This is a genomic window from Chitinophagales bacterium, assembly GCA_019694975.1.
GTDB lineage: Bacteria > Bacteroidota > Bacteroidia > Chitinophagales > UBA10324 > JACCZZ01.
Map to the genome: position 1 here is coordinate 1 of JAIBAY010000008.1, position 115,343 is coordinate 115,343.

Sequence of the window (115,343 nt, forward strand, 5' to 3'; positions counted from 1 at the left end):
AGTATGTCCAGCAACAAAGGAAACCCCATTCATTATTGCCACACAATAATATTGAACTGCAAAAAAGCATCCGTATCATAATTTGCTCATGTGTAGTATAGATCTAAAAACATTTTCGGGAATACCCAGATCAGTTGCAAAATGTGCCTTTCTGCTATTTGTCGCACTGCTGAAAAAAGGTGTACACCGTTTCATTGAACAACTCAGGATGTTGTTGGCAAACGCCATGCTCGGAATCCGGAAAAATACACAGTTGAGCATGCGGTAATGACTGGTATATTTTTAAGGTATGCTCAGGACGGATTAGATCATGGTCACCTGCCATGACCAAAGCAGGACACGTTATTTTTCCAAGTTCGCGGTAAGCAATATTGGGCTGATTGATCATCATGTTATTCAGTGTTCGTTCCACCCTGGTGATGTCTTTCCTGTTTACTGTGGCAATCATATCATTAATTATGGATGCATCAAACGCTGTTGTATCAGGAACAACATTGGCTCCACTGACGGCAATCGCTTTCACCATTGCCGGGCATTTCAGTGCCATGAGCAGGGCATTGATGCCGCCATCACTCCAGCCCAGCACATAAGCTGAGTCTATATGCAGGAAATCGAGTAATGCGCAAAAATCATCAGCCATCATATCGTAGGAAAGTGTATCGTCTGCACCGCCCGACTTGCCCTGTAACCGGCTGTCAACTGCGATAACACGATAATATTTTTCAAAGAATGGAATCTGCGCGCTGAATGCATCTATTGCACCGCCATTGCCATGCAGCATCAGGAGTGGCATGCCACTGCCGTAGGTCTCATAGTACAGTTGAATGCCATGGATGTTCGCATAGTGCCCTGCGGATTTATTATTGCCATAAGCAACAGCAGTTTCATTGCGGCTATTTGCCTGCGCAATGCAGATAACCGGTGTGAAAAAGGCAAGCAGCGGTAACATTGAAATTAAGGCACAGTTACGGACTTTCGTTCTGTAACGGCAAAAGACACGGAGCAGCATACTGTTCTTCATTGCGGACTTCTCATTATCACTGCGAAGAAATTCTTCAGGTGCAACGTCAGTGTTTCCTGAATTGGTCGCATTAACTCAGCTATCAAAGAAAATCAATTTTACGGGAAGCTGTCACAAAATGGGCAATCAATGCAGTCATACCGGATTTATTTAGGCATCTGTCAATGAACAGAAGATATCCTGGCCCCTATTAATCAGGACAGGGAGACTCCGGGTATTTTGAGATAGCTTCTTAGTAAAGTAAGAACATTGCTATCCACACCGGCAATAACGTATTGCACTGATTTGACGGAGGTGAAGTGCTATGCCTTGCATATATGCGCATCTTGATGGATTAAATGCAGCGCAGGTTCCGTTCTTGTTGCAATCGTAAATCAATGGTTATCGCTTTTCCATTGTACAAATACCTCGTCATCACTGAAGCCGTTGTGCTGCACAAATTTGCTGAACTGCTGCCTGTTAACGGAAAATGTATAAGGCGCGATCGTATCTTGCTCGGATGATGTCATTTCCTGCAGCTCATCAAGTGCCGCCTTTGAAGCAATACTGCTGATGATCAGTTTCCCTCCCGACAGCTTAATTTTCCTTACCTCCCAGCTGTCACCATTGTAACGGCTGTTGATGAAATAATAACCTTTCCATTTACGGACAACATTGTCGGCGTCCAGCAAAATTAATGTGTCGGTATAGCGAAGGTGATTTATAATACTGTCGCCATCAAATAATATGATGTTTTTCTCTTTGGTCTTCACGTTGATAAGCGTGTCGCCAATAAGTATTTCATTACTGTCGAGCTTATTGCGATGCGTCTTATAATACACATCGTACTGGCGCTGCATCAATTTATCGCTTATCATTAACGTGGAGCTGTCGGCAAGACTCAGGTAGTTTCCCTGTAAACGCACTGGAAATGCAGGCAAATCATCAACACCAGCAGGCTGAGGCTCATTAAAAGTTACGACAGGTTCACAACCGTAAAAAAGCGCGGATAAGGTGATGATAACGAGATAAGTTAATTCTTGTCTCTTTGCTTTTGTCAAAAACGTTTTCAGTTTAAACATGGGTTAGCGACTTTAGAGGAATAATCATTGATTTACCAGGCGTGCAGCTGGAAAAAATCATGAACAAGTTCGGACAAATTATCCGCCGGTTATCCGAAATGGCTATTTATCTCTGCGTGAAATTTTTTGCATCGTTGCATCATGATAGGCTGCAGCAAGGGCATCAGCACACATTTCTTTCTTAATCGTTTTTAAGTTGATATGAGTCCAGCCATGTCCGCCCCATTTATTAGGTACAGGATACATTACCGTTTTGTCGTAGAGGCAAAACAAATCCTGATCTTTTACTGAAAGTTTAACGGTCGCTCTTTGTTTTTGAATATGGAGGGTTGCAAATATTTTCTTATTCACCCGAAAAGAGGTTAAATCAAAATGCGGCGCTTCGGTTGTCCCCTCAAAAGACAAAGCCATTTTACGAAAGGTAGCGATGCTCAGCATGTTATCCGGAAAATAACTGGGAATTAAGAGCGCAGGCATTCATCATTTCACACGGAAGGTATAAGTGATAGTGCCAAACTGTTCCTCGGCTGCATCCGGATCGGCATTCACCTTTGTCTTCATCGCCGCTTCTTCTGCAAGTTGAAAAAGGTACGAGTCGGTGGTGGTAGATCCTTTTTGCGTGGCTTTTGCAAAAGTTACGGTACCGGTTTTGTCTACTTTAATATTCACGACCACCTTTCCCGTTCGCTGTGAGTTGTCAATGATGGAAGGAAAGTAAATTATTTTTCTTCCGCTCATGCCCAATTGAGCCTTGCCGCCATCGCCGCCAAGCCCCGGGCCTCCAATGCCTGGATTACCTTCATAGCTGTCGCCGAAAGGACTGCCGTTTGGCTTGCCCTGATCGCCTGTCTTGTTGCCTGTTCCTTCGCTTGTACTGTTATTGGCGGTGCTTCCCGGATACAATGCCTTGGGCTGTGGCTTCGGAGGTGCAACGGAAGTTGGAGCGGTAATGTTTTTAGGCGTCGTGGAAGGTGAAGCAGTGTTGGTGGTGTTTCTGGATGTTTCTTTTTTAGGAATAGCAGGGGCATCTTCGTTTTCCTGCGTAATGATATCATTATTCCGTTGTTGCTGTGTGGCATTGCTTGCTTGGGCTGGAGCAGGGGCAACCAGCTCTTCAGCAATACCCATTGGCTGCACTTCCCCGGAGCCTTCCTCCACCAGTCCGATATTCAGGAAAACTCCCTGATCAGATAATGGCGGGTCAGGAGGTGTGAGGGTGAAGAAAAAGAACAGGATAAGAATGAGTATGCCGTGAACGGCCAGCGTGATACCGATGCCGCTGAGTTTGCTCTTCCTGTCGTTCCGCACATTTTCTTCATCAAACCCGGGGTTGATATCTACCGCATGTTTAAGAAAGTTGGAAGAATCAATAACGTGCATGGCAAGTGGGTATGATAATCCGTGATTTCTTTTTTCGTTGTGCATCGTCAGCGAATGACGGGAGGTCAGTTATTTTTTCTTATTCGTGGCCAGCACCATCTTCGCTTTCAGCTTTGTTCCGATGTCAATTACATCCACCACATCCTGTACCGTAAGCAAATTATCTACACGAAGCACAATCGTTGGTTCATTCATGGTTGCCAGTTTAGCAGCAAGTGCCGATTCCAGGTCGGGATATGCGACAGGCCGGTCATCAACGGCATAATTCATATTGTGATCAATACTCAGTGTTACCATCTTCTTGGCTACCGTTTGTTCACTGTTGGTTGATTTCGGCAGCGTGAGTTTGATCACGGAAGGATTCATCATGGTGGAAATGATAAGAAAAAACAACAGCAGCATGAACATGATATCATTCAATGATGAGGTGGAGACCTCCGCCTTCATCCTGGTATTTCTCCTGAATCTCATGCGGTAGGTTCCTGAATGAGGTCAATAAAGTCAACTGCATTGGCTTCGAGCATGTAGGACACCCGGTCAATCATGTTGTTCAACAGGTTAAAACATACATAAGCAAATATGCCGACAAGCAGTCCCGCCGCGGATGTAATCATTTTCTCATACAGGCCGCCTGCAATGCCATCAATACTGATCACTTTTTCCACCGATATGGTATAGAAAATTTTTATTACGCCTGAAATGGTGCCGATAAATCCCATCATGGGTGCGATGGCAGCAATGATGGCGAGGTAATTCATATTCCTGTCGAGCTTATATATTTCCAGCCTGCCTTCACTTTCTACCGCCGATTCCACTTCCTTGATTGGCTTGCCTATACGTTTGATGCCTTTGCCCAGCAACCTTGCAATAGGTGTGTTGGTATTTCTGCATAACATGATGGCTGGCTCCATCTTACCGGTAAGGAGGTAGTCGCGTATGTTCGACATGAAATTCTGATCAATCTTTGATGCCCTTCTGATCACAAGGAACCTTTCTGCCGCAAAATACACGGCGAGCAGCGATAATATCACCAATGGATACATAATCGGGCCGCCTTTCAGGATAAGGCTCAGGAGGCTCAGCGGTTCGGCAGTAGCGGTTACAGGCGGATTTACAATACCGGCATTCGACGCTGTGTCAATGGCTGTTTGTGTAATCTGAAGGAATAATGTCATAGGGAAAAATCGGCTTAAGAACGCAATCGTGCTGTGTTTATTTTTAAGAATGACAAATATACCGGATAGTGAGGCCTGCCGTCGAATGAATACTCAACAGGCAGCTTGCCAAGTGTAGGCAATTGTGGACAAAGGTTATGCAGTTGCCTGCATGTTAGTTTTTGCAGGTAAATCAAAGATGCAGATAGTATGGATGCAAAAGCTGCCTGAATTCCGTGGAATAGTGGCCATCGGTATCGCGTATCGTGAGTGTTGTTTCTGTCAGCGGCAAATCAAGATTGGTTGAAAACAAAATAATCTGCCGTTTGACAGGATGGTGATCACGTTCCTTTATGAGCATGCGTTTACATGCCTGCAATGCAACGCCTCCTGCCAGCTGCATGAATCTTTCTGCGGAGTTTGATGGCAGCAGAACGGAGAAAATTCCATCCGGTTCTAAATTTCGTTTCACCACTTCCAGTAATTCCTGATAGGATAATTGCAAGGCATGTTTTGCCTTGTTTTTTTTAAGCGAAGGAGATTGAAAATGGTTTTCATAAAAAGGAGGATTACAGATGATCAACGCGTATTTTGGACTGGCATGATACATCCTGATATCTGTGTGAATCACCCGGATACGGTCTTTCCAGTTACTGTTCGCCACGTTATCTGCCGCCTGCTGAAAACTGGGCTCATCTAATTCTGCCGCATCAATCAAACTGTTGCTTCGTTGTGCCAGCATCAGGGATAGCAGGCCGCTGCCGGTACCGATATCAAGCATTCGCCCTTTCGCCGTTGCAGGGGTAAAAGCGCCCAGTATACAGGCATCGGTGGATACCTTCATGGCACATTGGTCCTGTTCGATACGAAATTGCTTGAACTGGAAATAAGTATTACTCACAATCGAAGAAATGTAGCCTGTATTTGAAGTAAAGTATCAAGATGCAAATAAATTTAGTAGGGCATAGCATCAAACCACATCATCGACTGTCTTCATTTCAAAAATGCAGCAAATGGTTGCCAATCGAACTTGCAGGAAGGAAAGATAGAGACCTCTTTCCAGCAACATGTTTTGGTAAATAGTATCCGGAATGATGATGGAATTCTTACAATAGCAGACACCTCATTAATTCCGCTGTAGCGCACTGGGGAAAATGCCGGTGATTCTTTTGAATGCCTGGCTAAAATTGCCGGTGCTCGAAAATCCTACAGCTTGTGCCACCTCTGCAACGGAATGGCCGTTGGTGACAAGTAGCATCTTCGCCTTTTGCATCCTTTGTTCCTGCACAAAATCGTACACCGTGGTACCGAATAATTCTTTGAATCCTTTTTTCAGGTAACATTGATTGATGCCGGTTCGCAAAGAAAGTTCCGGTATAGTGGGAGGATCGCTCAGGTTCTCTAAAATGATGGCTCTTGCCTTGAAGAGTTTTTCCTTTTCCATTGGCCGGCTGAGGAATTTGCAGGTGCTGCAGGCTGTGTCGAAAACAGCATGGCTCTTGCTGAAACACAAGAGCAAGGCAAGTGCTTTGCTTTCCAGGAACATATTCCTGAAAATGCCCTGCAGTTCACAGGATAGAATTTCATGCAACAACAACTGACTGTTGCAACACATGGCCTGCTGTTGATGCTCGGGAAAGATACCGTCAACAAAGCCATCACCGGCAGCTGAAAATGATTGCAGGTATGGAAGGTCAAACTTAAAGATGATTTGATAGGACCGCGCTGCCGGATGATAATCTGCGCACGTGTCAGCAGGGGTGAACCGGCACGTGAGTGATACATGGCGGTCGCTGCGCTGCAGAGCAGCATTGCATTCCGCTTCCTGCGCCATCGGACTCACCTGAAAATAAAGTCCATCTCTGATTTGCTGCTGAATCATCACGGCGCAAAATAAATGTTATTTAGAACAATTCTAAATAAAAAATAAACGGCTTATTACTGAAAATCAGTCAGCCGGCCATCCTGATTCAAATGAGTTTGAATGAAACAGCCGGATGAAAATAAACGGCTGCCGTGAATCAGCAGGCTGAAAACCGGCAGCACCACATTGCCTGTCAATATGAACTTTTCAAATTGAATCCACCATTGACCAAGCTGTGGAATGGCAAAAAATTTCTTTTCCTTCCGATCATTACCTTTGCGCACCATGATCCGGATTGGAATATTTTTTGGCGGTGCTTCACGCGAAAGGGAGATATCATTTGCCGGAGGCAGAACGGTGTATGATAACCTTGATAAGAACCTGTTTGAAGCAATACCCGTTTTTGTTGATTCGAAGGGAAACTTCATACTGCTCGACTGGCAATTCATCTATAAAGGAACCATTCGTGATTTTTTTCCGCCGATCTCCTCCTTGCCCTATACGCCGCACAATTTCCAGATATATGTAGAGTCACTGGGTGAACTCACCGATGAGGAGGTAGATGTACTGATCGCCAAAGTAGGCAAGCGGCTTGTAGTGGAGGATCTTAAGAAGCTGATGGACTTTGGTTTCCTGGCATTGCATGGCGCCTGGGGTGAAGACGGCTCTATTCAGGGAATCCTCGAGTGGTTGAACATCCCATATTCGGGATCAGGCATACTTCCGTCCGCCATTGGCATGAATAAAGTCTTTCAGAAGAACCTGATGAAAGAAGCCGGCGCTGAAGTGGCGAAGAGTATCGTCATCAGGCGCGATGACTGGCTGACTGGTACACAGCAGAAGGATATGCTGAAGCATGCAAAGAAGAAGTTAGGTCTGCCCTTCGTGGTGAGGCCGGCCAATCAGGGTTCATCTATCGGTGTAACGATTATTCACACAGCAGGAGAAACTGCATTCCATAAGGCTGTTGATGCAGCTTTTTTTATACGCCGGATTACCGCTTCAGAGTGGAAAAAACTCAGTGCTGATGAGCAGGCCGACCTGGTACGCAACATTGCTGAAATAAAGGACGGCACCGGTATTCCGTTTAATACAGGTTCCGGCATTGTTTATCACCCTGAAGCCATTCTGTCATTCATTCAAAATCATTTCAGCCAGGTTGAGGATGACTTGCTTTTACAAAGTATCTATGAAGAGCAGGAGGTGCAGCTGGAGGCGTTTATCGAAGGCACTGAGTTTTCCTGTATTGTGATCCGGAATGAAAACGGAGGCATTGTGGCGCTCCCGCCCACTGAAATTAAAAAAGGAAGGGAAGTATATGACTACCGTTCCAAATATCTGCCGGGGCTTACAAGAAAAATTACACCAATAGATCTGCCTGACGAAGACATTGAGAAAATACGTAAACGCTGTGAGGATCTTTTTCTCTTCTTTGGATTCCACGTATATGCCCGTATTGACGGATTTATTACGAAAACCAAAAAAATTTTTCTTAATGATCCCAATACGACTTCAGGCATGTTACCGTCGTCCTTCTTTTTTCACCAGGCCGCTGAGATCGGCCTCAACCCTTCACAGTTTCTTACCTATATTATCAGGACATCAGTTTTTGAGCGCATTCAGTCACAATCGCGTACTGCCGCGTACCGCGATTTGTTGAAGATACTTGACGAGAAAATTGCCGCACTGAAGGGCCTGGCTGCGGAAAAAAAGAAAATTGCCGTCATCCTGGGTGGCTATTCTTCTGAGCGACACATATCGGTGGAGAGCGGCAGAAATATTTTTGAAAAGCTGGCCTCATCCACCAAGTACGAACCGATCCCGGTTTTCCTTACCGGAAATGAAAAGGAATTCACGCTTCATCAGATTCCGGTAAACCTGTTGTTAAAAGACAATGCTGATGACATCCGCGATAAGATCCTCCATTTTAAAAAACATCCTGTTGTAGAAAAGATAAAAAAACAGTGTGGGCAGCTGACAGCGAAGTATGCATCAGCGTCCGTGGTGTTTGCGCCGCGGCAAATTGACTTGACCGAGCTGAAGGAAATGGTGGATGGGGTGTTTATATCACTGCATGGCAGGCCGGGCGAAGACGGGCAACTGCAGGCTCAACTCGATCAGCTGAATATTCCCTATAATGGTTCCGGAGTTTTATCATCGCAGATCACCATCAATAAATACCAGACGAATGAATTACTGCGCAGCCATGGTTTTCTTATAGCCTCCCATTTACTGTTAAGTAAAGAAAGCTGGCTTAATGATGAGGAGAAATTTTATGATGTCATCACAACAGCCATGCATTATCCATTCATCTGTAAACCTGTTGATGACGGCTGTAGCTCTGCTGTAAAAAAAATCAGTTCTCGTGATGAACTGGCTGCCTTTTGTCATCTTTTATTCAGGGACAAGGAATTGCCGCCAAAAAAATATGCGGCTGTCCTGGGACTCAGGCAGGGCGAAGAATTTCCGCGTAAGCAGCATCTGCTGGTGGAAGAACTGATCAGCAGAAACGGAGCTGCCCACTTCCTGGAGATTACCGGTGGCATGCTTACCAGGATGAATGATGCCGGTGAGATGGAGTTTGAAGTATTTGAACCATCTGAAGCACTGGCCGGCGATGAAGTGCTGTCGCTGGAAGAAAAATTTTTGGCAGGCCAGGGCCAGAATATCACGCCGGCAAGGTTTGCAGCAAACAGTGCGGCATATAACAGGATTGCTGCCATTGTGAAAGCAGACCTTGAACGTGCCGCGAGAATTCTGCAGGTCAGCGGTTACTGCAGGATTGATGCTTTCGTTCGCATCTTCGACGATGGCAGGGTGGAAACAATAATCATAGAAGTGAACTCGTTACCGGGAATGACACCAGCGACAGTAATCTTCCACCAGGCAGCCATCAATCATTATAAGCCCTACGATTTTATTGATAAAATTTTAGAATTTAGCTTCGAAAAACAGCGCCGTTCCGTTGCCAGATAGCATCATGACCTTTATTAAAAGCCGCAAATTCCTGTACAATGTATTGGGAGCGGTTGGATTTTATGTAGCGGTGTTTGTGTTGTTCGCGTTCTTTGTACGTAGTTTCACAAAACACGGAGCCTCGGTTACTGTTCCGGATCTCAAGGGTAAATCGCTGGAAGAGGCGAAGGCGCTGCTTCATAAGAGTGACCTCGCATTTGCAGTGGCTGATTCCACTTACGATGCGAATCTCCCTGCACTTGCAGTAATTGACCAGAACCCGGATGCAGCAGCCAAAGTGAAAGACGGCCGCACTGTTTATCTTACCGTGAATGCTACCATGGCGCCTGAGGTGAAGATGCCTGACCTCACCGATGCATCGCTAAAGCAGGCAACGATGATCCTGGAAAGCTACAGCATGAAAGTTGGAAAGCTGATCTATCAGCCTGACCTTGCAAAAAATGTAGTTCTCTCGCAGCAGTATGAAGGAAAAACCATCGCTGCAGGAGAGTTTATAAGGAAAGGATCAGTCATTGACCTGGTGTTGGGTGATGGTTCGGGCAATACCGCTGTTGAGGTTCCAGACCTGGTAGGCATGTCGCTGCGCGAAGCAAAATTCGTACTCGAAGGTTCTTCGCTTGTACTCAGGAACGTGGAGTACGACCGATTTGTGAAGGAAGATTCAATGGATGCCATCATCATTCAACAGGTGCCTGAAGCGGGAATGGATGAAGCGATAATGATAAATGCAGGCGACAGCATAGATGTGTTGGTTACGTCACCGGCGCATTATGATCATACACAGGAATAGTCTTCAATAATTATTTACACTGTAAACATTACATTACTTTAATAAAAAAGCAGATGATCAGTAATAAGGAGCGATGCATGCTGTTGATAGTTGGCATTAACCTGTGGTATAACTCAGTGCTTGCACAGGAGATGCTGCTGCCGCTCCGTTATCAGCCGGCCTTATTGAATCATGTGCAGCCGGAAAATAACACACGGTCTGCGGTCGCGTTACCCTTTATTGATGATTTCTCGTATCCGGGCCCTGATCCTGATCCTGCTTTATGGATAAACAGCGGAGGAAATCTGAACTTTTCATTCCCACGCGACCCGGTTACCTACGGGGTGCTCACGCTGGACGGGTTAAATGGTAATGGCATTCCCTATGATACAGTCAGTTATAACTTCAGTTCCATTGACTCAGCCGATATCGTAACCTCGACACCGGTATTGCTCGGAAGCCTTTCATCAGCCGACTCTGTTTACCTGAGCTTTTACTATCAGCCCGGCGGTATCGGCGATGTGCCTAACACGCAAATGTTTAACTTATTTAATTACGGCGTTTCTTTTGGTGATTCCATCATGCTGGAATTTAAAGATAACACCGGTGCTTGGAAACATATATGGGCTCATGACGGAAGCTCCGTTCAGCCATTTAAGCAAGTGATGGTGCGTATCACGAAGCCTGCATATTTTCATGATGATTTTCAATTCCGCTTCCGCAATTATGCGAGCATTATAGGTAATTACGATCAATGGCACATAGATTATGTAAGGCTGAATAGCGGCAGGAATCATGCAGATACGCTGATTAATGATGTGGCTGTTCAATTATATCCTACATCAATTCTGAAGTCGTACCAGGCCATGCCCTGGCATCAGTTTCAGAACTACCAGGAAAAAGAAAGAGCAGATGAACATCTGCTGGTGGTGAAGAATAATTTCAATGCGGTGAAAAACACGAGTTATCACTTTGATGCGGCGGAGAAATTAACAGGCGCTTCCGTTTTTGAATCTGTGGTGCAAAGTAATAACATCAATGCCAGCGATACCGCACAGGTAAGACTGGCTACCTACGATATCCAGGATTTTTTCAATGATACCGTAATCATTGCCACACGCTATATTGTCGGCGCTACGGGTGATATCAATACCAGGAACGATACAATCATACGGGAACAGGTCTTTTCCAATGTGATGGCCTATGATGATGGCAGTGCTGAAGCCACTTACCGGCTGCTGGGTTCACCGGCTTCACTGGCCCAGCAATACATAGTAAATGAGCCTGACACGCTGCAGGGCATTGAGATACATTTTGTGAATACAGATGAAGATATGGGGCAGAATCTTTTTTCACTGATAGTTTGGTCAGCACTGAATGATGAGGATACCTTATACCGGGATGATTTTCTGAAGCCAAGGTTTACCTCCCAGCTTAACGGATTTAAATTTTACCGTTTCAGCCGTCCGGTGATCGTTACCGATACATTTTACATCGGCTTTCAGCAAACTTCATTTGCCGCTGATATTAAAACAGATATCGGGTTCGACTTAAACGTTGATGGCAGCAGTCACCTTAAATACAACATTGACAGCAATTGGATTGATTCTCAATTTCCGGGAACGGTAATGATGCGGCCTGTGATGGGCAAGGCGATCCCATTTCAGGTGAGCGCAGATGAGCCATCAGGCAACGATTATCCCGTTACTGTTTTTCCGAATCCGGTGCATGATGTCCTGATATTGCGTTATGAAGGAAATGCCAGGTACCAATGCGATATACTCGATAATGCAGGCAGGGTTCTGCTGCGTTGCCCGGAATGCCGAACGGTTAAAGTTGATCAATTGCTCCCGGGATTCTATTTACTGAAGGCCACTGATGTTATTACAGGGCGCTATATCATCCAGAAATTCATCAAACAATAACTATATGCAGCATATTACAGTGGAAGAGCTAAAGTCACGGCTCGATCAGGGTGATTCATTTCATCTCATAGATGTGCGGGAGCCATGGGAATATGAAGAATTCAATATAGGAGCCATCAACCTGCCGCTCTCTACATTCATCATGGCGATAGCCGAACTTGAAGACTGGAAGGAAGATGAAATTATCGTGCACTGTAAGATGGGCGGCAGAAGCATGCAGGCGGCCGCCATACTGGAACAGGTTGGTTTCAGAAATGTGAAAAATGTGACTGGTGGCATGGATGAATGGAAATTAAAATTCGGAAGGTAACAGTCATTACCATAAATAAGTTATTCTCATTTTTTTATGCAGGCATGCTTTTAATACAGCAGGCTGTTCCGGGATGCCAAACAATTAATACATTTGGCATTCAACCTCTTCCGTGAATAAACGCAGTTTTTTTATCATCCTGTTTTCCGGAATAGCCGTGCTCTTCATCTATTGCAATGGCCCGCAAAAAGCGGAGACCGCTAAGCTGCTATACAGAAACTGGAGCGATACAGCCGATTATGTAGGCATGAACAGTTGCAAAACATGTCACCGGCAGATCTATGAAACTTTCATGGCTACGGGCATGGGTAAAAGCTGGGACATGGCATCACCCGCGAAATCATCCGGAAAGTTCGACAGTCACAACGTCGTTTATGATCCATACAAAAATTTCTATTATCAGCCTTTCTGGAAAGATAGCCTGCTGTATATTATGGAATACAGGCTGGAGGGAAAGGATACCATTTATAAACGCATACAGCAAATCACCTATATCGTGGGTTCGGGTCAGCATACGAATTCGCATTTATGGCAGGTGAATGGTTTTCTTTATCAGGCTCCGCTTACCTTTTATACACAGAAAGGTGTCTGGGATTTGCCACCCGGTTTTGAAGACGGATTGAGCACGCGATGGAACCGTATGATCAGCGTTGAATGCATGAATTGCCATAACATGTATCCCGATTTTGATACTACTTCGGAAAACAGGTTCGCGGTGATTAAAAGCGGCATTGAATGCGAACGTTGCCACGGCCCGGGTGAAGTACACGTGAATGAAAAACTGAAGGGCATTACTGTTCATACAGATACTGCAATTGATTATACTATCGTGAACCCTGCGAAGCTTTCTCGTGATATGCAGGTGGAATTATGTCAGCGATGCCATCTGCAGGGTATCTCAGTGTTGAACAGCGGAAAGACTATGTTTGACTTTAAGCCCGGGCAGCCGCTAAACAGCGTGATGAATGTTTTTATGCCACGGTACAAAGGAGGTGATGGTAAATTTATTATGGCTTCGCATGCCGACAGGATGAAGCAAAGCCAATGTTATCTTCATTCACAGATGACCTGCCTTACCTGCCATGATCCGCACCTCAGCGTTAAGGTCACACCGCCCGATCGTTTCAATACTGCCTGTGCTTCCTGCCATAGCAACAGTAATAACGGCTGTAAGTTATCATCCATGCAGCGTATGGCTGCGAAGAATAACTGTTATGAATGTCACATGCCTGTTTCGGAAACGCTTGACATTCCCCATGTAACGGTGCATGATCATCGCGTTCAGGTGCCGGTAACTGAAGACAAAAAGCAGGAGATTCAGCAGTTCATCGGGCTGGAATGCATGACCACAAAAAATCCTTCCGCCTTGCTGATGGCAGAAGGATACCTGCAGACATTTGAAGCCTTCTCACCACAGCCTTATCTGCTCGATTCAGCCGGTGTATACCTTGCAAGAGTGCAGGAAACAAAGGACAGGCAATATCTGTATGCGCAGCTCCGGTATTTTTACCTGAAGAAAGATTATACGCAACTCGTTGCAAAGTCAGCAGACCTAAAGGCTTCCGGTGTTTCGGATGCATGGACGGCCTACCGCATCGGTGAGGCGAATTACCAGGCAGGTAATTTTTTGCGCGCATTTGATTTCTACAAAAGGGCTGTTGACCTGCGGCCGGCAAATCCTGAATTTGCCAATAAACTTGGAACGGTGCAGGTGGCACTGGAAAAATATACGGAGGCAGTTGATGTGTTTAATAAGATCGTGACAGCCAATCCTGAATATGCACCGGCCTTTTGCAATCTGGGTTATATCTATTTCCTGCACAGTGATTTTGAAAAAGCTGATTCCCTGTATGAACATGCATTGTCGCTCGATCCCGACTATGAACAGGCACTGATGAATAAGATTGCTTTGCTGGTGGTACAGCGCAAAAATGCAGAGGCAAAAATACTGGCACTGCGGGTGCTGAAGATAAATCCGAAAAATGAAAAAGCGAGATTGGTGTTGAGGGAACTGGAAAGTTGATATAATTTCTGAAGCAGTGTATGATGGAAGACAGGAAGCCGTATCTGATGCATTGTAAATTCGGGTCAGGGAATGACAAGACCAGTTCAACACAAATTAGGTATTGCGGGATGAATAATCTTCACGCAGAAACAATACAGCAGGAATAAGGGAATGCTATGGCAAGAAGAAAAAAAGTAAAAGGCAGTATGCACAGGTATCTCATTGCATTTGCAATAGTTACCGGCATATCTGTTTTACTGATCGGTTATAATTTTTATCACAGGGTGTATGCGCCCAACATCATTTATGAGAACGATAAAAATTATCTCTACATCCCTACGGGCACAGATTATGAACAGTTGCTTGCAATCCTGACGGCTAAGAAAACCGTAAAGAACATAGAAGCATTCGAATGGGTTGCCTCGAAAATGAATTTGCAGGAAAATGTGCATCCGGGTAAATACCGACTGCAGCCGCAGATGAATAACTATGAACTGGTGAAAATGATCCGTGGCGGATTGCAGGAGCCGGTGAAACTCGTGTTAAATAAATTCAGGTTGAAAGAGGAACTGGCTGGATTTGTCGGACGAAAGCTGGAAGCAGATTCTGTTGCATTACTGCAATGGCTCAATGATGATGCAGCATTAAGTGCGATGGCGCTGACCCAGGAAACAGCAATGTCACTCATCATTCCCAATACTTACGAATGCAGATGGAATACCAGCGCCACACAATTTATGCAGCGGATGAAGAAGGAATATGACCGGTTCTGGAATGCATCGCGCCTGGAGAAAGCAGCCGGGCTTGGGCTTTCGCCAACCGGCGTAATTATCCTGGCATCTATCGTAGAAGAAGAAACCAATTACCAGGCGGAGAAAGGGACGATTTCCGTCGTATATATGAACCGTATCAGAAAGGGTATGTTGTTGCAGGCGGATCCGACCATCCGGTTTGCCATGAAAGATTTCACCATCACAAGAGTGCTGCATACGCATCTTGCATTTCTTTCACCGTATAACACCTATCTGCATGAAGGACTTCCGCCGGGGCCAATCTGCACTCCGTCCATTAAAACTATTGACGCGGTATTAAATGCCACACCGCATGATTATTTATATTTTTGCGCCAATCCGGATAAACCGGGCACACACCTGTTTGCAGCAACATACCAGCAACATCTGCTGAATGCGAAGCGCTATCAGCAATGGTTAAGCAGGCAGTGAAACAGCAGCAAGGAAAATTGATAATCATGTTAGCAGGATGAATCAGTCATCCTGCAATTCAAAACCCAGTCGGCAATGTACATCCACGAAATAGAAATACGGGTCAGGTATGGAGAAGTTGATATGATGGGCTACCTGTATTACGGGTATTATTCATTTTACTATGAGCAGGCTCGTGTTGAAACCATGCGAAGCCTCGGGATTTCCTACAAGAAGATGGAAGAGCTCGGCTTCATGTTGCCTGTTCGTGATCTCAACATACACTTTATCAAGCCTGCTTATTATGACGACGTAGTACGGATCAAAACAATGATCAGCAAAATGCCGCTCGTACGCCATCAGTTTACTTATGAGATGTATAACCAGAAAGATGAGTTAATCAACAAAGCGGAAACAACCCTGGTCTATATTGACAAGGATACCAGGAAACCCGTTTCCTGCCCTGCATTTGTTCAGGACTTACTGAAGCCGTACCTTGAACACTGACGTGAGCAGCATCATAGATATCATAAAAAAGTACAGCGGCTGGAATACGCTTGTTGAACTTTCCAAGATCAAGGGATTTCCGGGACATCGCGATATTTCTGTTTATGAAGTGCTTTCTTTTCTGTTTATGGAAATGGGACGCGACTCTATTCTTATCAGGGCATCTTCCATTTCCTTTAATTTTTTTGTAGCCATCTTCCCTTCCATACTGGTAATTTTTACGGTGATTCCTTACATACCGGTACCCAATTTTCAAACTGCCTTGCTGGCAACACTGAATGATGTAATGCCCGAGAATGTTTATGTGCTGCTGAGCGAAACGATAGAAGACATCGTGACACGCGAGCAGGGCGGCCTGCTGTCCGTCAGTATAATTCTTTCCATCTACTATGCCAGCAGGGGCGTTATCAGCCTGATGAATGCTTTTGACAAGGCTTTGCCCACCTTCAGGAAAAGGAACTTTATCAATAATCAACTGGTGGCATTTAAAATACTGTTGCTTTTATTTCTCCTGCTCGTGGTATCGGTGACGTTATTTATCGGTGGAGAAAGAATAATTAAGGGGGTAATGCACCTGATACATGCAGAGGATTCAACCACGTATTTCTGGTTCACCACCATCAGGTGGTTTTCTGTGCTGGTAATTATTTATTTTTCTATTGCGCTCATCTATTATTTCGGCCCGGCCACACATAACCGCTGGCGTTTTTTTTCAGCCGGAGCTACACTGGCAACCATTCTCTCCATTATCAGTTCGCTCATATTTTCGTGGCTGATCGATCAGTTCGGACAATATAACAGGCTTTATGGTTCTATCGGAACATTACTGGTATTGATGATCTGGCTGAATTATAATTCGCTGAGCCTGCTTATCGGCTTCGAACTAAATTCCAGTATCGAGATGAATAAAAGCATGCACAAAGAGGGATCACTGGAAAGCAAGTTGTTAAATGATCAGGTATAACGGCAGTTATTATTTGGTGAGACTCCACATTCATCGAACATCCGGTAAAAACAAAACCCCCGCAGTAGTGCAGGGGTTTTGCTTTTAAAAAGGATTGCTGAATCAAAAAACTATTCAACAACCATCTTATGTGTAACGGAATTGTTGCCGGCTGTCACCGTGTAGAAATAGATACCGGAAGCCAGGGTGCCTTTTTCTATAGACAGGTTATGCTTACCTGCTGCAAAATGGTATTGCTGCGTAGAGAAAATTTCTCCGAGCATATTCTGCACTTTAACAGTAACGGCAGAAGTTTGCGCAACCTGTATGGTAAACTGTGTTGAACCATTGAAAGGATTCGGATAGTTACCACTTACTTCTAAAGCAGCCTGGTTGCTAACCGTATTGATACCGGTTGTCGGAAAATCAGTATCACTGTAAGTTACATTGCTAAAATACCAGAAGTTGCAGGTGGATGCGAAATCACCTACCGGCTCAACAATTACAACAGGTATGGTGGTTGTACCTGTTGCATCATCCCGCATACTCACAGGTGCAAGATGCGGCATAGCTACCCTTCCATCCCAGTCAGTATTGTACGTGAAGTTTTTCACTTCATTGCTCAGCTGCCAGGAATTGATATCCAATCCTCTTGAAAACAGGTTGGGATAAACATTATCGTAATCTGCATTCGGGTCAACGAGGGTAGGATCAGTATCAATCCATGTGAAAAACACTTTGCTGCCATCTGGCGTAGTGGTGGCCTGACAACGGTTGTCTTCCGTATAAGTGGTGGTGGTTCCCACAGGTCCGCGGAAAGTGGCTACGCTGTCAGCATCCAATTGAATAGCTTCCCAGTTGTCGCCATGCTTGGTTATATCATAACAATGCAGGAGCAGGGTAGAAAGAATACCATAATCCTGTCCGTTGCCTACAACATTCACGTAGTGCGGATTGCCATATTTGTCTACCACCAGCCCGGCTTCATAACCGGTAGTTGGAATGCCGGTGCCATTGGGATCAAGATCAATCATGATATTATCAAATGCAGTAAGGTCGATGTAGATTGGTTCAGACCATGTTGCACCGCCATCATTGGTTGACATGAAAACCGGTTGATAAACATAAATGCCATCATCAATAAAATCGCCGCCGATCACGATCCATCCTTTCATGCCGGTCGGGTCGAAGGCAATCAGCGGATCCAGCCATGTAGTGGTTCCGTCAAATGCAAGGTCGGGAGGCAAGGTGATGATGGTGGAAAGAGACCATTCCACATTACGCGTGGCAGGATTCCAGACGCCTTTAATCAATGCAAAGCTGCTGTCATTCACATAACCGGCTATATCATCCTCATCATACACGGAAGCCATGGTCCAGTATTCACCGGGTTTTCCTCTTACCAGCGATGTAAAGATGCCCACATCACCATGATTTACAGAATCAATTACTTCGGTATAAGACAGCACATCACCATCCAGCTGGCCAACGCCTGATATGGTGCCTTCCCACGTATTAAGCGGGGCGGAAGCATCTCCATTGTGCCAGGTTCCTTCATACACCAGGTAAAGACTGTCCGGAACAGCGGTGCCGGAAGGATTAATAAGCGCCGCCTGCGGATAGCGTCCGTTTTTTCCGCCGGCACCTGCTCCATCCGTGTTTGGATTCAGTGCACCGATGTTGTTGATGAAGGTGATACCTCCGTCTTTCGACGCATCGAACCGGTATTGTGAACTTGTACCTCCGAATGCGCCGGCATTATTGCGATGAATAAAAGCGACGGCCTTGGTGGTATTATCGGCCACCACAACATTACAGGCATTGCTTAGTACAGTTAATCCGTTGCTGGAACTTCCCAGTGCCACGGTGCTGAGATCGCGTGTGCCTTCGGCTTTCGAAACTGCCGGAAGCCGTTTAACGGATGCTTGCATCAGGATGTTTTCGTTGAGCAGGTCAACGTTCATTGTAGGATCAGCTTTATGTGTGATTTTCGGCCCCTGCGAAAACCCCGCGACACCGATCAGCATGGAAATGAGAAAGAATGTAAATTTTTTCATGGTTGAATAGGTTTGGTTTGAAATCAGAATCATGTATGATTGCCAAAATTAAAAATTTAAGATCAATGATACGGTTTTTTAACATGGTGAAGCTGCTGAATTCCCGCCTTTCCACCTTATTGTCATTTCATAATAAGCCGTAAGGAATGGAACTTCCTGCATCCTTGAATGTCCATGATCACTATGAATTAATCATGCTGCAATGCTGAAGGGTGGATGAACACCAAAGGGTATGGAAATGACAGGTGAAATTTCATTAGCTAATGATAAAAATTGAATGAGTTATCGAAGACAATAAAAAAGCCCTTCCGCAAGGGAAGAGCTTTCTGGAAATATGCTACGGGGTAAACTAATTATTTACAAGCGTCACCGGCAGGGTTGAAGTGATACTTCCGGATTTTACGTGGATATGGTACAGTCCATTTTCCATTCCGGTAAGATCAATCTGTGCCTTATTGCTGATGATCTTAACACTGTTAAGGTTCATAACAGAGCGGCCAATGCTGTTGGTAACAGAAACCGAAATCTCTCTTTGATCTGTTTTTCCAAAATCCAATGTAGTTAAACCGGTTGAGGGGTTCGGGTACATGGTAATTGCTGCATTGCCGTTGCTGACCGAAGGCACGCCGACATTGATACCAAGATCCAGGACAGGCATTGTGACATATACGATTTCATTAACCTCTCCTGAGTTACATGGGTCATAGGTTGTGGTGGAGATGCCAGAGCAATAGTCGCGCTGATAAAGCAGGCGAAGGTTTTCATCAACATTGCGGGCAAGTGAAGCGTAAGCGCCCTCCGCAAAGGGGTCGCTCACCACATCAATCGGATCGCCCCATGTTTCGCCATTGTCTTTACTCACGGTAACATAGATATGACGAATTGCCTGGCCGACACCGTCGGAAGAATTCTCAACGGCTGCCATATATGAAAGATATAAGTTACCGTTGACATCAATGGCAGCACTGGGATAGGATGCAAGTCCTTTAAACGGGAAGGTGCCAATGGCGATGCTACCTGATCCGTCATCCGGAAATTCAAGAAAGCCGCTGCCATCGAGGTCGAGTGCGCCAAGGTTTTCAATAGTCATTGGTTCAGGTAACGACTCATTCCAGTAAATCAATGCATTGGTAAAATAGTAGCTGTAAGCAGCATCGCCTACAATATCATTCACAATAAACATATCGCCCCACCAGAGATGCACCATTCCGTTATTATCCACCAGCACAGCGAAAGAACCATCAGAGATGCGGATACTGTCGGCAACACCATCTCCATTAGTATCCGTGATAGTATCATCTGTAAATTTGAAATAAGGATGATGATAAACGATTGTTTTTGTCCAGGTGTCACCATTATCAGTTGACTTATACAGCAACACATCGTTGGCAATACTTCCGCCCACTACAATAGCGACGGTATTGCCATTGGCGTCAATCTGGTAAGCATCACCGGCGAAGCCTACGTAGTTTTCAGAAGTGATATCCGGCAGTTCTACGTTTGTTTTGTCCCATGTTGTTCCGCCATCGGTTGACCTGTAATACATGGGTGTGCCATTCAAACCATTATAAAGTGCACCGGCATTTGCAGTAGGTGTTGTGAGTGAAATAACGTGCACATTATTTCCATTGGTAGCCACCTTCGACCATAAGTTTCCGGCAACAGCATCATTCGCAAGGTTGGTAAGACTTTCATCCCATGTGCCTGTGCCAGCCGTTGCACGCGATGACTGCTGCATGACCTTTGTGGCCGTATTGTGAGCCACAACGTTTTCAGCGCCGCCGGAAGGGATGCAGATATTGGTGAACCCAGTGCGTTCAGTTTCAATTCTTGCCGTGGGCGCATCGCCCCAGGCTGTTCCGTCAAAATAGTTGTAACCTGTGCCACGGTCGACGCCCTGGTTGCCGGCAGAATATGTCCAGACAGCGGAAACCGTTCCGGTTGTGCTGTTATACACGAGCCGGTCAGAAGTGGCATTGTTAGTCTGAAGATCATAATAAGTATCACCGATAACTGTTTCCGTGATATCTCGGATGGTTTGCGTCTGTCCGATGGCTGATGAGCTGGTAGTTGATTGTGTTGGCACCGGTAACTGTTCATTGCCGGAATAGATCATGGGAACCATTGAAGGCCCTTTGTAATACTGCGGCTTCACTTGTGGTGGCCGGTGGGCAACGGTGGTTTGGGCAAATGTGGTGGTTGCCCAGAAAAGTGCCATGGTAACAATTGTAAATTTTTTCATGTTGGATGGTTTTGGGTTATTATTAGTAACGTGGATAGCCAATATAATACATTTCGGATAATTCATAATGCAAATTATGATGCTGCTTATCCACTATGGCATTTACCTGGGGAGTGAGTTATCGTTTTTAAGGGAGCAGCGGTGGTTTTTAATGGAGCTTCAACAATAAAACCAATTGATAGCGGGTATTTCGTAACTGCTCCTGATCCATTCCGGGCAATAACAAAAACAAAAAGCCCCTCCGGCTGGAAGGGCTTTTTGTTTTGAAGATTCAACTGTGCTTAGTCATTCACAAGATTAACCGGAAGCGTTGAGTTGAGATTTAATGATTTAACATTCACGTAGTAAAGCCCGTTTTCCAATTCGGAAAGATCGAGTTGTGCTTTGTTATTGGTCACTTTTACTGTGCTGATAGTCTTAACCACCTGCCCGATGCTGTTCGTAACAGAAACACTTACATCTGATTGTTTGAACTTTCTGAAATCCATGGTGAGCAAACCATTGGAAGGGTTGGGGTAAAGCGATAATGTCTGATCAGTATTTTTTACAGCATCAACACCTACGATACCTGCCACACCAAAGTCTTCAACATTGGCTTCCACATACATCATGGAGTTTTCCTTTCCCACATTGCAATCCTGGTTGTTGGCGATACCTGCGCAATAGTCAAGCATATACAGCAACTGAATCTTGTTGTTCATCACGTCTCTTGCCAGGTCGCCAAAAGCGCCATTTGAAAACTCATCGTAGGCAAGGTTAATATCCACCGGTTCCTGCCAGCTTTCACCGCCATCATCACTTGCCATTACATATACATGCTCATTGTTGAATCCGAATCCGTCATCGGTGTTTTCCACCACAGCTGTATAGGAGAGAAAGAGATTGGTTCCGTCTGTTGCAAGATTGGGATGCAGTGCAAGTCCGGAATTAAGGTATCGCCCGAGGTCGTTGATCTCCAGCACACCGCTTCCGTCAAGGTCAAGTGAACCTGTGATGATTGTTGGAGGCAAACTATTTTCAGCGAATGATTCATTCCAGTAACCGATACCATTGGTGCCCGGGAAATAAGAACCGGTGCCGGTTGGAGTGTCATCTTCATCAAGAATGCGTACGTAGCCGAAGGTCACATGACATTTGCCTGCGCCATCAATCAATACACTGAAACCTTCATCGGTAGAGTCGAGTGTATCAGCCACGCCGTCGCCATCTGCATCGGAAATCATTTCAGCTGTATAAAAATCAATGGGGAAATCCCATACGAGCGTTTTTGTCCAGGTATTGCCATTATCAGTGGATTTCAGCAGCACAACGTCTGTGTATCCGTCGCCTACTACAATTGCCACGGTACTTCCTTTGGCATCAATGGCATATCCGTCACCGCCAAAACCATTGTAGTAAGCCGAGTCAATCAGTTCAGGCACCTGGTTTACAATGTCCCAGGTAGCACCGTTATCCGAAGAGCGGGAATAACAGAGTGCCCCGTCCTGTCCTTTATATTTTACGCCGCCATTGGCCACCGGGTACGTCACGGATATTGCATGGATATAATTACCGGACGATGCCATTCTCGGCCACCAGTTGCCACTGGCAATCGGGCTGGTTAATGTGGAGGTGTTTTCTGTCCAGCTACCGGTACCCAGCGGTGAACGGCTGGATAACTGCAACTGACTTACGGCTGTATTATGTGCAATCACATATTCGCCACCAGTTCCGGTGCGCACAATGCTTGGCCAGCCGGTACGCTGCGATTCGATACGAGCGGTAGGAGGCGCTGACCAGGTTCCGCCGGAACGTACAGCATAGCCTGTTCCGCGGTCAACACCTTGGTTGCCTGCAGAAAATGTCCAGGTGGCCTGCACGGTGCCATCTACATTATTTATCAGCCTGTTGCAAACCGATGAATTGGTTTGAAGGTCGTAGTAGGTAGTACCGATAATTGTTTGCGTGATATCACGGGTAGTCACCGAATTTCCGATGTTGGAATTGACGGAGGAAACATATCCGGGATGGATTACTTCAAGTCCGTTGGCCTTTACCGGATTTAAGCTAAGCATCTTATGTTCTATGGCTGGTGTGGATTTAACCAGCTGAAGCTTCGATGCGAATTTCGGGACCTGAGCAAAAGCGGCTGCCGAAAAAGCAACTGCAACGGCGAGGAGTGTAAATTTTTTGGTGCGCATGTTAATAGGGGTTTAGTAAAGAATGGTTTCAAAATTAAGATACTCATGAATAGTAAACAAAAAAACAAAAAAGCTTACTGACAAATAGAAGCCAACCGGTTACTTCTGCCGCTTCACTTGTTGTTGTTGTGCTTTGGCCATATTTTCCAGCCGCTCCTGGAGTTTGGATTTTTTAACGGGTTTTTTCTTGTTATCCTGAATCTTCCTGTGAATGGCATCTTCATCAATGATATAGTTCTTAATCACATATTGCTGCGCGAATGCTACTACGTTTGACAGCGAATAGTAATAGGTAAGGGCGGCAGGAAGGTTATTGAAAATACCGAGCAGCATCACCGGAAAAATGTAGGCCATGTATTTCATTTGTCCGGTAACACCTGAAAGCTGATTATTGTAGATGGCAAACAAGATGGAAGTGATGGTCATGATAATTGTCCATAAACTCACATGATCGCCATAAAACGGAACATTGAAACCCAGGTTGAGGATGGAATCATAACTGGAGAGATCCTTCGTCCACCAGAGTGACTGCTGACGCAATTCGATGGAGAGCGGGAAGAAGGTGTACATCGCCGCCAGAATCGGCAATTGCAGCAATGCCGGTATGCAGCCTCCGAGCGGATTTACACCGGCTGACCTGAAGAGCTTCAGTTGTTCCTGTCCAAAACGAGTCTGATCATCTTTGTACTTCTCCTTAAGTTCGTCTATCTCCGGTTTTAATACACGCATCTTTGCAGCCGAAAGAAAGGAACGGTAGTTAAGTGGAAAGAGCAGTATCCGTAACAGCACCGTCATGATCAGGATGATGAGGCCGTAATTGAGGAAATAATTATTCAGGAAATTAAAGAGCGGGATAATAAAGTATTTATTGATGGGGGAAGAGATGAAGCCAAAAATGCCGGCGCCCAACGGAATGATCTGCTCCAGGTCATAGTCGCCAAGGCGTTTTAAGTCCTGGTAATTATTGGGTCCAAAATAAAACTGCATCGGGTAAGTGACCTGTTTCCTTGTGTTATCAAAAGGTAATACAAGCTGCGCAGTCATCTTCTTCATGTAACCGTCGCCTTCTTCGGATTGTGTACTGAAGTTGCCCGCTGCAAATGGTTGCTTTGTGATTAAGGTGGCATTGAAAAAATGCTGCTTGAAGGAAACCCATTGCAGTTTACCAGGTGCATTCATTTCTCCTGTTGTATGTTCTGAAATGCTTTCCACGTCATCATCCCAGTAGCGGAAATATATGGATGCATAGTTTTTTTCCAGCGTGATATCTTTCTCGGTATGATTGAAATTGTTTTCCCATTCAAGGTTAATGTCAGGATTGTTTTTACTGATGAGGCTATCCATTCCAACAAGACTAAACTGATAATTCAGCAGGTAGGAGTTGCCTTTTAATGTGTATCGTTGTTCAAGGTAGCGGCTGTCAGATGCATAAGCACGGAATACAATGGTCCCGGAATCGTTGTTGGCAACAGTAAAAGATTTCCCAATGGTTTTGAAGAGCAGGCCATCTGTTCCGATTTGCGTGGTTCCATTGAAGAAAGCGTAGTTAAAGAAGGTGTTCTTTTCATCAAAGAGGATGAGTGGTTGCTGATTGAATGTTTTGAATTTTTTCAACTCCACGGAAACCACTTTGCCGCCTTTGTTCGAGAGCTTGAGTTTCATCACCTCATTTTCAATGCTCACCGTTTCTTCAGCCCTGATGGCTGAATCCGCAAAAAGACTGGCAGTCGGGTTGTTCAATGAAGTATCTCCTTGCTTCACCACCCTGCTGCTGTCGGGAATGAGGGCATTTACAGAATCAAGCTCATGGCGTTGCTTTTGTACAAGTGCTATGGAATCCTGTTGCCGTTTTAACCGATCGGTCTCCTCCTGCGACGGCGTGTTGATATAAATGTAGACGACAAAGATTATTGCAAACAATATAAATCCTATTACCGCATTCCTGTCCATGCACTAAGTTTTATTGGTTTTGCGGAACCAGGGCATAATGTATAAAAGTGTCGCCCTCCGTCCGATTTGGGTGCGCAAACCTACATGAATTTGCCTGAATGTCAAAAGCGCCGTTCCATTCCATTTGTTTGTGATGAAGGATGGGAAATGCTGGGTAGCTGATTATTGCTCAGCAGTTCAACTTTTGAGTGTATGGGAATCTAATGACAGCACCTGAGCCCGACGTTCAATCATTATAGATTGAAGGCAATTGACGAGCTTACCCTTTCAGTTTTTGTGCAAATCAGTTTTGAATAAAATAAGTGTTGCAATAATGACATGCTTTCATGCAGGATAGAGCAATGTGATAACGGCCGTTAACCGGCAGTTACAGATAAACAGGCGTTGATTGAGAAAGTGTAGGAGTGCTGCTGTTATCTTTTCGCTTGTGGTCTTCCATTGCGGCTTGCACAAACTTAACGAAAAGCGGGTGGGGGCTGTCAACGGTACTTTTTAATTCAGGATGGTACTGCACGCCGACAAACCATGGATGTTTTTTAAGTTCTATCACTTCCACGAGGTTGCTTTCTGGGTTCACGCCGGTTGCCTGCAATCCAGCCTCTTCAAAGGCAGCCAGGTATTTATTGTTGAATTCATACCGGTGACGATGCCGCTCAAATATGGTGGTCTGCAGATATGCCTGATAAGCTTTCGACGATTTTTTCAGATTGCATTCATATGCACCGAGTCGCATTGTGCCGCCTTTCATCACAATTTTCTTCTGCTCTTCCATCATATCAATCACCGGCTTGCTGGTATCCATGTTCATCTCCGTTGAATTGGCATCAGTCCAACCTAAAACATTGCGCGCATATTCAACCACGGCACATTGCATGCCCAGGCAAATACCGAAAAACGGAAGATTGATTTCACGGGCATATTTAATGGCGGTCACCTTGCCTTCAATACCACGCGGGCCAAAACCGGGCGCCACCAGTATGCCACTGAGTCCGCCCAACAGTTGAGTTACGTTTTGAGGATTGATATGTTCGGAGTGGATCGAAATCAGGTCTACCTTACATTCATTCACCGCCCCTGCATGCACAAATGCTTCACGGATTGATTTATAGGCATCAGTCAGTTCTACATATTTTCCGATGAGCCCGATCTTCACTTCTGAAGTTGGATTTTTCAGCTTACCCATGAACTCTTTCCACTTATCCAGGTTCGGTTCATCACCGGTCCGTAGTTTGAGTTTTGACAATACCGTTTTATCGAGGTTCTCCTTCAGCATCAGTAATGGCACATCATAAATAGACTCGGCATCAATCGATTCAATTACGGCATTCGTTGTCACATTGCAGAACAAAGCAATCTTGCGTCGCAGGTCCATATTAAGATGGTATTCGGTTCTGCATACAAGAATATCCGGCTGCACACCATTTTCAAGCAACTCTTTAACAGAATGTTGTGTTGGCTTGGTTTTCAGCTCTTTAGCTGATTTTAAGTAGGGAACCAGTGTAAGGTGAATAACAAGACAATTGGAATTCCCGAGTTCCCATTTTAACTGACGTACTGCCTCAATATATGGCAGGGATTCAATGTCGCCCACGGTACCGCCGATCTCTGTAATCACCAATTCATAGTCACCTGAATTGCCGAGCAACTGAATTCTTCTTTTGATCTCATCGGTGATGTGCGGAATCACCTGCACGGTCTTTCCAAGGTAAGCGCCTTCGCGTTCTTTGTTGATGACTTCCTGGTAAATCTTGCCGGTGGTTACATTGTTCGCCTGCGAAGTAGGGTGGTTGAGAAAGCGTTCGTAATGGCCCAGGTCAAGGTCGGTTTCGGCGCCATCATCGGTTACATAACATTCGCCATGTTCATACGGATTGAGTGTTCCCGGATCAACATTGATGTAAGGATCGAACTTCTGTATAGTGACTTTGAAACCTCTTGCCTGCAGCAGTTTTGCAAGTGATGCGGAGATGATTCCTTTACCGAGTGAAGAGGTAACTCCGCCCGTAACGAAGATGTACTTTGTGGTTGCCATGAAAGATTCAGTTACGGGCTTCGAAGGTAGTATTTGATTTCAGGATTAGAAAGAAGGTCAGGGATAAATAATTTAATGAACGAAATTTGAGGTGGTGATCAGGTAGTTAATGTGACGAAGCGTTGGGATTTTGGTTGCATTTGGGTTTGCTGTATACTTGCACTGCCCTGTTTATTCTTAGGGAGTGGACACGGGTTAATTCGTAGCGTAACCTAATGTTGCCAATTGCACACCGGGGCAGATACTCTTTGTTGCAAAACGCTGCTTAGATTAGTAACTGTTGTTTTTCACGGATCGTAGAAAGTCGTTGGATTAGCTGGTTCAACTTCACTTTGTTACAACACATTTGCTTATTGTCGCGCATTTGCCATTTTCCAGCAAAACATAGTACAGACCGGAAGAGACGGGATTTCCTGAGAAATCATCACCATTCCATATGCAATTGTGAAGGCCTTCAATTTCATAGCCTTCCACTAATGTATTCACCCACCGTCCATCTATATCATAAACTTTCATTGAATACTTTCCGGCATAGGGTACAGTCCAGGTGATGTTTGCATTGTTTACAACCTGATTGGGAAAAATAACCATCGAAAGCACACTTCTCTCTGAAGTATCTGTAATGGTTTTAACAACCACCCCAACCTTTACTACATCGGAAAAGACCATTACTCCTGGAATAGTGAAGGGGTCTCCCGTATAAAAAAAACTACCTGATTGTATTATGAATTGATTTCTTGTGACTGTCCACAAAATCGTATCACCAATAGCAGGAGCGAATTGCTGCAATCTCCTTGGAGTAATGTCAACAGTGCAGGTGGTTGGGGCATGAATCAGTTCACCTGTTGATGTTGACAAATCCCGCAGAAAGATCGAAACACTCCAGCTATGAGTCATGTCCTCTATATTTTCATCCCAGTCGAGAAAGCCATTTACAGAACCAAACGATGCGCCGCTGTTGGCGCTGCCGTTTCCGTAATCCTCATTTGCACTGCAATTGGAAAAAGCAGGATAAGAATGGTTTCTGGAATAACGGTACAAATCAAAATTGTCATCACTCCAGGTGGAACCCTTTCCGCCATGTGACCGGCTATCGTAAAAATAGTAACCTCCCAAATGGTAGGTATTTATTGAATCATAATACATTGGCTTTTCAGTCCAACCAACCATGGTATCCCGCTTGCCGTTAATGCTGTAAAAAACAGGAAAATTTTTGTAGCTGTAAGAGCCTGCCATCCAACCACCATTTAATAAATAATAGGTAGGGATGCCAAGATTTGTTTCCAGGTTTGTGGAAACAGTGCCAAACCTGTTATTGCCCTGGATTCTATTCCCATTTCCGGTATTGAGGGTAAATACTTCATTTGAATCATTTTCAAAAGCGAGGTTAAAACAACCGACGCTGAGTTTTACTGCGGCCAGTCTTTCAGGATAGGTCATCGCATAGAAGTAAGCACCGATGGAGCCGAAGGAACTTCCTGTCAAATAGATGCGATTACTGTCGATGGGTAAATATGCGATTGCCCAATCCAGTATTAAATTCAATCGCTGATGAGTATAATTGTAATTGATGCCCGTAACAGGAGGAATGCTATTCTTGCTCGCATCATACAGATCATAATTCTCATTGGCACCCCAGAAACCGGAAGTACTTTGGCATGGAAAATAATCTTCAGGGTTGATTAGCATTTCGTTCTCAAAAGGAACAGTTCCAACCGATAAAAAATCAGCGCCTCCCGGATGAAACTTAAGTCGCAGAGGCTGATTGCCGCTTGAATGGTTCCTGTTCAATGCAAAATCCATGGCAACAAATCCGACCTTGTTCATCAGTAATTTGTCGCCCGAATATTTCATGCTGGTAAACTGTGTATAGATCTCCACTATTTGAGACGAAATAATTCTCACTTGTTGAAAAGCGGGTCGTGGTTTTGCCACACTTTCAAAGATTGGCTGAACGAGTGAATTTGCACCCGGCAAAACAGCCGTTTCTTCCACGTTGTTCTTCAAGGTGGTGACTGCGTAATAATAGCTTCCGTTAGAAAGGGTTGTGGCGACAAATAATCCTTTGTCAGCGCTAAGTTTTGTTTTGCCGGAATCGATGGATAAATAGTCAATCAACTTATCGTGATGGGAAAGATTGTGATCCCTGGACGATTCAAAATTTGTATAGCCGAGGTATTCGCAGGATTGCAATTGCAGAGATGATGTAATAGGAATGATAGAGCGGTAAACCTTATAGTAAACAAGCGTGTCAGGCACGTTTTCCCAAGTCAAAAAAACCTGGCCATTGTGGTAAAAACCTGAAAGTTGCGTTATTGTTGCGGCGCCGGATGTGCTTAGTGTAAGAAACAGCAGAAATACCGCTAAAGTACTTTTCAACAAATCATTTGATAAACTGGTTTTCATATTCAATTGAGATGCTTTGATCCCAATCCCAACATAATGCTTCATCGTCGAAAATTGTGCCATGAAAAAGAAAACTGAACACCATGGTATTTTAGCTTCTTTAACTTGCAAGCTGAAGCACAATTTGAAATGCAAATTTCAATTTTACGATAAGCGCGAATCCGGAAGAATGCATGTGATCAGCATACCTGACAACGTTATTTTGAAACCCATAATTTCTCTGTCACTAATAAAAGTTATTATTAATAACAATGAACTGCTATGAGAATTCCAATTGCGGTAACGCGCCGGACCTTTCATACGAATGAGCATCAGATTTCTGCGGTATCCGAGATTGCCCAATCAGCAACGAATAAAAAAGGAATAAAGACTGGCTTGGGTTAGAGAAGCCCTTGGTCGGGATATGCAGCATGATAATATATGATTGTTATCATGTTTGACAATCTGTCAGCATTTTAGATGAAGTTATGGTGAGCATGACGAATGCTGACATTTTATCTGCGTATGCTCTTTAAACGCTACTGAAGAAAAACCTGTTTCGTAGCATCATCTTACACCGCCCTGCCCCGACAAGCCCAACCGCAAAGTCGATGAAGGAAACAGAGATATGGCGTCAATGCAGGTCTGGAGATTTTCAGGACGGATTTGCAAATCGCAGCCAGATCAGGAGATGGTACTCCCTTCCGGAATTTTCTCTGAAGGCATCACAAATTTCAGCTTGCCGTTTTCTTCTTCTGCCATCAGGATCATGCCTCTGGATTCGATGCCTTTGATTTTTTTCGGTGCAAGATTGGCCACCACACATACTTGCTGACCAATAATATTTTCTGGCGCATAATGTTCTGCTATTCCGGATACGATCGTACGAACTTCCGTGCCGAGATTGATTTTCAATTGAAGCAGTTTGTCGGCCTTCTTAACTTTTTCCGCTGCTTCAATAGTACCCACTTTCAATTCCAGCTTTGCAAAGTCGTCGTAAGTGATAATGGATTTTTCAACTAGCGATTCCGCTGTTGACGGATCATTTGATGTAACCGTTGGTGCTACTACTTGTTTTGTCGACTGTAGTTTTTCAAGTTGCTTTGCAATTTCTTCGTCTTCAATCTTCTTAAATAAGAGCGAAGCTTCTCCCAACTGATGTCCTGCTGTCAGCAATGGCTTGCCGATTGCATCCTCCCACTTCACCTTACCGAGATGGAGCATTGTCAAAATTTTTTCGGAAGTGGCAGGAAGAAATGGCTGACTTAAAATGGCAAGTGCTGCCGTAATTTCAAGTGATAAATTTAGAACTGTTTCCACGCGTTGCCTGTCGGTATTGATCACTTTCCAGGGTTCATTATCTGCAAGGTATTTATTGCCGGCGCGGGCGAGGTTCATCAGCTCACTCAGGGCATCACGGAAACGGTATGCTTCCACATTGTCTGCAATCTTTTGCGGAATGCTGCGCAGTTGTTCCAGGCACTCGTTGTCTAGTGCATTTAATGCATGACGTGGCGGAACTTTGCTTTCGAAATAGTTCCTGGTAAGTACCAGTGTGCGGTTCACAAAATTTCCAAGTATCGCCACCAACTCGTTGTTGATGCGTGCCTGGTAATCTTTCCATGAAAAATCGCTGTCCTTAGCTTCCGGTAAAATAGAGGTGAGTACATAGCGCAATTCATCCTGCTTGCCGGGAAAATCAATAAGATAATCATGCAGCCAGACTGCCCAGTTACGGGAAGTGGAAAGTTTATCACCTTCAAGATTCAGGAATTCATTGGCCGGAACATTATCGGGAACAATGTATTCACCATGCGCATGCAGAATTGCCGGAAAAATAATGCAGTGAAAGACTATGTTGTCTTTACCAATGAAGTGAATGAGTTTGGCATCTGGACTTTTCCAGTAATCTTCCCAGGAGGCAGACATTACATTTTCACTGTTCATCAGCCCCGTTTCCCGATTGATAAAATATTCTTTCGTCGCTGAAATGTATCCAATCGGCGCATCAAACCACACATACAACACCTTGCCTTCCGCATCAGGCAATGGTACTTTCACACCCCAATCCAAATCTCTTGTCATGGCACGCGGCTGCAAACCCTGGTCGAGCCACGACTTGCACTGTCCGTACACATTTGCTTTCCAGTCATCTTTGTGACTGTCTAAAATCCATTCACACAACCAGCCTTCATAATTTTGCAATGGAAGAAACCAGTGTTTGGTTTCTTTCAGTATGGGTGATTTGCCACTCAGCGCGGAAATGGGATTAATCAGGTCTTTCGGTGAAAGAGAAGTGCCGCAACGTTCGCATTGGTCGCCATACGCTTTTTCATAACCGCAATTTGGACAAGTGCCCTGTATGTAACGATCGGCTAAAAATGTTTTTTCCTGTTCATCGTAAAACTGTAAAGATGTTTCTTCGATGAAATCATGCTTCTTATACAGATTCAGAAAAAATTCCTGTGCGGTTTCATGGTGAACCTTATTGGAAGTGCGTGCATAGATATCGAATGAAATTCCAAATTGTTCAAAGCTGCTTTTCATCAGTTGATGATACTTATCAACGAACTGCTGTGGTGTGATGCCTTCTTTGCGCGCACCTAATGTGATGGGAACGCCATGTTCATCAGATCCGCAAACGAAAATGATATCATCGCCTCTCAGCCTTCTGTAACGGACATAGATATCGGAGGGAATGTAGGCACCGGCCAGATGGCCCAGATGAATACCGCCATTTGCATAGGGCAGTGCAGCGGTTACTGTATATCGTTTGGGTGTGTTTTTCATGGCGGACGCAAAAATCAGCATAAATTTATACAAGTTCCTTACGCTGCAGCATAATTCAGTGACTGCACTTTTCACCGACCGGTAATTTCCCTTTTCCGCAGCCTGCTAACGAATCGTTGCAACGCGGCATGAAATGTTCTGATGAAGTTCATTAATTTTGATATAACAGCGCCATCTGAAGGAGATGCGTTTTCCAACAGACAGATGGTTAGCGGTAACACCTTATATTAAATCAGACCATGAAGAATCCAGCAATATTGCGTCCGGGAAATAAGATTGGCATTGTTTCCACCGCACGAAAAATTATGCAGGCGGAAATACAACCCTGTATTGACATGCTGACGGAATGGAACCTCGAGGTGGTGACCGGCGAAAGCATAGGCGCGGAATATTTTCAGTTTGCGGGCGATGATGCACTGCGTACACGCGACCTGCAACGCATGCTCGATGATGAAGCCATAAAGGCGGTATTGTTTGCAAGAGGCGGTTATGGAACTCTGCGCATCATTGATAACATTGACTGGAGGAAATTTTTAAAAGCGCCCAAATGGTTATGTGGCTTCAGCGATATTACGGTGATTCATTCCCATCTACAGGCCATTTATGATCTGCCATCCGTTCATTCGCTGATGGCATTTAATTTTGCTGCTGCCTCTTCTGCAGCCTTTACATCACTGCAGGCGGTTTTATTTGGAAAGCCCCTGCGTTACACGATTCCGGCACATGACTTAAACCGGCCCGGAAAAGCAACCGGCGTACTCTGCGGCGGTAATCTTTCACTACTGCATGCTTTGACAGGTTCAGTATCTGATTGCGACACTGCGGGTAAAATCATGTTCCTGGAGGATATTGATGAACAGCTTTATCATATCGACAGGATGATGATCAGCCTGAAACGATCGGGAAAGCTGGATGCATTGGCAGGATTGGTAGTAGGTCACTTTTCAGATATGAAAAACAAGGATGAGAAAAATCCATTCGGCCAATCGGCTTATGAGATTATTGCCGGCCATGTTGCCGAATACGATTACCCTGTTTGCTTTGGTTTTCCGGCCGGCCATGAACCTGACAACAGGGCTTTGATAACCGGCAGGACCTGGGACCTTGAAGTGGCGGAAGAATCAACGCTGAAGCTGAAAATCGCAACAGTCGCCTGAAAATGCCGGGAAAGCATTACCTGTTTTTATTAAAAGAATCAGTAGCCTTATAGGCAATTACTTCATCATAACGGCCGGTGAATGAACGGTAATAAACAAGCAATTGATAAGTGTTCTCTGTTTCATAAGCATTGCCTTCGAGGATATCATCAGTAACTGTACCGCTGCCTTTTTCAACCGTCACATATTCATATTCATAGTAACCCTGCTTCAGGTAGGCCTTGCAGGTATAAGCATGTTTTCCGGGATCATATTGCATCATGAACTGGCTCGACAGCTTCCAGTCGCACATCTGCCCGGTGATGAACACATCTAAGTTTTTCAGCGGGTAATCAACAGGCAACGTGAAATTCACCCAGGTATAATCAGGTTCAGCGTTCTGGTTGAAGCCTTCAAAAATTCCGGGTATATATTTCCCGTTAATGTCTGCATAAAACTCATACGGTTCATCCTCTCTCGGCTCATCAGGAAAGAGGATCACTTCCACCTGTTTGCCTTCAAAATTCAGTTCGCGCACATGTTCGGTTCTATATCTTATGCTGCGTGTGTCAAAGTACCGGAACTCTTTACCTGCCGGAAAGGCATTCACGAGGTCGTAGGAATAATCAAGCTGATAAGGTTTCATAAAAAGCGGCTGCAAATGGGCGATAGCGTTGTCCCATCTGAAATTCTGCATCAGCACAACCTTTACATCATTGATCGGGTTGGATATTGTGAGGCCATTGTAACGGATGCTGAAATCAATCTCCTGGTACTTCAATGTATATTTGGGATCATAAGGCTGATGCACATTAGTCACTATATCAGCCTTGCTTGAAAAAACCACGAAGCGTCTTGTAATGATGGGGTGATCAGGGTCATTGTCGGCGTACACTTTCAGCAGGTAATTGCCCGACTTCGTCAGTTGAACATTTTCATTGGGAAATAAAACCTCATAGTGTGTATAAGTCTGCAGGGCAGTGAACGAGAATTCAAAGGTGCTGATGTCCTGTTCGCGAAATCCCGACAGGTAGTCAAACTCGTTTAATTCAGAGCGTGTCCAGTCGAAGTTGCAATGAATGAAAGTATAATAGTAGTTTCTCTTATCGGCATTCAGGTCGTCAAACTCAAGGTGCAGTTGAACCTTACTGTTTAAAGGTATTACGGGATCACTCAGTAATATCGGATCCACATATAGCTGAACGGTCTTTATATTGGGAACATAAACCTGGTCCTGGAAAACGGTGATGTCATCCTGTGCATACAACAGCGGACTGTTGAAAGTTATTGACAACAGCAATATGATTATTGTTCGCCATTGCAGGAAACGGAGACGCATAAAACGGGAGCAGGGTTGGTAAACGGAGCCCTAAATTAGGGCAATTCATGGTTGCAGCGCATTTAATGGTTAATGAAGAGGAAATGAAAGATTGGTTGCATCAAAAGTATAAAGGCATTAACCGCAAAATTATCACCTACTACTTCGGCTATGCTTTGCACGAATCTTACACAGTTCGCAAATCAATCCTGCTTCATGCCGGCATTGATAAATTCATTATTTAAACGGTTCCTCTTTCAACTTTTTTATAGCTTCACTTCGTGAAGAAGCAAATCGTTGTTTCCTCTCTGTCAGCATTGCCGGCAGTGGCCGAACAGGTTTTACGTGACAGCGGAGACAGGAGGATTTTTGCCTGTTACGGCGAAATGGGCGCAGGCAAGACAACCCTCATTGCCGCTCTGTGCCGTGCATTAGGTGTGAAGGAACAGGTGAACAGTCCCACCTTTGCCATAGTACATGAATACCAGGGAGCTGAACGGATATACCATCTTGATCTGTTTCGCCTGAAAACACTGGAAGAGGCACTGGCAATTGGTATTGAAGATTATCTTTCGGGAAGTTGTTATATGTTTATCGAATGGCCGGAGTTGATCAGGCAGTTACTGCCGGAAGATATAGTAACACTGAATCTGGAAATACTAAATGAACAGGAAAGGCTGTTGACAATAGAGCTGCCATGAATGATGAAAAAAAAATCAGGATGCCCGAAGAACTGATGACAGGCATCGGGCTTGTACCCAAGGAATCGCTGCTGGAAGTTGCCCGGAAGCAGGATCAGCTGTTTATCGGAATACCGAGGGAGCGTCATTTCCAGGAAAACAGGATTGCGCTCACGCCGGGTGCCGTTTCCATCCTGGTTGGCCACCATCACCGCATTATTGTTGAATCCAAAGCGGGAGAAGGTTCACACATAACCGACAATGAATATTCGGAAGCGGGTGCTGAAATCGCTTATGATACAAAAGAGATTTTCAATGCCAGCATCATCCTTAAAGTGGCTCCGCTCTCTGAAGAGGATATTCACATGCTTCATCCGGGGCAAATTGTTATTTCCCCCATCCACCTGCCAACGGTAACGGCGGATTACCTCGGGCTGTTACTACAAAAGAAAGTGATTGCATTGGCATACGAATACATTCAGGACGAATCAGGTTCGTTTCCGATAGTTGCCAGCATGAGTGAAATTGCCGGTAGTACGGCCATTTTGATTGCGGCTGAATTGCTGAGCCACCTGAATCATGGCAAAGGAATTTTGCTGGGAGGCATTGCCGGTGTTCCACCTGCCAACGTGGTCATATTAGGTGCCGGAACAGTTGGAGAAAACGCTGCCCGTACCGCCATCGCTCTTGGGGCTGAGGTGAAAATATTTGATAACTCCATCTACAAGCTGAAGCGCCTGCAGCGAAATATCGGAGCACGGGTATTTACTTCCATTATCAGGCCTGATGTGCTGGCGAAAGCACTGGCCAGGGCAGATGTGGCAGTGGGAGCCGTGCATTCGAAATCAGGGCGTACGCCCATTATTGTTACAGAAGACATGGTATCGCGCATGCGTGCCGGGTCAGTCATTGTGGATGTGAGCATTGATCAGGGTGGTTGTTTCGAAACCTCAGAAGTAACGACACACACCAATCCAATCTTTAAGAAATATGATGTCATCCACTATTGTGTTCCCAATATTCCTTCGAGGGTACCGCGCACCGCTTCGCAAGCCATCAGCAATGTAATGACGACGATGTTGCTGGAAGCCAGCCAGCTTGGCGGGTTTGATAAGCTGATGAGTGTTCATCCGCATATCCGTAATGGCGTGTATGTTTATAAAGGTACACTGACCAATTTTCATCTTGGTGAAAAATTCAATATGAAGTCTACGGATCTCAACCTGCTCTTCGCATCCGGTATGTAAGCAGCGGTAGATGGATCAGCATGCAGCAGGATGATTGAAATGCCTGCGGGTAAGGTGCAAGTCAATTTTTCTCATCCACGTCTTTCAGATTATCGTCAGGCATGCGGTCGACGAGGTAGTAGTTGGGATCGATGCCTGCCTTGTCGGGTTGCTGATCCACCACAAAGGTGAAGGTGCTGGTGTCTGCATTCATTTTAATACGCTCGCTGTATAACTGTTTGCCGTTTTTCTTACCGTCTTCTGGTGCAGCCAAAGCACCGATTTCAATCCAGTCGTGAATTGGTACCCTGGTTTCTTTTCCAAGGGAGTCGGCTTTGAATTTCTCTGATTGCACCTGCAAGGTCACTTCAAATTTCCCATCCGGCAGTTTTTTATAGGAAGCATTCAGCGCACGGTTATTAAAGACGGTCATATCATAAAACAGATCAGTGATGATATACTGAAGGGAGTCAGGAGTTACATAGCCAAAGCGGTCAACCAGCTGATAAGAATTGGGATAGGGCGGATTCCGGTAGGCAAAAGAGTCAATCATATCTTTCAATGCTTTGTTGATGTTGTCTTCGCCAATCATTTCCTTCAGGTAATACATTGCTACGCTGCCTTTCCGATAGTGAATGTATCCCTGTTCTTCCACTTTCAGTAAGGGTGTTTCCTTAATGGTTTCCGTGCCGCGTGAGCGCAGGTAACGATCCATCTCATACTTCAGAAACTTATGCATCTGTTCTTTGCCGTACATATCTTCCATTACCATAAGCGCCGAATATTGAGCCATAGTTTCCGACAGCAATGTGGCTCCCTGCATGTTGGCGCCAATCACCTGGTGCGCCCACCACTGATGTCCCATCTCATGGGCTACCACATAGTAAACCATGTCAATATCTTCCGGATCTTCGAGGTTGGCAATAAAGCCGATACTCTCGGAGTATGGCATGGTACCAGGGAAAGCCTGTGCGAAGGAGGAATACCTGGGGAACTCGATGATACGTGCCTGGCGATGATAATACGGGCCGAAATTTTCAGTGTAATATTTGAGAGAGTTTTTCAATGAGCTCATCATCTTATCCACGTTGTATTCGTGGCCTTTGGAGTAATAAACTTCCAGGTCAATGTCCTTGTATTTGTCGCGTTTTACTTCATATCGCGCAGAGATGAATGAATAGAAATTCATCGACTGATGATCGAGACGGTAATGGAAAAAACGACGGTCGCCTTCTGTCCATTCTTTCAGCAATGAGCCCGGCGCAACAGCTACCTGGTCTTTTGCCGTACTCATCACTGTTTCCACATTTACCCAGTCGGAACTGTTGCTGAGGTAGGTATTCATGCAGGCATCGGCACAGTTTCTTACGAGTGCAGGCATTCTTTCCCGTTCGGGCAGATTGCATTTTTTCCGGCGGTTCTTATCCGCTATTTCGTTACCTGACTGGTAACCAATCTGCGGGAGAATCTCCGCATTATTGAAGAAGGAACCATTGCCTTCGATCTGCAGAAACCGCACATTGTTTTCAAATCCACGGCATTGGTAGGATGAAGTGATTGTCATACGCAGGCTGTCGCCTGGCTGCAACGGTTGTTGCAACCGGTAAATGCGGTATTGATGTTGCTGATCATCAAGCGCAACACTGGCACCTGGTATTTCAATCGTGATATCGAAACCGTCGACCATTGTAAAATGCAGCGAATCAACGGCACGGCTGCCTGCATTATGGGCCATTGCTTCCGCCTTCACCTGCAGGTTACGTTTTTCGGGGTAAAGATCAATCTGGTAACGGATATCTGTGATGCGCGGCTGATTGATGTTTTCATACTTTTTATAGCGACGTTCATATTCCGCCTGCAACTTCTCTTTAGCAATGGACGTGGTATATTGGTTGAGCACCTTGGTATTATAAAAGACAAAGGCAGCAGTGATGAGCCATCCTGCCAATAAAAGCAAAGTGATATAACGGTATCTTCCCGAAAATGCTGCCCTGGCTGATGACCACCTGTACCTGAATGCTGTTTCTTTACCTCTCACCCAGCAAAGAATGCATGTCATGATTAACAAGCCGGAAAAAAGTAACCAGTAGATATTAAACCATGTTAAGCCCTGTATATACGGACCTAATCCATTCATGTCGGAATAGGTATGACTGGGAATACCGCCGAAGATGACCATGTTGGATTCCACATCTGCGGCCGACCAGGCAAAAAGGTTACCGATAATGAATGCGATAAATATAAAATAGGCAATGTACCGGTTGTTGACAGTTGTATGAATAAAAACAGATAATGCGATGAGGTAAATGAAGAACAGGAGATCAAGCACCAGCAACTCAATAATGTACTCGCCGGGTTTGAAATCATAAAATCCGTATAAGGTTTGTGTTACCACTCCGGTGAGACAGGCGACGAGTAGTATCACCAATACAATAAGCACCATGGCAACGAATTTGGAAACGGGAGAAATCCATCTTGCAAAAGGCAATGCATCATAAATGTCATTCACTTTGGCGTCACGTTCTTTCCATACCAGCACACCCGTATAAAACGTGATGATGGCAACAAGGAACAGGTATAAGGTGCCGCGGATGGAATCGATGATGATATACGTGACCGGAAACGATTTATTCCCATAACCTGAATCAGTTACAAATGCCATTGATGAACCCATGTTGATGATGCCGGCAAGGATAATCACGATAAACGCCGTGCTCTTCAGTATACCTGAGAAGTCGAGGCGTACCTGGTTGATGAATTGTTTGAATTGATGCGCAGCGGTGTTGGAGAATGTTACAGCGGGCAGCGCCTGGAACATACCGAAGGAAGGCCTGAGTTCTTTGTCATCCTGTGTGCGGCGTTTTCTTCCGCGCGATTTTTCCGTAAACGAGAACCTTGCGAAAGTGAATGCAAGGATGAGCCCGGCAGCCGCCAGCCAGATTAACCTGTTCACCAGCATGATGCCGGTTAACCCAAGCGACATGGTGTTTTTATCTGCTACAGTCCAGTATTTGGTTGCGACAGAAAAGGTGCGTATGCCGAAAGGATCGATCAGTGTTCCCAGGTATTCGTTCTTCAGGTCCCTGACAAGTCCGTTCGCAATACCATAACCTACGAGCAGAATAATTGTGCCGATGAAGGAATAGATTGTGCTCCGTGTCAGTGCGGCTATGGCAAAAATGAAAGCGCCGGCAAAGAGAATGTTGGGAATAATAAATACAATCAGTCCCATCAGGTGCCCGCTGGCGGAAGTAGGACCAACGCGGGCTTCATCCACCCATGGCATCATGGCGCCTAATATGTTTCCGATGGAAACACCGAGAAAAGGCAATATGGAAACGAAAGCAGCACCGAAAAAACGTCCCATGAGGAAGGAGGACTTTTTCAAAGGCGTAGAAAAAATGATCTGATGGGTATTGAAATTAAAGTCACGTGCCGCCGCCACATTGAGAAACGCCGTTACCATCAGCAGGCTGATAATGGAAATGACAGCATAGAAATTTTCTACAACGAAGGGAGCATTCTTGTTGACGTTGCCGACAGCGCCTCCCACCTGCACAGAGTCGCTGCTTGTTGCCCCGAAGATCAGCAGTGCATTGACAAATAAAAAAATATAAATCATGGGCTGCTTCAGCCAGTATCTTACTTCAAAACGGAAAATGTTCCAGAACATAGTATTGAAAGTGAGTGAAGGAAAAAATAATGATTGAAAATGCGGCCGCTTTCAGGATGAATATTTATGGAAATTGTTTGCTTCAATTGAGGCCGGCGATTCTCGAAAAGAAAACATCTTCCAGGTCTGCATCTGCCGCCGCGAATCCTTCACCCGGATCATTGCCATTGTAAATGTGTATCAGAGGTTGGCCGCCTACCATACGGGTTGAAATTACTTTGTACCGTTCCATATAGGCAGGCACTTCCGCTTTGGAAATATACTTTGTCCAGATTTTTTGGTGGAGCGATTGCAGCGCATCAGCGGGTGAACCGGCGAAGAGCAAAGTGCCTTTGTCAATGATGGCCATGTTGGAACATAATTCCTTAACATCATCCACAATATGGGTGGAGAGAATCACGATCCGGTTTTCTCCGATTTCAGAAAGCAGGTTGTAAAACCGGTTGCGTTCACCCGGATCAAGCCCTGCTGTTGGTTCATCAACAATGATCAGCCTGGGATCACCAAGCAATGCCTGAGCGATACCGAATCGTTGCTTCATGCCTCCGGAAAAGCCGCTGAGTGATTTTTTGCGGTCGTTATATAAATTTACTTTTTGCAGCAATGACTGAACAAGTTCTTTTCTGCCGGCAGTCAGGCCTTTCAGCACAGCAATATGCTCCAGCATGTCCTGTGCGGAAACTTTAGGATACACACCGAATTCCTGCGGGAGATAACCCAGTATTTTTCGCACCGCCATTTTATCTTTCAGCACATCTATCTCCTCCAGCTGAATGCTGCCGCTGTCTGCATCCTGCAGTGTCGCAATGGTTCGCATAAGGGTTGATTTGCCTGCACCATTTGGTCCGAGCAGGCCATACATGCCGGTTGGAATGGTCAGTGAAACATTATTGAGTGCTATCACACCGTTTGCATATGTTTTGGATAATCCCTGGATGGTAAGCTGCATAACTATGATTTTTTACAATGATAAATAATGAGAGGCAAAAGAATGGATAAAAGTTACAGTTAGCGGCAATAAGATGATGTCATTTTTCCCTAACTATGCTTTTCAGAGGCTATGAAATCCGGACTATCAGCTGTTTGTGCAGGAAGATGCCGGCTTAAACCTTCCATACGTGCGCTGCGTAAACGGGATGCGCGGCTTCCTTCATTTCTTTCAGCAGTAATGCCGGTCGTGGATATTATTCATGTAAGCGCTGAATATTAATTGAGTTATTTTAGCTTCACTTAAAATTATTATCCATGAGATTTGAGTGGATGCTTTCTTTAAGCCTGTTGATCGCTGCTGCAGAATCGTCTGTAGCGCAACAACTGCCGTTTCATATTGCATTGGGCGGAACAGAAAAGGTGAGTGAGATCAGCAATGACTGGAGTCCGTCACTGATCAGTCTTGAGCATGAAGCCGGTGATGAGTTTAAGGATATGAAAATGCTGGAAGAGAAAAAGGAGCAATTGCAAAAGCAGATCGATAGGGCAAAGGCGCGCATCAACAAGACGTCAGCTACAAGAGATGTATTGGATACGCCGTTTGTATGGCGCAATTTCCAGGGCAACCTCTATAATTATTCCGTTCCCAACGATAATGATATTGCAGTTTCCAACAGCGGCTATGTGGTGTCGGTGATGAATTCAACCATTTTTATGTACGACCTGAATGCGGATACAACAATAAAGTATATTTCACTGGATGCTTTTGCAACAACATTGGGCAATGTCAACGACAAGTATGATCCCAAAGCCATTTATGATCCGGTGGAAAATAAATTTGCGGTGGTTTTCCTGGCAGGATTCACAGATGTTACCTCCAGTATTATCGTGGCTTTTTCGCAAAATGATTTCCCCGGCGGGGCATGGAATTTTTACGAATTGCCCGGCAACCCGTTGAATGACTCGTTGTGGAGTGACTATCCCGCCATTGCACTCACAAAGGATGAGTTATTTATAACCGTGAATCATCTGCATAATGATGAGCCATGGCAAACCGGCTGGGTCAGAAGTGTCATCTGGCAAATTAACAAGTCGGGTGGTTATGAAGGCACGGAGCTTTCAGCGATGCTGCATCATGAAATTGCCTTTAACGGTCGCAGGATCAGGAACCTTTGCCCGGTAAAAGGTGGCAGTACTTTGTATGGGCCTGATGTATATTTCCTGAGTGAGCGGAACCTCGATGTTTCCAATGATACATTTTTCCTGGTGCATCTCACGGATACCATGAATAGCCCGTTACAGGCCCTGGAAGCCAATGCACTGAAATCGGATGCGGGCTACTTTATTCCGGTTAATGCAAAGCAATCTTCCGGAGGCGACCTGGCCACCAACGATTCGAGAGTGCTTGGCGCATTTTATGAAAATAACAGGATACAGTTTGTGGGAAACACGACAGACACCCTTACGGGCACGGCTGCAATTTATCATGGTGTAATCTCAGATGTGTCCGGTGCACCTGGGCTGGCGCTGCGGGTGATGTCGGATGATACCATTCATTACGGCTATCCGAATATTGCTTACAACGGAACGGGCAGTCAGGACAACGCCGCCATCATTGTTGTGATGCGCAGTGCTGTGAATTTGTTTCCGGGATATTCAGTGATCAGTACCGACGGAGCGGGCAGTTATTCGTCTTTAAAGAATGTGAAGAACGGTCAGTCTTATGTTTCTGTCATCCCGGGAATAGAACGGTGGGGCGATTATTCCGGTGCGCAGCGCCGATACGATGATCCTGGAAAAGTGTGGGTCAATGGCTCGTTTGGTACAACAGCGCATAAAATTGCAACATGGATTGCTGAGATAGCGCTGGATCCGCCGCCGACAGGTATCAATGCACCCGTGGAAAATAAAGACGTGGTGCAGGTGTATCCTAATCCTTCAACTGAAAAGATTACGGTAGCATTCAGCGTCAGTCATTCAGCCATCGGCGTTTTTGAATTAATCGATATACAGGGCAGGAAGGTGAAGACACTGTTGCAGGAAAAAGTACATGCCGGTAAAAATGAATTCACTTTTTCCACACAACCGTTATCATCCGGAACATATTTTCTGTTCATTACCATTAACGGAACGGTGATTGCACGGCAGGAAGTTATCAAAGTGCAATAGCTCCGTGGAGGTGTTTATACGGGTGCAGGTAAAGCCATCCGTTCAGCTGCTGTTGCATGATGTTGCGTTCCGGTGGTACTCTTTACATTACGCCTAACTAACCGTTGTTAGCCAAAACCCTTATCCCGTGCGGGTTTCAGGCAAAATAAATCTTTCGATACTTGCATTTTCGTATAACTTTGTGACCGTTCTGTACGTAAGAACATCAACATGCGGAGGAAAAGGGTTTCCATACAAGGCATTGCAGCATCGTTTCATGATGTGGCTGCGCAAAAATTTTTCGGGCGCAACATTGATATCATTGAGGCGAATTCATTCCGCAGTTCCTGTGAAAAAATGGTGAGCGGGGAAGCGGACTATTGCGTAATGGCGATTGAGAATTCTACTGCCGGCACTATTCTTACCAATTACCAGTTCATCACCGACTACCGCTTACGCGTGATCGGCGAAGTGTACCTGCAGATTGAATTGCACCTGATGGGGCTGAATGGAGTGAAGATCGATCAGATTGAATATATTCATTCTCACCCGATGGCTATACGGCAATGCGATGAGTTCCTGCTGCGTTTTCCCGATAAGAAAGTAATGGCATTGAATGATACGGCAGAGTGTGCCCGGAATGTGCGTGATCAGCAACTGATGAATACGGCAGTCATCGCCGGCGATGCAGCCGCAGACCGTTATGGCATGACGATACTTCACTCCAACATCGAAACACATAAGAGAAACTATACACGGTTTCTCGTTTTGTCAGATAAAAACATAAAGATTTCTGGAGCCAACAAAGCCTCTATCAGCTTTCAGCTCGATAACTCACCGCGCAACCTGAAAAAAGTGGTGGATATTTTAGGTGATTACTGGATCAACCTCACTAAGATTCAGTCGGTGCCGATTGTGGGAAGGCCAAATGAATACACATTCCTTGTCGACCTTGAATGGAGCAAGTATGAAGATTATGATAAAGCAATCACCAAGGTGCTGAAGAAAACTTTTAATCTTTCAATTCTCGGTGAATACCGCAAAGGAAAATTTGTAACAGCAAAACTATGAGCACAAAAAAATTAGATCTTGAACTCATCCCAACCAGTGAATGGTTGCCATTTGACAAAAAACCCATCTTGATTGCCGGTCCGTGCAGTGCGGAGTCGGAGGATCAGCTGCTCAAAACGGCTAAAGGCATCAAGAAGCACTTCGATCAGTTTGTTTTTCGTGCCGGTATCTGGAAGCCACGCACGCGTCCCGGCATGTTTGAAGGCATTGGCGTCATCGGACTTGACTGGATGAAACGTGTGAAGGAAGAAACCGGCGCGCTGCTCACCACAGAAGTTGCCAACCCGATGCATATTGAAAAAGCATTGAAAGCCGGTATTGATATCCTCTGGATCGGCGCACGTACAACCGCCAATCCTTTTTCAGTAACTGAACTGGCAAGCGCGCTGAAAGGCGTTGATGTGCCTGTGCTGGTAAAAAATCCGGCCTATCCCGACCTTCAGTTGTGGATAGGTGCTCTTGAAAGGATCAACCGTGCAGGTATAAAGAAAATGGCCACCATTCACCGCGGATTTCACAGTTATGAAGTGACCATGTACCGTAACCAGCCACAGTGGGAACTGGCACTTGAATTAAAAACCATGTGCCCCGACCTTCCGATGATCTGTGATCCAAGTCATATCTGTGGTAACACACACCTTACCGCCTATGTTGCACAAAAGGCGATGGATCTGCATTATGACGGCCTGATCATTGAAACACATATTGATCCGCTGCGCGCACTGAGTGATGCCCGTCAGCAGATCACGCCCGACAGGTTGTTCGAAATTATTTCCAACCTCATCATCCGTTCAGATGTAGTGGAGGAAAACAAAACAAGGTTGCAGGAATTGCGGGAGAAAATCAATGGAGTGGATGAAGACCTCTTGCAAACACTTGCTTCGCGGATGCTGTTATCGAAAGAGATCGGCGACTGGAAACGTGAAAACAATGTCATCGTCTTCCAGGTTAGCCGTTGGGAAGAGATTCTTAAAAAGGTGCTCGATCTTGGAGAAACGATGGGCCTCAACCGTGATTTTGTGAAGGCATTGTATGTGCAGATCCATGATGAATCAATCCGGACACAGGTGGAGGTAATGAACCTTGCCAAGAAAAAGGAACAACAGGCTGTTGGCTCGCAGGCCTGATTTGCCTGGTGAAGATTTTACACCAGCATTACGGTTGACAACACTGATTTCACTTTCGGCGCGTGGTGAAGCCGTCGGGTTGTGCATGTTAACAGTTGCAATACTTTCCTCGATTCATGCATACATTACCTGATTAATATGTCAGCAAAAAAGCATCAGCTTACCCCGGGTATTTTTTATAAAAATTTTGGCAGATCATTCACGGATTTTCTTGCCGGGAAGAAATATTCTGCGCACTTCATATTGGTGGATGATCAGACCGTGAATTATTGCCTGCCATATTTGCTCAGGGAAGTGGAGCTATTAAAAGCGGCGAAGGTGATTGAAATTTTTTCAGGTGAAGCTTTTAAAAATATTGATACCGCGCAGCAGATCTGGGAACAGCTTACAGATGCACATGCCGACCGGCATGCCGTGCTCATCAACCTCGGCGGTGGCATGGTGTGCGATACCGGCGGTTTTGCCGCAGCTACTTTTAAGAGAGGTATTGACTTTATTCATGTACCCACAACGTTACTCAGCCAGGTAGATGCAGCTTATGGCGGAAAGCAAGGCATTGATTTTAATCACTTCAAAAACCAGGTCGGCGTTTTCAAAAATCCTGTAGCGATTTTTGTGCAGGTTGAGTTGCTGAAAACGCTTCCGCAGGAACAATGGGTGAATGGTTTTGCAGAAGTAGTGAAGCATGCATTGCTGGCTGGCGGTAAGAACTGGAAACAGATTAAAGGCACAGAAGATCTTGCTGCTGTAAACTGGAGAAAAGCAGTTCACGACTCATCAGCGATTAAGCTGGAAATTGTTGCAAGAGACCCGCTGGAAATGGATTTACGCAAGATCCTCAACTTTGGCCATACGATCGGCCACGCCATTGAAACCCATTTGCTGAACAGGGGAGAACCGGTGTTACATGGTTACTGTGTGGCTGCCGGAATGATCGGCGAACTATTTCTTTCGCAGCAGTTATGCGGCTTTCCCGCAAAGAAAATGCAGGAGGCAATTGGATTGATCCGCCGGCATTTTCCGGATGTGCAGATACATGCTGATTTTGATGCGGAACTGGTCGGGCTGATGAAGCAGGACAAAAAAAACAAGGCAGGCCGCATACAGTTTGCTTTGTTGCAGGATATTGGTGAGCCGGTGATTGGTGTGGAAACCGATGAACAATTCATCGTTCAGGCACTGGATTATATTCGCAGACTGTCCGCAAAGTAGATTTTTAAGGCTCCTTCAATTTCCGCTTTGAAACCGGAAAATAGCAGAACAGGATAACGATGGTTTATAAAATTTCGAAGCACGACAGGCAAATTAAAGGACATATCTACCTGCGTGGCTCAAAAAGCATCAGCAACCGCGTGTTGATCATGGAAGCGCTGATGGATAACACGATAGAGAAACGCAACCTGTCAGATTCGAATGACACAGCCGTCATGTCTTACTTGCTGAACGCTTCAACTGTTACACTCGATGCGCATGATGCCGGCACGGTGTTCCGTTTCATGACGGCTTATCTCGCCTTCAGGGAAGGCAGCCACATACTGACCGGCAGTGAAAGAATGAAGCAGCGTCCAGTTGGTGATCTTGTTGATCCGCTGCGCGAATTGGGTGCAAGGATTGAATACCTGGGAAAGCAACAATATCCGCCTTTGAAAATTACCGGCGGATCTTTAAGGGGAGGAAAAATAAAAGTTCATTCCGGTATCAGCAGCCAGTTTGCTTCTGCGTTGCTGATGATTGCTCCCTGTATGGAACAGGGGCTGACACTGGAACTAACCGGCGAAGTGGTATCTGAGCCCTATATTGAAATGACGCTCGCCCTGATGCAACATTTTGATGTCCGTCATGAAAGAAACGGCCAGGTCATACATGTTCCTGCTCAACGCTACAAGCCACGGAACATATTTATTGAATCCGACTGGAGTGCAGCTTCTTATTACTATGAAATGGCTGCCTTCAGCACTGAAACGGATCTCACCCTGTCAGGATTGCTGCAACAGAGCTTTCAGGGTGATGCCAAAATTGCGGCCCTGATGGAACGTTTCGGCATTCAGACTACCTATACAGAACAGGAAATAAAACTGAGCAAGTCGGAGCAGACAGGAACGTTTGATTTTTTCCTCAACGATCAGCCTGACCTTGCGCCGGCGTTGTTAACCACTTGTGGCGGTTTATCTCAAACGGCACGATTCACGGGTTTGTCGCATCTTCAGTATAAGGAAAGCGACCGTGCGGCTGCATTGCAGCAGGAGCTTGCGAAATGTGGAATTGCACTGCAGAAAAATGGAGATACAATCACCACCGGCGGTAAATTTCTTCCGGGCCATTATACCTTTTCCACCTATGCGGATCACCGGATGGCCATGTCTTTCGCACCGTTGGCGATGCTATGCGGTCATGTATATATTGATGATCCGATGGTGGTTAAAAAATCCTATCCAGGCTATTGGGATGACCTGCAACTGCTGGGTTTCAACATCAACGAACTTTAATTGCGGTTAAAACTCACCGGATAAGGTGACCATCAATGCGTTAAGTCCATTTCGACATCATGGTGTTTTCGACCGGAACATAGCGCACACAATACCTGCGGCCACAGCTGCATTCAATGATTCTGCTTTTCCGGTACGGGGAATCGTTAGTTGCTTGCTGATGAATGGTGTAAGCGACGCCGATATGCCGCGTGCTTCATTACCGATGATGATAAATGCTTCCTGCTTTAAAGAAGCCGAGAAAATATTTTCACCCGTCAACTGCGCTGCATACACCGGCAGGGAAGGAAATTTTTCAAACAATGCAGTTAATTTAGTTTCTATCACTTTCACGCGCACGAGGGAGCCCATCGATGCCTGAATCACTTTCTGATTATATACATCTACGCATTCTTCCGAACAAAAAATATAGGGAATGCCAAACCAGTCGGCAATGCGCACGATCGTTCCCATATTCCCGGGATCACGGATATCGTCCAATACAAGATTGAGGCTGGACTGAACAATAGCTTCATCAATAGTACTGGCCATCATCTCCATAACCAGCAAAACACTCGATGGCTGCATCAGCCCCGAGACTCTTTTCATTTCCGCTTCACTAATCTCAATCAATGTTGCACTGCTATTCCTCAACAACCGCTCATGTTCTCTGATCCAATCCGTCGTTGCAATGATTTTGTCAGCGCGAAAGTCGGAGACCAGCAATTCTTCCGCAAGCTTTTCACCTTCGGCAACAAAGCATCCTTCCGTTATGCGGTGCTTTTTTTGTTTTAGTGAATTCACGTATTTTTCAATCGATTTACTCAACATACATGCAACTTTTGGGGCTCAGTGTAAGATACATCCTTTTGCTGGTTTTGATAGCTCCATTACTTACCGGTTGCAGCAATACGCGTTACCTTTCCGCCGACCAGGTATTGCTGAAAAAAAATGAAGTGACTATTCAGTCAGCAATTGACTACCGTAAAATCAGGCGCAACATTGAAGAAAACATTTCGCTGGAAAGCAAACTCGCAACACTTGCGCGGCAACAGCCTAATAAAAAAACGCTGGGCCTCATCAAGCTCAACCTGACTATTTACAACCGGTACTTTACTACTGATACGGCCGGACTGTATCATTGGATAATCAATAATATCGGTGAGCCGCCGGTATTATTCGATTCCACTACATTACCGGTATCAGAGAACATGATGCGAGATTACATGGTCAGTAAGGGATACCTGCTGTCATCCCTGACCTATGATTACAGGATCAGGAAGAAGCTGGCTACGCCGCATTACTATGTTTCGCCCGGGCCGCTCTTCACCATCGACAGTGTATTTTTCCCGCAGGATACCACGCATCTTGTTGCCGTTATTGATGCCGCCAGGCAAGGCACGCTGCTGAAGGCAGGCAATGCTTTTGATGCAGATGTGATCGGCAGTGAACAAACGCGGATCTATCGTGAATTGCTGGATCACGGCTACTATCATTTTTTGCGGGAGCATATTTATTTTGAAGCGGATACATCCAATGCAAAGCATGCAGCCAATGTATATGTGCGAATAGGCGGAAACAGAACAGATGAAGATATGCAGGTGCACTATATCAATAACATTTATGTGCGGCCTGAATTTTATCCGGGGCAGGAAGCAGTTAATGCACACCATGATACCACCGTGTTTAACTCATTTTATTTCATTGATGCAGGCACAAATATCAGGATGGATGCGGTGTCAGGTGCAATTTTCATGCAAAGAGGAATGCCGTATTCCAGGAAGGATTATGACTATACACTCAGCAGGTTATCCGATCTCGGTGTCTTTAAATTTATCAGTATCCGCTTTGAAGAAAGAGATGATCATCAGCTCGATTGCATGATCTACCTCACACCCGGGAAGAAACATGCCCTTACCACGGAAGTGGAGGCCAGTAACATCGAAGATAATGTAGGTGCAGCGGTAAAGTTTGCCTATAAGGATAAGAATGTGTTTCACAGCGCCAATACTTTTGATATCAGCTTTAATGCAGGAACGCAGATCCCGGTCTTCAACAAGGACAGCCTGATTTTTAATGTTACCGGGCAGATGAATTTTTACCTGCGTCGCTTTGTGGTGCCTTTTAATACACAGAATTTTTCGAGGTACTTCAATCCGCGCACGAAAATTTCTTTGCTGGCAAATTATTATCAACAGACGAAAATTTATGTGCTCAACAATTATTCTTTCACGTTCGGATATGAGTGGAAGGAAAATGCTTTGAAGCGTCATGTGCTCAATCCATTTTCGGTCAGCTATGTTAACTCTTCGATCCTGAGTGATGCCTTTCAGCAGCGACTTGATGATGATCCTTTTCTCCGGCAGTCGTTTGAAGATCAGCTGATCGCCGGCATGAACTACACGTATATCTTTTCCAGCCAGGGGCAGAACATCAGGCAGGAGTTCACTTTCTTTCGTTTTTCGGCTGAAGTAGCAGGTACTAGTTTGTACCTGCTGAACTCGGTAACAGCCGGTAACAACACTGATACCAGCGGGCGATATGTTTTATTTGGTACCAATTATGCCAATTTCATGCGTGCGGAAGGTGACCTGCGTCACTACTTCCAGTTCACGGAAAACAGGTCGCTTGTATTGAGAGGCGCTGCAGGCATGGCGATCAATTACTGGAATTCAGACGTAATTCCCTACATCAAGCAGTTTTATCTTGGCGGAACAAGCAGCATGCGGGCATGGAGTGTTCGTTCGCTGGGGCCCGGCGCTTACAAGGATACTTCCAACTTTTATAACAGTGCGGGTGACATCAAGCTGGAAGCAAATGCCGAATACAGGTTTAATATTTTCGGGAGGATGAATGGTGCTGTTTTCCTCGATGCCGGCAACATCTGGCTGCGCAAGACTGATCCGAATAAGCCTGACGCCAATTTTGAATTTGACCGCTTCATGAGTGAAATTGCCTTGGGAACCGGCATTGGATTCCGGTTCGATTTTACCTACTTCATCCTTCGCCTTGATGTAGCAACGCCGCTGCGTGATCCCTCTTATCCTGCCGGCGAAAGATGGGTCATCAGAAGATTCTCTGATGGCAATACAAACATTGTAAAAGATAACCTCGTATTTAACCTTGCCATCGGCTATCCGTTCTGAGATTCTGCCTGTCAAACGGCACTAAACGGCCGATGTCATTAGGAGCTCTCTCAAAACAGGCAATTAATGCCGTCATGCCTGACTTATTCCGGCAGCTGTCAATGAATTGAAGAGATCATGTTCCCCATCAATCGGGGATATGATGACTCCGGGTATTTTGAGATAGCTTCTAATCTTAGTTTGAAGAATTTGTCGCTGAATGACGGCAATAATCAACCATCATTTGCGAAGATGATGCAGTGCAATCACCTGGCTGATTATGGCATACCCATGATGAAGCTGAACATATTTTTAATGTTGTGAGATCCCAATGGTACGTGCCATGTTTACGCAACAGTTTGCTTGCGGATAAGTATTAGTAAAAAATTAGGTTCAGTTCGCAAAAATGGCTATGTTGGCTTCGCAAATTTTTAGCCCGGCTACCCTGCATCCTTTCAGCTGGCAAGAATTGACTGAATTTCGCCTTGTTAAGTCGTTAAAACACCCAAAATCCAACCACCATGAGTTCATTTTACCAGACTGATTGTGTTCATTCTCTGAATACGCCGGCTCGCATTTTTGAGAATCCACCTGCTGTTTTGAATTCAGGTTTCAGGAAGAAATCATTGTTACCACTGCTTTTTTTCTTTTGTCTGTTTGTGCTTCTTGCTCCCGGAAAAGCAAAGGCGCAAGATTTCCGTACGATACAATCGGGCAATTGGGAAGATCTTTCCACCTGGGAGGAATTTGACGATGGCATTTGGGGTGACCCTTCTCATGTGCCGGATTACAATGATGGAACCGTTACTATCATGGATGGTCACACGGTAATTACAAATGCACTCTTAACAATTGATCAGACCATTGTTCAAAACGGCGCAACGCTCAATGTGAATGCCTTTACCCTTATTGTTAATGACGGAGCAGGTTCCGATTTGACGGTAGATGGTGATATCAATTTCTCTAATGCTGAACTGGAGGTAAGCAGTGGCGCTGTTGTGGATGGCTCGACAAACTTCTTTTATAACGGGCTGGCATTGGTCAACAACGGATCAATTTTTACTTCCGTTTTTGTCATGGGTGCAGGTGCTACCCAAACGATTTATGGCACTGGCAGCATTGGTACATTTCTTCCTTTCACCTTTGCGCCAGGTGGAATCATTATCGCCGATGAACAAACGATTACTCAACAGCTTTCTTTCAACTACGGGAAGATACATACCACCAATTCCGGCAAACTCATAATCGGAGAAGGAGCGTACATCATTAATGCCGATGACAGCCACTATGTAATTGGCAACCTCGAACGGGTTTTCACCGACAATACCTGGCAGTCCTTCCCGCTAGGTGATGTGGACAGTTATGCTCCCATAGATTTTTCTCCCGACCTTGTTTATAACGGGGGCCTTGTTGCACGTACCGATGCCGGCGACCATCCGGATATTGCCAATTCGGGAATTGATGAGAGCAAAACCGTCAACAGGACATGGACGCTGACAGTGGACGACATTGGAATGGTTGGCTATGCAGTCACTTTTCACTGGGATGCCGCTGATATGGATGAAGATGCTGATCCAATGAGTTTCGGTGTCGCAAAGTATGATGCACCTTATTGGGAGCCGGTAACCGTTATCAATCGCACGGCAACTTCTATTACCATTGACTGGGATGAACCAACTGCAAGCGATTTCCAGGTTGGTGAATTTACCTGTTCCGCCCCGTTAATCACTTGCGCGGCCGATTTCAGCGTTTGCCAGGATGCCGCGCAGGGAGCGTGCGGTGTATTGTTCTTTCCGGAAGAGGTACCATCACCTGTCATTCTGGATGACTTTGACAGGCTGATTACCTACACGAATGTATCGATTAATGGAGGTACCAATTCAGCTATTGTGACCCCGGGATCTACAGTAACCCTGAACTATGATTATTCGGTTTTCTTTGATGCCGGTACCGGGTATTGTCCTGGTTGCGTTGTGCAATCTTCAATTGGTCTTGGTTCCACTTTCAAAACCCTGCAGTGTGAGACAGGCATCAGCAACGGATCGTCCGGTAGCTATATTTCCGGCGACTTCATCGCTCCGGATGCTCCGGGCATCTATTATCTTACACAGGAAGGTTCCCTGGATTACTGGTGCCAGGAATTTAAATTTAACAATGACCCTGCGAAAGCAATAGGAGTGCTGATTGTGGGTCCGCCTTATCCAACTGCAACAGGTGGATGCGGCCCTGTGGAATTTACCAATGATGCACCGGCCTGTTTCCCGATAGGCACAACTGATGTAATCTGGACCGCTACTGACTCACTGGGCAATACCGCCACTTGCACACAGCATATCACGGTTGATCCGGCCACCATTTATCATCGCGAAAGAGACGGTGATGGTTATGGTAGTACTACTTACGCTGTTTATGCCTGTTCTCAGCCAAACGGATTCGTTTTAGATAACGGTGATTGCAATGATTACAATCAATTTATTTATCCGGGCAATGGCTGCTCTTCACCTGTTGGTGAAGCTTTGCATTTTGATGGGGTGGATGATGTGGTTGTAGGCCCAGCTGAATTGATTCCGATTAATGACAGCCCATATACCGTTACCGTGTGGGCTAAATGCGAAAATTCAAACAATAATGAACTTGTCAATATTGTTTCCCAGGGAAGAAAATTTTACATAGGCCGATTTTATGATGGAACAATACGTGCCGGTGACGGATGGCTTACAAGTGCGCCATTCCCGGCTGATGGACTTTGGCATAATTATGCAGTAGTGCGGACTACCGAAGACATGTACATCTATATTGATGGCGTACTGGTTGCTTCAAAAGGATCGCCACAGGAAAGCCCGGGCCCGACATTTGATAACCCGGTTGCTACATTTTATATCGGAACACAATGGTCAGGAATCTCTGAATACTGGCAAGGCCCTGTAGATGAACTGCGGATATGGAACAGGGCTTTATGTACGGATGAAATTGCGGCAAAAATGAATTGTGAATCATTGTCCCCGTCTGAACCCGGTCTGGTTGCCGTTTATCATTTTAACCAGGGGATTATCGGAGAGAACAATGCTTCGGATGACATATTGTTTGACAACAGCGGCAATGGCCATGATATGACGTTGCAAGATTTTGCTTTGACTGGTGGATCATCCGATTGGATGCAGCCCGGAGGTGTTATCTCGGGATCTGACTGTGATGAGATTAATTTACAAACATGGTATGCAGACAGTGATGGCGATACGTACGGTGATGCGTCCATTTCCATCACGATAGCTGATATATGCATTCAACCTTCCGGCTATGTCGACAATGACCAGGATTGCGATGATACCGATCCGGAATTATATCCCGGCAACGGATGCGCAGGCTTCCCCGGAGCTGCTTTGAGTTTTGATGGCAATAATGACCGGGTAGAGATTCCTGACGACGACAACCTTGATCCGCAGGATGGCATTACGCTGGAATGCTGGATAAAAATTACTTCCTTATCCAATTGGTCATCATTGATCATGAAAACAGCCAGCGGCACATGGTCAGATGGCTACGGCCTGGATCTGATCGCACAGTATGATGGAGAGGGATATTCAGACCCCAAACTTGAATTTTTTGTAGGCGGATATAGCAATGTAGTGCAGGGCAATACCATCTTATCGCTCGACACATGGTATCATGTGGCAGCAAGCTATGATGGTGCTGTTATGAAACTATATATAAACGGAGTGTTGGATGCTTCTGAGCCGCTGGATATCCTGTTGATCAAGACTGCGCATCCGCTCGTGATTGGTAATGACGATGGCGGATACCCGTTTCATGGTCTTATAGATGAAGTTCGCATATGGAGTACTGCCTTATGTGAAGGCACGTTGGCGGCAGGTATGGATTGCGAAGCGCCCGGCTCACAAAATAATCTGGTAGCACTTTATCATTTTAATCAGGGCATAGGAGGATACGATAATAGCGGCGGCGGTGCGATAGACTATCTTTCGGATGAAAGTGGAAACAGCCATGATGGTCAACTGTATAATTTTGCATTGGTAGGCAGCAGTTCCAATTGGGTGGTTGATGCCGGAGTTACAACCGGAAATCAATGCGCACCACATAATGATATTATTTATTATGCCGATAACGATGGTGATTCCTATGGCGATGAAGGCAATGCTATTGTTGCAGAAGAATACTGCACACCTCCTCCGGGATATGTCGACAATTCAGGTGACTGTGACGATACCGATCCGTTTGTACATGCTAACTGCTCCGTCTGCAATCTCTTAATGACTGACGGCAACTGGAAATCGGCACCGCAGGATCCTGAACCGGATGAAGGATGGGAACAACCCGGTTATGATGATTCAGCATGGAATGCGGCAGAAGACCGCGGACCTGATTACGACCTCTTCCGCTTCAGTGAAGTGCCAAGGCGAATATGGGATGCGTCACACGATAATTACCCCAGCACAACATACCTCAGGAAGACATTCACGCTGAGTGGAGCTGACCGCATGATTATGGACTACCACGTGGATGATGATGCCACAATTTATATCAACGGTAACCTGGTGGTGGGTGACGATAATGATTGCGGGGCCAACGCTTACTTTAATATTGATGTTACAGATTACCTGAATTTGAACGGATCCAACACCATAGCCGTAAAGGCTGTCGATTGCCAGGGCGATTGGTATTTCACTGCCGAGCTATTCAATGGATATTTTCCAGATAACGATGATGACGGATATGGAGAAGAATTCGCTCATATAGTTTGCCCTCCAATGCCTGCGGGTTATGCCACCAACAATCTGGATTGCGATGATGGAAATCCCAATATCGGCGCACCATCAAAATTATTTTTTGATGATGACGGAGATGGTTACGGCGATGTTAATAATTATACAATTACCTGCGACGCTGGCGGCGGGGGCGGTGGTGAAGGAGGAGGGGAAGGTGGCGAAGGTGGCGAAGGTGGTGGCGGTGGCAATCCTTGGGTTAACGATAGCACAGACTGTAATGACTATGATCCCAATATCAATCCGGGTGCAGTGGAACTTTGTGATGCAGTGGATCAAAACTGCAACGGAATATCCGATGAAAATAATTCATTGGCCTTCGATGGTTTTGATGATTTTGTCACCGTGCCCGACTTCGGTATAGGTACGGATGATTTCACGCTGGAAGCCTGGATCAAACCCGTGATTGGATCCCGCGGCTATATAATCTCTAACAGGACTGATGAAACCGGGGAGCAGGGATATTACTTTGATTTGAATATGCTGGCTGATGGTCATGTGGAACTGGAACTTGCGGAATGCGGCTACACTGGAACATTCCTGTCACTCATCTCAAATACGGCCGTGGCTGATGGCCAATGGACGCATATTGCTGCAACACGGAATGCCAATAATGATATTTCCATTTATATCAACGGAGAACTGGATGTTACACACACCGATGTTGTACGCAGAAACCTCATATCAACTTATAATGTCGGAACTTTTGGCGGTGAATCATTCCTTAATTCATCCTACTATGCAGGCTCACTGGATGAGGTACGCGTCTGGAATGTAGCCAGGTCGGAGCAGGAACTGAAAAAATACCGCGTTGCCTATATAGATGGTCAGGCCACCCTGAACAGGTATTTTACTTTCGATCAGGGTACAGCGGACGGCATGAATGAAAATGTCACAATCGCAAAAGACCGCAGCGGCTACGGCATAACGGGCACACTGAACAATTTTGATCTTACTAATTCTGCTTCTAACTGGTCTGGCGGATATGCCGGAACCGTATATGCCGACAATGATGGCGATGGTTATGGTGATCCGGGCAACTCCGTGGTCACTACAACTCCCTGTTTCCTGTCCCCGGCTTATGTGTCTGATAACTCCGATTGCGATGATAATGCTATTGCAATAAATCCGGATGTGCCTGAGATAGCGGGCAATGGAACAGATGAGAACTGCGATGGTACACTGGACGAAGTGGCAGGCGATTATGTTTCAGACCGGTCAGGAGACTGGAACAACACCCTTACCTGGAAAATGTATGATGGATCAGTATGGAGCACGCCTGCACAGCCGCCAGTATATGACCAGGCCAATACGATTACCATCAGGAGCGGTCATATAATAGCTGCAGCGGAAGATCATACGGTGGATCAGTTGGTGGTGCAGCAAGGCGGCCGCCTGGAGATGAACAGTGCTTCATTATACGTGGTCGACGGACCGGGAATTGATTTCGATTGCAACGGAGATTTTCCACTCATGGCTGCTGCTTTGCATGTAGCAGAAAATGGTGAAGCAAGGTTTGAAGGCACAGCAGTTTTCACCTGCGGCGCTTTTTCTTCGGTGCATGGCCCTGGTATCGTTAATCTCTACCCCGGATGCAGCTTTGCCATTAACGGAACCAATGATGGGATTACATTTGGAGACGGAGTGACCATTTATAACTACACAGCTGCCAATTGGAACTCTGGCAATATCATATTCTCCGGCAACCCGTGTCGTTTTGAAAATTATGGACAGTTTAACATTAATGCGGCTGCCACTTTTTCAAGTGATAACAGCATGCACGAATTTACTAATCATGGAAGCGAAGGCCTTGTAAGCGCTGATCTAACCGGGCAGGCTGTGCTGGATATCAGCTTCACTAATAATTCAAACCTGGAAATCTTACAGGGAACATTGCAGATTAATGACAACTCACATAATCAGCAAGGTTCAATAACCGTCGGACAAGACGGAACATTGTACCTTCCGGATAGCTACTACCAGCTTGGAGATGTTACCAATAACGGAACAATCAATGGCATACTCATGATGCTGAGTAGTTATAATCCGCAGCAAATCAGCGGAACGGGCACTATTGAAAAACTTGTCATTGGTAATCAGTATGGAGTTACATTAAATGGTGATCAGTCAATTGCCAATGAGTTGTTTTTTCAGAACGGAAATCTCATCACCGGTAACAATAAGATTATTATCAATGAGGGAGGATTCATCTCTACCGCCGGTAATGGCAGTTATGTACAGGGTAACCTGCAGCGTTATTTCGCTACCCCAGGTCCGCTTGAGTTTCTTATTGGTGATGCTGCGCATATAGCGCCGGTTACATTGGATCCGAGTTTTACAGTGCCGGGATTTGTTATGGCCTCAACTAGTGCTGGAGATCATCCTGACATTACACATTCAGGCATCAATGCCAGCAGGAGTGTGAACAGGACATGGACCATTACCAACCAAAGCCTTGTATTTTCGGAATGCGACATTTACTTCAGTTGGGACAATTCGGAAGTGGATGCCACCGCGGATCCTGCCGCGTTTGTAGTGGCAAAATACGATGCGCCCGACTGGATTTTGCCTGTTATCACCGATGTACAGCCTGCCTCTATTGGGGTGCTTGATGTAACTTCTTTCAGTGAATTCCAGATTGGCGAACCGTTGTCTTGTAACATGACTGTAAGCACCGCTTCCGGTGATACACTATTACTGTGTACGGAAAGCGGACAAACGAGCGGTAATGTCAACCTCATGATTAACAATGGTACGCCGCCTTATTCTTATTCGGGCGATGATACATCTAACCTTGTGGCAGGCAGTTACCATTTTGTGGTAACCGATGTTAATGGCTGCACCGCTGCTGCAGATCTTGAAGTGTTGCTGACGCATTGTATCATTCCTTATTACGCTCCGCCGTTAAATGATACAATCAGTAACCTGATTGGTTCAGAGTTGACACAACTCTATAGTTTCCCTGATTCTATCTATGACACTACTTCCACTAACAATATCTTCACGATTAATTATATCAAGGGAGAGGTATTGATTGAAGTGATTGCAACCGTAGATCAGTATGATGCTTTGTTCGCGTTGTTGCAAACACCTGAATACGGTATGAATTCATTTATTGACAATGGTGATACAACGCTTATTATCACAGGCTTTTTCCCCATTGCCAATTTGTATAAACTGAATTTGCTGATCGGGCAAATTAATTATGTGCGGCCTTACTATAAACCGATTGCATCGAACTTTGCCACAACCGGTATTGCAACATCGCAGGGCGATAAAGCGATGGCCGGCGACAAAGCGAAGGAAGCATGGAAGGTTTCCGGTGCAGGAGTGAAGGTGGGTGTGCTGTCGGATAGTTACAATACTAAATTCGGCAGTCCTGCGAATACCGATGTTGTCAATGGTGACCTGCCGGGTGCCGGAAATCCAAACTATACACAGCCGGTGACGGTCTTAGAGGAATATCCCTATGGGACAGGCACGGATGAAGGCCGTGCCATGCTGCAGATTATTCATGATGTGGCACCTGGTGCACAACTTTACTTTAAATCAGGATTTATCAGCGCCGGTAATTTTGCCGAAGGCATAAAGCAGCTGAGAGATTCCGGATGTAACGTAATTGTGGATGACATCACCTATATCACCGAACCGTTTTTCAGTGATGGTATTGTTGCACAGGCTGTAACGGAAGTTACCCAATCTGGCTCCCTGTACTTTACTTCCGCAGGTAATTTCGGCGTTAAGTCCTATGAAGGCGATTTCACTCCGATTCCGGCACCGGATGGGTATGCCGGCGTTGCGCATGACTTTGGAGGCGGTGACTATTACCAAAAACTCGTCTTGCCGGAAGGCACTTATACCATTGCACTGCAGTGGGATGATGATTTCTATTCAGTCGGCGATACCACCGGTGCGCTGAATGACCTGGATATTTATCTCGTAGATCAGTTTGGCAACAGGCTCTTCGGCTTCAATCGCGATAACCTGGGCGGCGATCCGCTGGAAGTGTTACCATTTGTGGTGAAAGCTACCGTGGAAGCAAATATTATTGTTACCCGCAAGTCAGGTTCAGGCAATGTACGGTTCAAGTATATCATCTTCCGGGGTGATGGAATCATTGATGAGTATAACCAGGGCACAGGCACGGTCATCGGGCAGGCAAATATCGATAGCTCGATCGCTGTAGGTGCCGTCTTGTATAAAAACACGCCGGCCTATGGTGTCAATCCGCCAACTATCGCATCGTTCTCTTCCCGCGGAGGTACTTTGGTGAACAATGAAAACAGAATGAAACCTGACATTGCAGCACCTAATGGTGTGAATACAACGGTAGATTTTGGTGTGGAATTCAATATTGATAATCCACCCGATCTGCTGCCTAATTTCTATGGCACCTCTGCTGCTGCTCCACACGCTGCTGCGGCGGCTGCACTGCTCATTGAAGCAAAGAAAAAATATTATAACAATGAATCATTCAGTCTTAAGCAGATGAAGTCGCTGCTTCAGTCTACGGCAATCGATATGGATGTAACCGGATATGATGAGAGCTCAGGTTATGGATTGATACAGGCTGACAAGGCATTACAGACATTTTCCAACTCCTTCCCGCTGGTTGATAATTACTATCTGGCGGATTCCTCAAAGGTTCCCGGCGACGAGGCTGTCACTGTGGTGTTAAACGGAGAGTTTATCAATGAAAATGCTTCTGTTATTTTTCTATACGACACTATTCCTGCCGTGGTCACAAACGGAACGCAGCTCATCGCCGAAATACCACCATTCCTTGGTAACCCTCCGCTTGAAATCTATAACCCTCCGATGTCACCGAGCGGATTGGATGGTGGTGCCAGTGATCCGGTATATCTAAAGAGTGCGCCACCACAGAATGTGGTAGTTACAGTTTTAGATGCTGTTAAGAAATACGGAGAACGGATTCCTGACTATGCCCTGAATGTGACGATTAATGATGAACCGTTATGGCAAACAGGGAAGACACTGGAGGAATTGGGACTGACGGACATCACTTATTCCTCATCAGCAACCAGTTCGAGTAATATCGGATTGTATTACCGGAGAGCGTCATCCGCCGTAACGGATTTGTCGAACCCGCAATCCTTGGCGCTGTCTGAATTTTACAACTACCGGTTTGTGGATGGTGTGTTGTCAATAGAGCGGCTGCCACTCACGGTTACTCCGCGTGATACCACTATTACCTACGGATCAGCTATCAATGGAAAAGCATTGAAATTTATTTATGAATATGATGCTTCCAACATCGATCCTTCCGAACAGGAAGGATTTCTTGACTCACTGGAATTTACCCACGAGTCGAATATCTCCAGTGCAGTAGTGTTTGTGGATGGCAAAGCAGCTGTAAACGGTCAGCCTATCTCGGAAGAGGACTTTCTGAATGTAAGCTTCATGGCGAGTGGCAAAGCAGCGGTGAATGGCAAAGCAGCGGTGAATGGCAAGGCGGCTGTGAACGGAATCGTATATGACACTACTTATTATATCCCGCTGGCGCCGGAATCCATATTCGAGTACCTGGAAGATTCAGCCAATGCTACTTTGCATAATGGCAAAGCGGCAGTCAACGGCAAAGCGGCTGTGAATGGCAAAGCCGCTGTTAATGGAAAACCAATGGTGAACGGTAAAGCAGCTGTGAATGGCAAGGCTGCCGTGAACAGCAGTTCCTTCAATGATGAGACTAACGAAAATGTAATGCTGATTGTTGATTCGCTGGATGTATATGGTAATCCGGGCGATTCATTGAATGATTATCATTCAGTGAATATGATCAGTGGCATTACGGTTGGAACGTGGCTGATTGCACCGGGCGTATTGATCTCCGAAAATTTTGATATCAATTATGGTCTGGGGCACATCACCATTTTGCCTGAGGTGCTTACTGTGAAAGCGAATGATGCTGTCGCCGGTTGTGGCGGCGTGCAACCTGCATATTCCACCACCAATTCGATCTATCAGTTCCAGGATGCCGATAGCACTGTGATAGAAAGCGGGCCGGTCTTCACTATATTGGATGAATTCGGGCAAGAGGTTGGAAACGGAAATCTCAATCCCGGTACATATCAGATCATCCCATCCGGAATTGTTCAGAAACAAGATCCCGCTAACTACATCATTCAATATGAGAGCGGAATACTTACAGTTGGCCCCGAAACTGCAACCTCCTTTGCAGATGCAGCTTGCGATGCTTATGTCCTGCCCTGGGGCGAAACGGTGAATGTTTCAGGTCAGTATAGCCACACTTATTACAATGTGGCCGGCTGTGACAGCGTAGTAACCGCAAACATCACGATTAATAATAGTCCCGGTGCAAACGTCACTCCGGCCGGACCGGTTTACGAATGCCAGGGCATACCGGTACCGCTTACTGCAAATAACGGAGATGGCTTCACCTACCAGTGGTATAAAGGGCCTACTGCTATTGTTGGTGCCACCAACAGTATTTATGTCGTAAATAATTCGAAAAACTACAGTGTTGTGGTAACCGGAGTTGGTGGCTGTAGCAGTGCTTCCAATGTAGTGACTGTGACGCGGCTTGCCACACCCAATGCCAATATCCTCATTGTGAATCCTGACAATAATCCGGATTTATGCGTGAACGATAAGGTGAAGTTGCGGGGTAATGGTGCTTCCGGAATTCCGCTTGGTTACCAATGGCATTATAATGGTGCGGAAATCGATGGAGCCACAGGCAGGGACTATGTCGCACTGGAAGAAGGCAGTTACCGACTAACCGTTACGAATCTGAATACAGGATGTTCAAAGCTTTCGGTGCCTGTTGCCGTGATTAACAGTTGTAGGGAAGAAGGTGTTCAGGATCAGCAGTCACCTTTATTCAGCATGTATCCGAATCCTACCGATGGTAACTTTGTATTGTTGCTCAACTTGTATGATGAATCAGAAGGGATGGCAACACTTCAGGTGTATAATTCCCTCGGCCAGGTGGTGATAAATGAAAATGTTCCGGTTACAGAAGGCAGGCTGATAAAGGAAATTAACCTGCAGGAAGGTGATGCACGCGGAATGTATTTTGTAAATGTGAAGTTTAACGGGCAGGCATATAATGGTCAGATAGTTTATCAGCATTGATTTTTCCCCGCCTTGCATGCTACAGGAAACTCCTCCGTAACCCGGGGGAGTTTTTTTTAGCAAGCGCTTTAAATACGATACATCGTTTTCAAGGGTGAGGCTGTGGATCAGTTGGCCGTACTATCATTCGATACATAAATGCGCCGGTAGTGCAACATTTGTTAAAAACATCTCACCTGATTGTTGAAAATAAAAATTAATTTTCTCCCGTCATTTGAAAATCACCGGCACATTGTTGAGCATTTCAGTTTTGTTTTCATACGGCAAAAAAATACCTGCCTGTGCAATGGTAAAATTTGCCGGCAGGCTGCATTTGCTTTTTCTTTTTTTGACCCTTTCCATATCAACGACGGCACAGGCTGATGTGTCAGACAGCCTCATGAATCTGATCAATAAGACTGCAGATGATTCAAACAAGGTGAAACTCCTCAATTCCCTGAGCAAGAGTCTCTTCGATGCTGATCCTGATAGTTCAGTAGCAGTAGCCGGTATATCAAAAAAACTTGCGGAGGAGATTGATTATAAACCCGGGTTATCACTTGCGCTGAAGAATATGGGCATAGGGTATTACCTGCAGGGAAAATATGTGGAAGCCATTAATTCATGGCAACAGGCACTGGAGGTTTATGAATTAACCGGCGATAAGACCGGCGTTGCCAACATGTTGAGCAATCAGGGCGCTGTCTTTTTTAACCAGGGCGATGATGCCAAAGCGCTGGAACTTCACCTGAAGTCATTGAAGATGGCGGAAGAAATAGGCGATACTTTGCGCATACTCACATCCCTCACCAACATCGGTGTGGTATATCTCAATAAACCGGCAACATATAACAAGGCGCTCGAGTATTTTTTGCGTTCCTATAAACTGAGCCTTGCGATTAAAGATCAGTACTCCATTGGTACTTCTACTGCTAATCTGGGAGAACTCTATTACAAACTCGGTGACGATTCCACCGCACTCATCTATCTTGAACAGTCCGTAACCGCTTATGAAGGCACTGAGGATTTGCCTTATTCACTTAACTATATAGGCCGCGTTTATACAAGAGAAAAGGATTTTGCAAAAGCACTCGAACATCATAAAGAGGCATTCGATATTTCCAGGAAGCTGGACACGCGTCTTGATATGACTCAATCGCTGGTTGGGATCGCACAAACATATTATGCCATGGGAGATACAAAATCTGCTATTGATGCCTATAAGCAATCACTTGACGTCGGCATTCCCTTAAATGCAGTGGCAGAGATTAAAGATGCCTATGAAGGATTGTCTTTGGCTTATGCGAAAGAGTCAGACTACGCAAATGCCTTTCATTATCAGAACCTGTTGCTGGCTATTAAGGATACTATTTACAATATCAATACCGATAAGAAACTCGGCACTTTGCAGTTCACCTTCGATCTGGAGAAAAAGGAATCACAGATAAAAATACAGGACCAGGAAATTAAAACGCAAAAAGTAGTGCGTAACGGATTCATTGGAGGTTTTACGGTGGTGTTGTTGTTTGCCGGCGTATTTTTTACACAACGCAACCGGATTTCAAAGGAGAAGAAACGTTCCGATGAATTGTTGTTGAATATCCTGCCAGAGGAAACAGCTGAAGAATTGAAAGCAACAGGAACAGCCAAGGCAAAGAGTTTTGATTCCGTTTCGGTATTATTTACCGACTTTAAAAACTTTACCCTGGCAAGTGAGAAACTGACACCGGAAGAACTGGTTGCAGAGATCAATTATTGCTATAGCGAGTTTGACCGGATCATTTCTAAGTATGGCATTGAAAAGATTAAGACTATAGGTGATTCTTATATGTGCGCAGGTGGCCTCCCCGTGCCGAATAAAACACATCCTGTTGATGTGGTATCTGCTGCCCTGGAGATGGTTCAGTTTATAGAAAATAATAAGAAAGAGCGGGTGGAAAAAGGAGAACCATACTTTGAACTGAGGCTTGGCATTCACACCGGCACCGTTGTGGCGGGTATTGTTGGTATCAAAAAATTCGCTTACGATATCTGGGGCGATACAGTCAATACCGCTTCGAGGATGGAAAGCAGTGGTGGAATCGGAAAAGTAAACATCAGCGGTAGTACATATGAACTGGTGAAAGATAAATTCACTTGTATTCACCGCGGAAAAATAGAAGCCAAGAATAAAGGGATGATTGATATGTATTTTGTGGAAGGATATGCGGCGAAATAAGACGTTGCCAGGTTGAACTGGTCACAATGGCTACAAGCCATCGGCAGATGGTTTTATCCAGCAATGAAGAAAAGCAGCACTGTCTTCTGAATCTTCAGCATTAATCCCGCAAGCTAATAAACCTTTTCACCGCCAATCCAGGTGGACAATACTATCACCTTAAATAATTGCTCATCCGGAATTTTCAGGATATCATCATCCAGCACAACAAAGTCCGCGAATTTCCCCGGTTCCAGGCTTCCTTTTTCATCCTCTTCAAAATTCGCCGCCGCAGCCCAGATGGTCATGGCATAAAGGGCTTCTGAACGTGTCAATGCATTTTTTACCTGAAATCCATCTTCCGGAAAGCCTTTCTGATCTTTTCGCACAACGGCTGCATAAAAACCGAATAATGGGTTGATATCTTCAATCGGGAAATCGCTGCCTGCTGCAATCCAGCCGTTTTCCATCATTAAATCGTGATAAGCATAAGCGCCACGTATTCTGAATACACCCAACCGGTCTGTTGCCCAGTACATGTCGCTCGTGGCATGTGTCGGTTGCACCGATGGTATGATGGTATATCGTTGAAACAATTCGAAATCATCCGGAGCAACAACCTGGCAATGTTCAATGCGCCATCGTTTGTCATTAGCGCCACCCAACACTTTGCCGTAAACATGCAGCATCATCCTGTTGGCAGAATCACCTATTGCATGAGTACACATCTGGAAACCATGTTGCAGGCAAAGCTTCGCCTGTTCTTCAAAATAAGCGACAGGATTGAGTTGAATACCGAAGGAATGGGAATCATCTGTATAGGGTTTAAGCAATAGTGCACCTCTTGATCCCAACGCACCATCTGCATAAAATTTAAACGCCCGCACATTCAGCCGGTCGGTTTTATAAGGACCGTGTTTAAAATAATAGTTTTTGTTTTCATCATTGTCGGTGAGCATGGCATATACCCGCATCATCAATTTTCCACGCTGTTGCAAGGTATCTATAATCTCTACTACATTCCTGGTCAGCCCGGCATCAGCCACTGTGGTAAGGCCAACCTTGAAACAGTTAACCTGTGCTTGTAAAAGTGCCGCTTCAATCGCTTCATTCGATGGAACAGGTATCAGCTTCGATACGGAATCCATCGCATTATCAAGCAATACACCTGTTGGCTGCCCTTCAGAAAGTATAACCTGGCCGCCTGGAATAATTGTCGAAGCATCAATATGTGCCAGGTCAAGTACTTGCTGATTCACAATGCAGGCATGCCCGTCTATGCGCTGGAGAAAGACCGGTTGATCAGGAAACAACTCATCCAGTTTTTCTTTTGATGGAAATGATTTTTGCTGCCAGTCATTCTGATCCCAGCCGCGGCCGATGATCCATCCGCTTCTGCCGGTTGCGTACTGCTGAACAGTTTCAACTACTTCCTGCCATGATTTGGTGCCGGTAAGCTGTGCCTCTGTCAAGGTGGAGCCATATCCGTAAAAGTGACAATGTGCATCTATAAAGCCCGGATAGACCGGCTTCCCTTGCAGATCAATGCTGGCTTTCACATCATATATTTTTTGAAGGTCTTCCTGTTTCCCCGTCGCCACAATTTTTCCATCTGTTACAACCATCGCATCTGCAACCAGGCTGTCTTTATTCAGTGTATAGATAATGCCATTAAAGAAAATTGTATCACCGCTTTTTTTGTGTTTGCAGGAAGATAGGAGTGATATCAGCAACAAAACAGCCAACAACTTTTGCATAGGATCAGGAGTGAGTCAAATGATTTATTCTCGAGGAACATTTTTTATTCGCAAAGAAGCAACAGGCAAAGGCATAATGACTGATATGCGACCATCTTACTGTTTACGTAATGGTTGCGAAAGCCTTCTGCAATCTGCTGAAAAGATACTTGCTATTCTTATGTTCCCGGTTGGGTTGGTTCAACCTTCCCTCAATTTGATGGATTAACGACTTTGTTGGTGATTGGTGGCAGCTGCATGAGATAAGCATAAATGGCTCTTGCTTCCTTATCAGTCAACTGAGGCAAAGGTATCATCGGCAAACTTAACTGTGTGCCGTCAGGTTTTTGTCCGTACCGAAGGCAATTTACAAATTGGTCTGCCGTCCAGCTGCCAATACCGGTTTCTTTATCAGGTGTAAGGTTCGCTGATCGCATATTCTTCCCTTCAGGATTAACGCCAACCATGTTGCCACCGCCCATAAATCCTTTGCTCAGTTCAGGGTTTTCTACATTCATTGTTTTAAAATCTGCTGAATGACATGGATAACAATCCAGCATACCGGTAACAATGTACTTACCTAAAGCAACCGGATTGGTTGTGTCAGGAGGGGCTATTGTTTGTGCCGGGAAGGACAAAGGCTTAAAAGCTATAAAGCAGAGGAACTTGGTAAGCATGGAAGGAACAGGTTGTGTATCAGGCACGGCTGTGGCAGCTACCCATGGTTCATTGGATCTTAGAAAAGCAATGATGCTGTTAAGATCATAGTCACTCATGTGAGGAAATTTAGGCATATACGGAGGTGCATAGCGCCCGGTGCGTAAAATGCCGGTACGCAAAAGCCAGGTTATTTGGCCGTCAGTCCAGTTGCCGATACCATATTCTTTATCCTGTGTTATGTTTTGAGAATAAATGGTACCAAACTGTTCTGTAGCCGGATCAGTCATGTTTCTGCCTGTAAACTTATCGGTTGCCGGATTGTAATGACAGTCTCTGCATAGCATGGAAGCGAGACGCTTTCCGTTAGCAACCATTGCTGAATCACCAGTAACTGTAATACCAGGGTCTTTTGCTTCATAATGCGGAATCCCGCGGAAATTGATGAATAATGCAAATCCAATGATGGCAAGTAATGCAATGCCAAGGAGAATTCCGATAATCTTCAGGATTTTCATGCTGCTGTGATTTTAATTTTGATTGAAAGGTTGATTCCCTAAATATAAATATTTCGCCATGAGTAAGGTCAGATTTTTTTCCACCCGCAAGCTGAAGCTGAAAGTGTGGGCAAATGCAGGCGCTCAGATAAGTCGCTGTTACAGGCTATTCTGTCAGAATATAATCATAAATTGAGATATACATGCTGATTTTTCGTGACAAGGTTGCCGGAAGTTTACCTATCCGTAAATTGGATTGATTTTATCAGCAGCGCATCATCCGGAAAAATCTGCCGGATGAAGAATCAGCAAAGTTCATCGGATTAATGGAGAATCTTACAGAAAAGGAGGCAGAGAAAAAACGTATCAGTGTCAGTATCCTGATACCGCTTTACTTTGTCAGCATCTTGTGGCTGGTCTATTTCGCAGCGTATGCTACCGGCCTCGATTTTTCATGGCTCGGAATTCTGCCCCGCACGATGAATGGTTTGGCAGGTATTTTATTTACTCCCTTTCTGCACGGCAGCTTCGGACACCTGATGTCGAACACCATTCCTTTACTCTTATTAGGGGGCGGACTCATTTATTTTTACAGGAACATCGCCTACCGTGTTTTCGCCTGGATCTGGTTAATGGATGGACTGGGAGTTTGGTTGCTTGGGCGTGAATCGTATCATATCGGCGCAAGCGGACTGGTATATGGTATGGCAGCTTTCCTCATATTCAGCGGTATACTGAGAAAAAACCGGCAATTGCTGGCATTGTCAATGACGGTGGTCTTTGTTTATGGCAGTTTAATATGGGGCATGTTTCCATTTATCCCCGATGTATCATGGGAAGCCCATTTGTTTGGTTTCCTCGCAGGCATCTACTTCTCTGTTCATTTTCTGAATGCCGGCCCGTTGAATGACCCTGTGCCCGAATGGATGGCAGAGGAGGATGCGGAAGAAGATCCGGTTAATGTGGAAATGAAAACTGAACAACACGATAGCGACGCTATGCCTGCCGGTAATGAAACAGGTGACTCCGGCCATACATTGAGAATACACTATATCTACAGGGCAAAAGATGAGGAAAAAGAAAGAGGGGACTAATGTATTGATGGATAAGGCTATTGCCTTCGCAACAGTTGAGGGATCATTTACCACACTGCTTAGCCAAAGTTTGAAGTATTACTGTTCATGAATCATTAAACCTTTTTTCATATTTTTCTGCCGGTTGAATTTTTTATTTCCAACGCGGATAACCGGCAGTGTCGGCTTTTTCATTCAGCCGAATTACTTCCAATTGCTTTTCCTGAATAAAAAAGAATCTTACTTTTGGGCGCCCTGCCGCAATAGTGCAGGTTAACCGGTAATCAACCCATCTGCTGCCTCCATGAATTCCTTTGCCTGGCTGATTCCTTTTCTTCCGCTGTTGGGATTTATCATTAACGGGTTGGGTTTTGGCAGGATATCAAAAAAAGCCGCCGCTGCTATCGGATGCGGAACTGTGCTGGCTTCATTCCTGATTGTTTGTTCCATTTTCATTCCATCTCTGTCATCACCTTATAACGAGCGAATAGACTTATACAACTGGATTGCGGCGGGAAATATCGCTGTATCATTTTCTCTGTTAATTGACCCTTTATCAATCATCATGATGATGATTGTTACCGGTGTTGGATTTCTCATTCATCTTTATTCTATCGGATACATGAAGGATGATGCGGGCTTCGGAAAGTTCTTTGCTTACCTGAACCTGTTTATTTTCTTTATGCTGCTGCTCGTGATGGGAGCAAACTATGTAATGATGTTTATTGGCTGGGAAGGAGTGGGCCTGTGTTCTTACCTGCTGATTGGTTTCTGGTGGAAAAATGAAGCGTATTCGGCTGCCGCTAATAAAGCATTTATCATGAACCGGATTGGTGACCTGGGTTTTATACTCGGCATCTTTTTGCTTTTTGTCACATTTGGAAGCAGCGATTTTGATAAGGTCTTTCCCGCAGCGTCGGCTCATGCAACAAATGATAAAGTGATTGTTGCTATAACTTTATTACTGTTTATTGGTGCAATCGGTAAGAGCGCTCAGATTCCTTTATTTACCTGGTTGCCGGATGCAATGGCTGGCCCGACACCTGTCAGTGCGCTCATCCATGCTGCAACAATGGTAACTGCCGGCATCTACATGGTGGCAAGATCCAACATTCTTTTTTCAATAGCTCCCTATTCCCTCGCTGTTGTTGCTGTCACCGGAACAGTAACAGCGCTGTTAGCCGCGTTGATTGCATTAACGCAGGATGACATTAAAAAGGTGCTCGCGTATTCTACCGTCAGCCAGTTGGGTTATATGTTTGCCGCTCTGGGATCTTCCGCTTTTGATACCGGCATATTTCATGTGATGACACATGCTTTTTTTAAAGCATTGTTGTTTCTGGGTGCCGGAAGCGTCATTCATGCTATGCAAGGCGAACAGAATATACGCCGGATGGGAGGATTGAGAAAAGCTTTACCGGTAACATCAGCAACTTTTCTGGCAGGCACACTTGCTATATCGGGCATTCCTCCTTTCGCGGGATTCTTTTCGAAAGATGCCATCCTTGCTGCCACGTATGCAAATGGAGGCCCACTATTTATTTTGCTTTCTTTGACCTCCGTGCTCACGGCTGCTTACATGTTCCGGCTCTATTTTATGGTCTTCTGGGGCGATTTCCGCGGATCACATCATCAGCAGGAACACTTGCATGAGTCTCCGCCATCTATCACCATTCCGCTGATCATACTTGCTGTTTTAGCAACTTTAGGTGGCTTTTTGGGAATGCCTGAAATCTTCAGCGAACACAACTGGATCAGTCAATATCTTTCACCGGTCTTTAGTCAGAATGTACGGTTGTTAGAACATGCAGATGCCGCGACTATCGAATGGCTCCTGGTGATATTTTCTATACTGATACTGCTTGCTGTCTGCTGGATGGCCTATCAGCGTTATGCCGTCAGGAAAGTTAACAGCACCATCAATGAAGATCAACTGCCGGTCTTTTATAAATTGTCATTTAATAAGTTCTATGTTGATGAAGTTTATAATTATGTAATTGTAAAACCCCTGGCGGCATTGGGCGATTTCTTAAATAATACGATGGAAAGAAAAGTGATTGACGGTACGGTAAACAGTTTGGGCAACTTCACGGTGTACCTCAGCTCGCAGGTGAGAAAAATACAAACCGGCAATATTGGTTTTTATGTTTTCGCAATGGTGGCAGGTATCATCCTCCTGCTGATTTATGGTCTGGCTCAACTCAATGTATTCAGATGATAGCAGCCGGACTCTTACTTCTTCCGCTACTCTTTACTTTCATCATTTTGGTGACAGCCGGCAATTACAGCAGGAATATCGCCATGATTGGTGCATTGGGCAATCTTGCCCTGGTGCTCTTTGGGTGGATGCAGTTCGACAACGGAACTACTGCTCAGCTCTATCTGAACCTTATGTGGGTTCCTTCGCTCGGCATTCAGTTTCAGATTGGTATTGATGGAATTTCTATGATATTGGTATTGCTGACCGGCTTCCTGTATCCTTTTATCATCGCAGCAACACCAAAAGCGGAAGTAAAGCATCCGAAATCATTTTATGCTTTAATGCTCACGATGCAACTCGGGCTTATGGGAGTCTTCATGGCCGGAGATGCCTTCCTCTTTTATGTCTTTTATGAGCTTACCCTGATCCCGGTCTATTTCATTTGCGCAATCTGGGGCGGCGAAAGAAGTATACCTGTTACGCTGAAATTTTTCATTTATACACTGGCGGGCAGCCTGTTTATGCTGGTGGCTATTATCTATTTATACTTCAAGACACCCGGCAATCACTCTTTCAGCATTGAGTCGTTTTATCACTTGTCGCTTTCCGCTACCGAGCAAAGCTGGATTTTTTGGGCATTCTTCCTGGCATTCGCTGTGAAGATTCCCATCTTTCCTTTTCACACCTGGCAGCCCGACACCTATACCGTAGCACCGGTTGCAGGCAGTATGCTGCTGGCTGGCATCATGTTGAAAATGGGCGTTTATGGTTTGATCAGGTTGGTTTTGCCTATCGTGCCGGATGGCGTTGCTGCTTGGGGAAATACTGCATTGGTGCTGTGTATTATCGGAATAGTGTATGCATCATTGATTGCCTGGCGGCAGCACGACCTGAAACGCATTGTAGCATATTCCTCCATGGCCCATGTCGGATTAATAGCCGCAGGCGTATTTGCCCTCAACAGTTATGGCCTGCAGGGAGCAATGATTCAAATGTTTAATCATGGGGTGAATGTGGTTGCCATGTTTTTGCTTATTGACATCATCGAAAGAAGATATCAGACCCGATGGATAGGAGAGTTGGGTGGTATAGCCGGGCAAATGAAACGGTTAAGTGTAATATTTATGGTTGTGATGCTCGGCAGTATTGGCTTGCCACTCACCAATGGATTCATCGGAGAGTTTTTGTTGCTGATGGGAATATTTTCACACAATGGCTGGATGTCGGCCTTTGCCGGATCGACATTGATACTTGGTGCGGTCTACATGTTCCGCTTGTATCGAGACGTTTTTTTAGGAGAGGTGAAGGATCATAAGATAACACCTGCTGACACGATGGGATGGGAAAACTATTTGTTGATACCGTTGTGCATCGTAATAATCTTCATGGGTTTATTTCCAGCTGTTTTACTCAATGTTTCAGCATCTGCAGTGCAGCATGTGCTGGATATTTTTAATAACGTTAATCCGGTAGTAAACGGCTGATGAATACCCTGATCACACTTTCAGCAGCAGGAATCGTAGCCATGATTGGCAGCGTGATGAAGAGCCGTTCATGGGTGCTTCCTTTCTCCATAGCGGCACTGATCATTGCTGGTTGGTTTGCCGCGATCGAATGGAATCAGAACATGATTTTATTTGGCGCAATGCGGATGGATAACTTTGCAATTGCCTTTTCTGTAGTGTGCTTTATCACGGCCACTTTTGTACTGATTTTTGACCATCAGTTGAACTATGCCAAAAACGAACATTACACGGAAGTGCACGCCATAGTGCTTTTTTCTCTTACAGGCGTATTGGTCATGGTCTCATTTACCAGCCTGCTCATGCTGTTTCTTGGTGTTGAAATATTATCACTGAGCTTGTATGTGCTCGCAGGGCTGCATAAAAGGGATTTGCTTTCTAATGAATCAGCACTTAAGTATTTCCTGATGGGATCTTTCTCCACGGGTTTTTTATTGTTTGGAATTGCTATGTTATATGGTGCCACCGGATCCTTCATGGTCAGTGATATTGCCTATTATCTTGGTTTGCATAAAGCGCAGCCCGAACCATTTGTTGTAGCCGGAATCATCATGCTCATGATTGGCCTGCTCTTTAAAGTGGCCGTTGCACCGTTTCATTTCTGGACGCCGGATGTTTACCAGGGTGCTCCGACAATGGTTACCGGTTATATGGCAACTGCCGGAAAAGTCGCGGCATTTGCAGCATTGCTGCGGCTTTTTCAGTTTGGGCTTTCACCTGCAGCAGCATCTTATCAGTCGTTAATTTCGGCAGTCGCATTGCTGACTATGTTTATTGGAAATATATCCGCATTGTATCAGAAGGGTATCAAAAGAATGCTGGCTTACTCCAGCATAGCACATGCGGGTTACCTGTTGCTGGCTTTGCTTACCGCACATGACATTACCAATGGCACTGTGCTGTTTTATTCAATCGCGTACTCCCTGGCATCATTAACGGCCTTCACCGTAGTAGCTATTCTGCAGTCGCATAAGGCGGCGGATGATGTAAGCGCTTTTAATGGGTTGCTGAAGCAAAATCCATTGCTTGCGCTGACATTTGCGATAGCTATGTTTTCCCTGGCGGGCATTCCGCCTGCCGCCGGCTTCTTTGCAAAATTTTATATTTTTTCTGCCGCCATTCGCGAAGGCTGGACGTGGATCGTGGTAATTGCGGTAGTTAATTCCTTTATAAGCGTGTATTATTATTTCCGGCCAATGATTGCTGCATTCATGATGAAGGGTCATGAAACATCTTATACACTTAGCATTGGCACGCAGGTGCTGCTTGTAGTATTAGCCGTGCTAACTATATTGATCGGTATACTTCCCGGAATGCTCACTGCATTAATCTGATACCGGTATTGCAATCCTATTCAATTTTTTCCTGCGTGATAGTAAACCTGCCGGTTCGCTTCCCGTAATGAAAGCAATTGATTTATTGCAGCACGTTTGATTTGCCGATGTATAGCATTGTACATGGAATCGGGATTAGATGGAAGCAGATTTTAGTGGCTCATGAAAGCAGGTTGAATGGCAAATTTGCCTGAGCTGCGGTTTGCCGGAAAATTCTTTGGTCTTAAAATAATTCCTATTTTGCCCCTTCACGAAAAGCGTTTCCCGGTTATAATTTTTGTAGCTGCAACAAGGTATCTTATCAGGATGGCATCAACAGAATTTCTATACCGGATTTCTTCGCAGGCTAACCAATTTGTCCTAACCACTTTTTAAACTTCGTATTCAAATGGCCAGTAAATTATTTGTTACCAAGTCAATCAGTAAACTCCTCGAGCAAGCTGACGGCTCTTCCAATAAACTGCACCGTTCATTAGGCGTTAGTCATCTCGTATTACTGGGAATCGGTGCGATCATCGGTGCCGGACTTTTCGTTAGAACTGCGGCTGCTGCGTCGGAACATGCAGGCCCCGCCGTTACGTTGTCCTATGTGCTTGCAGCAGTCGGTTGTCTTTTTGCAGGTTTGTGTTACGCGGAATTTGCCTCCAGCATTCCTATCGCAGGCAGCGCATACACCTATTCGTATGCCACATTGGGCGAGTTCATCGCCTGGATCATCGGATGGGAATTAATCCTGGAATACGGACTTGGTGCGGCCACTGTTGCAATTGCCTGGTCGGAGTACCTGAACAAATTGCTGGCACATTTTAACATGCAGATTCCTTTTCAATGGTGTCATTCACCGCTTGAAACCAGCCTTGATGGTTCAATGCATGGCATCATAAATCTGCCGGCAATCCTCATCCTGGGATTGCTTTCTATGTTACTCATCAGGGGAACACAGCATTCCGCTGCTATCAACGCCATCATTGTGATCATCAAAGTGTCAATTGTTTTGCTGTTCATCCTTTTTGGATGGTCCTTTATCAATCCGCAAAATCATATTCCTTTTATCCCACCTGCAGGAACCTATACTGATAATACCGGCGCTTCGCACAGTTTCGGTGGATTCATGGGCATCCTGGCCGGTGCGGGAACCGTCTTCTTTGCTTTCATCGGATTCGATGCTGTATCCACTGCCGCACAGGAAGCCAAGAATCCAAAACGTGACATGCCGATTGGTATTCTGCTCTCACTGGCTATTTGTACGATACTTTATATTTTGTTTTCCTACGTCTTAACAGGTGTGGCTTCGTATGAAGATTTCAGGCATGCAGGCAAGGAAGCTTCCGTTACATACGCGATTCAAACCTATATGACTGGCTATGGCTGGCTTGCCACTTTTATTACAGTGGCCATTCTTGCCGGGTTTTCTTCCGTTATACTGGTTATGCTGCTTGGACAATCGCGCGTTTTTTATTCAATGTCCCGTGATGGATTGGTGCCTAAGATTTTTTCAGATATCCATTCAAAATATCATACCCCCTGGAAGTCAAACATTATTTTCTTCTTTTTCACCGGATTGTTTGCCGCATTCCTTCCAGGGTCACTCACCGGTGATCTTACAAGTATAGGAACACTTTCCGCATTTCTGCTCGTCAGTGCCGGCATTCTTGTGATCAGGAAAACACAGCCTGACTTGCCAAGGTCTTTTCGTACACCATTTGTGCCGTGGGTACCTATTTTGGGTATTATCACCTGTGGCGCAATGATGTTTGGCCTCGACAGTTACACCTGGATGGGTTTTCTAGGCTGGACAGGATTTGGGTTGATTGTATATTTCCTGTATAGCCGCTATCACAGTATAGCACAAAAGGATGCATTAAAATCCTGATGTTTAAAGTCACAGCAGCGTAAAGCAATGAGTAGAAGCCAATTAAAATCAATTTTAAGTTTGGTTCAGTAAAAGGAAAGTTTATTTTTGCAATCGTTCTTTAAAACTCTAAAAACTTTTAACCTAAAAAATCTCTTCCGATGAACAAAAAAGGTAGTTCTTCATCTCTATTCCCCGTGTTGGTGATCATCACCTGTCTGGTGATTGCAGTGGTAATTTTCCAGTTTATTCTGGGAAATCCAGCCAACTTTGTTGACGCTGAACGTGAACGTCCGAAAGCCGGAAATATCCAGGGAATTATGTTCAAAGGTGGATTTCTTGTACCGGTTATCCTCACCATGTTGCTGATGGTTATTGTTTTCACCATTGAGCGGCTGTTGACATTGAGAAAAGCAAACGGCTCGGGCAACCTTGCCAATTTTGTAAGGAAGGTGCAATTCAATCTTGCGAATGATAACATCGCAGATGCTGTCAAAGAATGCGACCGTCAGAAAGGATCTGTGGCGAATGTGATTAAGAGCGGCCTGAAGAAGTACAGTGAGATGGCCACCGATAAAGAGTTGAGTAAAGAACAAAAATTATTGGCGATTCAGAAAGAAATAGAAGAAGCCACTTCACTTGAATTGCCCATGTTGCAGAAAAATCTCCCATTTATAGCCACCATTGCTCCCCTCGGTACACTGGGAGGTTTGATCGGTACCGTATTGGGTATGATCAGGGCATTCGCAGCTATGGGCCAATCGGGAGCAGCTGATTCTGTTGCATTATCAGTTGGTATTTCCGAAGCACTTGTAAATACAGCTACCGGTATCATTACCTCCGCACTGGCAATTATAGCATACAACTACTTTTCAAACAGGATTGACTCATTGACCTATCTGATCGATGAAGCAGGCTACAGCATTACCAACACATTTGCATCACGTCACAACTAGACTCAACTAATAAGGTCCGATGTCAAAAGTAAAAATGCCAAAAACAAGTGTCTCCATCGACATGACGCCGATGGTTGACATGGCTTTTCTGCTGGTAACCTTTTTTATTCTTACAACCAAATTTCGCCCTGATGAACCGGTTGCGGTAGTCACGCCTACTTCAACATCTACAGCTACAATTCCGGAAAAGGGAGTGGTCACCATCACCGTTGCGAATGATGGCCGGATCTTTTTTGACCTGGATAATCAGAACAGCCGTAAATCGCTCATTCAGAAAATGGGAGAGACCTACGGTATTACTTTTACAGTAGATCAGCAAAATGCCTTTGCTACAGGTTCCAGCATTGGTATTCCAATGGGCTCTATGCAAAACTTTCTTGATCTTTCCCCTGAGGACAGGAAGAAAGTACAACAACCCGGCATTCCTGTTGATTCCACGATGAATATGTCGAATGAACTGGGCGTATGGCTTATCAATGCACGTATTGCAGGAGGTAACCCTGTAATTCTTATCAAGGGCGATGGTCAATCCAATTACCCGGCAGTGGAAAGTGTCATAAAGACTTTGCAGAACAGAAAGGTGTTGCGCTTCGGCCTGATAACTTCCGATGAGGCAATGCCCGTAACCGCAGCACAATTAAAATAGAAAAAAATGGCTGAATTAGGCGAAAGTGGCGACGTCCATAAAGGCAAAGGCAAAAAAAGAGGTGGCGTAAGGGCTAAGAAAATATCTACGCGCATAGACATGACGCCGATGGTAGACCTTGGTTTTTTGCTCGTTACATTTTTTATCCTGACCACTACGATGCAAAAGCCGAAAGCGATGCAGGTGGTAATGCCGGATAAAGCGGACACCACCAAGAATGAGGAGCAATCCAAAATCCGTGAGTCGGAAGCTATGACGTTGTTACTCGGAGCCAATAACAACATATTTTATTATTTTGGAAACCAGGATCCCGTTGTAGAAGCCACCAACTTCAAAGGCATCCGCAAAATTTTGATTGACAGCTATCAGAAAGTTTTGGGATTGCAACGTCAGAACGGATGGAAACAAAACGGTGTCTACGTGCTGATCAAGCCTACTAAGGATTCCAAGTATACCAACCTGGTTGATATCCTCGATGAAATGAAGATTGCAGAGATAAAATCTTTTGCAATTGTTGACGTTACTCCGGAAGAAATGGAGATGATTCCTAAATAGTTTGTGGAAAGTTGAACTGTTTTGCATCTGAATAGATGAAAACCCTAAAAACATGGATGCGCAAAAAATTCTAACGGCAGATCTTGATGATCTTGTTTTTGAAGGCAGAAACAAAGACTACGGAGCTTACGAGCTGCGGCAGAAATATGGAAGGCATATTATTCTCGCTTTGCTTATTTCCACAGGCCTCTATCTGGTTGCTTTCGTTGCTCCTTACCTTGTCACCTTGCTTACGCCGGAACCAAAGGTTGAACCTAAAAAGGAAATAAAATATACCGAATTATCAGAGCCGCCGCCAATTGACAAGAATACGCCACCACCGCCGCCGCCCGATTTACCACCACCTCCTCCTAAAACGATTAAATTTACTCCTCCGGTAATCAAGCCTGATGAAGAGGTGAAGGATGAAGACATTCCTCCTCCTGTGGAAGAGATACAAAAAGCGGAAGTGTCTACCGTAACTGAAGTTGATCCCAACGCATCTTATGATTTCAGCGCACAGGAAACGCAGGTGGTAGAGGAAAAGAAGCCGGAGATATTCATGTATGTGGAACAAATGCCTGAATTCCCGGGCGGACAGACAGAACTCATAAAATACCTTCAAAAGAACCTGCGTTACCCTGCAGCAGCCCGTGAAAATGGCATTGAAGGGAAAGTAGTGTTGCAGTTCGTGGTGGATGAGGCAGGAAAAATTTCTGACCTGCAGGTGGTGCGTGATATTGGAGGCGGCTGCGCCGAAGAAGCAGAACGCGTTGTCAGAAACATGCCACCCTGGAAACCCGGCAAGCAAAACGGGAATGCTGTTAAGGTATATTTCAAATTGCCCGTAACCTTTAAGTTGGGTACAGAGTAGCGTTAAATAAGCTGTGCTTTCTTGAAACCGGTATTAATTGCCTTCCACCTCTTCATGATCATCTTCTATATAGGGGTGGGAGGCAGTTTGCTTTTCACCGGCTATTTCCCTGAATTAGATGGTATGGCCAGAAGTATTTTAGGTGGTGTGCTGATTGCGTTTGCAGGCTACCGGTGCTTCTTTCTCTATAAAAAACTGACAGCTTCAGGATGATGGCCTGCATTGCAACGCGGAGATTTAATTTGATTTGCATGCTCATGCTCCTCACGGGAAATGGTACCCTTTTTTCTTCCTGTAAAAACAAACCAGAGAAGTCTGCTGCTGAATCAGACACGCCTGCTACTGGCCGCATCAGGATAGTGGCAGATGAGTCATTTGCCCCACTGCTCAGGCAGGAAATCATCACTTTTACCGATATCTATAAAAATGCGGCCATTGATGCTGTATACCTGCCTGAACTGAAAGTGACCAGTGAATTTTTCGGTCATGAAGAAAACCGGCTGATGATTATTGCACGCCGCCTGATGAATGGGGAAAAACCATATTTTGAAAAGCTCGGATTAGCTCCGCGCGAAACTAAAATTGCCATTGATGCAATTGCATTTGTCATTAATAAAATGAATCCAGATTCACAATTGCAATATGAGCAGGTTTCGGATATTGTAAATGGAAAAATAACGGAATGGAGGCAAATCAATCCAAAATCTGCACTGGGCAGTATTTCCCTCGTATTTGACAATCAGCAGTCGAGTACAGTGCGGTTTCTCTCAGAAAAGTTAAGCATTGAAAAACTTGCAGCGAATGCTTTTGCAGTAGACTCGAATCCCGCTGTTATTGATTATGTGGAACAGAATCCATCTGCCATTGGTGTTATAGGCTCTGGTTGGATAAGTGATAAAGATGATACAACCACCGGAAAATTTTTAGAAGGAATTCAGGTGGTTGCCGTTTCCGCAAAGGACAACCCGGGCATTTATTATCTGCCTGAAAAACGATTTATTTATTCGATGCATTATCCTTTTCTTCGTGAATTGTTTATTATCAGCCAGGAAAAACATACAGGGCTGGGCACAGGGTTTGCTACATACGTTGCGTCTGATGAAGGACAGCGGATTGTACAGCGTGTTGGATTGATGCCGGTAGATAATGCGGTGCGCGTGATTGAATTGAAAGAACAGTTTTAGTTTTAAGGATTAAATCGTACAATACCATGAAAATTATTGCAATGGTGATGCTCCTGATGGTGAGTGTGATGGCGGCGGCTGCGCAAACAACAGAAGATGGAATAAAATCTATCGACTATGAGAATTACGGAACAGCAAAAAGGATTTTCACTCAGTTAATCCGGCAGAATCCGCTTGATGCGCGTAATTATTATTACCTGGGCCAGGCTCACAATGCCCTCGGCCAGTTTGATTCTGCACGGGTGGCCTATTCAGCCGGTGTATCTGCTGATCCGAAAAGTATTTATAATTATATTGGATTGGGCCGTGCTTTTCTCGATCAGAATAATACACAGAAGGCGAAAGAGAATTTTGACAAGGCACAGGGACTCACTTCATCGAAAGATATTTTGCAATACGTATTGCTCGCTGATGCGTATTCCGGTGGTTTGCATCCGAATTACCAGGAAGCCGTTAACGTGCTGAACAAAGCTATTACCTACAGCAATAAATCGGCTGATGTTTATTGGCAACTGGGATTGGCTTTTGAAGGCATGGGCAAAGGCGGCGATGCTGTATCCGCATATGAGAGAGCTGCGGAATTGAATCCTTCCATGGCTAAGGCTTTAATACGCGCCGGAGTTATCTGGCGGTTAGCCAGAAATTACAACCAGTCACTGGCATCATTTCAGAAAGGCCTTCAGGCTGATCAGAATTTTCCGCCTGCTTATCGCGAGATCGCCGAACTTTATTTCTACACCGGGCAATATGATAAGGCAAAGGAGTCTTATCAGAAATACCTTGACCTGGCGGATAAAGATGACTATACACAATTCCGGTATGCTCAATACCTCTTTCTCACTAAGGATTATAAAGGTGCCCTGGCAATCCTTGATCCATTGAGAGCCAAGATTGATGTTCCGGTAATGTACAGGCTATCCGCCTATTCAAATTATGAATCCGGTAACTATGAAACAGGCATTCAGCAAATGAAAGCATTTTTTGTGAAGGCTGATACGGCCAGGATATTACCGTCTGACTATGAATACTACGCGAAGTTGTTGTCTAAAACTGGTAAAGATTCGTTAGCGATTCTGAATTATATGGAAGCTATTAAACTGGATAGCACAAAGTTTCCATTCTACAATGATATCGGTGCTATTTATTTTGCCCAGAAAAGATACCTCGATGCTGCAAATGCTTATCAGCAAAAGGTAAATGCTTCGGAGAAAGATGCCACTTTGCAGGATTATTTTAACGTCGGTAAGTCAGCCTATTTTGCAAAACAATTTATGATGGCAGACAGCTCATTTGCTAAAATGTCACAGCTAAACAAACAATGGCCTATCAGCTATTTCTGGCGTGCCCGTGTTATGACTAATCTCGACAATCCTGATTCCGCCAAGGGACTCGCGGCGCCCTATTATTATGAAGTTATTGAGAAGGCAATTGTTGATACGATAAAGTATAGAAAGGAACTCATGGAATCTTATAAATACCTGGGCGACATCAATGCTTTGAATGAGAACTATGGCGTTGCACTTTATTTCTATGGGAAATACCTGACACTTGATCCCTCTAATCAGGATGTTCCCAATACAATGGAATCAGTGAAGGCACTGTATAAAAATGCTTCTGCTTCCAGTGTACCGCTCACTAAAGATGAAAATGGCCTGTACGTGATTCCGGCAACGGTCAATACTTCTTCCGTGAATATAGCATTTGACCCTGCATTTTCGGGTATTGCCGTTACGCAACAGGCTGCAGGCCAGTTTTTTGGCAGCTCCGGTAATAATGTATTGATTCCTGATCAATTGAAAATTCTTGGCCGTACGGTGAAAAATCCTAAAATTATGGTCACAGAAAATCTGCTGGCACAGTCCGTGATTGGGCCTTATGCGCTCAATCAATTCAATATCATTTTTGATTATGCAACAGGATCGTTGCTGTTGCGCTGATATTATGACCAATAAAAAATCCCGTTACTTTTCAGGTGACGGGATTTTTTATTGCCTAATGAGGAAATTACCCCTTAACTCTTTCAACATATTCGCCTGTTCTGGTATCAACCTTTACTTTAGTTCCTGTATCTACGAATAGAGGAACATGAATTTCTGCACCGGTTTCAACGGTGGCTCTCTTTAAAGGATTATTGGCAGTATCACCTTTTACACCAGGTTCTGAATAGGTGATTTCCAGCACTACGAAAGGAGGTAATTCGCACGAAAGCGGTTTGTCTGTTTCCGAATGAAAGGAGATCTCGACCTCCTGGCCCTCCTTGATAAATTCATGACCGGTAACCATATCTTCATCTAATGTTACCTGTTCAAATGTATTCTGATCCATGAAATTGTAACCACTTTCGTCTTTGTAGAGAAACTGGTATTTTCTGCGCTCAACACGAACGGGGTTTATTGTTTCGCCGGAATTCCAGGTCTGATCAATTACTTTTCCGCTCGTTACACTTTTCAGCTTTGTCCTGATAAAAGCGCCGCCCTTTCCCGGCTTAACATGCTGGAAATCTACGATAGTATACAGGTCATTCTTGAATTCAATGGTCAGGCCTTTCTTAATGTCTTGTGTAGTCGCCATGATTGGTTATTATGTGAGGAGTAATAGGTGTTCAACGTAATCGTGTGTGTCATCGTTTGGCAATTGCTGAGGTCTTAATATTGCCGAAGTCTTTATTGATAAATAAGCTGTCAAGTCCTTACTTGGCATCATATGCCCACTTCAGGTAAACCGCACCCCAGGTAAATCCTCCGCCAAATGCTGCCAGTACCAGGTTGTCACCCTTATGTAGTTTCTTTTCCCATTCCCATAGACAGAGCGGTATCGTCCCATTGGTGGTGTTGCCATACTTTTGAATATTAATCATCACTTTGCTTTCAGGCAATCCCATTTTTTGAGCTGTTGCATCAATTATTCTCTTATTGGCCTGGTGAGGTACGAGCCATGCGATATCATCAGCAACCAGCCCGTTCTTGGTCATTATTTCATATCCTACATCCGCCATTCTTGAAACTGCGAACTTATAAACCGCCTGCCCTTCCTGGTACACATAGTGCAATCGCTGGTCGACCGTTTCTTTGGAAGCCGGCATGGCGGAACCTCCGGCTTTCTGGTGCAGGTGCGTTCTGCCTGATCCATCAGAATACATGATGCAATCAAGAATCCCCAAACCGGCATTATTAGGTTCAAGCATTACTGCACCACTGCCATCCCCGAAAATGACACAAGTGGTACGGTCGCTGTAGTCTATTATCGAAGACATCTTGTCGGCGCCCACCACGATTGCTCTCCTGATGGCACCTGATTCAATCATACGTGCTGCCGTTGTAACGGCGTATAAAAAGCCGGAACATGCCGCTTGTAAATCAAACCCCCAGGCATGCTTCAAACCCACTACATCGCAAATGATGTTGGCCGTGGCCGGAAACTGCATATCAGGAGTAGTGGTGGCACAAATAAGCAGCTCAATACTGTCCGGATTGGTATTGGTTTTCTTCAGCAGACCTTGTACTGCCGCTGACGCCATCACAGAAGTGCCCTTTCCTTCTCCCTTCAGGATTCTCCGCTCTTTTATACCTGTCCGGCTGATGATCCATTCATCAGTGGTATCCACCATTCTTGACAGTTCTTCATTATTCAAAACATAGTCCGGAACATAACCCTGAACTCCTGTAATGGCAGCTGTTATTTTTGCCATAGTGTGAATGGTTTAATGAAGTTTAATTACAATCTGCAACTACAGATAAGCGGGCAGCACGCGCTTTATTCAGCCTGATGATTAATAAAGGCCTCTTTGAAGAGCTCTACAATCCGGCTTTCAATCATTTCTTTGGTCAATAGGATCATATTGTGAAATGCTGTGGCATTGCTAATGCCATGTGCCACCACAACGGGAGCATTGGCACCAAGAATGGCACTTCCCCCATAATTTTCATAATTGAACCTGTCCCAGTAAGCATCCCTGATTCCCTGCTTTTTGATCATGTCATATATTGACTCGCCGAATTTTAGAACGATGTTGCCTGTAAAACCATCGGTGACAATAACATCCGCTATATCACCAAATATATCCCGGCCTTCCACATTGCCAATAAAATGAATTTTGTTGCATTCCTGGAAAAGGGGATAAGCAGCTTGCACCAGCAGATTTCCTTTGCCTTCTTCTTCACCTATACTCAGCAAAGCCACTTTGGGGTCCTTCACTTTGTAGAGGTGTTTTGCGTAAAGAGAGCCCATAATCCCAAACTGAAGCAACATCTCAGGCTTGCAATCGGCATTAGCGCCAACATCAAGCAGGAAACCAAGCCTTTCATCACTGTGCGGCAGGAGCGTGGAAATGGCAGGACGGATAACACCTTCAATGGTTTTGACTGAATACATGGCACCTACCAGCATTGCACCGGTATTCCCGGCACTGGCAAAAGCGTCCACTTTTCCTTCCTTAAGATATTGAAATCCAACTGCAATACTTGAATTTGGTTTTTGCGTCAGTCCACGTGTCGGTGATTCCGCCATACCAATCACTTCCTGTGTATGGACAATGCTGATATTATCTGCAGCACCACCTTCATTCATAATTATGGAACTCAGCAGCGGCTCGTCGCCAAACAGCACCAGTTGTGCTGATCTCCCCAATTCCGCACCTGCACGCAACGCACCTTTGACACATTCGAGTGGCGCATAATCACCTCCCATTGCATCTATACCTATTTTCATCTGCTTTTGCTGAACTTAATTATCAATAGTCAACTGATGCTGCTCACATAATTTTCCTGCAAGCAGTCAGTTCATGAATTGCACTTCCGGCAAATTATTATTCACCTTTGGATAGAATCTTTTTCCCTTTGTAGTATAGCTCACCTTCATAATAATGAGCGCGGTGACGCGGATGGTGAACGCCTGTCGTTGGGTCAACACTGATGGTTGGAAGTTCGGCCTTATCATGTGTTCTGCGTTTGTCTCTGCGCGTACTGGAATGGCGGCGTTTCGGATTTGGCATAATTAGTTGAATTTAATTTTTGATAAATTATCCCAGCGGGGATCCTTTTTTATTTTCTTTTCAGGTCTTTGCTGAGTTAATCGTTTAAGTATTTCCTGGTTACACGGTTTCTCACCTTTTAAATTGTCACAATTAATCCTGTTCAGCGGAATACTGAGGTTGATAAACTCATACATCAATTGCGAAACATCCAAATGCGAATCGGAACGGTTGATGTAGACAACATCTGCCATGGAATCATCCTTTTCAGCAACAGAATGCGGATCAAATTTCACAACAATGTGATAATCTTCATCAATCGGAAACATTAATTCTGCCGCACACCTGTCACATGGCAGTTTTACCCAACCACTAATCATGAATTTCAGCAGAAAAAAAGAGGTTTCCTTGTCAAATTCAAGCTTCACTTCCAGGTTACCTTCTTTCACCAGCGAATCCTCAAACAATGCAAAGAAATGGTCGTCAATAGGGAAAGTAAAATGATTAATGCCTGTCTTTAACCCTACAAATGCGATCTCGTATTGCCTGAGCGGATCCACCCACTACCCACCTGATTTTTTAAGATGGACGGCAAAAGTAAGTAATTAGGGTGGAATATAATAATGAAAGCAGGTGATCGGAAACGTTGATTCACATGATGGAGATCCCGGCTGATCGGGCGCGAAAACGATAGTATGTGGATACTCGATTTCCAATAGTGCTGAAAGAATCTCTATACTTGTGGCTGAAATAGCAGACGTGTTATTAAAGGGAAAAAACATATTCTCACCCTACCGGGTAGAAAGGTTGCCGGATATTTATTCGCTTTATCTGAAGCGCGTGGTGGTGGTGGATGTCTTCATCCCACCTTCATATTATACTTCGCGCAAAAGGTATCCCCTGCTCGTATTAAATGACGGACAGGACAGCGATGCTGTAAGGGTGCGGAGTACCCTTAGCCGTTTAACCCGTGCCAATGAAATGCGCGACATCGTGGTCCTTGGCATTCACGCCGGCGACCGTATGCATGAATATGGAATTGCCGCACAGGCCGATTACCGGAAACGGGGTAGCAAGGCAGGATTATATACTGATTTCCTGATCGAAGAGTTGCTGCCGCTGATAACACGATCATTCAGGGTAGATCCGCTGCATATTGACAATGCGATTGCCGGATATTCACTCGGAGGCCTGTCTGCATTTGATATTGCCTGGAATCATGCTGATCTATTTAAAAAGGTAGGTGCATTTTCAGGTTCATTCTGGTGGCGCAGTAAATCATATTCAGGAGGATACCATGATGACCGCGACCGGATTGCCCATGCGCAGATAGCTGATGGATTATACAAACCCGGGCTGAAATTCTGGTTTGAAGCAGGAACACTTGATGAACGTGCCGACCGCAACAACAATGGTATTATCGATTCAATTGATGATACGCTTGATCTGATCGTGGAACTGACAAAGAAAGGTTACCGCCCGTTTAAAGACATTGAATATGTTGAGATAAAAGGCGGTCATCACAATCAGAAAACCTGGGCGAAAGCAATGCCGCAATTTCTGAAATGGGCTTTTGGTACCGATGCTAATAGCTAGCCTGTTTGGTTTCAGGAGTTTCTATCCCTATATAGCACCGCTAATTCACTTCCTTATTTAATTCCATCTTCTTCAATGGATTGGAAGTAAGTTCAGTGTAACGGTCTCTTTTTCTGAGAATATCAAGGGCAAGGAAAACAGCTTCCCGAAAAGAATCCTCTAAGGCAATATTTTTACCTGCAATATCGAATCCTGTACCGTGATCGGGTGAGGTTCTTACAAAAGGAAGGCCTGCTGTATAGTTTACGCCACTTTCAAAACTAAGTGCTTTAAATGGTATTAATCCCTGATCATGGTACATGGCCAGTATGGCATCAAACTTTGTAAAGTTGCCGGCGCCAAAAAAACCATCGGCGGGGTAGGGACCCATAGCAAAAATATTTCTGCTTTTCGCTTCTGCAATGGCAGGTTTTATCTCCGTGGTCTCTTCTGTTCCAATCAAACCGTCATCACCTGCATGTGGATTCAATGCGAGCACTGCGATTTTGGGCTTTTCGATTCCAAAGTCTTTTACCAGCGATTGCTTTAGCAAAATCAGCTTTTTCAAAATCGTTTCCCGTTTAATTTGTGACGGTACTTCCGTTATCGGAAGATGTTCAGTTACAAGCCCCACCCTTAAATTGCCACCGCATAACAGCATCAGATGATCATCCACACCGGCTTGTGCTGCCAGATAGCCGGTATGCCCTTTAAACGGAAAAGCATCACTGTGCATGATGTGCTTATTGACCGGAGTGGTAACAAGTGCATCAATCCGCCCGGATTTCAGATCAGCTACTGCAGCCTGCAGCGATTCTATAGCATATTTGCCACCTGCCTCAGTTTTCTGACCTAACTGAACCGGCACATCTTCTTCCCAGCAATTGATAATGTTAAATGTATTCCATTGAATCTTGTCTATGCTGCGGGATTGCGCAAAATTAAACTGACCGAGGTTTAACATCTTGCGATGAAAGGAAATAATTTTTGAAGAACCATACAGTATCGGTGTACACCTTTCCATCATTCTTGGGTCCATAAATGTCTTGATGATAACCTCGGGGCCAATACCATTAATATCGCCCTGGCTGATGCCGATAAGGTATCGCTTTCCTTCACTCATGTGTTGATCGTTTTTGAAGATAATTAAACAGTAACCGCATCCCGAAACCGGAACCGTTTTTTCCTTTATAGCCCATAGAAGAACTGAAATAAGCTACGCCAGCGATATCAAGGTGAATCCATGGGTAATCAGTAAATTTTTCGAGGAATTTGCCTGCAGTGATAGCACCTGCCATTACGCCGCCAACATTTTTTATATCGGCAATATCGCTTTTCAGCATTTCACCATATTCATCCCACAATGGAAACTCAATCAAACGTTCATATACTTCGAATCCTGATTCCTCCAGTTCCTGCTTAATGCTTCCGGCAGCAGTACCCATGTATGCAATCGCATAGTCGCCGACTGCACGATGCGCCGCTCCAGTCAGTGTTGCAGCATCAATCACCAGCTCGGGTTTGTATTGCCGTGCAAAACTGAGTGCATCTGCGAGTATCATCCTGCCTTCTGCATCTGAATTCAGCATCTCTACCTTCATGCCATTGTGCATGGAGATGACATCACCCGGCGCAAAAGCATTGAACCCCGGGCGATTATCCGTAGCCGGTATCAAGCCGATAATATGCAATGGCAGTTTTGACTTTGCCACACAATACATAGTACCAAGCATGGTGGCAGCGCCTGCCATATCACACTTCATATAATCCATTGAGTTGGCCGTCGGTTTCAGGCTCAGACCTCCCGTATCATAAACCACACCTTTACCTACCAGCACGATTGGTTTCTTGTTCACTGCATTCCTGGGATTATATTCCATGATGGTGAATGTAGGCGGATCTACACTTCCCAGGTTCACCGCAAGCAAGCCGCCCATTTTTAATGCGGTGATTTTTGCCTTGTTAAAAATTTCTGTTTTAAATCCGGCTGATTTTCCAGTCCTCGCAATGGCATTGGCAAGGCCTGTTGCATTCAGGTAGTTAGCGGGCATATTCACAAGGTCCCGGACAAGATAGATGCCTTCAATAACAGTTTGCAGCAAATCAGTTTCTGCTTTAGTTATATCATTGCCCGTAAGGTTAATTTTGTGCAATGCATGTTTTTCCTTTTCCGCCTCTTTCTTGTAGTGAAGAAACTGATAGCTTCCCATGGCCATGCCTTCTGCAAACGGAAGTGATGCCTTTTGCAGTTCACTTACGTTTATTACAGTAACCTCGCTCAATTTATGTTTGTGTATAGTGGAAAGCAACTTGTAACCGGCTTTCCGCAGGCTCTCTGTGGTTCGTGACAGCGTATCTTTTTTTTCGGCAATTACTGCCATCATTATTCCGGCCGGCGTGGGAATAATGATTTGGCTGATGTCTTTCTTAAGCTGGCTTTTTATCACGTCCACTATTTCACGGGACCTGTTTATGTTGTTCCAATCCGTGTTTTTATCAGCAATAAATATGAGGTTATCATTCTTACCGGTCTTGTTGATGAGCGAAATCTGCATGTGTAGTTATTAATAATGAAATAAGGTAAAGTTCGCAAAACTAAACAAATTGACGTTGCTTTGCACGGGGTAAAAAAGCCAGTAATAGCAGGATGCTGCAGGCAAAGAAATCGCTGGGACAACATTTTCTTACGGATGAAAATATTGCACGCAAAATTGTTGATGCTTTCTATGAGATAAATGCACCTGATACTATTTTGGAAGTAGGTCCCGGACAAGGGGCATTGACAAAATATCTTTTAACCGATAAGCCATGCAATTATTTTGGAGTGGAACTCGACCAGCGGATGATTCCGTTACTGATCAGCGCCTTTCCGGCGCTGGAAGAACGGATCTTTAATGAAGATATACTAACCTTCGATTTTTCTAAAACGGGTTCCAGCCAGTTGACTATTATTGGTAACTTTCCCTATAATATTTCCTCACAGATTTTATTTAAAGTGTATGATCACAAGGAAACGGTGCAGCATGTTGTGGGAATGTTTCAAAAGGAAGTGGCAAAAAGAATTGTTGCCGGCTATGGTAACAAAGAATATGGTATCCTGAGTGTGCTGTTGCAGGCTTTTTACGATGTTACTTATTTGTTTGATGTCAGCGCCGGGTGTTTTTCGCCGCCTCCGAAAATAACCTCAGGCGTGATCAGGTTGGTGAGGAAGGAACAGCAACCATTGTTGCACGATGAGGAAAAATTCAGGCAATTGGTCAAATCCGGTTTCGGGCAAAGAAGAAAAACACTGCGCAACAGCCTACGGCATATGATCAATCATGTGACCTTCCTGCATGATCCTGTCTTTGATAAAAGAGCTGAACAGTTATCAGTCGGGAGTTGGATCGAATTATCCAACCGCGTTGCAACGCCTGCCTGATCTTTTTCATCTGCTTATTTATGATCCGGTTAAACTAAAGCCTGTCTGGCGGTAAGGGGAAGAATAAACACAATGCAAAACAGTAAAGTGCTGATAACGGAAAATGTGCATGAATTACTGTTGCGGGGACTTGCAGCAATGGGCTATCAATGCACCTACGAACCGGGAATTTCAGCAGATACCGTGCAGCAGATTATTCATTCATATAGTGGGTTGATCGTGGCAACCCGTATTGCGGTCAATAAGCCAATCATACAAGCAGCAAAGCGGCTGCGGTTTATTGCAAGAGCGGGTTCTGGCATGGAGAATATCGATACGGAATCGGCTGCTTTGCAAGGGATCAGCTGCATCAATTCACCGGAAGGGAATGCAAATGCTGTAGGGGAACATGCCGTAGGAATGCTGCTGGCCTTTTATCACAATATTGTAAAAGCTGATGCGGAAATGCGGCAGGCGAAATGGCTGGTAGAGGATAACAGGGTACATGAACTGGAAGGACGTACAGTTGGTATTATCGGTTATGGAAATACCGGTAAGTCATTCGCCAGAAAGCTTGCACCGTTTAATATGCGGGTGATTGCTTTTGACAAATACCTTTTGGAATATAGTGATCTATATGCGCAGGCTGTTGATATGCAACAGCTTTTTGAAGAAGCAGATATTATCAGCCTTCATGTTCCGCTTACGCCTGAAACACAAAGGCTGGCAGACGATTATTTTTTTCAACAATGCCGGAAGCCGATTTTTTTTATGAATACATCCCGCGGTAAAGTGGTAGATCACCGGTCATTATTGCGGTTTATTCAGCAGGAGCAGATATCGGGCGCCGCACTTGATGTTTATGAGAATGAGCAGTTTGAAACGCACAGTGAAGAGGAGCGGCAAACCTTCAATGCACTGATCGCAACCAACAAAGTGATTATGACTCCGCATGTTGCTGGCAAGAGTTATGAGTCGAAAAGAAAAATTGCGGAGGTGTTGTTGACCAAAATAAAATCGATTAGTTAATGTCATGGAATTGTAGCAAATCGCGCGGGGGATATCATGCTCAAGAAATCATTGCACTTTTGTTTCTGTTTTTGATTTAAAAACTATATTTGTCGAATTGACTCCGAGAACCAAACTTTAATTTGAATCTTACGGCATGAAAAAAATCTACGCGCTCGTCGTATCAGGCTTACTTTTTTGCACCGGTAGCTATGCTCAGACTGGTGAACTGCAAGGGAAAGTATTTGACCAGGTATCTAAAGAAGGGATTCCATTTGCCAATATCGTTCTTGAAATGAACGGCTCACAAAAGGGTTTTGGGGAAACGGATGATAATGGACGATATACCATTAAGCCGGTGAATCCGGGTACTTATGATATTAAAATCTCCTATCTTGGATATCGGCCCAAAGTGGTTACAGGCGTAATTGTAAATTCCGACAGGATCACTTTCCAGGATATCCCAATGGAGTCGAGCGTGGAAACATTGCCTGATATTGTTGTTTCAACACAAAAGCTTGTAGAGCCTGATAAAACAACCACCGGCAGCACGATCACTAAGGATGAAATTGCAAACATTGCAACCCGCGATACGCGAAACTATGCTTCACTCACTGCCGGCGTTTTTCAAAGAGATGATGAGGATGCGCTCAACATCGGCGGTGCTCGGGACTATTCCACCAAATACTATATCGATGGAATTGCCGTGCGCAGTGGTGGTTCGGTATCATTACCTGCCAGTGCCATTGAGCAGCTCACTGTGTTAACAGGTGGTATTCCTGCACGTTATGGCGATGCAACAGGCGGTATTATTAACATTACAACCAGAGGTCCTTCCGAACGGTATGCAGGCGGTGTGGAACTGGTGACATCAGAATTCCTTGATGGCTATGGGTATGACCTGGTGAATTTTAATTTATCGGGACCCTTATTTGTTGCCAACAAGGGTACCGATTCATCCAATGCCAAAATCGGTTTCTTTATAACCGGTGAATATGAACATAATAAGGATTCTGATCCTTCTGCAGTTGGAATGTATAAGGTAAAAGACGATGTGCTCGCTGACTTGCAGGCTAACCCGCTTACTCCTTCTCCTACATCGTCAGGCTATGTGCCTTCAGCCTCATTTCTCAATGCTGATGATATTGAAGAAATCAAATACAAACAAAATGTTGCGGATAACAACTACCGTTTTTCCGGCAAACTGGATTTTCAGCTGAGCAAGTTTGTTACGTTAACGGTTGGTGGTGATTTCAACGTGTCGAACTATTACAGCTTTAACCTTAACCGTTCATTGATTAATGCAACGGAAGGTAATACTTACTTCAACGATAACACTTACAGGGGATATGTCCGCTTCACGCAACGCTTTGCCTCAGGCGGATACGGCGAGAAAAAGAGTGCTTCGGTTTTTCAGAATGCTTATTATTCTATTCAGGCAGATTACAGTAAATTTTATCGCAAATACCAGGATAAGTCACTTGGATTTGATCCGTTTGCTTACGGCTATGTTGGTAAGTTTGAAACATTCCGCCAGCCAATTTATAGTTATGGCCAGGATTCTGTTTCCGGGCTTACCGGTTGGTTGCTTGCAGGCTACCAGGATACGCTCGTTACCTTTCAACCGGGAACCCAGCAACCTTTACTGAGTAATTACACTTCACAGTATTATGACCTGGTTGGCAATAATCCGGATGGCAATTACAACAGCTTGTTCGATATTCTTAATGGCGGCGGTCTGCTGAATGGTATACTTCCTACCAGCACGCTGACTGTTTATTCGATGTTCCTGAATACAGGTTACCCTGTGGGTGGTTACGGTCTCAGAGATAATGATCAGTTACGATTATCACTGAATGCTTCAGTAGATATCATCAATGTGAAGAAAGGGGACAAGGGCCGCCATGCACTTGAATTTGGATTTGAATATGAGCAACGGGTTGACAGAAACTATTCCGTATCACCGCTTGGTTTATGGAGTCTGGCCCGTCAGTTGACCAATCAGCATATCGCAACCCTCGATACGAAGAACCCCTTGCCTGTATATGATGACTTCGGTGTTTTTCTTGATACTATAAATTATAACCGCTTGTTTGTTGCTGATGAACAGGCATTTTTTGACAAGTCGCTGCGTGAAGCACTGGGATTGAATGTTTCAGGTCTTGATTATGTTGACATCGATGCACTGGATCCCAGTACGCTTAATCTTGGCATGTTCAGCCCTGATGAATTGCTGAATAATGGTAATTATCTCGTTTACACGGCAGGTTACGATTATCTTGGCAATAAACTGAAGAGTCAGCCAAGCTATGATGATTTCTTTAATCAGAAAGATGAGAATGGTAACTATGCCAGGCTATCTCCCGCATTCCGGCCAATCTATTCGTCTGCCTATATACAGGATAAGTTCAACTTCCGTGATCTTATTTTCAATATCGGGTTAAGGGTTGACCGCTTTGATGCCAATCAAAAGGTATTGAAGGATAAATATTCGCTTTATCCGATACGTTCTGCGGCAGAGGTTTCTGAATTCGGCGCTCATCCGGCTTCGATCGGCAGTGATTACGCTGTTTATGTGAATGACCTTGCCAATCCGTCTCAGATAGTTGGTTACCGTGACGGAGATACTTGGTATAATGCTGAGGGTACCGAAGTCAGCGATCCCGGATCAATCGCCAAGGCTTCAACAACAGGTGGAATCACACCTTACCTCGTTAGTACAGATGTAGATAACCTTTCATTGACTGCTGAGTCATTTGAGGATTACACCCCGCAGTTTACGGTAATGCCGCGTATCGCATTTTCTTTCCCTATTTCTGATGAAGCATTGTTTTTCGCGCATTATGATGTGTTGTCACAGCGTCCGCAAGGTGGCACCGGTTCAACCCCTTCCGGTAATGCGCTTATTGCTACGCCATTGCAATATTATTTTCTGCAGCAGCTCAATACAGACAATGTAATGGCTAATCCTGCTTTGAAGCCTGAAAAAACGATTGATTACCAGGTGGGATTCAAGCAAGCTTTGGGTGCTATTTCTGCCATTACCATTTCAGGTACTTATCGCGAATTGAAAGACATGATACAAGTGCAGAAAGTAGCTTATGCTTATCCTGTTGAATACAGAACTTTTGGCAACTCAGATTTCGGCACCGTTAAATCGCTGCAGGTTACTTATGAGCTGCGCCGTATTAAAAATGTAAAACTTGATGCAAACTACACGCTGCAATTTGCAGATGGTACCGGCTCTGATATCACATCAGGCCTTAACCTGGTAGGATCCGGTCAGCCCAATCTTCGTACACTGATTCCTTTCAGCTACGATCAGCGTCACGCCTTTACCGCTTCTATTGATTACCGTTATGGAGAAGGAAGAAGTTATAACGGGCCCGTAGTTGGTAAAAACAGCACGGCCATCCTTTCCAATACAGGGCTTAACCTTATTTTCCGTGCCGGCTCAGGAACTCCTTATACCCGCCAGGCTACGCCTACACCTGATGCATTGTTTGGTGTGCAAACAAACTCTTCCTTATTAGGAAGTGTGAACGGGTCACGTTTACCATGGTCAATTAAACTGGATGCAAAAATCGACAAGGATTTCAAACTCGGCAAAGAAGATAAAACATACTATGTAAATGTTTATCTCCTGGTACAGAACCTGTTGAATACTGCGAATATTGTTTCTGTTTATGGATATACCGGCAATCCTGATGATGATGGTTACATTGATTCTGCAACTGGTCAGCAAGCCGTTCAGACACAGATTGATCCTGCCAGTTTTACTTACCTGTACGGACTGAAGATTAATAACCCGGGCAATTACAGTCAGCCGCGCAGGATTCACTTAGGTGTACAATTCAATTTCTAATAAAGACTTTTCAAGACAATAAACCATGATACCAATGAAGAAATTATGGATTCTGGCTACAGCAGCACTGTTATTTTATAACAGTTTTGTATCGGCCCGGGAAATTGCCGGTCTTAATCCCGGCAAACTGGGATCGTCACAAAAGCTTGCTGCTGATTGCGTTCCGGCATCTTCCTCTGTTGATCTGAACATCAACAACATCAGGGCACGGCTTCAAAACGGCGGTGATATGTGGTGGGATCTGAATAATGATGCTAAATATGAAGTGCCCAAGAGCCTTGAAGGAGCACCCGAAAATGCCAGTTCTCTTTTTGCCGGCGCCATCTGGATTGGCGGCATTGATGAAACAGGACAATTGAAAGTGGCAGCGCAGACTTACCGGCAGACGGGTAATGATTTCTTTCCCGGACCGCTTGATGATCTGGCAGCTATTGATGCTGCAACCTGTAAAGCATGGGACAGGCACTATCAGGTGTATGGCGAAGAAATTGATTCCGTTATCTCAATGTTTGAAAAGTATGGCAGTAATATTCCGTTTAACCTTATTCCTCAAAATATAGTTAACTGGCCCGGAAACGGAAACCCTAACAATGCGCTCGTAGGTAACAGGAATATGGCTCCGTTTCAGGATGTTGATGCCAATGGTTATTATGATCCAACCGGTGGTGATTATCCGATTATTGATGATGCTCCGATTTGCGGAAAGGACAAGGTTACCTACGCCGATCAAATGATATGGTGGGTGTATAATGACAAAGGGAATATACACTCTGAAACCGGTGCAACAGCGATCGGTATGGAAGTGCAGGCACTTGCTTTTGCATTCAAAACAAATGATGAAGTGAACGATATGACATTCTATAAATATCGTTTGCTTAATAAGGCTACCTCACCGATTGACAGCGTTTTTATGGGGCAGTGGATTGATCCTGATCTTGGATGCGCTTTCGATGACTATATTGGCTGCGACCTCGAAACCGGTATGGGTATCGTATATAATTCAAGTGCTGTTGACGGTGGTTCAGGTTGTGTTCTGGACTATGGAAATCAACCGCCATTTCTCGGTGTTGACTACTTCCAGGGACCATTGGATGAAAATGGAGTTGAACTGGGACTTTCATCCTTCCTTTATTATAACAATGATTTCAGCCAGATAGGCAATCCTGAAAATGCCAGTGATTATTATGGCTACCTGTCAGGTACGTGGAAGGATGGAACACCATTTACGGATGGCGGCAATGCTTATGGCGGATCCGTTCCTACCAAATATGTGTTTCCTGGTGATCCCACTGATGCTGCTGCATGGTCTGAATGTTCACAGAATGATCAGGCCGCTGACCGCCGGATTATTCAAGCTTCAGGCCCATTCCGGCTTGAACCAGGCGCCAAGAATGATATTGTAGTAGGTATTGTGTGGGTGCAGCCACCGATTGGTACCTATCCTTGCCCGTCATTTAAGTTATTGAAGCAGGCCGATGAAAAGGCACAGGCGTTGTTTGATGCATGTTTTCGTCTGACGGATGGTCCGCCTGCACCGGATATCACCATAACAGAGTTGGATAAAGAGCTGATTCTTTCTCTCGGCGGTACTAAAGAGATAGAATCTTTCAAAGAGGTTGATTCGAGAATCGTGGCACTGGGTACACCTGATTCATTTTTCACCTACCAGGGTTACCAGATTTACCAATTGGTAGATGGTAATGTGAGTGCACAGGATTATGATGATCCGGCGAAATCGAGGTTGATCTTCCAGTGTGATGTAAAGGATAATATTTCTAAGATTGTCAATATCGTATATGATCCATCGCTTGATGTAGGTAATCCAAACAATGCGAATGTTCCTACTTTAAAAGTAGATGGTACCAACCAGGGCATTCAGCATACTTTCCAGATCCTGAATGATGCATTTGCCACCGGTGATAAAAGGCTGATTAACCATAAGACCTATTATTTCAGTATGGTTTCCTATGCACATAATTATTACCAGGTTTCTGATACTGTTTTTGATGAGGAAGGCAATGTGGTTAACATATCTACTATTGAGCAGTTACAACCCTACCTCGCAGGCAGAAAAAACATTAAGATATATTCTGCCATACCGCATATCACCACACCTGAAGAAGGCGGTCTAGTATTGAACTCAGCTTATGGTGACGGACCGCAGCTGCAGCGCCAGGAAGGTACAGGTAATGGCATTTTCCTCACAGATCTGACTTCAGAAAGTGTAATTGATATCCTGAACAGTCCTACTAACCAGATATTTCATCAGCTTTATGTAGGCGGAGCAGGACCGGTACAGGTGAAAGTTTATAATCCCAAGGTGGTGCCTTCTGCTGATTTTGAATTAACCATGATTGATACAGCAGGAACTACCGGTATTCTCAACGGTACTTCCACAAAATGGGTATTGAAAAACCTTACCACAGGGGAAATAGTACCGAGCGACTTTACCATTGATGCTGAGAATGAACAACTGATACCGGACTGGGGGCTTTCCGTTTTTGTAAGAACAGCCAGGAATCCCGGCGGACCTGTGGCAACACAACTGGAAAATAACAATGGATTGATATCCGCTACCATCACTTACGAGGATCCTCAGGCGACATGGCTGGGCGGATTACCAGATCAGGAAGGAGATGGTGTTGGTAATTGGATCAGGTCAGGTACATATGCACCCGATGCCAGCCCTTTCGGGGATTACCTCGGACGCGATGATGGCGAGTTTTATGAAAAAATGATCGACCGTACATGGACAGCATATGGCATGGCAACCGATGAGAAAACGATAGGTCCGGCCTGGACAGATGCTTCCCACTATTCTACATTGAATCAACTGGATAGTCTGGTGAGTGTTGACATTGTATTTACCAGTGACAAGTCAAAATGGTCGCAGTGTGTTGTTGTGGAACTGCAGCCCGATGAACAACTGAGCCAGGGTGATGCGGCTAAGTTTGATATGCGTGATGCTCCTTCCGTAGACAAAGATGGCAATACGATTAGCGGGGAGAAAGGCAGGTCCTGGTTCCCTGGTTATGCCATCAATCCGGAAACAGGGGAACGTCTTAATATCTTCTTTGGAGAAGATTCATGGTTGCTTGGGCAAAATGGCGGCGATATGTTATGGAATCCAACATCAGATATTTCTTCACCAACATTTAATGAAGCCTGGGTTGGTGGGAAGCACTATATTTATGTGACCAGAAGCAAGTATGACAGCTGCAAATCATTTCAGCAATATCTTATTTCTGGTACCAGCCTTGACAAACGTAATGTGTATAAAAAGGTTTGCTGGGTTTCCATACCATTGCTGAATCCCGGATTCAAGTTAAATAGTCTTGCAGACGGGCTTATTCCAACCACAACCACTTTGAAATTCAGGGTAACTAAACCTTACAAAGTTTATGATACTGACGATGTGCAGAATGCCGGCATGCCCCGGTATACTTTTAATACCAATAACATTGCTGCAAAAATCGGTGATCAGGCAACTGCCGTGAATGCGCTGGATACAATAGGCATTGTGCCGAATCCGTATTATGCATATTCAACTTATGAGCAGAGCCAGATTGATAACAGAGTGAAGATTACCAACCTGCCACAAAAATGTACCATCTCTATTTTCGGGCTTGACGGTACACTGATCAGAAAGGTTAACCGCGATGATGCCTCCGTCACTTCATATGACTGGGACTTGAAGAATGATGCGGGAATACCGATTGCCAGCGGACTTTACATTATTCACATCAACGCGCCAGGAATTGGTGAGCGGACACTGAAATGGTTTGGCGTATTGAGACCTACAGATTTGGATTCGTACTAAAAAATTAAACGGGAAGAAATGAATAAACCTCTAAAGCTTATTTTGATTTTATGGATGGCGGCATTCTCTGCTATGGCCGGAAATAAAGATCGTCAGGGTGAAGCCGGTGCATCAGAGTTACTGATTAATCCCTGGGCAAGAAGTTCCGGATGGGACGGATTGAATACAGCCTGCGTACATGGCATCGAAGCCCTTAACCTCAATGTTGCGGGATTGGCTTTTACCAAAAAAACGGAACTTGTTTTTTCTCATACTAACTGGCTGGGTGGAACAGGTATCTCCTTTAATACGCTGGGATTTTCACAAAGTCTTGGTAAAAGCGGAGGGGTGCTTGGATTAAGCATCATGTCAATTGATTTTGGTGAGATTCCCATCACTACTACCAGTTCACCGGAAGGAGGTCTTGGCGATTTCAGTCCACAGTTTTTTAATGGAGCACTTGCTTATTCGAAAGTCTTTTCCAATAGTATCTATGGAGGTTTCGCTTTGCGTGTTATATCCGAATCGCTGGCGGACGTAGGGGCAATCGGTGTGGCTTTTGATGCAGGAATTCAATATGTGACCGGCCCGCAATCTGACCCCACTAAAGTAAAATTCGGCATTGCTTTACGTAACGTTGGTGCACCGATGAAATTCGGAGGAGACGGACTTACCTTCAGAGGTGAATCTCCGGGAGGAAATTATTCGATGACCCTGGAACAGCGGTCGAAGGGGTATGAACTGCCATCTTTGTTGAACATCGGGGGCTCTTACGATTTTAAATTCGGTGCTACCGGTAAGCCTAATCATCGTCTGACCGTAGCTGCCAACTTCACTTCCCATTCATTTACACAAGATCAGTTTGGTGGTGGCCTGGAATATGCTTTCAAGGAAATGATCATGATCCGTGGCGGTTATAACTATCAGGGTGGTCTTTCTGATCCTGATAAGCGGGTTACCGCACTGACTGGTTTTTCAGGCGGCCTTACCTTTGAAATGCCAGTGAGCAGTAATGGCGCCGCGATTGGTATTGATTATTCCTACAGAACAAGTAATCCGTTCGATGGCACACACGCTATCGGTATAAGGATGAATTTGTAATTTTGTCTTTGTTAAAAATAACGGAAACGCTTCTTGGCAAAGGAAGCGTTTCTTTTTTCTTTTACCATTACACGAAAACTAATACAATGGCTGAAACAACCTATTTAACGGCAGAAGGATTGGAGAAGTTAAAAAAGGAACTGGTTCACATGCGAACCAAGGGGCGCGCCGAAATCGCACGGCAGATACAGGAAGCAAGAGAGAAAGGCGATCTTTCGGAAAACGCGGAATATGATGCAGCTAAAGATGCGCAAGGTATGCTGGAGATGAAGATCTCCAAACTGGAAGAGGCATTATCCAATGCCAGGATTATGGATACATCGAAACTTGATACCTCCAAAGTCATGGTGCTATCCAAGGTGAAGGTGAAAAATCTTCAGACGAAACAAACCTGCTCCTATATGCTGGTTTCAGAGAAGGAAGCAGACTTTAAAACCGGAAAAATTTCTGTTTCGTCACCGATCGGCAAAGGATTCCTCGGAAGATGCGTGGGAGACGTGGCAGAAATAGATGTGCCTTCAGGGAAACTGAAATTCGAAATTATGGAGATCTCACTTTAACCGGAACATAACCGATGCCCAGCATATTCACCCGCATCATCAATCGTGAAATACCGGCATATATCGTTGCGGAAGATGATAAATTTATTGCCTTTCTCGATGTTTTCCCATTAGCAGTAGGACATGTGCTGGTGGTACCCAAAAATGAAACAGATTACCTCTTTGATCTGGATGATGATCAACTGTCAGGCATTATGTTATTTGCCAAAATGGTGGCTGGTGCACTTCGTAAATCAGTTACATGCAAACGGGTTGGGGTGGCAGTCATCGGCCTGGAAGTACCACATGCACATATTCATCTTGTTCCGTTGCAGCAGATAGATGATATCAATTTCAGCCGGCCAAAGCTAAAATCAGAAGAAGCAAAACTTGCTGAAACAGCAGCAGCCATTCGCTCCAACATGCCGCAATAAAACCACTGCCTGCTAAATTATTTTTGCGAATGCAGTGCAATGGCATTTCCTTCTGTGTCCAGTAAGAATGCCATGTAACCAATTTCCGGCGTTATTTGCGTCTTGGGCATAATAATTTTCCCTCCCGAAGATTCAACCTTCCCCAATGCCAAAGCTAGGTCAGGATTGCCATTCAGGTATATTTTGACGCCATCAGTACTTGGTTTGTGCATACTGCTTTTCACCAATGCTCCGGAAGCTTTTCCATTACCTGGTTCAGCAGGGAAATAGGCCATCTCCATTTCCATAATAGTTTCTACAGGCATTTCTATGCCAAAGATGGTTTCATAGAATTTTTTGGCTCTCGCCATATCATCAACTGCAATTTCAAACCAGTTGAGACTATTTTCTTTTGAAGTCATTTTTTATTGATTTTAATATTAAGCGTGAATCGAATGTAATGGCAAATTAAGAAGATTTTAAACTGATTGTGCTTTCAATACATTACTCCGTTATTCAACCTTCAGGCAGATGGCGACAGGAGCAATCGATTGTTTCACGTTGATTCTGCAACCGGATCTGCAACTTGCTGTATTAAAATGTAAATGTCAATTTTTGCAGGTCAATCTGATCAACGCGGCAGAACGTTACCTAAAACCGGATGATCTTACCTGAGGAAACAGATGCCCCTGCCTGTATATGGTAAACATAAATTCCAGGTGCTATCGATGAGAGTTGAAAAAAAGCTGAACCGCCCGTGAAGAAGCGATCTGTGACTTTCTGACCTTGAACGCTAAATAACTGGAAGGTCGCTGAATTTGCATTGCCGTAAATTTTGATTGTCAGGTTATCTCCTGTGACAGATTGAAATACTTTAATGCAGGCATTCTGCTGTTCCACAGCTGTCAATGAAGTGGCAAGCAGCGATTTTTGAACAGCCGCCAGGGCATCAATAATTCCAAAGCCAAAGGTGTTATTCGGAACAGCAGTAGCTGCATCACCGGCACAGCCATCAAACGTGGTAAGTGGTTTGGCGGTTTGCCGTAAAATATTTTCTATCTGATCAACTTCACCTGCAAGCGCCGGGTTAGCGGAAATCATTAAAGCTACAGTACCGGCTACATGGGGTCCCGCCATACTTGTTCCGCTGAAGAATGCGTACTGATTATCCGGTATGCATGACAAAACATCTACGCCCGGAGCGGCAACATCAGGCTTTAAAAATGCATTGCCATTATTAAAGGCATTGCCCCTGCTGCTGAATTCGGCAGCATTCAACAAAAAATCAACAGCGCCTGTAGTGAAACTGTTTTCGAACAGGGCAGGAGGAAACATAATCGTATTGCAGCCCGGACCATCATTGCCTGCTGAAGCGACCACCACTATGCCAGATGATTTGACATTGTTTACCACTTCTTCCATCAATGAAAAATTGTTTGCATCACAACCTTCTTCAACCGAACAATACCATGAATTATTAATGACATGCGGAGCTTTTGTTACATCAGGATTAAGGCCTGCAAGATCCGTAGGCGCCATGAACCATTCAAAGCTTTCAAGGTATCCTGAAAGGTTCCCCCAGCCTCTTTCCATATTCCTTTCACCAATCCATTTTGCTTTAGGGGCCACACCTATTTTCAGGACACCGTCTTCTCCGGCCATCGTGCCCATGGTATGTGTTCCATGGCCATAATCATCGCATGGCTCTGTCAAATTGATCCCGCACGGATTATCTCCATAGTTGTGGATGTCAACGGCATGAATAGCATCATGCCAGTTGTAATTGTGATCCACAGTTACGCCATCCCAGCCGCGATACTGATTCTTAATAGCCGGATGTTCCCAGTCATAGCCGGTATCTTCTCCGCCAATAACAGCACCTTCACCCTCGTAACCCAAAGCCCAGACTTCAGGTGCATGTATACTGTCAATACCCCATGGAATCACGAGATCGCGTTCTGTTCTTGGATTGCCCGGTAACGGCTGGGCAATATGTAAGGAGGCATTAGAAAGAACAGACTTCACATCAGGTCTTGCAGCAAGTTGCCAGACTAGTGATGCCTTGCCGCGCACAAGCATTGCGTTCACGATCCAGAATGGATGATAGTATATGCCTTCGGCATCCAATTCTTTTTGTAATGATTTTTGCGAAGTGGCAGCCATATCACTTAGCGATTGGTAAACAAACATTGCTTTTGATTCTTTCCCATGAATATCACCCACGGCGCTGATATCAGCATGTTGATTCATTACGACAATAAACTCCAATGAATCGTTGAGAGGAAGTAAGGAGGCTATTGAAGGGCTGATTTTTGATGCGGCGTCACCAATATTTTGCCCGATAGTTTCCTGCAGATTGCAGCAATTGACAATCAGTGCCAGCAGTATTATTTGTTTTCTTATCATGTCCTCAAAATTAGCAAAGTCTTACAGCTATTTAGTAATCGGTTTTGCAAAATAGACATCCGGATGTGAGATGTCAGGGCAATGATGATGAGAGCTTATTTTTATGTACCGGAGCATCGTAAACCATTTGTCAACACATTTGACAAGCGGCCACAACCATAGATTCATTATTTGATACTAGACGATAGCAGCTTTTTAGAAACCGGCAAGACAATAAGTCAAAATGCACTTTAGCGGCGCAACTGATCAGCATACAGTTAAAATGCTATCTGACAAGACTTACTGAGGCATTCGGCAAAGGCTACTAAATGTACATTGTAGATTATCTTGCCTGTCTGCTTTTTGTGATAATACTATAGCAATGTTGATTATCCGCGCTGTTAGCTATTGTCAAAATGAATAAAATAGTTAGATTTACTAAATTAAGTGGCAGCTACTTATCTTTAATGCTGTTTTTAACCGTCGGTTTGCCTATGGTGAAAAGAGTTACATACCTTCTATTACTTATTTCATTTTGTTCGCTGCATCATATCAATGCCCAGCAGACAATCCCGTTATATTTCGAAGATTTCAACAGTGGTTCGGCAGCCTTCACGCTCAATAGCGCATCAGGCCTGGGCAGTAATAGCGGAACCAATGAATGGATCATAAACAATGCTTTCAGCGGCAACGGACTTTATCCAGATACGCCGGATGAAACGCAAACGGTAAGCGGAACCATTACCGGTGCACCTTACAGCAATTACCTCCATATCAACGACTTTAACAATACGGCAACTGCAGCCAATGGTAATTATGATCCTGCGGCGGCATCTGACCGGATGGCTGTGATGAGTTCGGGGTTCTGCACACTTAGTTTAACAGATGTCACTTTCACATTTTTTTATTTGTGTGAAGGAAATGCCACTGACTACGGACAACTTTACTACAGTCTTGATGGTGGCGCCACATGGATACAAACAGGCCAGCCGCAATACAATAATACTTCGCTCTGGAAATATGAATCGGTAACTGATCCTGCTTTTAATAACCAGGTCGATATCAGGTTTGCTTTCCGATGGATAAACAATTCAGGGGTCACTGCATCAGTTTCGTTTTGCGTGGATGATATCAAAGCGGTCGGCACATACGATGACGTTAATAATCCTGTTACCATAGATATAACCAGTGTGAGCCCAAATCCGGTTTGCCAGGGCGGTGTGCTGATTATCTTCTTTGAATTGTCGCAGCCAATGTGCGATGGCACTTATGAAGTGGAGATGTCGAATGGTTCCGGAAATTTCTCCAATCCATCTGTGCTTGGTGTCTTCACCATTTACGCAGGACAAACAAGTGGTGGTGTAGGCGTTTACATTCCGACTACTGCACCACCTGCAGGTTGTTATGAAGTAAGGATTAACCGGGTTTCTCCGCCACCGGAGATAACCGGCACTGCCAGTATTTGCTTTGAAATTGAAGATTGCCCGAATGTAATCACTACGCTTCAGCCACCGGTAACATACGGGCCAGATACATTGTGCACACACAGTGTGATTGATGTGCCTTTTTACTCTACCGGTGTCTTTAATGCCAGCAATCAATACATCGCTGAGTTATCGGATGCGAGTGGCAGCTTTGCAGCACCGCAATTGCTGGGATCATCGCCGGATCCCAACACCTATGATCCTGCTTTGGGTTCACCACCAGGCAGTGTATCAGGCCTCGTTCCAACTACGGCCCCCGGGTGCAACTATTATGTGAGAGTAAGATCTACGAATCCAGTTGCAGTGGGGTCGGTGTGGGGTCCGTTTTGTATTCACAATTGTGATGTTACCACGAATAACATGCAGGATATTGCTGTATGTATCACTGATAATGTCGGTGTTGATACTGTTCTGAATATTGACATAAATACCTGGCCACCCGGCGCTACCTACGGGCCAACCAATCAATTCCAGGTGCAGATATTAAACTCTTCTACTTATGCCATTCTGAATACAGGCACTTTAGGTTCTATCAATGCCACTTCCAGCACCACGCTTACACTTTCTATTCCGGGATTGCTCAGCCTTGTTCCGATACTCGGCCCGCCAGGTTATGGATTGTATTATATGCGTATCGTTGCAACGGATGTGAACCCGAGCAGTCAGAACTATGGATCCCTTGTTCACCTGCAGATTGGATATGAAGATACCATTCCACCCATATTGACGGCAGATGATACGCTAATATGCGCCGGTGATTACCTCACGTTGCTGTTTTCACCTTATCACTTTGGTTCGCAATATGAATGGCATTCGCCTAACCTGAACAATGGTGTTCCGTTCTTTTGGCCGGGTTCAGGAATTATCATCGGATTTCCCAATAATTTTCCGCCAGGCACTTATTGGTTTACCGTAAGGGAATATAATAATGGGTGTTATGGCCCGTGGGCTGATACTGTATACGTAACCCTGATTACCACGCCGGCAACTGGCATTGTGGGGCCATTTAGTGTATGCGAAGGAGATACCATCAATTATCATGTAACTTTTTACGCCGGTACCTATTATGACTGGGCTTCTTCATGGGGAACTATTATAGACACATCGAACAGTGAGATTACCGTAGTGTTTGATTCTTCCGGTACGGCAACTGTTTCTGTTTTCGCATTGAATGAATGCGGGCAAGCGAATGGAACCAAAACGATTACAGTGCATCCGCTGCCGGATATCACTGCACCTCCTGATACGGCAGTCTGTCCGGGTGCGCTTGTTTTTCTGAATGCAAGCAGTTCTGCAACGAATGTAAACTGGTCAATCAGCGGGGGAGGAGGCGCTGTTCCCAACCCGACAACAGTAATAGCCGCAGATACGAATGCTGTATACATTGTTACAGCAACCACTACCTTTAACTGTGATAAGTCTGATACCACATTAATAGATGTATTCCCTCCGGTGCTGGCTGGTGCAACAACGAATGATATTACATGCAACCAGGCTGACGACGGGTTGGCAATAGCAATCGCCGATAGCGGATTGGCTCCCTATCAGTATCACTGGAATTCAACGCCACCGCAAACAACAGATACAGCGTCAGGGTTGCCGCCGGGAACCTTTACATTGATTGTAACGGATGCCAACGGCTGCGTTGACAGCACGTTTGTGACTATCCATGAACCGCCCGCCATTGCCTTGGAGATAAACACTACACCTGAATCATTTTATCAATCACACGATGGTACTGCTACTGCGGTTGCTTATGGCGGCACTGAACCATACAGCTATACCTGGAATACCGATCCTCCTCAATCATCTGACACCGCTAAGGGATTAAGTTCCGGGTGGTATATAGTGGAAGTAACCGATGCGAACGGATGTAAAACAATTGATTCCGTATTTGTTGAATCGGCTCCTAATACATTGGGTATTCCCAATGCATTTACCCCTAATGGTGACGGGTTAAACGATGTGTTCCAGGTGCATAACCTCAACATCGCAACCTTTAGTTGTAAAATATTTAACAGGTGGGGGCAGATGATTTTTTACACCAGTGACCTTAATGAAGGCTGGAACGGCGAATTCAAAGGTGTTCCGGAAGAGACGGGAACCTATGTCTATTTTATAACTGCCACCTTCCTTGATGGCACTTCGGAAACAAGAAGGGGAAATGTCACACTGATAAGATAGCCTTCAGCCAATCCGATGCAACCTCAAGGTTTTTTTATCCGAACACGCTTTTGTTTGGCCTGTACGAAGCAATGAACCTCAATGCTCAATTATCAGCATTGCATTCTTTTGCACTACGATAGCCTGCATTTTACGGAAGATGACGACAACAGCATAACGCGGTATTAAAAGTGGAAGTGCTATATTGCCTTCCAGATTTCGATCCATGGATCTTACGCATCGCAAGCGGTTGCTGTTTATCAGCGTTATATTCTTTCTCCTCTATCTGACTGGTGCCATGTATTTTTATAAGGAGCGCATCTTCCTGGATGGCGCTTATTATTTTTATCATGTTGTTCAATCGCAGCATTTTCATGTAGAGCATCAGCGGTTCATACTTATACCTTCCCAATTGCTTGCCTGGGCGGGTGTGCAGGTGCATGCGCCGCTGCAATGGGTAATGATGCTGAATTCTATAAATCCTGTAGCATACTTTATACTGATTTTTATTATTTGTTTTTACGTATTGCAAGATGAATCAGCAGGATGGACACTGTTGTTTTTAGGTGTTTGCGGCGTGTATTTCCTGTATTTTGTTCCGATGTATGAGGTTTGGTATGGCGCCTTATTGCTTGTGCTTTTTTCATCAATGATGCAGCGCCAATACTATCAGCGCCCTTATCAACTTGCCTTACTGGTGTTCGTGGTCTTGACGCTGTTATTTTCCTATCCGCTGATGGTTATTGGATTTGCATTTTTCAGCATCTATCATTTTTTGGATATAAAAAGGGTGCCTGTCAGGGTAATGGCATTGTTTATCGTGGTAGTTGCCGGATGGCTGACCTGGAAGACTTTGTTTATTTCAGATTATGAAAACGGAAAAATCAGCTACCCTTTTTCCAGAATTGGTATTACGCTACAGGAGAATTTCACGCCTTTAAGCAATATCATATCACTGCTTATTTTTCTTTTCTCTGTTTATACGGAGGCAATTATAATGATGTTGCTCGTTGTAGTGTTTCTTCTGATAAGGAAAGCTTACACTAAAGCATTGCTGATCGTTGTCTTCGTCTTCGGATATATTCTGATGATCAATATCACACACAATTTCCCGTGGCGACATTCCAACTATTTTGAGCGGATGTACCTGCTGCTGATTCCGCTATCTGTTCTGCCATTCTTTCGTGAAATTTATCTTACATCACGGTATAAAAGGCCGTTGGAAATTTTGTTTGTACTGATCATATTTTACAGGGGCGTACTGATTGTTTTGCATGCAAAGGAATACAGCAACCGCATAAAAGACGTGGAGGAATTTGTTGCAAGTGCACAAGCACAAGGAAGTTCCAAATTTTATGTGGAAGGAGCAACGTATCCGGATAACCCGGCATTAAATGAATGGAGCTTTCCCATGGAGACTATTCTCTTTTCTTCACTGGCACCGGGAGCTCATACGGTAACTATTTCATTAAAAAGTGATCTTGACGCCCCCGAAATAGACACGCTGCTGAATGAAAGAAGCTTTCACCTTCGCCTGAATGAAGTGTTTAATGATGATTGGCTGAATCAGCGGTATTTTCATCTCGCCGATGGAAATTATATGCCTTTGCCAAAAAACAGATAGGTACTCTAAAGGCTGGCTTATATAACACTATGACAAGCGCCGGGCTTTCATCTCTTTTCTACAACCTTGCGGATGATCCTGAGCAGTACAAAAATTAAAACACCTTGCAATAGATTGCCGCCTTTACCTGCTATCAGTTTAACGGCTTGTGACTGACTGCCTGCTGCAAAGTTTCCAATCTTGCCGCTTATCCACTTAGCGCCATTGTAAATCATACCATTTGTTTTATCATCAAAGGGCAGTATTGTTTTAAAAATTACTTCGGGATAATTTTTTTTCAGTTGTGCAAGCCCTTGCTCCACCCTCACCTTTTTTACCTCACATACAGCTTTTAGCCGTTGTTGTTCCGATAGCAGGGTAGCAAGATCCACGACATTTATTTTTTTATGCAAACTCATGTGTTACCGGATTCGCCGTTTTTATTGGAGAGGTCTGCTGCTTCGATTGAACTTTCAGGTTGATTTGCTTCCCTTTCTTCTTCAAACAATGCTTTAATTATCTTATCTGTCATGGGTTTTTCTAAAATGCTCTCCCGCTTTAATATCAATAGAATGAGCAATAGAATAAACAATCCGCCAACGATGGAAAAACCAATGGCATTGGAATCAAAGAGATCTGCCAGCAGGAAACCTGACATGAGTCCGACAAACACCACGGTGAAGCAGGCTAACAGCGCGATAATCAGGAAGGACAGGATGATAGCTGTTACTTTCGCTATCTTTCCAAAAGTCTGTAACCTTGCAAGTTGCCAGCGTGCTTCAAGGTATTCTTTGCCTGCATCATGTAGCTGCCGGATGAATGATTTTTCTTCCTCTTCCTGCATGATTAAGCTTTATGCAACAGGTCATTAAACTGGGTTTTCAGTTCTTCCACCAGTTGTTTTCCTTTTTCCAGTTCTGTTTCCAGTTCATCTTTTACTTTACCTGCAGCGTCCTTCAAATCCTTTACCAGTTCTTCTTTGTTGTCCGTTGCAAGATAGTATCCCACTGCAGCTCCTGCAGCTGCTCCTACCAGCAGTGCCAGGAAAAACTTTGAATTGCTTTTCATGTTTCAATGAATTTTTATAAACTCAAAGTTAGTATAACTCGCTCATACCTGACGTGATAAATGTCAGTTTCATGGCGATAAGCTATGAGCATGGCAAGACGGTAAGAGAAAGAAGCTGTCGACATTCACACAGTAGCAATTGAAAATGACGACGTTAATATGGTGCATTCCTGCCGTTGATCTTCCAGTCAAGGATTTCATCTACGCTTCCGGTTGCAATAGAATGATAATTCTGCCTGGATTTACGGTAAATGGTAAGGGCCATTGGCTTTGTTTCTTCTGATTGCATCATAGCTTCGTACAAAGGCATCAGGAATTTTCTCCGGCCTACCGACATCAGGAAGGATTCCATGGCAGCATAGGCCGGTGTATATTGACTGCTTATTGCACGCTCGAACCATTCAACTGCTATTTCACTATTACCGGTTGAGGTGAATTTAAAAGTTGCATCAAGTTCGGTCATCTGATCAGCAGATAACTTTTTGGGCAGACCCTGCAGGAAGTATATCCATTGCTGTGCAACCCAATTTTTTGTGTCAAGTAAATGAACCGGTGTTCCGCTGTTGTATTGCCTTATCACATCATTTACAATTTGAAAACGGGATGATTCAACAGCCGAACAACTATCCGGAATGCCGGGGCCGTATATCCATTTACTATAATCAAATCCTTCAAACAGTGCAGTATCTTTATTAATTAACTCCTTCTCAAGATAACGGGTGAACTTTTCAGTAGTCATGCTTTGAAAGGCATAGGTTGAAAAATAAGATTTCAGGAATGCATCAAACTTCTCACGGCCCGCTTTCGTCTCAAGGCATCTTAGTAACAAAGCCCCTTTCTCATAGGCGATCGCATTCATTGCATCACCGGGATCGCGATTGCGAAGGTCTAGTTTCAGCCAGGTATCCCTGCTATTGTCGCCAAAATCAGCCAGTGCATCCTGCAGGTCTTTTATGCCCAACAGCCACTGCATATCTGAAAAATCTTTGCCATAAAGTTCTTCATCAATACGGCGTTCAAAATAATCTGTAAATCCTTCATTCAGCCAGAAGTCATCCCAGGTTGCATTTGTTACGAGATTCCCGCTCCAGCTATGGGCGAGTTCATGGCAGATCAAACTAACCAGTGACCTGTCGCCTGCGATAACCGTTGGAGTCGCGAAAGTAAGCCTGGGATTTTCCATGCCGCCAAATGGAAAGCTGGGAGGCAACACGATTACATCATAGCGATTCCATTGGTAGGGGCCATATAATCTTTCGGCAGCAGCCACCATTTCAGGAATATCTGCAAATTCCCAGGCGGCCTTATCCAGCATGGATGGTTCTGCATACACGCCAGTGTTTTCACTGAGTGAATGGAAACGAATGTCGCCGACAGCCAGCGCCATCAGGTAGGATGGTATAGGCTGCGTCATACTGAAATGGTACCGCCCTTTATCATTTATTACCTGAGGATTTGATGCACTCATGACAGCCAATAAATACGAAGGTACTTTTACATCTGCCTCATAGGTGAAACGTATGCCGGGACCATCCTGACACGGAATCCAGCTGCGCGCGAGAATTGCTTCAGATTGTGTAAATAAAAAAGGAAATTGTTTATCGGCAGTCTGCTGAGGAGAAAGCCATTGTAATGCAGCAGCGTTCGGAGAAGTGGAATAATAAATATTGACCGTTGTAGTGGCTGGTTTAATCTTTACATGAAGTGCTTTTCCAAGGTATTCCGTGTTCGGTCCCCAGGTAAACGTTGTCGGCTTATCTTCATCACCAAGTGTTACTTTACGGATGGATAGATCCCTGGTATCAAAAATTATCTCATTTGCGACTGAAGTGGCCTGTATGGTCCATGTTGCTTTACCTGAAATTATTTTTTTCTGAAAATTGACAGTAACCTGCAGCGCCAGGTGTTTAACCACTGCAACGGAAGGCTGTGCAGCTGAATGTGCATCATTTACCTGCGCCAGCGCACTGGCATTCAATAAAGCTATTCCGCTATAGAACAGCAGGCATATTTTTCTAAGATCAGGTTTTATCGTCACGAATCAATTGTTTCGAATTTAGAAAAAGTGCATCATTGACGATGTCAGCTTCTTTCTTCCCAGATCATACTGAGATGAATAATGGTTTCCACAGCTTTCTCCATATCCTGAACAGATACCCATTCCTGCTTAGAGTGGAAGGCATGTTCACCCGCGAATAAGTTAGGGCAGGGCATTCCCATAAAAGACAACCGGCTGCCATCTGTGCCGCCCCGGACGCTTCTTCTTTCCGGTTGCAACCCTGCACGCTGAATGGCTTCCATTGCATAAGATCCTACCTGCGGATGCAGATCAATTATCGTTTTCATATTCCGGTATTGTTCCGTCACTATAAAATCAAATGATGAGTGAGGGTAACTCTTTAATGTCTGTTCTGCAATTTGCCGTAAGAATTGCTCCTTCCTATGCAAACCTTCATTTTTGAAGTCGCGAATGATAAACTTGATGGTAGCTTGTTCCAGGGTACCATTGATAGCGGTTGGATGAATAAACCCTTCCATGTCATCCGTCGTCTCCGGTGACAATGCATCTTTTGGCAGGGCTTCAACAATCGCGGATGCAATTTTAATGGCATTTTCAATCTTGTTTTTTCCGAAACCGGGATGCGCACTTACACCATGTACGATCATTGTCACCAGGTCGGCAGAGAAGGTTTCATCTTCCAGTGTTCCTGCAGCTTCGCCATCAATGGTATAGCCAAACTGTGCGCCCAGCTTTTGCATATCCACGTGGTCAACTCCGTGGCCAACTTCTTCATCCGGTGTAAAGAGAATGCGGATGGTTCCATGCTTGATTTCCGGGTGCTGCATTAAAAAGTTTGCGGCATCCATGATCGCAGCAACACCGGATTTATTGTCGGCACCAAGCAAAGTGGTGCCATCGGCGGTGATAATGTCATTGCCGAGCTGATGCTGCAGATCAGGATGTTCGGTTGGGCGAAGTACAACAGAAGCATCAGCGGGAAGTTTAATTTCCTGCCCGTTGTATTTGCGGTGAATGACAGGCTTCACATTTTCACCGCTGCAGTCCGGTGAGGTATCAACATGTGAACAAAAGCAAATTGTGGGAACTGTTTTGATGCTAGTAGCAGGAATCGTTGCATAAACAATTCCGAATTCATCCATGGCAGCATCATGAATTCCCATGGCACGTAATTCTTCTACAAGAAGTCTGGAAAGATTTTTTTGTTTTTCAGTAGTAGGTACCGCAGAAGATTCAGGATCAGACTGTGTATCGATTGTCACATACCTGAGAAATCTTTCCGTCACAGTATGTTGAATGGTAAGATCAGCCATATAAAAAGTTTGTAAGCGTTAAAAGTACCTATTGATTTGTAAAGTAGAAAGTGGTTGGAATGCCGATATACATTTTTACGCTTGCCGTGGAATTCGGTATCTTCATTGAATTAAATTAACTGTTATGAAGCGGGCTGTTTTTTTTGTTGTATGCTGCATGGTGATTGCTTGCCGGCCAGAGCGCAAGCGAACGCCTGAAATTACTCATCTGAATACGGAGCAGCATGTTGATTCGGTACAACAATCAGACGGTATGAAGATATACAGAGGGTTATTTGTAACAGGAAGAAATGGCAAGACTTTCCGGAGTTGCGGAAGTGAAAAGGATAATTATTATGTAATTGATTCTACCCACCAGCTGGACGAACTTTATGAAACCATCTTTCAGCGTTCACCGGCATTCCCGAATGAATATGTGTATGTAGAGATGAAAGGCGCTTTGCAGGTCGGAGATCGTGCGGCATCCTTGCATGGCTTCGACAGTTCAATTGTTGCCTATGATATACTCACGTTTGAACAGAAAAATTACCGGAATACCTGTATTCCATATGATTTTTGGGCAATAGGCAATCAGCCGGATTGGTCACTGCAGGTTTCGAGCAGCGAAGGAATCATAGCCCTGAAAGATTACAGCCACAATGAGGTTTATCTTTTTGAATATTTCGCACCTAAGATTATCAATGATGAAGTGTTTACCTACTATTCAAATAATTACGCAACGCAGACAGCTATTAATGCGGTTTTTAAACGGATGAGTTGCAATGATGGATTACCGGGCAATGACTATGAATATACTGCAACCGTGATTATAAACGGTAAGCGTTTCAGCGGATGCGGAATAAGGGGAAGCGACGTGCAATAGCATGCCAGATTTATTATTTACCACAAACAATACAACGGTAGTAACAAGCTGATCAGGCAGGAATGCCAGTTGATACTTCTTCCGGTTTCCTGATAGCAGAATCACTGGGTTTATTATCCTGCCTGGCCAGGAAATACTTAATGCCCGGGCCAGCCATCACGATGGTTACAAATGTCATAATGACCAGGCCGACGAATATTTTTTCATCTATTATTTTGGCCTGTAATGCAACAAGTCCGAGTACAATTTCCTGCGAGCCGCGTGCATTCATCCCGAAGCCTACTGCAATGGCTTTGTTCGATTTGAATCCGCTGAGACGTGCACCGATATAACCACCCAGTATTTTTCCCGCAATAGAAATCGCCAGAACAAAGGCAACAATTGAAAGGTCGAAGTTGGCCACAAAATTGACTTTCAAACCGATGGAAACAAAAAATAGCGGGGAGAATACATAAGTAACAATATCATGAAAGGTTTCTTTCGCTTTTTCACTGAAATAGGGGGAGTTTCCTACGGCTACACCCATAATAAATGCTCCAAATATCGCCTTAATGCCGAGCCACTCGGTAAAGATGCCGCTCAGCAGGCAAAGAATCATGGCAAGTGATAACTCTGCCCCGGGCTTTGATAGTTTGTTGTTGGCGAAACGAAGGATTGGGTTTACTACCATGGTTCTGCCAATCGATATCAGAAATGCTGTATAACCGGCAATAATGAGTAATACCGTAACGGCACTGAATTTACTTTCGGCCTTAAGGTCAGCAATCGTAATTACCACAGAGAACAGCATCCAGCCGATGATATCATCAATCATCGCAGCCGTCATCATCAGGTTACCGAACCTTGATTTAATCATATCAATATCTATCAGGATTTTGGCCATTACACCCAATGCGGTGATGGATAGGGCCGTTCCCATAAAAAGCGCAGGGGCAAGTTTGTTTTCCGTTGGTTCGCTGAAGAACACACTGTAAAACAGCCAGGT

79 protein-coding genes (1 of these 79 running past the window's edge) are annotated in these 115,343 nt (G+C 44.7%); 43 read left to right on the forward strand and 36 right to left on the reverse strand.

What is annotated here, in order from left to right:
• Nucleotides 1–154: 154 nt before the first annotated feature.
• From K1X61_13570 to K1X61_13605, 8 genes are all read right to left on the reverse strand, one after another.
• Complete coding sequence (locus tag K1X61_13570) at nt 155–949, reverse strand: alpha/beta hydrolase (GenBank protein MBX7109675.1); 795 nt, start codon at nt 947–949, stop codon at nt 155–157.
• Nucleotides 950–1,395: 446 nt separating this feature from the next.
• Complete coding sequence (locus tag K1X61_13575) at nt 1,396–2,082, reverse strand: hypothetical protein (protein MBX7109676.1); 687 nt, start codon at nt 2,080–2,082, stop codon at nt 1,396–1,398.
• Nucleotides 2,083–2,184: 102 nt separating this feature from the next.
• On the reverse strand, nt 2,185–2,520 hold the full coding sequence (locus tag K1X61_13580) for an MmcQ/YjbR family DNA-binding protein (GenBank protein ID MBX7109677.1): 336 nt from the start codon (nt 2,518–2,520) through the stop codon (nt 2,185–2,187).
• A gap of 42 nt (nt 2,521–2,562) precedes the next feature.
• Nucleotides 2,563–3,462 (reverse strand): hypothetical protein, encoded by a 900-nt coding sequence (locus K1X61_13585; GenBank protein ID MBX7109678.1) that lies wholly within the window; start codon nt 3,460–3,462, stop codon nt 2,563–2,565.
• A 69-nt stretch (nt 3,463–3,531) separates the two neighbouring features.
• The gene (locus K1X61_13590; GenBank protein MBX7109679.1) at nt 3,532–3,933 is read right to left on the reverse strand and encodes a biopolymer transporter ExbD; all 402 of its coding nucleotides are present in this window, start codon (nt 3,931–3,933) and stop codon (nt 3,532–3,534) included.
• On the reverse strand, nt 3,930–4,637 hold the full coding sequence (locus K1X61_13595; GenBank protein MBX7109680.1) for a MotA/TolQ/ExbB proton channel family protein: 708 nt from the start codon (nt 4,635–4,637) through the stop codon (nt 3,930–3,932). Before K1X61_13595 ends, K1X61_13590 begins: the two co-directional genes overlap by 4 nt.
• 172 nt (nt 4,638–4,809) lie before the next feature.
• Nucleotides 4,810–5,460 carry a methyltransferase gene (locus tag K1X61_13600; protein MBX7109681.1) on the reverse strand — a complete coding sequence of 217 codons (651 nt, stop codon included), beginning with the start codon at nt 5,458–5,460 and terminating at the stop codon, nt 4,810–4,812.
• Nucleotides 5,461–5,742: 282 nt separating this feature from the next.
• The gene (locus tag K1X61_13605) at nt 5,743–6,498 is read right to left on the reverse strand and encodes an AraC family transcriptional regulator (protein ID MBX7109682.1); all 756 of its coding nucleotides are present in this window, start codon (nt 6,496–6,498) and stop codon (nt 5,743–5,745) included.
• A gap of 267 nt (nt 6,499–6,765) precedes the next feature.
• On the opposite strand from K1X61_13605, the gene K1X61_13610 reads away from it, so the two are divergent.
• From K1X61_13610 to K1X61_13645, 8 genes are all read left to right on the forward strand, one after another.
• Nucleotides 6,766–9,456: a hypothetical protein gene (locus K1X61_13610; protein ID MBX7109683.1), complete on the forward strand. Its 2,691-nt coding sequence runs from the start codon at nt 6,766–6,768 to the stop codon at nt 9,454–9,456.
• 4 nt (nt 9,457–9,460) lie between these two features.
• Entirely contained in the window at nt 9,461–10,246 is a 786-nt protein-coding gene (locus K1X61_13615; protein ID MBX7109684.1) for a PASTA domain-containing protein, read from the forward strand.
• A gap of 53 nt (nt 10,247–10,299) precedes the next feature.
• A complete protein-coding gene (locus K1X61_13620) occupies nt 10,300–12,150 on the forward strand; it encodes a T9SS type A sorting domain-containing protein (protein MBX7109685.1) in 1,851 nt (616 codons plus the stop codon).
• A gap of 4 nt (nt 12,151–12,154) precedes the next feature.
• Nucleotides 12,155–12,460 (forward strand): rhodanese-like domain-containing protein, encoded by a 306-nt coding sequence (locus K1X61_13625; protein MBX7109686.1) that lies wholly within the window; start codon nt 12,155–12,157, stop codon nt 12,458–12,460.
• A gap of 112 nt (nt 12,461–12,572) precedes the next feature.
• Nucleotides 12,573–14,483, forward strand: coding sequence for a tetratricopeptide repeat protein (locus tag K1X61_13630; GenBank protein ID MBX7109687.1), 1,911 nt, complete (start codon nt 12,573–12,575; stop codon nt 14,481–14,483).
• Nucleotides 14,484–14,641: 158 nt separating this feature from the next.
• Nucleotides 14,642–15,688, forward strand: a complete 1,047-nt coding sequence (mltG, locus tag K1X61_13635) for an endolytic transglycosylase MltG (protein MBX7109688.1) — start codon at nt 14,642–14,644, stop codon at nt 15,686–15,688.
• A gap of 75 nt (nt 15,689–15,763) precedes the next feature.
• Entirely contained in the window at nt 15,764–16,174 is a 411-nt protein-coding gene (locus K1X61_13640; GenBank protein ID MBX7109689.1) for an acyl-CoA thioesterase, read from the forward strand.
• 1 nt (nt 16,175) lies between these two features.
• Nucleotides 16,176–17,138: a YihY/virulence factor BrkB family protein gene (locus K1X61_13645; protein ID MBX7109690.1), complete on the forward strand. Its 963-nt coding sequence runs from the start codon at nt 16,176–16,178 to the stop codon at nt 17,136–17,138.
• A gap of 110 nt (nt 17,139–17,248) precedes the next feature.
• Here K1X61_13645 and K1X61_13650 read toward each other — a convergent pair whose 3' ends face one another.
• The 7 genes from K1X61_13650 to metG all read right to left on the reverse strand — a co-directional run bounded on the left by K1X61_13650 (nt 17,249) and on the right by metG (nt 32,753).
• Nucleotides 17,249–19,174, reverse strand: coding sequence for a T9SS type A sorting domain-containing protein (locus tag K1X61_13650; protein ID MBX7109691.1), 1,926 nt, complete (start codon nt 19,172–19,174; stop codon nt 17,249–17,251).
• Nucleotides 19,175–19,523: 349 nt separating this feature from the next.
• Nucleotides 19,524–21,416, reverse strand: a complete 1,893-nt coding sequence (locus tag K1X61_13655; protein MBX7109692.1) for a T9SS type A sorting domain-containing protein — start codon at nt 21,414–21,416, stop codon at nt 19,524–19,526.
• 281 nt (nt 21,417–21,697) lie between these two features.
• Entirely contained in the window at nt 21,698–23,596 is a 1,899-nt protein-coding gene (locus K1X61_13660) for a T9SS type A sorting domain-containing protein (protein MBX7109693.1), read from the reverse strand.
• A gap of 99 nt (nt 23,597–23,695) precedes the next feature.
• Nucleotides 23,696–25,546, reverse strand: coding sequence for a membrane protein insertase YidC (yidC, locus tag K1X61_13665; protein ID MBX7109694.1), 1,851 nt, complete (start codon nt 25,544–25,546; stop codon nt 23,696–23,698).
• 367 nt (nt 25,547–25,913) lie between these two features.
• Entirely contained in the window at nt 25,914–27,578 is a 1,665-nt protein-coding gene (locus K1X61_13670; GenBank protein MBX7109695.1) for a CTP synthase, read from the reverse strand.
• 327 nt (nt 27,579–27,905) lie between these two features.
• Nucleotides 27,906–29,984, reverse strand: coding sequence for a hypothetical protein (locus tag K1X61_13675; GenBank protein ID MBX7109696.1), 2,079 nt, complete (start codon nt 29,982–29,984; stop codon nt 27,906–27,908).
• A 663-nt stretch (nt 29,985–30,647) separates the two neighbouring features.
• Nucleotides 30,648–32,753, reverse strand: coding sequence for a methionine--tRNA ligase (gene metG, locus K1X61_13680; protein ID MBX7109697.1), 2,106 nt, complete (start codon nt 32,751–32,753; stop codon nt 30,648–30,650).
• A 239-nt stretch (nt 32,754–32,992) separates the two neighbouring features.
• On the opposite strand from metG, the gene K1X61_13685 reads away from it, so the two are divergent.
• Complete coding sequence (locus K1X61_13685) at nt 32,993–33,910, forward strand: LD-carboxypeptidase (protein MBX7109698.1); 918 nt, start codon at nt 32,993–32,995, stop codon at nt 33,908–33,910.
• A 16-nt stretch (nt 33,911–33,926) separates the two neighbouring features.
• On the opposite strand, the gene K1X61_13690 is transcribed toward K1X61_13685, so the two are convergent.
• Nucleotides 33,927–35,228, reverse strand: a complete 1,302-nt coding sequence (locus tag K1X61_13690) for a DUF5103 domain-containing protein (protein MBX7109699.1) — start codon at nt 35,226–35,228, stop codon at nt 33,927–33,929.
• Between the two features lie 47 nt (nt 35,229–35,275).
• Here K1X61_13690 and K1X61_13695 point away from each other — a divergent pair, with 47 nt between their 5' ends.
• Genes K1X61_13695 through K1X61_13705 form a run of 3 tightly spaced genes read left to right on the forward strand, consistent with a single transcriptional unit; the run spans nt 35,276 to nt 37,134 of the window.
• Entirely contained in the window at nt 35,276–35,452 is a 177-nt protein-coding gene (locus tag K1X61_13695) for a hypothetical protein (GenBank protein MBX7109700.1), read from the forward strand.
• 36 nt (nt 35,453–35,488) lie between these two features.
• Nucleotides 35,489–35,908, forward strand: coding sequence for a tRNA (adenosine(37)-N6)-threonylcarbamoyltransferase complex ATPase subunit type 1 TsaE (gene tsaE / locus K1X61_13700; GenBank protein ID MBX7109701.1), 420 nt, complete (start codon nt 35,489–35,491; stop codon nt 35,906–35,908).
• Between the two features lie 20 nt (nt 35,909–35,928).
• Complete coding sequence (locus K1X61_13705; protein MBX7109702.1) at nt 35,929–37,134, forward strand: alanine dehydrogenase; 1,206 nt, start codon at nt 35,929–35,931, stop codon at nt 37,132–37,134.
• A 61-nt stretch (nt 37,135–37,195) separates the two neighbouring features.
• Here K1X61_13705 and K1X61_13710 read toward each other — a convergent pair whose 3' ends face one another.
• Together K1X61_13710 and K1X61_13715 are read right to left on the reverse strand one after the other, a co-directional pair.
• Nucleotides 37,196–40,786: a hypothetical protein gene (locus tag K1X61_13710; protein ID MBX7109703.1), complete on the reverse strand. Its 3,591-nt coding sequence runs from the start codon at nt 40,784–40,786 to the stop codon at nt 37,196–37,198.
• Nucleotides 40,787–40,868: 82 nt separating this feature from the next.
• On the reverse strand, nt 40,869–41,735 hold the full coding sequence (locus K1X61_13715; protein MBX7109704.1) for an ABC transporter ATP-binding protein: 867 nt from the start codon (nt 41,733–41,735) through the stop codon (nt 40,869–40,871).
• Nucleotides 41,736–42,031: 296 nt separating this feature from the next.
• Here K1X61_13715 and K1X61_13720 point away from each other — a divergent pair, with 296 nt between their 5' ends.
• From K1X61_13720 to K1X61_13740, 5 genes are all read left to right on the forward strand, one after another.
• The gene (locus tag K1X61_13720) at nt 42,032–43,885 is read left to right on the forward strand and encodes a T9SS type A sorting domain-containing protein (GenBank protein ID MBX7109705.1); all 1,854 of its coding nucleotides are present in this window, start codon (nt 42,032–42,034) and stop codon (nt 43,883–43,885) included.
• 210 nt (nt 43,886–44,095) lie between these two features.
• Entirely contained in the window at nt 44,096–44,935 is an 840-nt protein-coding gene (locus K1X61_13725) for a prephenate dehydratase (GenBank protein MBX7109706.1), read from the forward strand.
• Nucleotides 44,932–46,062, forward strand: coding sequence for a chorismate mutase (locus tag K1X61_13730; GenBank protein MBX7109707.1), 1,131 nt, complete (start codon nt 44,932–44,934; stop codon nt 46,060–46,062). Before K1X61_13725 ends, K1X61_13730 begins: the two co-directional genes overlap by 4 nt.
• Before the next feature lie 138 nt (nt 46,063–46,200).
• The gene (aroB, locus tag K1X61_13735; GenBank protein MBX7109708.1) at nt 46,201–47,274 is read left to right on the forward strand and encodes a 3-dehydroquinate synthase; all 1,074 of its coding nucleotides are present in this window, start codon (nt 46,201–46,203) and stop codon (nt 47,272–47,274) included.
• Nucleotides 47,275–47,333: 59 nt separating this feature from the next.
• The gene (locus K1X61_13740; GenBank protein MBX7109709.1) at nt 47,334–48,548 is read left to right on the forward strand and encodes a 3-phosphoshikimate 1-carboxyvinyltransferase; all 1,215 of its coding nucleotides are present in this window, start codon (nt 47,334–47,336) and stop codon (nt 48,546–48,548) included.
• A 57-nt stretch (nt 48,549–48,605) separates the two neighbouring features.
• Here the strand turns inward: K1X61_13740 and K1X61_13745 are convergent, their stop codons facing one another.
• Nucleotides 48,606–49,331 (reverse strand): RNA methyltransferase, encoded by a 726-nt coding sequence (locus K1X61_13745; protein ID MBX7109710.1) that lies wholly within the window; start codon nt 49,329–49,331, stop codon nt 48,606–48,608.
• Between the two features lie 74 nt (nt 49,332–49,405).
• Between K1X61_13745 and K1X61_13750 the strand changes: the two genes are divergently transcribed.
• From K1X61_13750 to K1X61_13760, 3 genes are all read left to right on the forward strand, one after another.
• The gene (locus tag K1X61_13750) at nt 49,406–51,673 is read left to right on the forward strand and encodes a BamA/TamA family outer membrane protein (GenBank protein MBX7109711.1); all 2,268 of its coding nucleotides are present in this window, start codon (nt 49,406–49,408) and stop codon (nt 51,671–51,673) included.
• 500 nt (nt 51,674–52,173) lie between these two features.
• The gene (locus K1X61_13755) at nt 52,174–63,549 is read left to right on the forward strand and encodes a S8 family serine peptidase (GenBank protein MBX7109712.1); all 11,376 of its coding nucleotides are present in this window, start codon (nt 52,174–52,176) and stop codon (nt 63,547–63,549) included.
• Nucleotides 63,550–63,835: 286 nt separating this feature from the next.
• The gene (locus K1X61_13760; protein ID MBX7109713.1) at nt 63,836–65,746 is read left to right on the forward strand and encodes a tetratricopeptide repeat protein; all 1,911 of its coding nucleotides are present in this window, start codon (nt 63,836–63,838) and stop codon (nt 65,744–65,746) included.
• Nucleotides 65,747–65,859: 113 nt separating this feature from the next.
• On the opposite strand, the gene K1X61_13765 is transcribed toward K1X61_13760, so the two are convergent.
• Both K1X61_13765 and K1X61_13770 read right to left on the reverse strand, forming a co-directional pair.
• On the reverse strand, nt 65,860–67,482 hold the full coding sequence (locus K1X61_13765) for an amidohydrolase (GenBank protein MBX7109714.1): 1,623 nt from the start codon (nt 67,480–67,482) through the stop codon (nt 65,860–65,862).
• Nucleotides 67,483–67,673: 191 nt separating this feature from the next.
• Nucleotides 67,674–68,636, reverse strand: coding sequence for a c-type cytochrome (locus tag K1X61_13770; GenBank protein MBX7109715.1), 963 nt, complete (start codon nt 68,634–68,636; stop codon nt 67,674–67,676).
• A gap of 305 nt (nt 68,637–68,941) precedes the next feature.
• Between K1X61_13770 and K1X61_13775 the strand changes: the two genes are divergently transcribed.
• The 12 genes from K1X61_13775 (at nt 68,942) to K1X61_13830 (ending at nt 82,728) form a co-directional block, all read left to right on the forward strand.
• On the forward strand, nt 68,942–69,709 hold the full coding sequence (locus K1X61_13775) for a rhomboid family intramembrane serine protease (protein ID MBX7109716.1): 768 nt from the start codon (nt 68,942–68,944) through the stop codon (nt 69,707–69,709).
• Nucleotides 69,710–69,992: 283 nt separating this feature from the next.
• Nucleotides 69,993–71,906 carry an NADH-quinone oxidoreductase subunit L gene (nuoL, locus tag K1X61_13780; protein ID MBX7109717.1) on the forward strand — a complete coding sequence of 638 codons (1,914 nt, stop codon included), beginning with the start codon at nt 69,993–69,995 and terminating at the stop codon, nt 71,904–71,906.
• On the forward strand, nt 71,903–73,372 hold the full coding sequence (locus tag K1X61_13785; GenBank protein ID MBX7109718.1) for an NADH-quinone oxidoreductase subunit M: 1,470 nt from the start codon (nt 71,903–71,905) through the stop codon (nt 73,370–73,372). The genes nuoL and K1X61_13785 overlap by 4 nt, the downstream gene beginning before the upstream one ends.
• Nucleotides 73,372–74,745 (forward strand): NADH-quinone oxidoreductase subunit N, encoded by a 1,374-nt coding sequence (locus tag K1X61_13790; GenBank protein ID MBX7109719.1) that lies wholly within the window; start codon nt 73,372–73,374, stop codon nt 74,743–74,745. Before K1X61_13785 ends, K1X61_13790 begins: the two co-directional genes overlap by 1 nt.
• 388 nt (nt 74,746–75,133) lie before the next feature.
• The gene (locus K1X61_13795) at nt 75,134–76,618 is read left to right on the forward strand and encodes an amino acid permease (protein MBX7109720.1); all 1,485 of its coding nucleotides are present in this window, start codon (nt 75,134–75,136) and stop codon (nt 76,616–76,618) included.
• A gap of 140 nt (nt 76,619–76,758) precedes the next feature.
• Nucleotides 76,759–77,553 (forward strand): MotA/TolQ/ExbB proton channel family protein, encoded by a 795-nt coding sequence (locus tag K1X61_13800; GenBank protein ID MBX7109721.1) that lies wholly within the window; start codon nt 76,759–76,761, stop codon nt 77,551–77,553.
• 19 nt (nt 77,554–77,572) lie between these two features.
• On the forward strand, nt 77,573–78,199 hold the full coding sequence (locus tag K1X61_13805) for a biopolymer transporter ExbD (GenBank protein MBX7109722.1): 627 nt from the start codon (nt 77,573–77,575) through the stop codon (nt 78,197–78,199).
• A 6-nt stretch (nt 78,200–78,205) separates the two neighbouring features.
• Nucleotides 78,206–78,754 carry a biopolymer transporter ExbD gene (locus tag K1X61_13810; GenBank protein MBX7109723.1) on the forward strand — a complete coding sequence of 183 codons (549 nt, stop codon included), beginning with the start codon at nt 78,206–78,208 and terminating at the stop codon, nt 78,752–78,754.
• A 52-nt stretch (nt 78,755–78,806) separates the two neighbouring features.
• Nucleotides 78,807–79,607: a TonB family protein gene (locus tag K1X61_13815; protein ID MBX7109724.1), complete on the forward strand. Its 801-nt coding sequence runs from the start codon at nt 78,807–78,809 to the stop codon at nt 79,605–79,607.
• 21 nt (nt 79,608–79,628) lie between these two features.
• Nucleotides 79,629–79,820: a hypothetical protein gene (locus K1X61_13820; GenBank protein ID MBX7109725.1), complete on the forward strand. Its 192-nt coding sequence runs from the start codon at nt 79,629–79,631 to the stop codon at nt 79,818–79,820.
• Nucleotides 79,821–79,858: 38 nt separating this feature from the next.
• Nucleotides 79,859–80,791, forward strand: a complete 933-nt coding sequence (locus K1X61_13825; GenBank protein MBX7109726.1) for a substrate-binding domain-containing protein — start codon at nt 79,859–79,861, stop codon at nt 80,789–80,791.
• A gap of 26 nt (nt 80,792–80,817) precedes the next feature.
• A complete protein-coding gene (locus tag K1X61_13830) occupies nt 80,818–82,728 on the forward strand; it encodes a tetratricopeptide repeat protein (GenBank protein MBX7109727.1) in 1,911 nt (636 codons plus the stop codon).
• A gap of 67 nt (nt 82,729–82,795) precedes the next feature.
• Here K1X61_13830 and efp read toward each other — a convergent pair whose 3' ends face one another.
• The 5 genes from efp to K1X61_13855 form a co-directional block, all read right to left on the reverse strand.
• On the reverse strand, nt 82,796–83,362 hold the full coding sequence (efp, locus tag K1X61_13835) for an elongation factor P (protein MBX7109728.1): 567 nt from the start codon (nt 83,360–83,362) through the stop codon (nt 82,796–82,798).
• Between the two features lie 118 nt (nt 83,363–83,480).
• The gene (locus K1X61_13840) at nt 83,481–84,479 is read right to left on the reverse strand and encodes a ketoacyl-ACP synthase III (protein MBX7109729.1); all 999 of its coding nucleotides are present in this window, start codon (nt 84,477–84,479) and stop codon (nt 83,481–83,483) included.
• Between the two features lie 65 nt (nt 84,480–84,544).
• On the reverse strand, nt 84,545–85,498 hold the full coding sequence (gene plsX, locus K1X61_13845) for a phosphate acyltransferase PlsX (protein ID MBX7109730.1): 954 nt from the start codon (nt 85,496–85,498) through the stop codon (nt 84,545–84,547).
• Between the two features lie 97 nt (nt 85,499–85,595).
• The gene (gene rpmF, locus K1X61_13850) at nt 85,596–85,781 is read right to left on the reverse strand and encodes a 50S ribosomal protein L32 (protein MBX7109731.1); all 186 of its coding nucleotides are present in this window, start codon (nt 85,779–85,781) and stop codon (nt 85,596–85,598) included.
• Nucleotides 85,782–85,783: 2 nt separating this feature from the next.
• Complete coding sequence (locus tag K1X61_13855; protein ID MBX7109732.1) at nt 85,784–86,320, reverse strand: DUF177 domain-containing protein; 537 nt, start codon at nt 86,318–86,320, stop codon at nt 85,784–85,786.
• 181 nt (nt 86,321–86,501) lie between these two features.
• Between K1X61_13855 and K1X61_13860 the strand changes: the two genes are divergently transcribed.
• Nucleotides 86,502–87,356, forward strand: a complete 855-nt coding sequence (locus K1X61_13860; GenBank protein ID MBX7109733.1) for an esterase family protein — start codon at nt 86,502–86,504, stop codon at nt 87,354–87,356.
• A 40-nt stretch (nt 87,357–87,396) separates the two neighbouring features.
• On the opposite strand, the gene pdxA is transcribed toward K1X61_13860, so the two are convergent.
• Both pdxA and K1X61_13870 read right to left on the reverse strand, forming a co-directional pair.
• Nucleotides 87,397–88,458: a 4-hydroxythreonine-4-phosphate dehydrogenase PdxA gene (gene pdxA, locus K1X61_13865; protein MBX7109734.1), complete on the reverse strand. Its 1,062-nt coding sequence runs from the start codon at nt 88,456–88,458 to the stop codon at nt 87,397–87,399.
• Nucleotides 88,451–89,890, reverse strand: a complete 1,440-nt coding sequence (locus K1X61_13870) for a leucyl aminopeptidase (GenBank protein MBX7109735.1) — start codon at nt 89,888–89,890, stop codon at nt 88,451–88,453. The genes pdxA and K1X61_13870 overlap by 8 nt, the downstream gene beginning before the upstream one ends.
• 92 nt (nt 89,891–89,982) lie before the next feature.
• Here K1X61_13870 and rsmA point away from each other — a divergent pair, with 92 nt between their 5' ends.
• The 7 genes from rsmA (at nt 89,983) to K1X61_13905 (ending at nt 101,481) form a co-directional block, all read left to right on the forward strand.
• On the forward strand, nt 89,983–90,756 hold the full coding sequence (rsmA, locus tag K1X61_13875) for a 16S rRNA (adenine(1518)-N(6)/adenine(1519)-N(6))-dimethyltransferase RsmA (GenBank protein MBX7109736.1): 774 nt from the start codon (nt 89,983–89,985) through the stop codon (nt 90,754–90,756).
• 72 nt (nt 90,757–90,828) lie between these two features.
• Complete coding sequence (locus K1X61_13880; protein MBX7109737.1) at nt 90,829–91,764, forward strand: hydroxyacid dehydrogenase; 936 nt, start codon at nt 90,829–90,831, stop codon at nt 91,762–91,764.
• A gap of 136 nt (nt 91,765–91,900) precedes the next feature.
• Nucleotides 91,901–95,608, forward strand: a complete 3,708-nt coding sequence (locus K1X61_13885) for a TonB-dependent receptor (GenBank protein ID MBX7109738.1) — start codon at nt 91,901–91,903, stop codon at nt 95,606–95,608.
• Between the two features lie 34 nt (nt 95,609–95,642).
• The gene (locus K1X61_13890; GenBank protein ID MBX7109739.1) at nt 95,643–99,428 is read left to right on the forward strand and encodes a hypothetical protein; all 3,786 of its coding nucleotides are present in this window, start codon (nt 95,643–95,645) and stop codon (nt 99,426–99,428) included.
• 18 nt (nt 99,429–99,446) lie between these two features.
• A complete protein-coding gene (locus K1X61_13895) occupies nt 99,447–100,508 on the forward strand; it encodes a PorV/PorQ family protein (protein ID MBX7109740.1) in 1,062 nt (353 codons plus the stop codon).
• 86 nt (nt 100,509–100,594) lie between these two features.
• Complete coding sequence (gene greA, locus K1X61_13900; GenBank protein ID MBX7109741.1) at nt 100,595–101,068, forward strand: transcription elongation factor GreA; 474 nt, start codon at nt 100,595–100,597, stop codon at nt 101,066–101,068.
• A gap of 14 nt (nt 101,069–101,082) precedes the next feature.
• The gene (locus K1X61_13905) at nt 101,083–101,481 is read left to right on the forward strand and encodes an HIT family protein (GenBank protein ID MBX7109742.1); all 399 of its coding nucleotides are present in this window, start codon (nt 101,083–101,085) and stop codon (nt 101,479–101,481) included.
• A 17-nt stretch (nt 101,482–101,498) separates the two neighbouring features.
• On the opposite strand, the gene K1X61_13910 is transcribed toward K1X61_13905, so the two are convergent.
• Entirely contained in the window at nt 101,499–101,882 is a 384-nt protein-coding gene (locus tag K1X61_13910) for a VOC family protein (protein MBX7109743.1), read from the reverse strand.
• A gap of 229 nt (nt 101,883–102,111) precedes the next feature.
• Nucleotides 102,112–103,866 carry a S8 family peptidase gene (locus K1X61_13915; protein MBX7109744.1) on the reverse strand — a complete coding sequence of 585 codons (1,755 nt, stop codon included), beginning with the start codon at nt 103,864–103,866 and terminating at the stop codon, nt 102,112–102,114.
• A gap of 473 nt (nt 103,867–104,339) precedes the next feature.
• Between K1X61_13915 and K1X61_13920 the strand changes: the two genes are divergently transcribed.
• Entirely contained in the window at nt 104,340–107,513 is a 3,174-nt protein-coding gene (locus tag K1X61_13920; GenBank protein ID MBX7109745.1) for a gliding motility-associated C-terminal domain-containing protein, read from the forward strand.
• A 205-nt stretch (nt 107,514–107,718) separates the two neighbouring features.
• Nucleotides 107,719–109,116: a hypothetical protein gene (locus K1X61_13925; protein MBX7109746.1), complete on the forward strand. Its 1,398-nt coding sequence runs from the start codon at nt 107,719–107,721 to the stop codon at nt 109,114–109,116.
• Between the two features lie 47 nt (nt 109,117–109,163).
• On the opposite strand, the gene K1X61_13930 is transcribed toward K1X61_13925, so the two are convergent.
• The 5 genes from K1X61_13930 to pepT form a co-directional block, all read right to left on the reverse strand.
• The gene (locus K1X61_13930) at nt 109,164–109,514 is read right to left on the reverse strand and encodes a hypothetical protein (protein MBX7109747.1); all 351 of its coding nucleotides are present in this window, start codon (nt 109,512–109,514) and stop codon (nt 109,164–109,166) included.
• Complete coding sequence (locus K1X61_13935) at nt 109,511–109,939, reverse strand: hypothetical protein (GenBank protein ID MBX7109748.1); 429 nt, start codon at nt 109,937–109,939, stop codon at nt 109,511–109,513. Before K1X61_13935 ends, K1X61_13930 begins: the two co-directional genes overlap by 4 nt.
• Nucleotides 109,940–109,941: 2 nt before the next feature.
• Nucleotides 109,942–110,163: a YtxH domain-containing protein gene (locus tag K1X61_13940; GenBank protein ID MBX7109749.1), complete on the reverse strand. Its 222-nt coding sequence runs from the start codon at nt 110,161–110,163 to the stop codon at nt 109,942–109,944.
• A 154-nt stretch (nt 110,164–110,317) separates the two neighbouring features.
• Nucleotides 110,318–112,201: a M1 family metallopeptidase gene (locus K1X61_13945; GenBank protein ID MBX7109750.1), complete on the reverse strand. Its 1,884-nt coding sequence runs from the start codon at nt 112,199–112,201 to the stop codon at nt 110,318–110,320.
• Between the two features lie 44 nt (nt 112,202–112,245).
• Nucleotides 112,246–113,496, reverse strand: a complete 1,251-nt coding sequence (gene pepT, locus K1X61_13950) for a peptidase T (GenBank protein ID MBX7109751.1) — start codon at nt 113,494–113,496, stop codon at nt 112,246–112,248.
• 253 nt (nt 113,497–113,749) lie between these two features.
• Between pepT and K1X61_13955 the strand changes: the two genes are divergently transcribed.
• Nucleotides 113,750–114,358 carry a hypothetical protein gene (locus K1X61_13955; protein ID MBX7109752.1) on the forward strand — a complete coding sequence of 203 codons (609 nt, stop codon included), beginning with the start codon at nt 113,750–113,752 and terminating at the stop codon, nt 114,356–114,358.
• Between the two features lie 52 nt (nt 114,359–114,410).
• Here the strand turns inward: K1X61_13955 and K1X61_13960 are convergent, their stop codons facing one another.
• Nucleotides 114,411–115,343, reverse strand: the 3' portion of a protein-coding gene (locus K1X61_13960; GenBank protein ID MBX7109753.1) for a cation:proton antiporter. Its footprint extends 372 nt past the window's final position; only the last 933 of its 1,305 coding nucleotides appear in the window; its start codon lies off the right edge, out of view; the stop codon is at nt 114,411–114,413.

Excerpts from the sequence above, each read along its gene's own strand:
- K1X61_13625 (MBX7109686.1), top strand. The coding sequence starts at position 12,155 with ATGCAGCATATTACAGTGGAAGAGCTAAAGTCACGGCTCGATCAGGGT.
- K1X61_13930 (MBX7109747.1), bottom strand. The coding sequence starts at position 109,514 with ATGAGTTTGCATAAAAAAATAAATGTCGTGGATCTTGCTACCCTGCTA.
- K1X61_13760 (MBX7109713.1), top strand. The coding sequence starts at position 63,836 with ATGGTAAAATTTGCCGGCAGGCTGCATTTGCTTTTTCTTTTTTTGACC.
- aroB (MBX7109708.1), top strand. The coding sequence starts at position 46,201 with ATGTCAGCAAAAAAGCATCAGCTTACCCCGGGTATTTTTTATAAAAAT.
- K1X61_13710 (MBX7109703.1), bottom strand. The coding sequence starts at position 40,786 with ATGTTCTGGAACATTTTCCGTTTTGAAGTAAGATACTGGCTGAAGCAG.
- K1X61_13940 (MBX7109749.1), bottom strand. The coding sequence starts at position 110,163 with ATGAAAAGCAATTCAAAGTTTTTCCTGGCACTGCTGGTAGGAGCAGCT.
- K1X61_13725 (MBX7109706.1), top strand. The coding sequence starts at position 44,096 with ATGCGGAGGAAAAGGGTTTCCATACAAGGCATTGCAGCATCGTTTCAT.
- K1X61_13810 (MBX7109723.1), top strand. The coding sequence starts at position 78,206 with ATGGCTGAATTAGGCGAAAGTGGCGACGTCCATAAAGGCAAAGGCAAA.
- K1X61_13600 (MBX7109681.1), bottom strand. The coding sequence starts at position 5,460 with ATGAAGGTATCCACCGATGCCTGTATACTGGGCGCTTTTACCCCTGCA.
- mltG (MBX7109688.1), top strand. The coding sequence starts at position 14,642 with ATGGCAAGAAGAAAAAAAGTAAAAGGCAGTATGCACAGGTATCTCATT.
- K1X61_13910 (MBX7109743.1), bottom strand. The coding sequence starts at position 101,882 with ATGACTTCAAAAGAAAATAGTCTCAACTGGTTTGAAATTGCAGTTGAT.
- K1X61_13670 (MBX7109695.1), bottom strand. The coding sequence starts at position 27,578 with ATGGCAACCACAAAGTACATCTTCGTTACGGGCGGAGTTACCTCTTCA.
- K1X61_13595 (MBX7109680.1), bottom strand. The coding sequence starts at position 4,637 with ATGACATTATTCCTTCAGATTACACAAACAGCCATTGACACAGCGTCG.
- rpmF (MBX7109731.1), bottom strand. The coding sequence starts at position 85,781 with ATGCCAAATCCGAAACGCCGCCATTCCAGTACGCGCAGAGACAAACGC.
- K1X61_13840 (MBX7109729.1), bottom strand. The coding sequence starts at position 84,479 with ATGGCAAAAATAACAGCTGCCATTACAGGAGTTCAGGGTTATGTTCCG.
- K1X61_13785 (MBX7109718.1), top strand. The coding sequence starts at position 71,903 with ATGATAGCAGCCGGACTCTTACTTCTTCCGCTACTCTTTACTTTCATC.
- K1X61_13920 (MBX7109745.1), top strand. The coding sequence starts at position 104,340 with ATGGTGAAAAGAGTTACATACCTTCTATTACTTATTTCATTTTGTTCG.
- K1X61_13705 (MBX7109702.1), top strand. The coding sequence starts at position 35,929 with ATGCCCGAAGAACTGATGACAGGCATCGGGCTTGTACCCAAGGAATCG.
- K1X61_13880 (MBX7109737.1), top strand. The coding sequence starts at position 90,829 with ATGCAAAACAGTAAAGTGCTGATAACGGAAAATGTGCATGAATTACTG.
- K1X61_13715 (MBX7109704.1), bottom strand. The coding sequence starts at position 41,735 with ATGCAGCTTACCATCCAGGGATTATCCAAAACATATGCAAACGGTGTG.
- K1X61_13805 (MBX7109722.1), top strand. The coding sequence starts at position 77,573 with ATGTCAAAAGTAAAAATGCCAAAAACAAGTGTCTCCATCGACATGACG.
- K1X61_13580 (MBX7109677.1), bottom strand. The coding sequence starts at position 2,520 with ATGCTGAGCATCGCTACCTTTCGTAAAATGGCTTTGTCTTTTGAGGGG.
- K1X61_13610 (MBX7109683.1), top strand. The coding sequence starts at position 6,766 with ATGATCCGGATTGGAATATTTTTTGGCGGTGCTTCACGCGAAAGGGAG.
- pdxA (MBX7109734.1), bottom strand. The coding sequence starts at position 88,458 with ATGAGTGAAGGAAAGCGATACCTTATCGGCATCAGCCAGGGCGATATT.
- K1X61_13695 (MBX7109700.1), top strand. The coding sequence starts at position 35,276 with ATGGTTGCAGCGCATTTAATGGTTAATGAAGAGGAAATGAAAGATTGG.
- K1X61_13675 (MBX7109696.1), bottom strand. The coding sequence starts at position 29,984 with ATGAAAACCAGTTTATCAAATGATTTGTTGAAAAGTACTTTAGCGGTA.
- K1X61_13870 (MBX7109735.1), bottom strand. The coding sequence starts at position 89,890 with ATGCAGATTTCGCTCATCAACAAGACCGGTAAGAATGATAACCTCATA.
- K1X61_13795 (MBX7109720.1), top strand. The coding sequence starts at position 75,134 with ATGGCCAGTAAATTATTTGTTACCAAGTCAATCAGTAAACTCCTCGAG.
- K1X61_13890 (MBX7109739.1), top strand. The coding sequence starts at position 95,643 with ATGAAGAAATTATGGATTCTGGCTACAGCAGCACTGTTATTTTATAAC.
- K1X61_13755 (MBX7109712.1), top strand. The coding sequence starts at position 52,174 with ATGAGTTCATTTTACCAGACTGATTGTGTTCATTCTCTGAATACGCCG.
- K1X61_13915 (MBX7109744.1), bottom strand. The coding sequence starts at position 103,866 with ATGATAAGAAAACAAATAATACTGCTGGCACTGATTGTCAATTGCTGC.
- rsmA (MBX7109736.1), top strand. The coding sequence starts at position 89,983 with ATGCTGCAGGCAAAGAAATCGCTGGGACAACATTTTCTTACGGATGAA.
- K1X61_13620 (MBX7109685.1), top strand. The coding sequence starts at position 10,300 with ATGATCAGTAATAAGGAGCGATGCATGCTGTTGATAGTTGGCATTAAC.
- K1X61_13720 (MBX7109705.1), top strand. The coding sequence starts at position 42,032 with ATGAGATTTGAGTGGATGCTTTCTTTAAGCCTGTTGATCGCTGCTGCA.
- K1X61_13740 (MBX7109709.1), top strand. The coding sequence starts at position 47,334 with ATGGTTTATAAAATTTCGAAGCACGACAGGCAAATTAAAGGACATATC.
- K1X61_13775 (MBX7109716.1), top strand. The coding sequence starts at position 68,942 with ATGGAGAATCTTACAGAAAAGGAGGCAGAGAAAAAACGTATCAGTGTC.
- metG (MBX7109697.1), bottom strand. The coding sequence starts at position 32,753 with ATGAAAAACACACCCAAACGATATACAGTAACCGCTGCACTGCCCTAT.
- nuoL (MBX7109717.1), top strand. The coding sequence starts at position 69,993 with ATGAATTCCTTTGCCTGGCTGATTCCTTTTCTTCCGCTGTTGGGATTT.
- K1X61_13590 (MBX7109679.1), bottom strand. The coding sequence starts at position 3,933 with ATGAGATTCAGGAGAAATACCAGGATGAAGGCGGAGGTCTCCACCTCA.
- K1X61_13790 (MBX7109719.1), top strand. The coding sequence starts at position 73,372 with ATGAATACCCTGATCACACTTTCAGCAGCAGGAATCGTAGCCATGATT.
- plsX (MBX7109730.1), bottom strand. The coding sequence starts at position 85,498 with ATGAAAATAGGTATAGATGCAATGGGAGGTGATTATGCGCCACTCGAA.
- K1X61_13655 (MBX7109692.1), bottom strand. The coding sequence starts at position 21,416 with ATGAAAAAATTTACAATTGTTACCATGGCACTTTTCTGGGCAACCACC.
- K1X61_13955 (MBX7109752.1), top strand. The coding sequence starts at position 113,750 with ATGAAGATATACAGAGGGTTATTTGTAACAGGAAGAAATGGCAAGACT.
- K1X61_13730 (MBX7109707.1), top strand. The coding sequence starts at position 44,932 with ATGAGCACAAAAAAATTAGATCTTGAACTCATCCCAACCAGTGAATGG.
- K1X61_13770 (MBX7109715.1), bottom strand. The coding sequence starts at position 68,636 with ATGAAAATCCTGAAGATTATCGGAATTCTCCTTGGCATTGCATTACTT.
- K1X61_13660 (MBX7109693.1), bottom strand. The coding sequence starts at position 23,596 with ATGCGCACCAAAAAATTTACACTCCTCGCCGTTGCAGTTGCTTTTTCG.
- K1X61_13765 (MBX7109714.1), bottom strand. The coding sequence starts at position 67,482 with ATGCAAAAGTTGTTGGCTGTTTTGTTGCTGATATCACTCCTATCTTCC.
- K1X61_13605 (MBX7109682.1), bottom strand. The coding sequence starts at position 6,498 with ATGATTCAGCAGCAAATCAGAGATGGACTTTATTTTCAGGTGAGTCCG.
- K1X61_13935 (MBX7109748.1), bottom strand. The coding sequence starts at position 109,939 with ATGCAGGAAGAGGAAGAAAAATCATTCATCCGGCAGCTACATGATGCA.
- yidC (MBX7109694.1), bottom strand. The coding sequence starts at position 25,546 with ATGGACAGGAATGCGGTAATAGGATTTATATTGTTTGCAATAATCTTT.
- K1X61_13570 (MBX7109675.1), bottom strand. The coding sequence starts at position 949 with ATGTTACCGCTGCTTGCCTTTTTCACACCGGTTATCTGCATTGCGCAG.
- K1X61_13830 (MBX7109727.1), top strand. The coding sequence starts at position 80,818 with ATGAAAATTATTGCAATGGTGATGCTCCTGATGGTGAGTGTGATGGCG.
- K1X61_13815 (MBX7109724.1), top strand. The coding sequence starts at position 78,807 with ATGGATGCGCAAAAAATTCTAACGGCAGATCTTGATGATCTTGTTTTT.
- K1X61_13640 (MBX7109689.1), top strand. The coding sequence starts at position 15,764 with ATGTACATCCACGAAATAGAAATACGGGTCAGGTATGGAGAAGTTGAT.
- K1X61_13575 (MBX7109676.1), bottom strand. The coding sequence starts at position 2,082 with ATGTTTAAACTGAAAACGTTTTTGACAAAAGCAAAGAGACAAGAATTA.
- K1X61_13650 (MBX7109691.1), bottom strand. The coding sequence starts at position 19,174 with ATGAAAAAATTTACATTCTTTCTCATTTCCATGCTGATCGGTGTCGCG.
- K1X61_13800 (MBX7109721.1), top strand. The coding sequence starts at position 76,759 with ATGAACAAAAAAGGTAGTTCTTCATCTCTATTCCCCGTGTTGGTGATC.
- K1X61_13885 (MBX7109738.1), top strand. The coding sequence starts at position 91,901 with ATGAAAAAAATCTACGCGCTCGTCGTATCAGGCTTACTTTTTTGCACC.
- K1X61_13925 (MBX7109746.1), top strand. The coding sequence starts at position 107,719 with ATGGATCTTACGCATCGCAAGCGGTTGCTGTTTATCAGCGTTATATTC.
- K1X61_13615 (MBX7109684.1), top strand. The coding sequence starts at position 9,461 with ATGACCTTTATTAAAAGCCGCAAATTCCTGTACAATGTATTGGGAGCG.
- pepT (MBX7109751.1), bottom strand. The coding sequence starts at position 113,496 with ATGGCTGATCTTACCATTCAACATACTGTGACGGAAAGATTTCTCAGG.
- K1X61_13895 (MBX7109740.1), top strand. The coding sequence starts at position 99,447 with ATGAATAAACCTCTAAAGCTTATTTTGATTTTATGGATGGCGGCATTC.
- K1X61_13585 (MBX7109678.1), bottom strand. The coding sequence starts at position 3,462 with ATGCACGTTATTGATTCTTCCAACTTTCTTAAACATGCGGTAGATATC.
- K1X61_13685 (MBX7109698.1), top strand. The coding sequence starts at position 32,993 with ATGAAGAATCCAGCAATATTGCGTCCGGGAAATAAGATTGGCATTGTT.
- greA (MBX7109741.1), top strand. The coding sequence starts at position 100,595 with ATGGCTGAAACAACCTATTTAACGGCAGAAGGATTGGAGAAGTTAAAA.
- efp (MBX7109728.1), bottom strand. The coding sequence starts at position 83,362 with ATGGCGACTACACAAGACATTAAGAAAGGCCTGACCATTGAATTCAAG.
- K1X61_13905 (MBX7109742.1), top strand. The coding sequence starts at position 101,083 with ATGCCCAGCATATTCACCCGCATCATCAATCGTGAAATACCGGCATAT.
- K1X61_13690 (MBX7109699.1), bottom strand. The coding sequence starts at position 35,228 with ATGCGTCTCCGTTTCCTGCAATGGCGAACAATAATCATATTGCTGTTG.
- K1X61_13825 (MBX7109726.1), top strand. The coding sequence starts at position 79,859 with ATGCTCATGCTCCTCACGGGAAATGGTACCCTTTTTTCTTCCTGTAAA.